90 protein-coding genes (1 of these 90 cut by a window edge) are annotated in these 88171 nt (G+C 69.8%); 53 read left to right on the top strand and 37 right to left on the bottom strand.

Annotated features, from left to right (window positions below; translation table 11 throughout):
- Positions 1-741: YceI family protein (locus tag CSC65_RS09090; protein WP_162410239.1), on the bottom strand; the 741-nt coding region annotated here is incomplete at its 3' end.
- A 100-nt stretch (positions 742-841) separates the two neighbouring features.
- Between CSC65_RS09090 and CSC65_RS09085 the strand changes: the two genes are divergently transcribed.
- Entirely contained in the window at positions 842-4378 is a 3537-nt protein-coding gene (locus CSC65_RS09085; RefSeq protein ID WP_238390331.1) for a hybrid sensor histidine kinase/response regulator, read from the top strand.
- Complete coding sequence (locus tag CSC65_RS09080; RefSeq protein ID WP_162410238.1) at positions 4375-5382, top strand: hypothetical protein; 1008 nt, start codon at positions 4375-4377, stop codon at positions 5380-5382. The genes CSC65_RS09085 and CSC65_RS09080 overlap by 4 nt, the downstream gene beginning before the upstream one ends.
- An 8-nt stretch (positions 5383-5390) precedes the next feature.
- Here CSC65_RS09080 and hemE read toward each other — a convergent pair whose 3' ends face one another.
- The 4 genes from hemE to CSC65_RS09060 form a co-directional block, all read right to left on the bottom strand.
- The gene (hemE, locus tag CSC65_RS09075) at positions 5391-6464 is read right to left on the bottom strand and encodes a uroporphyrinogen decarboxylase (RefSeq protein ID WP_162410237.1); all 1074 of its coding nucleotides are present in this window, start codon (positions 6462-6464) and stop codon (positions 5391-5393) included.
- A gap of 59 nt (positions 6465-6523) precedes the next feature.
- Positions 6524-6778 (bottom strand): WGR domain-containing protein, encoded by a 255-nt coding sequence (locus CSC65_RS09070; protein ID WP_162410236.1) that lies wholly within the window; start codon positions 6776-6778, stop codon positions 6524-6526.
- 161 nt (positions 6779-6939) lie between these two features.
- A complete protein-coding gene (aroB, locus tag CSC65_RS09065) occupies positions 6940-8046 on the bottom strand; it encodes a 3-dehydroquinate synthase (protein ID WP_162410235.1) in 1107 nt (368 codons plus the stop codon).
- The gene (locus tag CSC65_RS09060; protein WP_162410234.1) at positions 8043-8585 is read right to left on the bottom strand and encodes a shikimate kinase; all 543 of its coding nucleotides are present in this window, start codon (positions 8583-8585) and stop codon (positions 8043-8045) included. The genes aroB and CSC65_RS09060 overlap by 4 nt, the downstream gene beginning before the upstream one ends.
- A 175-nt stretch (positions 8586-8760) precedes the next feature.
- Here CSC65_RS09060 and CSC65_RS09055 point away from each other — a divergent pair, with 175 nt between their 5' ends.
- Both CSC65_RS09055 and CSC65_RS09050 read left to right on the top strand, forming a co-directional pair.
- Complete coding sequence (locus tag CSC65_RS09055) at positions 8761-8964, top strand: dodecin family protein (protein WP_162410233.1); 204 nt, start codon at positions 8761-8763, stop codon at positions 8962-8964.
- 136 nt (positions 8965-9100) lie between these two features.
- The gene (locus CSC65_RS09050) at positions 9101-9553 is read left to right on the top strand and encodes a hypothetical protein (protein ID WP_162410232.1); all 453 of its coding nucleotides are present in this window, start codon (positions 9101-9103) and stop codon (positions 9551-9553) included.
- A gap of 4 nt (positions 9554-9557) precedes the next feature.
- Here CSC65_RS09050 and CSC65_RS09045 read toward each other — a convergent pair whose 3' ends face one another.
- Complete coding sequence (locus CSC65_RS09045; RefSeq protein WP_162410231.1) at positions 9558-10370, bottom strand: kinase; 813 nt, start codon at positions 10368-10370, stop codon at positions 9558-9560.
- A 41-nt stretch (positions 10371-10411) separates the two neighbouring features.
- Here CSC65_RS09045 and pdxH point away from each other — a divergent pair, with 41 nt between their 5' ends.
- The 3 genes from pdxH to CSC65_RS09030 all read left to right on the top strand — a co-directional run bounded on the left by pdxH (position 10412) and on the right by CSC65_RS09030 (position 12628).
- Positions 10412-11014: a pyridoxamine 5'-phosphate oxidase gene (pdxH, locus tag CSC65_RS09040; RefSeq protein WP_162410230.1), complete on the top strand. Its 603-nt coding sequence runs from the start codon at positions 10412-10414 to the stop codon at positions 11012-11014.
- A 130-nt stretch (positions 11015-11144) separates the two neighbouring features.
- Positions 11145-11942: a cobalamin-binding protein gene (locus CSC65_RS09035; protein WP_162410229.1), complete on the top strand. Its 798-nt coding sequence runs from the start codon at positions 11145-11147 to the stop codon at positions 11940-11942.
- Between the two features lie 293 nt (positions 11943-12235).
- Positions 12236-12628 carry a DUF4124 domain-containing protein gene (locus tag CSC65_RS09030; RefSeq protein ID WP_162410228.1) on the top strand — a complete coding sequence of 131 codons (393 nt, stop codon included), beginning with the start codon at positions 12236-12238 and terminating at the stop codon, positions 12626-12628.
- A gap of 23 nt (positions 12629-12651) precedes the next feature.
- On the opposite strand, the gene CSC65_RS09025 is transcribed toward CSC65_RS09030, so the two are convergent.
- Positions 12652-13242 (bottom strand): class I SAM-dependent DNA methyltransferase, encoded by a 591-nt coding sequence (locus CSC65_RS09025; RefSeq protein WP_162410227.1) that lies wholly within the window; start codon positions 13240-13242, stop codon positions 12652-12654.
- 112 nt (positions 13243-13354) lie between these two features.
- On the opposite strand from CSC65_RS09025, the gene CSC65_RS09020 reads away from it, so the two are divergent.
- Positions 13355-13810, top strand: coding sequence for a CopD family protein (locus tag CSC65_RS09020; protein ID WP_162410257.1), 456 nt, complete (start codon positions 13355-13357; stop codon positions 13808-13810).
- A 341-nt stretch (positions 13811-14151) separates the two neighbouring features.
- Here CSC65_RS09020 and CSC65_RS09015 read toward each other — a convergent pair whose 3' ends face one another.
- Positions 14152-15837 (bottom strand): alkaline phosphatase family protein, encoded by a 1686-nt coding sequence (locus tag CSC65_RS09015; RefSeq protein WP_162410226.1) that lies wholly within the window; start codon positions 15835-15837, stop codon positions 14152-14154.
- Between the two features lie 217 nt (positions 15838-16054).
- On the opposite strand from CSC65_RS09015, the gene CSC65_RS09010 reads away from it, so the two are divergent.
- On the top strand, positions 16055-17329 hold the full coding sequence (locus CSC65_RS09010) for a dicarboxylate/amino acid:cation symporter (RefSeq protein ID WP_162410225.1): 1275 nt from the start codon (positions 16055-16057) through the stop codon (positions 17327-17329).
- 10 nt (positions 17330-17339) lie between these two features.
- Here the strand turns inward: CSC65_RS09010 and CSC65_RS09005 are convergent, their stop codons facing one another.
- Together CSC65_RS09005 and CSC65_RS09000 are read right to left on the bottom strand one after the other, a co-directional pair.
- Positions 17340-18683, bottom strand: a complete 1344-nt coding sequence (locus CSC65_RS09005) for an amidohydrolase family protein (RefSeq protein ID WP_162410224.1) — start codon at positions 18681-18683, stop codon at positions 17340-17342.
- A 48-nt stretch (positions 18684-18731) separates the two neighbouring features.
- Positions 18732-19613: a bile acid:sodium symporter family protein gene (locus CSC65_RS09000; protein ID WP_162410223.1), complete on the bottom strand. Its 882-nt coding sequence runs from the start codon at positions 19611-19613 to the stop codon at positions 18732-18734.
- Between the two features lie 137 nt (positions 19614-19750).
- Between CSC65_RS09000 and CSC65_RS08995 the strand changes: the two genes are divergently transcribed.
- Complete coding sequence (locus CSC65_RS08995; RefSeq protein WP_162410222.1) at positions 19751-20239, top strand: acyl-CoA thioesterase; 489 nt, start codon at positions 19751-19753, stop codon at positions 20237-20239.
- A gap of 90 nt (positions 20240-20329) precedes the next feature.
- On the opposite strand, the gene CSC65_RS08990 is transcribed toward CSC65_RS08995, so the two are convergent.
- Together CSC65_RS08990 and CSC65_RS08985 are read right to left on the bottom strand one after the other, a co-directional pair.
- Complete coding sequence (locus CSC65_RS08990; RefSeq protein ID WP_162410221.1) at positions 20330-21196, bottom strand: C40 family peptidase; 867 nt, start codon at positions 21194-21196, stop codon at positions 20330-20332.
- A gap of 105 nt (positions 21197-21301) precedes the next feature.
- Positions 21302-21790 (bottom strand): C40 family peptidase, encoded by a 489-nt coding sequence (locus CSC65_RS08985; RefSeq protein ID WP_162410220.1) that lies wholly within the window; start codon positions 21788-21790, stop codon positions 21302-21304.
- A gap of 145 nt (positions 21791-21935) precedes the next feature.
- Here CSC65_RS08985 and CSC65_RS08980 point away from each other — a divergent pair, with 145 nt between their 5' ends.
- A complete protein-coding gene (locus tag CSC65_RS08980; protein ID WP_162410219.1) occupies positions 21936-22415 on the top strand; it encodes an FKBP-type peptidyl-prolyl cis-trans isomerase in 480 nt (159 codons plus the stop codon).
- A gap of 92 nt (positions 22416-22507) precedes the next feature.
- On the opposite strand, the gene rnhB is transcribed toward CSC65_RS08980, so the two are convergent.
- Genes rnhB through CSC65_RS08950 form a run of 6 tightly spaced genes read right to left on the bottom strand, consistent with a single transcriptional unit; the run spans position 22508 to position 27307 of the window.
- Entirely contained in the window at positions 22508-23179 is a 672-nt protein-coding gene (gene rnhB, locus CSC65_RS08975) for a ribonuclease HII (protein ID WP_162410218.1), read from the bottom strand.
- Positions 23176-24393 (bottom strand): lipid-A-disaccharide synthase, encoded by a 1218-nt coding sequence (gene lpxB, locus CSC65_RS08970; protein WP_162410217.1) that lies wholly within the window; start codon positions 24391-24393, stop codon positions 23176-23178. Before lpxB ends, rnhB begins: the two co-directional genes overlap by 4 nt.
- Before the next feature lie 34 nt (positions 24394-24427).
- The gene (gene lpxA / locus CSC65_RS08965; RefSeq protein ID WP_162410216.1) at positions 24428-25216 is read right to left on the bottom strand and encodes an acyl-ACP--UDP-N-acetylglucosamine O-acyltransferase; all 789 of its coding nucleotides are present in this window, start codon (positions 25214-25216) and stop codon (positions 24428-24430) included.
- An 18-nt stretch (positions 25217-25234) separates the two neighbouring features.
- Positions 25235-25693, bottom strand: coding sequence for a 3-hydroxyacyl-ACP dehydratase FabZ (gene fabZ, locus CSC65_RS08960; protein ID WP_162410215.1), 459 nt, complete (start codon positions 25691-25693; stop codon positions 25235-25237).
- Complete coding sequence (gene lpxD / locus CSC65_RS08955; RefSeq protein WP_202922857.1) at positions 25690-26715, bottom strand: UDP-3-O-(3-hydroxymyristoyl)glucosamine N-acyltransferase; 1026 nt, start codon at positions 26713-26715, stop codon at positions 25690-25692. Before lpxD ends, fabZ begins: the two co-directional genes overlap by 4 nt.
- Positions 26716-26767: 52 nt before the next feature.
- A complete protein-coding gene (locus tag CSC65_RS08950) occupies positions 26768-27307 on the bottom strand; it encodes a Smr/MutS family protein (RefSeq protein ID WP_162410213.1) in 540 nt (179 codons plus the stop codon).
- A gap of 108 nt (positions 27308-27415) precedes the next feature.
- Between CSC65_RS08950 and surE the strand changes: the two genes are divergently transcribed.
- The 4 genes from surE to CSC65_RS08930 are packed head-to-tail and all read left to right on the top strand — an operon-like array spanning position 27416 to position 30376.
- Positions 27416-28219 carry a 5'/3'-nucleotidase SurE gene (gene surE, locus CSC65_RS08945; RefSeq protein ID WP_162410212.1) on the top strand — a complete coding sequence of 268 codons (804 nt, stop codon included), beginning with the start codon at positions 27416-27418 and terminating at the stop codon, positions 28217-28219.
- On the top strand, positions 28216-28908 hold the full coding sequence (locus tag CSC65_RS08940; protein WP_162410211.1) for a protein-L-isoaspartate(D-aspartate) O-methyltransferase: 693 nt from the start codon (positions 28216-28218) through the stop codon (positions 28906-28908). Before surE ends, CSC65_RS08940 begins: the two co-directional genes overlap by 4 nt.
- A gap of 3 nt (positions 28909-28911) precedes the next feature.
- Entirely contained in the window at positions 28912-29562 is a 651-nt protein-coding gene (locus tag CSC65_RS08935) for an exopolysaccharide biosynthesis protein (protein WP_162410210.1), read from the top strand.
- Positions 29563-29611: 49 nt separating this feature from the next.
- On the top strand, positions 29612-30376 hold the full coding sequence (locus tag CSC65_RS08930; RefSeq protein ID WP_238390330.1) for a peptidoglycan DD-metalloendopeptidase family protein: 765 nt from the start codon (positions 29612-29614) through the stop codon (positions 30374-30376).
- A gap of 293 nt (positions 30377-30669) precedes the next feature.
- Here CSC65_RS08930 and CSC65_RS08925 read toward each other — a convergent pair whose 3' ends face one another.
- Entirely contained in the window at positions 30670-31044 is a 375-nt protein-coding gene (locus tag CSC65_RS08925) for an Mth938-like domain-containing protein (RefSeq protein WP_162410209.1), read from the bottom strand.
- Between the two features lie 18 nt (positions 31045-31062).
- Positions 31063-31368: a ribosome assembly RNA-binding protein YhbY gene (gene yhbY, locus CSC65_RS08920; protein WP_162410208.1), complete on the bottom strand. Its 306-nt coding sequence runs from the start codon at positions 31366-31368 to the stop codon at positions 31063-31065.
- An 84-nt stretch (positions 31369-31452) separates the two neighbouring features.
- On the opposite strand from yhbY, the gene rlmE reads away from it, so the two are divergent.
- The 11 genes from rlmE to CSC65_RS08865 all read left to right on the top strand — a co-directional run bounded on the left by rlmE (position 31453) and on the right by CSC65_RS08865 (position 41399).
- On the top strand, positions 31453-32082 hold the full coding sequence (gene rlmE, locus CSC65_RS08915) for a 23S rRNA (uridine(2552)-2'-O)-methyltransferase RlmE (protein WP_162410207.1): 630 nt from the start codon (positions 31453-31455) through the stop codon (positions 32080-32082).
- A gap of 85 nt (positions 32083-32167) precedes the next feature.
- The gene (ftsH, locus tag CSC65_RS08910; RefSeq protein WP_162410206.1) at positions 32168-34102 is read left to right on the top strand and encodes an ATP-dependent zinc metalloprotease FtsH; all 1935 of its coding nucleotides are present in this window, start codon (positions 32168-32170) and stop codon (positions 34100-34102) included.
- Positions 34103-34114: 12 nt separating this feature from the next.
- Positions 34115-34375, top strand: coding sequence for a hypothetical protein (locus CSC65_RS08905; protein ID WP_162410205.1), 261 nt, complete (start codon positions 34115-34117; stop codon positions 34373-34375).
- A gap of 19 nt (positions 34376-34394) precedes the next feature.
- Positions 34395-35288, top strand: a complete 894-nt coding sequence (gene folP, locus CSC65_RS08900) for a dihydropteroate synthase (RefSeq protein ID WP_162410204.1) — start codon at positions 34395-34397, stop codon at positions 35286-35288.
- 86 nt (positions 35289-35374) lie between these two features.
- Positions 35375-36199 carry a cytochrome c4 gene (locus CSC65_RS08895; RefSeq protein WP_162410203.1) on the top strand — a complete coding sequence of 275 codons (825 nt, stop codon included), beginning with the start codon at positions 35375-35377 and terminating at the stop codon, positions 36197-36199.
- Between the two features lie 143 nt (positions 36200-36342).
- A complete protein-coding gene (gene miaA / locus CSC65_RS08890; protein ID WP_162410202.1) occupies positions 36343-37326 on the top strand; it encodes a tRNA (adenosine(37)-N6)-dimethylallyltransferase MiaA in 984 nt (327 codons plus the stop codon).
- Positions 37327-37401: 75 nt separating this feature from the next.
- Positions 37402-37689, top strand: a complete 288-nt coding sequence (hfq, locus tag CSC65_RS08885) for an RNA chaperone Hfq (RefSeq protein ID WP_162410201.1) — start codon at positions 37402-37404, stop codon at positions 37687-37689.
- Positions 37690-37712: 23 nt separating this feature from the next.
- Positions 37713-39029 carry a ribosome rescue GTPase HflX gene (gene hflX / locus CSC65_RS08880; RefSeq protein ID WP_162410200.1) on the top strand — a complete coding sequence of 439 codons (1317 nt, stop codon included), beginning with the start codon at positions 37713-37715 and terminating at the stop codon, positions 39027-39029.
- Between the two features lie 164 nt (positions 39030-39193).
- A complete protein-coding gene (gene hflK, locus CSC65_RS08875) occupies positions 39194-40348 on the top strand; it encodes an FtsH protease activity modulator HflK (RefSeq protein WP_162410199.1) in 1155 nt (384 codons plus the stop codon).
- A complete protein-coding gene (gene hflC, locus CSC65_RS08870; RefSeq protein WP_162410198.1) occupies positions 40345-41208 on the top strand; it encodes a protease modulator HflC in 864 nt (287 codons plus the stop codon). The genes hflK and hflC overlap by 4 nt, the downstream gene beginning before the upstream one ends.
- The gene (locus CSC65_RS08865) at positions 41208-41399 is read left to right on the top strand and encodes a DUF2065 domain-containing protein (protein WP_162410197.1); all 192 of its coding nucleotides are present in this window, start codon (positions 41208-41210) and stop codon (positions 41397-41399) included. Before hflC ends, CSC65_RS08865 begins: the two co-directional genes overlap by 1 nt.
- Before the next feature lie 93 nt (positions 41400-41492).
- Here CSC65_RS08865 and CSC65_RS08860 read toward each other — a convergent pair whose 3' ends face one another.
- Both CSC65_RS08860 and CSC65_RS08855 read right to left on the bottom strand, forming a co-directional pair.
- Complete coding sequence (locus CSC65_RS08860; protein WP_162410196.1) at positions 41493-42371, bottom strand: PhzF family phenazine biosynthesis protein; 879 nt, start codon at positions 42369-42371, stop codon at positions 41493-41495.
- A gap of 32 nt (positions 42372-42403) precedes the next feature.
- The gene (locus CSC65_RS08855; protein WP_162410195.1) at positions 42404-43267 is read right to left on the bottom strand and encodes a PhzF family phenazine biosynthesis protein; all 864 of its coding nucleotides are present in this window, start codon (positions 43265-43267) and stop codon (positions 42404-42406) included.
- A 203-nt stretch (positions 43268-43470) separates the two neighbouring features.
- Between CSC65_RS08855 and CSC65_RS08850 the strand changes: the two genes are divergently transcribed.
- The 5 genes from CSC65_RS08850 to CSC65_RS08830 all read left to right on the top strand — a co-directional run bounded on the left by CSC65_RS08850 (position 43471) and on the right by CSC65_RS08830 (position 50299).
- A complete protein-coding gene (locus CSC65_RS08850; protein WP_162410194.1) occupies positions 43471-46095 on the top strand; it encodes a bifunctional aspartate kinase/diaminopimelate decarboxylase in 2625 nt (874 codons plus the stop codon).
- Positions 46079-46576 (top strand): hypothetical protein, encoded by a 498-nt coding sequence (locus CSC65_RS08845; RefSeq protein WP_162410193.1) that lies wholly within the window; start codon positions 46079-46081, stop codon positions 46574-46576. The genes CSC65_RS08850 and CSC65_RS08845 overlap by 17 nt, the downstream gene beginning before the upstream one ends.
- A complete protein-coding gene (murL, locus tag CSC65_RS08840) occupies positions 46573-47961 on the top strand; it encodes a UDP-N-acetyl-alpha-D-muramoyl-L-alanyl-L-glutamate epimerase (RefSeq protein ID WP_162410192.1) in 1389 nt (462 codons plus the stop codon). Before CSC65_RS08845 ends, murL begins: the two co-directional genes overlap by 4 nt.
- Positions 47942-49330, top strand: coding sequence for a UDP-N-acetylmuramoyl-L-alanine--D-glutamate ligase (gene murD, locus CSC65_RS08835; protein ID WP_162410191.1), 1389 nt, complete (start codon positions 47942-47944; stop codon positions 49328-49330). The genes murL and murD overlap by 20 nt, the downstream gene beginning before the upstream one ends.
- Before the next feature lie 168 nt (positions 49331-49498).
- Complete coding sequence (locus CSC65_RS08830) at positions 49499-50299, top strand: dienelactone hydrolase family protein (protein ID WP_162410190.1); 801 nt, start codon at positions 49499-49501, stop codon at positions 50297-50299.
- A gap of 115 nt (positions 50300-50414) precedes the next feature.
- Here CSC65_RS08830 and CSC65_RS08825 read toward each other — a convergent pair whose 3' ends face one another.
- Positions 50415-51413: a polyprenyl synthetase family protein gene (locus CSC65_RS08825; protein ID WP_162410189.1), complete on the bottom strand. Its 999-nt coding sequence runs from the start codon at positions 51411-51413 to the stop codon at positions 50415-50417.
- A 153-nt stretch (positions 51414-51566) separates the two neighbouring features.
- Between CSC65_RS08825 and CSC65_RS08820 the strand changes: the two genes are divergently transcribed.
- From CSC65_RS08820 to CSC65_RS08800, 5 genes are all read left to right on the top strand, one after another.
- Positions 51567-52073: a single-stranded DNA-binding protein gene (locus tag CSC65_RS08820; protein ID WP_162410188.1), complete on the top strand. Its 507-nt coding sequence runs from the start codon at positions 51567-51569 to the stop codon at positions 52071-52073.
- A 6-nt stretch (positions 52074-52079) separates the two neighbouring features.
- Positions 52080-52568: a dienelactone hydrolase family protein gene (locus CSC65_RS08815; protein ID WP_162410255.1), complete on the top strand. Its 489-nt coding sequence runs from the start codon at positions 52080-52082 to the stop codon at positions 52566-52568.
- Complete coding sequence (locus CSC65_RS08810; RefSeq protein WP_162410187.1) at positions 52457-54406, top strand: OPT family oligopeptide transporter; 1950 nt, start codon at positions 52457-52459, stop codon at positions 54404-54406. Before CSC65_RS08815 ends, CSC65_RS08810 begins: the two co-directional genes overlap by 112 nt.
- A 96-nt stretch (positions 54407-54502) precedes the next feature.
- A complete protein-coding gene (locus CSC65_RS08805; protein ID WP_162410186.1) occupies positions 54503-56662 on the top strand; it encodes a S9 family peptidase in 2160 nt (719 codons plus the stop codon).
- 113 nt (positions 56663-56775) lie between these two features.
- Positions 56776-58038 carry a DUF819 family protein gene (locus CSC65_RS08800; protein WP_162410185.1) on the top strand — a complete coding sequence of 421 codons (1263 nt, stop codon included), beginning with the start codon at positions 56776-56778 and terminating at the stop codon, positions 58036-58038.
- A 228-nt stretch (positions 58039-58266) separates the two neighbouring features.
- Here CSC65_RS08800 and CSC65_RS08795 read toward each other — a convergent pair whose 3' ends face one another.
- From CSC65_RS08795 to CSC65_RS08760, 8 genes are all read right to left on the bottom strand, one after another.
- Complete coding sequence (locus CSC65_RS08795; protein ID WP_162410184.1) at positions 58267-58491, bottom strand: YbdD/YjiX family protein; 225 nt, start codon at positions 58489-58491, stop codon at positions 58267-58269.
- Positions 58492-58497: 6 nt separating this feature from the next.
- On the bottom strand, positions 58498-60585 hold the full coding sequence (locus tag CSC65_RS08790) for a carbon starvation CstA family protein (protein WP_162410183.1): 2088 nt from the start codon (positions 60583-60585) through the stop codon (positions 58498-58500).
- A 161-nt stretch (positions 60586-60746) separates the two neighbouring features.
- Entirely contained in the window at positions 60747-61757 is a 1011-nt protein-coding gene (locus CSC65_RS08785) for a magnesium and cobalt transport protein CorA (RefSeq protein WP_162410182.1), read from the bottom strand.
- A 45-nt stretch (positions 61758-61802) separates the two neighbouring features.
- A complete protein-coding gene (locus CSC65_RS08780) occupies positions 61803-63014 on the bottom strand; it encodes a lipoprotein N-acyltransferase Lnb domain-containing protein (protein WP_162410181.1) in 1212 nt (403 codons plus the stop codon).
- A complete protein-coding gene (locus CSC65_RS08775; protein WP_162410180.1) occupies positions 63014-63895 on the bottom strand; it encodes a CorC family transporter in 882 nt (293 codons plus the stop codon). Before CSC65_RS08775 ends, CSC65_RS08780 begins: the two co-directional genes overlap by 1 nt.
- A gap of 58 nt (positions 63896-63953) precedes the next feature.
- Positions 63954-64583, bottom strand: a complete 630-nt coding sequence (locus CSC65_RS08770) for a hypothetical protein (protein ID WP_162410179.1) — start codon at positions 64581-64583, stop codon at positions 63954-63956.
- Between the two features lie 7 nt (positions 64584-64590).
- Positions 64591-65061: an rRNA maturation RNase YbeY gene (gene ybeY / locus CSC65_RS08765; RefSeq protein WP_162410178.1), complete on the bottom strand. Its 471-nt coding sequence runs from the start codon at positions 65059-65061 to the stop codon at positions 64591-64593.
- Between the two features lie 40 nt (positions 65062-65101).
- On the bottom strand, positions 65102-66085 hold the full coding sequence (locus tag CSC65_RS08760) for a PhoH family protein (protein ID WP_162410177.1): 984 nt from the start codon (positions 66083-66085) through the stop codon (positions 65102-65104).
- A gap of 135 nt (positions 66086-66220) precedes the next feature.
- Here CSC65_RS08760 and CSC65_RS08755 point away from each other — a divergent pair, with 135 nt between their 5' ends.
- Genes CSC65_RS08755 through CSC65_RS08740 form a run of 4 tightly spaced genes read left to right on the top strand, consistent with a single transcriptional unit; the run spans position 66221 to position 69971 of the window.
- On the top strand, positions 66221-66925 hold the full coding sequence (locus CSC65_RS08755) for a TetR/AcrR family transcriptional regulator (RefSeq protein WP_238390329.1): 705 nt from the start codon (positions 66221-66223) through the stop codon (positions 66923-66925).
- Entirely contained in the window at positions 66912-67889 is a 978-nt protein-coding gene (locus tag CSC65_RS08750; RefSeq protein WP_425501332.1) for an HlyD family secretion protein, read from the top strand. The genes CSC65_RS08755 and CSC65_RS08750 overlap by 14 nt, the downstream gene beginning before the upstream one ends.
- Positions 67890-67941: 52 nt before the next feature.
- Positions 67942-68868, top strand: a complete 927-nt coding sequence (locus CSC65_RS08745; protein WP_162410254.1) for an ABC transporter ATP-binding protein — start codon at positions 67942-67944, stop codon at positions 68866-68868.
- A complete protein-coding gene (locus CSC65_RS08740; RefSeq protein WP_162410174.1) occupies positions 68865-69971 on the top strand; it encodes an ABC transporter permease in 1107 nt (368 codons plus the stop codon). Before CSC65_RS08745 ends, CSC65_RS08740 begins: the two co-directional genes overlap by 4 nt.
- 107 nt (positions 69972-70078) lie before the next feature.
- On the opposite strand, the gene miaB is transcribed toward CSC65_RS08740, so the two are convergent.
- Positions 70079-71542: a tRNA (N6-isopentenyl adenosine(37)-C2)-methylthiotransferase MiaB gene (gene miaB, locus CSC65_RS08735; protein WP_162410253.1), complete on the bottom strand. Its 1464-nt coding sequence runs from the start codon at positions 71540-71542 to the stop codon at positions 70079-70081.
- Between the two features lie 151 nt (positions 71543-71693).
- Here miaB and CSC65_RS08730 point away from each other — a divergent pair, with 151 nt between their 5' ends.
- The 6 genes from CSC65_RS08730 to CSC65_RS08705 all read left to right on the top strand — a co-directional run bounded on the left by CSC65_RS08730 (position 71694) and on the right by CSC65_RS08705 (position 76704).
- On the top strand, positions 71694-72617 hold the full coding sequence (locus CSC65_RS08730; protein ID WP_162410173.1) for a lytic transglycosylase domain-containing protein: 924 nt from the start codon (positions 71694-71696) through the stop codon (positions 72615-72617).
- 148 nt (positions 72618-72765) lie between these two features.
- Positions 72766-73383: a ubiquinol-cytochrome c reductase iron-sulfur subunit gene (gene petA / locus CSC65_RS08725; RefSeq protein WP_162410172.1), complete on the top strand. Its 618-nt coding sequence runs from the start codon at positions 72766-72768 to the stop codon at positions 73381-73383.
- 3 nt (positions 73384-73386) lie between these two features.
- Positions 73387-74646, top strand: coding sequence for a cytochrome b (locus tag CSC65_RS08720; protein ID WP_162410171.1), 1260 nt, complete (start codon positions 73387-73389; stop codon positions 74644-74646).
- Positions 74639-75382, top strand: coding sequence for a cytochrome c1 (locus CSC65_RS08715; RefSeq protein WP_162410170.1), 744 nt, complete (start codon positions 74639-74641; stop codon positions 75380-75382). The genes CSC65_RS08720 and CSC65_RS08715 overlap by 8 nt, the downstream gene beginning before the upstream one ends.
- Before the next feature lie 167 nt (positions 75383-75549).
- Positions 75550-76185: a glutathione S-transferase N-terminal domain-containing protein gene (locus tag CSC65_RS08710; RefSeq protein WP_162410169.1), complete on the top strand. Its 636-nt coding sequence runs from the start codon at positions 75550-75552 to the stop codon at positions 76183-76185.
- A gap of 51 nt (positions 76186-76236) precedes the next feature.
- Entirely contained in the window at positions 76237-76704 is a 468-nt protein-coding gene (locus tag CSC65_RS08705) for a ClpXP protease specificity-enhancing factor (RefSeq protein ID WP_162410168.1), read from the top strand.
- A 27-nt stretch (positions 76705-76731) separates the two neighbouring features.
- On the opposite strand, the gene CSC65_RS08700 is transcribed toward CSC65_RS08705, so the two are convergent.
- The 4 genes from CSC65_RS08700 to CSC65_RS08685 all read right to left on the bottom strand — a co-directional run bounded on the left by CSC65_RS08700 (position 76732) and on the right by CSC65_RS08685 (position 79642).
- Entirely contained in the window at positions 76732-77073 is a 342-nt protein-coding gene (locus tag CSC65_RS08700) for a DUF3301 domain-containing protein (protein ID WP_162410167.1), read from the bottom strand.
- 83 nt (positions 77074-77156) lie between these two features.
- Entirely contained in the window at positions 77157-78296 is a 1140-nt protein-coding gene (locus CSC65_RS08695; RefSeq protein ID WP_425501331.1) for a DUF2272 domain-containing protein, read from the bottom strand.
- 203 nt (positions 78297-78499) lie between these two features.
- On the bottom strand, positions 78500-79366 hold the full coding sequence (gene nadC / locus CSC65_RS08690; protein WP_162410165.1) for a carboxylating nicotinate-nucleotide diphosphorylase: 867 nt from the start codon (positions 79364-79366) through the stop codon (positions 78500-78502).
- A gap of 6 nt (positions 79367-79372) precedes the next feature.
- Positions 79373-79642 (bottom strand): Trm112 family protein, encoded by a 270-nt coding sequence (locus CSC65_RS08685; protein ID WP_162410164.1) that lies wholly within the window; start codon positions 79640-79642, stop codon positions 79373-79375.
- A 59-nt stretch (positions 79643-79701) separates the two neighbouring features.
- Here CSC65_RS08685 and purE point away from each other — a divergent pair, with 59 nt between their 5' ends.
- A complete protein-coding gene (gene purE / locus CSC65_RS08680; protein WP_162410163.1) occupies positions 79702-80226 on the top strand; it encodes a 5-(carboxyamino)imidazole ribonucleotide mutase in 525 nt (174 codons plus the stop codon).
- Positions 80223-81374, top strand: coding sequence for a 5-(carboxyamino)imidazole ribonucleotide synthase (locus CSC65_RS08675; RefSeq protein ID WP_162410162.1), 1152 nt, complete (start codon positions 80223-80225; stop codon positions 81372-81374). Before purE ends, CSC65_RS08675 begins: the two co-directional genes overlap by 4 nt.
- Positions 81375-81532: 158 nt before the next feature.
- Here the strand turns inward: CSC65_RS08675 and CSC65_RS08670 are convergent, their stop codons facing one another.
- Positions 81533-82111, bottom strand: a complete 579-nt coding sequence (locus CSC65_RS08670) for a superoxide dismutase (protein ID WP_162410161.1) — start codon at positions 82109-82111, stop codon at positions 81533-81535.
- Between the two features lie 100 nt (positions 82112-82211).
- On the opposite strand from CSC65_RS08670, the gene grxD reads away from it, so the two are divergent.
- The 5 genes from grxD to ppnN all read left to right on the top strand — a co-directional run.
- A complete protein-coding gene (gene grxD / locus CSC65_RS08665; protein WP_162410160.1) occupies positions 82212-82532 on the top strand; it encodes a Grx4 family monothiol glutaredoxin in 321 nt (106 codons plus the stop codon).
- Positions 82529-83290 carry an SDR family NAD(P)-dependent oxidoreductase gene (locus tag CSC65_RS08660; RefSeq protein WP_162410159.1) on the top strand — a complete coding sequence of 254 codons (762 nt, stop codon included), beginning with the start codon at positions 82529-82531 and terminating at the stop codon, positions 83288-83290. The genes grxD and CSC65_RS08660 overlap by 4 nt, the downstream gene beginning before the upstream one ends.
- On the top strand, positions 83287-83883 hold the full coding sequence (locus CSC65_RS08655) for a YhgN family NAAT transporter (protein ID WP_162410158.1): 597 nt from the start codon (positions 83287-83289) through the stop codon (positions 83881-83883). Before CSC65_RS08660 ends, CSC65_RS08655 begins: the two co-directional genes overlap by 4 nt.
- Before the next feature lie 206 nt (positions 83884-84089).
- Positions 84090-87500 (top strand): TonB-dependent receptor, encoded by a 3411-nt coding sequence (locus CSC65_RS08650; protein WP_238390328.1) that lies wholly within the window; start codon positions 84090-84092, stop codon positions 87498-87500.
- Between the two features lie 135 nt (positions 87501-87635).
- Positions 87636-88171 carry the start of a nucleotide 5'-monophosphate nucleosidase PpnN gene (gene ppnN / locus CSC65_RS08645; RefSeq protein ID WP_162410157.1) on the top strand. 853 nt of this gene lie beyond the right edge of the window, so the window shows 536 of its 1389 coding nt (coding positions 1-536); it begins with the start codon at positions 87636-87638; its stop codon lies beyond the right edge, outside the window.

The following is an 88171-nucleotide window of genomic DNA, read 5'->3' as shown; positions in this document are numbered from 1 at the left end:
GGGAGGCGCGGGGCTGTCGGCGGGATCGTCGCTGGCCGGCGGCGGGGTGTCCGCGTCGGCCCCGGGCGCTGGCGCGATGCCATCGTCATCGGTCGTCGCCTTGCCATCGCCTGCGCGCGTGCTGCGCAACGCCTCGGCTTCGATCCGCAGTTCGACCTGGTCGCCGATCACCGACGGCCAGGCATCCATGCCGAACGCCTGGCGGCTGAGCGTGGCGGTGGCGGAGAAGCCGGCGGTGCGGCGGAACGGCGGCAGCGGATGCCGCTTGAGTGCGTTGAAGGTGACCTGCAGCGGAACCTCGCGGGTTACGCCGCGCAGGGTCAGTTCGCCATGGACGATGAAACGGTCAGGGGCGAGCGATTCGACGCGGGTGGAGACGAATCGCGCTTCCGGCCAGCGTTGGGCGTCGAGCAGGTTGCGGGCGAGCGCGGCGCGATTCCAGCCGTCATCGCCCAGGTCCAGGCGTTGCAGCGGCACGTTCACGTCCAGTCGCGCCTGGCTCCAGTCGTCCGGGTCGAACTCGAGCGTGCCGGTGCTGCCCGAGAGCGTGCCCAGCGCCTGCGAGAAGCCTGCATGCGAAATCGCGAACAGCACCCGCGTGTGGACCGGGTCCAGTTCGTAGCGGGCCTGGGCGGCACCGGCCAGGGCGGGGACCAGCGTCAACCAGGCCAGCAGCAGGCGCGCCGCCCGCGCGGCCGGACCGCGGCGTATGGGGGGCAGGGAGGTTGAATCGGCGGACATGGCGGCATTCTAGGCCGGCATCGCCACGCGCGCGGCTTGCGCCTGCAACGATGCGTTGCGACGATCCGCACGGGGAAACGGGGTGGGAACGGGAACCGGAATGCCGATGTGGCGTGGGTGCGTGCTGTGCCTGTTGCTGGTGGTCGCCACGACCGCCGCCGCCGCCGTGCCCGAGATTCCACGTTTCCGCGTGCTCGGTCCGGCCGACGGCCTGCCGGCCACGACAGTGCCGGCGCTGGCGCGCGACCAGGACGACTTCCTCTGGGCGGCCACGTGGGATGGGCTGGCACGCTATGACGGCGTCGGCTTCCGCGTCTGGCGGCACGATCCTGAGGATCCGACGTCGCTGCCGGGCAACGTGCTGCAGGTGCTGTACGTGGATGCGCGCAACCGCATCTGGGTCGCGAGCGAAGGTGGCGGCCTGAGCGTGATGGATGCCGATCGCAAGGGCTTCCGCCACTTCCGCAAGGCGCAGTTCCCGCAGATGGAGAGCGAGGAAGTCTTCGCCGTAGCCGGCCGCGGCGACGAAATATGGTTCGGAACCTATGGCGGCGGCCTCTATCGCATAGACGCGCAGGACCAGGTCAAGCGGCTGCGTTCTTCCGATCCGGCGGTCAACGCCGTGCTGGACCGGGCAATCATGGCGCTGGCGTTCGACGACCGCGGGGGGATCCTGGTCGGCACGATGCAGGGCCTGGTGCGCTGCGCCGACAAGCAGGTGCATCGCCTGCCGCTGCCGGGCGAGTTTCCCTCGCCGACCGTGGTTTCGCTGTGGCGCGAAGGGGAATCGACCTGGATCGGCACGACGCGCGGACTGTTCCGCCTCGGCGACGACGGCCGTTGGCGCACGCCGGCCTGGGCCGGGGCATTCACCGGCAAGCAGACCGTTACCGCGATGAGCGACGACGGCGAAGGCGGTTACTGGATCGCCGCGACCAATGGCCTGTGGCGCGTCCGCGGCGGCAACGCCCCGGTGGCGGTCACCCACGAGGCCAAGGCGCTGGGCGTCAACAGCCAGGTGCAGGCGTTGCTGCGCCAGCCCGACGGCGCGTTGTGGGTGACGCTGCCGTCGCGCGGACTGGGCTACCTGCGCTCTGACTGGCGGCGCATGGCGGTGCTGGACGAAACCCATGGGCTCGAGGGAGGCATGTATCGCGGTGTCGCGCCGGCCGCGCGTGGTGGCGTCTGGCTCGCCGGCAGCACCGGCAGCATCGAATGGCTGGACACGAGAACGGGCGAGACGCAGCCGCTGTCGTCGCAACTGGCGCACATGCGGCGCAATGCCATTCTCGAGGATCGAAGCGGCCGGCTCTGGCTTGACCAGGGCAACGGCCTGGTGCGGATGGATCCCGGCACCGGGGAGGTCGTGCAATGGCTCAACGACGGCTCCGCCGACACCACGCCGGGCAAGGCCATCCAGTGGCTGCTTCCCGCGCGCGATGCCAGCATCTGGCTGGCCGCTACCGGCGGAGGCCTGCAGCGCCGCGACCTGCGGAGTGGACGCGTCCAGGAATCGCTGCCGGTCGGTACGCCCGGCTTGGCCATGGCCGACCTGTCGATGGTCCAGCTCGGGCCGGACGACGCGCCCTGGGTCGCCGCAGAAGCCGGCTTGCGGCGATGGGATGCGGCGGCCCGCGCCTTTCTTCCCTTGCCGGGGATGGATTCGCAGCCGGTGCTCGCCTTCGCCTTCGACGGTCCCGACCGGGTGTGGCTGCAAAGGCTGACCGGCCTCGAGGCATGGGATCGCGAGCAGGATGCCTGGCAGCGGCGCCTGCACCTGGGCATCGGTGAAGGCATCCCCGCCACCGAAGCGACCGGGCTGGTCGTGGACCGCATGCATCGGGCCTGGTTGGCCACGCGCCGCGGCCTGTTCCGCGTCGACCCGCGTGCCGCCGACGGGGTGCCGACGGTGCGCCGATTCGGCGTGCGCGAGGGCCTGACCAGCCAGGAGTTCACCGAGCGCGCGCTGGCACTGGATGCCTCTGGCGTGCTGGTCGCAAGCGCCGGCGATGGCTCGCTGTTGCTGCTCGATACGGACATGCCCGATCCGGTGCGTCCGCCACCGCAGCTGGTCGTGGAGGCGGTGCGCGTGCGTCGCGGCGAAGAGCTGGTCGAGTTGCCGGCCACCGGCGGTTTCGAACTGCTGCCGGACGACCATGACCTGCAGGTGGTCACCCGGCTGATGGCGTTCGACGATCCGGAGTCCAACCGCTACCGCTTCCGCCTCGATGGCTTCGACCAGGACTGGATCGGCGTGCAGGGTCGCGGCGAGCGGGTCTTCTCGCAATTGCCCGCCGGCAATTACCGGTTGCGGATCCAGGCGGCGGCAGGTCCCGGCCAGCCCTGGTCGCAGGCGCAGGAAATCTCCTTCCGCGTGCCGCCGCCGTGGTGGCGCAGTCCCTGGGGCATCGCCGGGCTGGGTGCGCTCGGCATCGTGCTGCTGCTTTCGCTCGGCTGGCTGTACCGCCGCCGCCTGAGCCGCCGCAACCAGTGGCAGCTGGACGTGCACAAGCGCGAGCTGGCCGAGCAGGCCTCGCTGGCCAAGAGCCGTTTCCTGGCGACCCTGGGCCACGAGGTGCGCACGCCGATGACCGGCGTGCTGGGCATGAGCGAACTGCTGCTGGCCACGCCGCTGGATCCACGCCAGCGCAGCTACATCGAATCCATCCGCCGGGCCGGCGAACACCTCATGCGGCTGGTCAACGATGCGCTGGACCTGGCCCGGATCGAGGCCGGAAAGCTCGAGCTGGACATGCAGGATTTCGACCTGCACGCGCTGGTCGCCGAGATCGCCGCGCTGATGGCGCCCAGCGCCGAGCAGCGCGGCCTGGCCTTCCACGTCAACGTGGCCGAGGACGCGCCGCGTGGCCTGCGCGGCGATCCGATGCGCGTGCGCCAGATCCTGCTCAACCTGCTCGGCAACGCGGTCAAGTTCACCGATCGTGGGGAAGTCGCGCTGGATGTGTCGCCGGGCGTGGAGGGCGGGGTCGGTTTCGTGGTGCGCGATACCGGCCCGGGCCTCAACGACGAACAGCGCCAGCGCCTGTTCCGGCGCTTCGAGCAGGCCGATGGCGCGCGCACGACCGCCCGCTACGGCGGCAGCGGCCTGGGCCTGGCGATCTGCCAGGAGCTGGCGGTGGCCATGGGCGGGCGGATCAGTGTCGACAGCACGCCAGGGCAGGGCACGGCGTTCAGCGTGCAGCTGCCGCTGGCCGCGGTATCGCCGCCGGCGCCTGCATCGCGACACGCCGCCGCCGCATCGCGGCACCTGGACCTGCTGCTGGTGGAGGACGACCCGACCGTGGCCGAGGTGATCGCCAGCCTGCTGCGCGCGCAGGGCCATCGGGTCGCGCACGCGCCGCACGGACTGGCCGCGCTGGCCGACGTGTCGGTGGCGCGCTTCGACATGGCCTTGCTCGACCTGGACCTGCCGGGCATGGATGGCCTGGCGCTGGCCCGCCAGCTGCGCCTGCAGGGATTCGCACCGCCGTTGCTGGCGGTGACCGCGCGCGCCGACGGAGACGCCGAGCAGCAGGCGCGCGCGGCCGGATTCGACGGCTTCCTGCGCAAGCCGGTCACCGGCGAGATGCTGGCCGCGGCGATCGAGTCGCTGCTGCCGGATGCTCCCGGGACATGACGCGCGGCGGCCTGTGCTGGCGCCTGGCGGGGATGCTGGCCGGCGCCGGCCTGGCCCTGGGGCCTGTCGCCGCAGCGGCGCAGTCGCAGGACACGCAGCTGACTGTTGTGGAGACGCCTTCGCAGGTCGAGTTCCTTGGCGGGGTGCTCGCCGAGAGCCGCGTGCTCTATCCGCTGCAGGTCGGCAGCTGGGTCGCCGAGTCCGAGCATCGTTATCCCGAACAGCGCCTGGGCGTGTCGGTGCGCTACATCGACAACGGCAAGCAGCGCTGGATCGACCTCTATTTCTATCCCGCCGGCCTGCAAAGCGTGCAGAGCCTGGCGCTGGTCGCGGGTAGCGAGCGCGACGGCATTGCCGATGCCGCCCGGCAGGCCGGACGCGAGGTGGCGCTGGGCGTGCTCGAGCCCATCGAATTGGCCCGCGGCGGCGTGGAGGGCCATGGCGTGGACGCCGCCGCGCCCGCGGCAGGCATGCAGCAGGCCTGGAAGCTGGGCCTCGCCTATCCCGACGAACGCCTGGCGTCGGCGATGCTGCTGTTTGCGCACGACCTGTACCTGGTCAAGGCGCGCGCCAGCGCGCCGCTGTCGTCCCCGATCGAGGACGAGCTGGTGCGATTCATGCAGGTGGTGGCCGCGCAGTTGCGCATCGTCAACACCGGAAGGTGCTGGTTGGCAGCCCGTACCGATATCGTCGACACCTTGCCCGCTTCCGGCCACGACCGGGTGCGGGCCAGTTACCGCGACCCGGGGCGGGACGTCGCCGCGGTGGTGGTCGACGATCGCGTGCTGGTCGCGCGCGGCGAGGCCGCGCGCGCGCAGGCGCTTGCGAAGGAGCTGACGGGCACGCTGTATCCCGGTTGCGTGGCGCCGGAGGCCATAGAGCCGGAGGTGCCGCCCTCGATGCGCGAGATGCGGATCGAGTACCGCGCACCGAACGCCGTCGAAGGTCCCTCGCGCGGCCCCCGGATCGGGCGGCCGCAGCCACCGCAATCCGGGACGGGATGAGCGCGCCCTCAGCGCGCGCTGTGCGCGTGCACCGCCTCGACCAGCGCGGCGACGTGCTCGGGATCCATGTCCGGCGACATGCCGTGGCCGAGGTTGAACACGTGGCCCTCGCGCGATCCGCCATTGCCGGCGGCGTAGTCGTCGAGCACGCGCGCGGCTTGGCGCGCGATCGCCTGCGGGCTGCCGTACAGGGTGGCCGGATCCAGGTTGCCCTGCAGCGCGACGCGGCCGCCGGTGCGGCGCGCGGCTTCGGACAGGTCGACCAGCCAGTCGACGCCGACCGCGTCGGTGCCGGTGGCGGCCAGCGCTTCCAGGTGCGGGGCGTTGCCCTTGCCGAACAGGATCAGCGGCGTGCGCGCGTCGCCTTCGCCGCGTTGCAGCTCGCGCGCGATGCGCTCCAGGTACGGCAGCGAGAACTCGCGGTACAGCGACGGCGACAGCACGCCGCCCCAGGTGTCGAACACCTGCAGCGCCTGCGCGCCGGCCGCGCGCTGCGCCGACAGGTAGGCGATCACCGCGTCGGTGACCACGCCCAGCATCCGGTGCAGAAGCTCGGGCCGGTTGAAGGCCATCGCCTTGATCTTCGAATAGTTGTCGCTGCCGCCGCCCTCGACCATGTAGCAGGCCAGGGTCCACGGGCTGCCCGAGAAGCCGATCAGCGGCACTTGGCCACCCAGCTCGCGGCGGATCACGCGGATGGCATCCATCACGTAGCGCAGCTCGGTCTCCATGTCCGGCACGGCCAGGCGGGCGACGTCCTCTTCGTTGCGCACCGGGCGCTCGAACTTGGGACCTTCGCCCTCGACGAAGTACAGGCCCAGGCCCATCGCGTCGGGCACGGTGAGGATGTCGGAGAACAGGATGGCCGCGTCCAGCGGGAAGCGGCGCAGCGGCTGCAGGGTCACTTCGCAGGCCAGCTCGGGATTCTTGGCCATCGCCAGGAAGCTGCCGGCGGCAGCGCGGCTGGCGCGGTACTCGGGCAGGTAGCGGCCGGCCTGGCGCATCAGCCAGACGGGAGTTCGGTCTACGGGCTGCCGGCGCAGGGCGCGCAGCAGGCGGTCATTGGCGAGGGTATCGGACACGGGGAACCTGTGGCGGGGAGGGGAGGCTGGGGTCGAGGATCGCGGCCGCAGTGGGCTGCCTATTTCGGCGCCTCGGCGCCGCTGACGAACATGAGCTGGAAGCCGCGCTTGAGCTGGCTGTCGCGGGCCTTCTCGAAGGCGGCGGTGGCTTCGGCCTGGAGCAGGTACTGCTCGCGGCGCAGCTGCGCGCGGCCGCCGATCTGGCCGCTCTCGCGCAGCAGCTCCCAGCCGCCGAACAGGTCCGGCTGCAGGGTCAGCTGCAGGTAGCGGGGGGCTTCACCCGGGGCCGGGTGCTGCTGCAGGAAGATGCGCATGGCGCAATTGTAGCCGGCGCCATCGCCGGGGGCCGCCGTCTGGCCGGGTTCCGCGCCGCTTCCGCCAGGGCTGGCGGCCTGGACCGGCCATGGGCCGCGATGGGGCCTGGTGCGACCCGGGATGCGCGCGTGGTTTCCAGCACGGGGAGCGCAGGCGGGGCTCAGCCCTCGCCAAGGATCTCCAGCACGCGGGCCTCGTCCACGTCCGGCACCACCTCGGCGCGCCCCAGGCCACGCCACAGGACCAGGCGCAGGCGGCCGGCCAGGTTCTTCTTGTCCAGGCGCATGCGCGCCAGCAGCGCGGCCGGTTCCAGGCCGGCCGGCACGGCGGTCGGCAGCCCGCACGCGACCAGCAGGCTGCGCAACCGCTCGGTGTCGGTTGCTGCTGCCATCCCCAGCCGGACCGACAGGCGCGCGGCCAGGACCATCCCTACCGCCACCGCTTCGCCGTGGTTGAGTGCGTCGCGATCGCTGCCGGCGTACCCCTGTTCGGCCTCGATCGCGTGGCCGAAGGTATGGCCGAGGTTGAGCAGGGCGCGTTCGCCCTTTTCCAGCGGGTCGCGCTCGACGATCCCGGCCTTGTGTTCGCAGCTGCGCGCGATCGCCTCCGCCAGGGCCCGGTCGTCGCCGGCCAGCAGGGCCTCGCGTTCGGCCTCCAGCCACTGGAAGAACAGCGGGTCGCGGATCGCCCCGTACTTGATCACTTCCGCCAGGCCGGCCCGCAGTTCGCGCGGCGGCAGGGTACGCAGCGCGGCGGTGTCGGCGAACACCGCGCGCGGCGGATGGAAGGCGCCGACCAGGTTCTTGCCCTGCGGGATGTCGACCGCGGTCTTGCCGCCGACCGACGAATCGACCATCGACAGCAGGGTGGTGGGCAGTTGCACGCAGTCCACGCCGCGCATCCAGCACGCCGCGGCGAAACCGGCCAGGTCGCCGACCACGCCGCCCCCGAGCGCATACACGGTGGCGTCGCGGGTGGCGCCCAGCGCGGCCAGCGCGTCGATCACCCCGCCGAAGCTGGCCAGGGTCTTGTGCGCCTCGCCGGCGGGGATCACGTGCAGGGCGATGTGCAGGTCCGGTCGCGCGGCGCGCAACGCGGCCTCGACCGCGCCCGCGTACAGCGGCGCGACGTGGCTGTCGCTCAGCAGCAACACGTGGCGGCCCCGTGCGTGCGAGGCCAGACGCGCGCCGTCGCCGAGCAGTCCGGGTCCGATGTCGATGGAGTAGGGAGTGTCGCCGCCCACTGCGACCGTGCGCGTCGCGCTCATGCCGCGACACCGCCGAAGTTCCAGCGGCTGGCCAGCTGCAGGGCCAGGCGCGTGGCGGCATCGGTTGCGGTCAGGCCGTCGGTATCCATGGACAGGTCGGCAACCTCGCGGTAAAGCGGTTCGCGTGCCAGGGCCAGGTCGCGCAGCACCTGGTCGCGATCGGCCCGCTGCAGCAACGGGCGGGTACGGTCGCGCGCCAGTCGCTTCATCTGCGCCTCCAGCCCGGCCGACAGGTAGACGACGAAGCCGCGTTCGCGCATGAGGCGGCGGTTCTCCGCATCCAGGACCGCGCCGCCGCCGGTGGCGACGAGCTGCCCCTCGCCGGCCAGCAGTTCGGACAGCGCGCAGCGCTCGCGCTCGCGGAAGCCCGACTCGCCCACGTGCTCGAAGATCGCGGTGATGGTCGCGCCGGTGCGCTGTTCGATGTGGTGGTCGGCGTCGACGAACTGCAGGCCGAAGCGCTCGGCAAGGCGCCGTCCGATCGATGTCTTGCCGGCGCCCATCGGGCCGACCAGCACGAGGTTGGGTGCGGGATTCATGGGCAGGGATGCTAGCACCGGCTCCGGAAGCGGACGACGGTCACCGCTGCAACCGAGCGCGCGCGTATCGATGCGCCGGATGTGGCGAGGGCCGCCGGGTCATGCCGCGGGGTTAACACGCGTGGCAACAGACTCTGGCTCCCGGCGCGCAGGCGCCCCCAGCAGGAGTGTCGCCATGTCGATCGCCAAGGTCATCGAAGTCAGCGCCTCGTCCAAGACCAGCATCGAGGATGCGGTCAGGAGCGGGTTGAAGAAGGTCGCCGAGACCGTGCAGGGCATCCAGGGCGCCTGGATCAACGAAACCAAGGTGGAGACCGATGGCGAGGGCAACGTCGTGGAGTGGCGGGTCAACCTGAAAGTCACCTTCATCGTCCAGTAGCCGCCGAGGGCCGCGGCCCGCTGGCCGCTTCCGCGACGGTGCGCCGTTGTCCGGATCAGGTGCGGATGGCGTCGCGTGCGAGGGCGCGATCCGCGGACTGCGCGGATGCGGGCACCACACTCACCGGGAGGTCGTCATGCAGATCTGGATCGGGCGCCTGGCGCTGGCTGGCATCGTTTCGATCGCCGCCAGCGGTGCAGCCGGCGCGGTATCGCTGAGCGACATGAAGGGCTTCGAGTCGCTGTTCGGCCGCTACGGGCCGAAGGGCGATTGCGCGAAGTATCCGCAGGTGGTGATCGACGCGGCTGGCTTTTCGCTGGACCAGGGCCAGGGCAGGGTCGAGCGCGCGCCGACGCTGGAACATGCGATCACGTTCTTCGGGCCGGACTACCAGGGGGACGCGGGCGCCTTCTTCCCGTACTGGACCGATGCGGGCCCCAATCCCCTGCTCGTCCTGGTCAACGACACCGGTCCCGGGTCGCTGACGGTCACGGGGCATGACCTGGGTTTCCCCGGTGGACCGCCGATGCCGCCGCGCTATCAGCCCTGGCTCAAGGGATCGCCCTACGCGAAGTGCACCGGGGGCTGAGCACTCAGGCAAGCACCTCGCGGCCGCCACCGAGCGCGATCACCCTGTCGGCCCGTGCGGGCAGGGTCCGCAGCGCCTGCCGGCTCACCCGCTCGTAGTGCTGGATGAAGCGCGCCAGGCTTGGCACGTCCATGCCGGCGCGTCCGGGCTCGGCGGCCTGCAGCGCCCGCTCCTGCTGCAGGCGCCAGGCGTATACGGCCTCGAAGTCCGGAGGCTGCAGGAACCAGAGCGTGTCGATGCGCTGCCACAGCGCCGGGTAATCACGGCCAAGCGCGGTGTTGCACCAGCGGCGCCAGGTGCCATCGGGGTCTTCGTCGCGCTCGAGGGCATTGAGCGGCACGCGCAGTGCGTCGTCGGCCTCCGCGGATACCGAAAGGCACCAGCCCTCCAGCACCAGGAGGTCGAGTGGACGCGTGGGGACCGGCCAGCGCGATGCGGGCATCCGGTCGTCACCGAGCTTGTCGAAGCGCGGCAGCGGAACAACGTCGCCGTCGCCAAGCGCATCGAGGGTCCGCAAGGCCAGCGCTACGTCGTGCGTACCGGGCGGGCCACGTGTGGCGAGCAGCGGATGCACTTCGCGCGCGAGCACCTGGCGATTGGCGGCCGTGAGATAGAAATCATCCAGCGAGGCGGTCGCCGCCGACATTCCCGCCGCGTGGGCGGCGGCTACGACCTGGGCGGCCAGCGTGCTCTTGCCGCTGCCCTGCAGCCCGCTGATGCCGAGCACGCGCATGCCGGTGCCCGCGCAGGCGGCACTTGCCACCAGTGCTTCGTGCACCAGTGACTCCGGGAAACCTGCGTGCGCCTGCATCGGCATGGGGCCACAATACGGGTCCCCGATGCGCGTGTGGAGCCACCATGACCGACCCGCTGTACACCGAGGCGCTCGCGACCTTCGGCCGGCTGCTCGACGAGGCCGCAGCCAGCGGCATGACCGATCCCAATGCGATGACCGTGGCCACCGCCGGCGCGGATGGACGGCCTTCCGCGCGGACGGTGCTGCTGAAGGCATTCGATGCGCGCGGCTTCGCGTTCTACACCCACCTGGACAGTCCCAAGGGCCGCGACCTGCGCGCCAACCCGCACGCGGCTTTGCTGTTCCACTGGCGCCACCTGCGCGAGGCGGGGGTGCAGGCACGGATTGCCGGTGGCGTGGCCCTGGTCGACGACGCCGAAGCAGACGCCTACTTCGCCAGCCGGCCGCGGATGAGCCAGCTGGGTGCGTGGGCGTCCAGGCAGTCGACGACGCTGCCTTCGCGCGAAGCGTTCGAGGCGCGGCTGGCGGCGGTCGAAGCGGAGTTCGACGGTCGCGACGTACCGCGTCCGCCGGGCTGGAGCGGATTCCGCGTGGAGCCGGAGTCGTTCGAGTTCTGGTATGGCGCCGGCTTCCGCCTCCACGAGCGCTGGTGCTATGAACGCGATGCAGCGGGCGCCTGGGCGAAGCGGATGCTGTATCCGTGACCGGCGACACCGGCATGCGCGCGCTGCCAGCCGCGGCGCGGTTTGCGACCCCGGGCAATCCAGCCGCACACGAGGTACGCAGCCTGCGAGCGGCCGGGCACGCCGCCTGCCCGTACAAGGCGATCGCCTGATGGGTCCGCGGCGGATCGTCTGCCTCACCGAGGAGCCGACCGAAACGCTGTACGCGCTCGGCGAGCAGGATCGGATCGTCGGCATCAGCGGCTTCACGGTGCGGCCACCGCAGGCGCGACGCGAGAAGCCCAAGGTCAGTGCATTCACCAGCGCGAAGATCGAGGCGATCCTCGCCCTGCGGCCGGAGCTTGCGATCGGTTTCTCCGACATCCAGGCCGACATCGCCGCCGAACTGGTGCGACGCGGGGTGGAGGTCTGGGTCGCCAACCACCGCAGCGTGGACGGCATCCTCGACTACGTGCGCCGGCTCGGCGCGCTGGTCGGCGCGGGCGAGCGCGCCAACGCCTATGCCGATGGGCTCAGGCGCGGCCTGGACGAGATCGAGGCACAGGCCGCCATGCTGCCAGTGCGGCCAAAGGTGTACTTCGAGGAATGGGACGAACCGATCATCACCGGCATCCAGTGGGTGGCGGAGCTGGTGCGGATCGCCGGCGGCGAGGACGTGTTTCCGGAGCTTTCCGCCCAGCCGCTCGCACGGGGGCGGATCCTTGCCAGTGGCGACCCGGTGGTGGAGCGCGCGCCGGACATCATCTTCGGCTCGTGGTGCGGCAAGAAATTCCGGCCGGAACAGGTTGCCGCGCGTCCGGGCTGGAGCGCGATCCCGGCGGTGCGCGATGGCGAGCTGCACGAGATCAAATCGCCGCTGATCCTGCAGCCGGGCCCCGCGGCGCTGACCGATGGGGTCACGGCGATGGCCGCGGTGATACGGCGCTGGGCCATGCGTCGCGGTGAGTGAGGCGCGGTGTCGGGCTGCCTGCGTTGCACCAGCGCCTCCTCGCGACTCCCTCGAACGACGCATGTGGATGCGCGCCGGGTCCAGGTCCGGCGTGTGCATCGGTGATCCGGCGAGGCTGGGAACGGCGGGTCGAGCGCCGGCGGCCGGACCGGCGGCGGTCGTGCCCAGCCCATGGTCACGCATCGAGAATCGGCAGGCACTTCACCATTGCGCGCGCTGAAACGTGTGGAAGGTCCCGATTGTGTGCGTAGGTGGATGCTAGGCTTTCACGCTCTTCCAGCGCGGAACGTTCCATGAAAAATTGCGGCCTGTGGGTGCTTCTGTTCGTGGCCGGCGCTGCCCAGGCCCAACCCGTCTACAAGTGCACGGCCGAGGACGGCAGCAACAGCTACCAGTCCACGCCCTGCGCCGAGGGCGAGGCTTCCGCGACCCGTAGCCATGTTGCCCCTTCGTCCGGTTCCGCGCCGCTCGGCTCGGCACCGCTGTCGAGCTCCATGCAGGCCGTTGCCGTGCCGGCCGGGCCGGGGCAGCGCCGCGTGCAGGTCCGTTACACCACGAACGCCGCGAATTCCGCCTGCGACGGTGCCAAGGCGCAGCGTACGGCCGCGCTGGGCGCTGCCGGTGCCGCCGTCAGCCCCGCGCTGCGCAACAGCCTCGACCAGGACGTGCGCAACGCCTGCGGCTAGGACTCGTCGACGGGCGCCGGCGGTCAGCCGCGCTCCAGCGCCGAGGGTGCATCCGCCATGCCCGGCCCGAGCCAGCATTGCGATCCCACCGGCGTGAAGCCCTGCGCCCGCAGGCGCCGCCGGTACCAGGCGGCCGCGCGCGGCTGGAAGCCGTCGGTATCGCCCTCGAATTCGTCTTCACCGGTGAACGTGCCGAGGTAGGCGACGCCTCCGCAAAGCTCGGCCAGTCCGGGCAGGCCGCGCGCCAGTTCGCGCGCCGGCAGGTAGTGCAGCACGTCGCTGCAGACCAGCAGGTCCACCGGCGCGCACGGGCGCAGCCAGGCGAAATCCCCGAAGCGGGCCAGGTGCAGGTTGCGCCGCGCGCCATGCCGGGCGATCGCATATTCGCTGCCGTCGAAGCCCAGGTAGCGCAGCGTCGGCCGCAGCTTCAGCAAGGGCGCGCGCCAGGCGCCTTCGCCGCAGCCGATGTCGAGCACGCTGCGCACCGGGCGCTCGAGGTAGTACTCGGCCGTGGCCACCGCCAGGGCGACGGTGCGCGCCAGCCGCTTGGGATCGTGCAGATCCTGGCCGCGGTACCAGTGGTCGAAGTAGCGGCGGTCGTAGGTCTTGGTCATCGGTCGCAGGACAGGGAAAGTGGATGGAAGCACCGTGCGTGCATCCCGGTGGTTCGACAGTGCGCGGTCGATCGCCGAGAATCCGCACATCCTAGCCGCAGGCCTGTCGCGCATGTACGCAACGTATCTCTGGGTGAAATCCTTCCACCTGCTGTTCGTGATCGCCTGGATGGGTGGCGTGTTCTACCTGCCGCGGATCCTGGTCAACCTGGCCGAAGCCGGCGAGCAGCCCGAGGTGCGTGTGCGCCTGCTGCTCATGGGGCGTCGGCTGTACCGCTTCGGTCACCACATGTTCGGCCTGGCCGCGCTGCTGGGGCTGGTGCTGTGGCTGGGCCACCGGGTGGTCGATGGATTTCCGACGATGGTCGGTTCGCCGGCGGGCTGGCTGCACGCCAAGCTGCTGCTGGTCGCGCTGATGCTGGCGCACTACATCATGGGCGGCCGCTGGCTGAAGGGCCTGGAGAACGGACGTGCGCTGCCGTCGTCGCGCGCGCTGCGCCTGTTCAACGAGCTGCCGGTGCTGGCGCTGCTCATCGTGGTCTGGCTGGTGCTGGCCAAGCCGTTCTGAGCGGCGCTGCAAGCGAGCGGGACCGTTTCCGCGTAAACACCGGTGTCTGGGCAGCAACATGTCGCTCGCGCCGGGGCCGTGGTGTCTTCGATTGGACCCGGGTTCCGCAAGAACCGGATACACCCGCTCCCCTGTAGGAGCGGGCATGACCGCGACACCGAGGGCGCCAGAAGCACGGGGGCGTCGCCTGTGCAGTCGTCGTCGGTGTTGCGGCCTGGAGTCCGCTACTGCAAGAGCCGTGGTCCGGCACGACGGGTTACGCGGCGCGTATCCGACCCACGCAGGGGCGGACATGACCGCTATAGCTTGGGCGTGGTAACTGCGCCGCCGCCTGCGCTGCCCTACCGCATGAAATCCGACGGCTGCGGCAACTCCACCGGCACGCCATTGTCGTCGCAGGTGCCGGCCTGGCAGAGGCGTTCCCGCAGGCGCGGCGTCGCCTGCACGATGAAGTGGTAGAGCGTGTTCTGCTCGACCGTGCCGCGGACCGCTTCGCTGCCGGGGCCGCGTGCCCAGATGCCCACGTCCTCGCCGCCGTGCGATTCGGATTTCAGCGGCACCAGCGCTTCCTGCAGGTAGTCGGGTGCGGCCGTATCGACCTGCGACAGGTCCGGACGGCCTTCCACCGGCGCAAACGTGCTAGGCGAATGCAGGAACCGCTTCGGGCCGGCTGCCTGGCGGTTGCTCTCGCCGGTGTTGCCCGGGCCATTGGCGTAGGTGAGCGTGGTGAACGTCAGGCCGGTGGCGTCGCGCGCGTACTCGCCGGGCGCATCGTCCTCGCCGCCGCGGCCGCGGACCTTGCCCAGGATCGGATTGCCGCGCACCGGGTAACCGACGAAGTTGAGCGTGTGCGAATGGTCGGCGGTGACCAGGACCAGCGTGTCCTGCGCCGATGTCATCTCCACCGCGGTGCGGACCGCTTCGGACAGGGCGATGGTTTCGTCCAGTGCGCGGAACGCGTTGCCGTAGTGGTTGGCGTGGTCGATGCGCGCGCCCTCGACCATCAGCACGAAGCCGTTGGGGTCCTGCGACAGGTGCGTGATCGCGGTTGCGGTCATTTCCGCAAGCGAGGGCTCGGCGGCGTGGTTGCGGTCGTGGTCGAACTGCATGTGGTCGGGCTCGAACAGGCCCAGCAGCGCCGGGGCGCCGGCCGCGGCCCGCATCTGCTCGCGATTCCACACATAGCGACCCTGCGGATGCGCGCTTTTCCAGTCGGCGACAAGGTCGCGCCCGTCGAGGCGCTGGCCGACCTTGTCGTCGTATTCCGGATCGCGCTGGCCCACCGGGGTGAATTCGCCGCGTCCACCGCCCAGCAGCACGCGCGGGCCACGGCCGTAAGGCGTGCCCACCATCTGCCGCGCGATGTCGGTGCAGCCCTGCGCGAGCGCCTCCGGCGGCAGGTCGGTGTCGTTCTCCCAGTCGCGGTTCGGCGAATGCGCCCAAGTCGCCGCCGGCGTTGCGTGCGTCAGCCGCGCGGTGGAGACGATCCCGGTCGCCATGCCGGCGCTGTCGGCCAGCTGCAGCCAGGTGAGGCGATGCTTGCGCAGGCTGCCGGCGCAGTCGTCGCGATGCCCGGCGGAGACACCGATCGCGCCCATGTGGGTTTTCACGCCGGTGCTGATCGCGGTCATCGTGCCGGCCGAATCGGGGGTCTGCGAGTCGGTGTTGTAGGTCTTGCTAAGGGCGGTATTCGGGAAGCGCTCCCAGCTCAGCTGGTTCTCCTCGCCCGGCTGGCCCCTGCGCTGGCCTTCGAGGATGCGCGCGGCGGCCACCGTGGTCAGGCTCATGCCGTCGCCCAGGAACACGATCACGTTCTTCGCCTTGCCCGACATGGCGCCGTTGCCCGCCGCGCGCGCCGCGCCGCTGCGGTACCACCAGTCGGCCGTTTCACCGCCCGGATGGACCGTCGCCGGCACGTTCACTGCGACAGGCGTGGTGCGGCTGCCCGAGACGTCCGGCGAAGCGCAGGCGCAGAGCAGGGTGGCGCAGAAGGCGGCGAGGGGCAGGACAGGCTTGGAACGCTGCATCACGGGTCCGGGATGGGCGCTCGGGCCGTGCCGCCATGGCAAGCCGCTGCGCGGCGCCAGGGCACGGCGCCGGTGGCGCAGTGGAGGGTGGCGCATTATGCCGCCGTGGCAATGTCATGCCGATGACATGTCGGCGTTCCACTGCCGTCATCGCCACCGCTGGTACCGGTGGGCTATCGTGCCGGTTCGATCCATGCGCCGATGGTGCGGACTTCCGATGAAACTGGTTTCGGCCTGGCTGGCCATCCCGTTCTGGCAGCGCGTGCTGGCCGGCTTCGTCCTCGGCGCGCTCGCCGGCTGGCTGATGGGACCCGCGGCGCAGACCTGGTTCGGGCCGCTGGGCACGATCTACGTGACCCTGATCCGGATGATCGCGGTGCCGCTGGTGCTGTTCGCGGTGATCAATGCCGTCGCCTCCCTGCACGGGCAGAAGTCGGTGGCCGCGCTGGGCGGGCGCACCTTCCTCTGGTTCGCCGCCACCGCCGCGCTGGCGGTATGCGTGGGCCTGGTGGTGGGGCTGGTGCTCAAGCCCGGCCACGGCCTGACCGGGCTGGAGATGGCGCCGGACTACACCGTGCGCGAAGTGCCCACCCCGGTGCAGGTGCTGCTGGACGTGGTCCCGGCCAATCCGTTCAAGGCGCTGGCCGAGGGCAAGATCCTGCAGGTGATCTTCTTCGCCGGCCTGGTCGGCTTCGCCCTGGTCAAGCTCGGCGAGCGCGCCGCGCGGCTGCGCGCGCTGGCCGGCGAAGCCAGCGAGACCATGATCCAGGTCACCCGTTTCGTACTGGAGACCACGCCGCTGGGCACCTTCGGTCTGATCGCCGGCCTGGTCGGCAGTTACGGCTTCGAGAAGCTGCTGCCGCTGGGCAACTTCGTGTTCGCCCTGTACCTGGCCTGCGCGCTGCACATCGTCTTCGTCTATGGAAGCCTGCTGCTGGCGCACGGGCTCAATCCACTGAAGTTCTTCCGCGGCGCCGCGCCCGGCATGCAGGTGGCGTTCGTCAGTTCCTCGAGCTTCGCCTCGATGCCGGTGGCGATGCGCAGCGTCACCCACAACCTGGGCGTGGACCGGGATTACGCCGCCTTCGCCGTGCCGCTGGGCGCGAGCATCAAGATGGATGGTTGCGGCGCGATCTACCCGGCGCTGACCAGCGTGTTCGTGGCCCAGTACTTCGGCCTGGACCTGTCGGTGAACCAGTACTTCGTGATCCTGCTCGCGTCGGTGCTGGGCAGCTTCGGCACCGCCGGCGTGCCGGGCACGGCGATCGTGATGGTGACCCTGGTGCTCAGCGCCGCCGGCCTGCCGCTGGAAGGCATCGGCCTGCTGGTGGCGATCGACCGCGTGCTCGACATGATGCGGACGATGACCAACGTGACCGGGCAGATGCTGGTGCCGGTGCTGGTGGCCAAGGAAACCGGCCTGCTGGATCGCGACATCTACGATCGCGCTTCCAGCAACATCGGCCTCGAACACGAGGGCGTCGGCGACTGAGCCGGCGGCCTCAGTCGCGACCGCTCGCGCCGGCCTTCTTCTCCGTCACGGCGTGGAAGGCGCTGCGCGGATAGCGCACGCCGCGCTTCACCGTCTCGGTCACGCTGCGCAGGTGATCGATGTCGGTGAGAGGATCTTCCGAGAGCACGACCAGGTTGGCCAGCTTGCCCGGCTCGATCGTGCCCATGGCCTTTTCCTGGCCCAGCGCGCGCGCCGCCGTCGCAGTCGCGGCGCGGAGCACTTCCATTGGCGGCATCCCGACCGGGCCGGCGAGCAGGTCCAGTTCGTCGTGCAGCGAAGGGAACGGCGCCTCGTCGGGATTGTCGCCGTCGGTGCCGCTGGAAATGGCCACGCCCTGCTGGAAGGCCTGCGCGGTCAGGCGCAGGGTCAGCCCGGCCGAGCAGCGTGGCGGCGCGCCCTGCTTGTCGCGCGCGTACTCCTCGACATGGCGCACGTACACCAGGTTGGTCGCGTCCAGGATGGTCCCGCGCGCGGCCATCGACGCGAACAGGCCGGTGATGGACGCCGGCATCGCGCCGTCCTTGAACGCGGACTCGTCGACCGGCGTGCGCTCGTGGTAACTGGCCGGCTTGTGCGGCGAGGCCTCGTAGGCGAGCGGGCAGCTGTGCGAGATCACGTCCACGCCGGCGGCGACGTCGTCGGCGGGCATCGCCGGGAATACCGCCGCATGCGCCCACACCGGGATGCCCTGGCGGTGCGCTTCGGTGGTGATCTTCGCCAGCAGCGGACCGGGCATGTCGGCGTAGAGCTTGATCCCGTCGGCCGAGGTGCCGCGCGCCATCGCCACGGCCAGGACCAGGTCGGTGCGCTCGTCGATGGCCTGCATCCACGGCGTCTGCCCGGGCTTCCTGCCGCGCGTCACCGCGATGGTGCGCGGATCCTTGAAGAAGCCCGGTCCGGCCATCAAGGCGGCGTAGTGGATGTCGGGCGACGGAATCTCGCCGACCAGCGCCTGCCGCGAGAGCTCGCCGACCGAGCGCACGTCGTCGGCCATGCTGCGCACGGCGGTCACGCCGGAGTAGAGCTGGCGTCGCAGGTTCTTCTTCGCCTCGGCCGCATCCGGTGGCGTGGCCAGGTGGACGTGGGTATCGATCAGGCCGGGGACGACATACCGGCCGCGCAGGTCCACGACCGTCGCACCGGCGGTGCGTGCCTGCGCGTCGGGCATCACCGCGGCGATGCGTTCGCCCTCGACCAGGATGCTGGTCCCCGGCCGTGCCGGGGCACCGGTTCCATCGATCAGCACCGCGTTGCGGTAAAGGGTGCGGGGCGCCTCCCCGGCGATCGCAACCGGGGACAGCAGCAGGCAACAGCACAGGACGCCACGGCGCATCGCACGATCCGGTCGGGAGGGATGCGCAGCATCGCCCGCCGCGTCCGCTTACGCCACCGCGCCCTCCCGTTTTTGCGCGTCGCTGCGCACCAGCCACCACGCGAATGCCGCCGCGGTGAGGAACATCAGCAGGCTGTAGACCGCCGCCGGGGCGGCGATGGTGGCGTTCTCCAGCACGTTGAGCGCGACGAAGATCGCCAGGGTGCCGTTGTGGATGCCGATCTCCATGGCGATGGCGATCGCCTGCCGGCGCGGCAGGCGCAAGGCCAGCGGCGCGGCATAGCCCGCGCCCATGCTCGCGAGGTTGAACAGCAGGCAGGCCAGGCCGACGGCGGCGAAGTAGCTCGCCAGCACCTGCCAGGACTGGGCCACCGCTATCGCCACCAGCAAGGCGAGCACCAGCACCGCAAGCAGCCGCAGGGGCTTTTCGGCGCGCGCGGCCAGCGTGGGCGCCAGGCCGCGAAGGGTCATGCCGAGCAGCACCGGCAGCAGGATGATCACCGCCACCTCGATGATCTTGCGCGTCGGCGGCGGCACGAACTGGCCTGCGCCGAGGAAATATTCCAGCGCCAGGTCGAGGATCACCGGCAGGGTCAGCAGGCACAACACGCTGTTGATCGCGGTCAGGGTGATGTTGAGGGCGACATCGCCGCGCGCCAGGTGGCTGTAGATGTTGGCGGTGGCGCCACCGGGCGAGGCGGCCACCAGCATCAGCCCCACGGCCAGCTCCGGCGGCAGGCGGAAGGCCAGTGCCAGCGCGAAGGCGACCCACGGCAGCAGCAGCGTCTGCAGGGCGAGGCCGACCAGCACCGCGCGCGGATAGCGCGCAACCCGCCGGAAATCCTCGACGGTCAGCCCGAGGCCGAGCCCGAGCATGATCACGCCCAGCGCCAGTGGCAGCATCAGGTTGGTCAGCAGTGTCGCCTGCATCGTGCAATCCCCTTCCCCGAGGTCAGCCCAAGATCGCCGAGGTGCGGCCCGCGGTCACGCTGCTGCGCGGCATCGTGCACGCGCCGGTGCGTCCGGCGGCGTAGTCTCGGCCCCACGTGCCAGACCGGAACGCCGACATGCCTGGACAGCAGCGCGAACTGACCCTGCGTTTCCTCGCCGAACCCACCGACGTGAACTACGGCGGCAAGGTCCATGGCGGGGTCGTGATGAAGTGGATCGACCAGGCCGGCTACGCCGCCGCGGTCGGCTGGAGCGGGGGCTACAGCGTCACTGTCGCGGTGGGCGGGATCCGCTTCCTGGCGCCGGTGCGCATCAGCGACCTGGTCGCGGTATCGGCCAAGCTGGTCTACACCGGCAACAGCAGCATGCATTTCGCCATCGAAGTGCGCGCCCGCGACCCGATGGGGGGCGACTGGCGGCTGTGCACGCACTGCGTGATCGTGTTCGTGGCGCTGGACGCGGTCGAGGGCCGGCCGGTCGCGGTGCCGCCCTGGGTACCGCAGTGCGACGAGGACCGGCGCATGGCCGAATACGCGCTGCAGGTGATGGAGCTGAGCAAGGGCATCGAACAGACGATCGCCCGCTACCAGTCACCGGCGGCCTGACCGCCGGTTCGCCCGGGGCGGGCCGTTCATGGCCGCCAACGCACGAGGCCGCCTTGCGGCGGCCTCGTGGATGCGTTGCGGCGAGCTGCGTCAGAGGTCGACGCGGCGGGCCTGCATGAAGCGGTTGCCCCAGTAGCCGGTATCCATGCGGTCCACGCGCACGTCCTTGCCGCGGCTGGGCGCGTGCAGGAACTGGCCTTCGCCGACGTAGATGCCGACATGGTTGACCCGGCCACGCAGGCCGAAGAACACCAGGTCGCCCGGGTTGAGCATGCTGCGGTCGCGGATCAGTTCGGCGTCGGACTTGGTCGCCATCTCGCGCGACACGCGCGGCAGCTCGATGCCCAGCGCGCTGCGGAACACGTAGCCGACCAGGCCGCTGCAGTCGAAACCTTCGGTAGAGGTGCCACCCCAGCGGTACGGCGTGCCGATCAGGGCCGTGGCCGCTTTCAGTACCTGCTGCACGCGGCCCTGGGCGCCGCCGGTGGTGGCCTGTTCCGGTACGCCCTGGGTCAGGTCGTAGGCGGCGAGCAGGCGGCTGACGTCGCCGGCGAACATCGCCGAGCGGTCCAGCAAAGGGATGCTGTCGTTGCCGGCCAGGTGCGGCAGCAACGCGGCCAGGGTCGCGTTGGCGGCGGCATCGGCCTTCTGGCGCAGGCCCGCGGGCGCTGCAGGTGCGGCGGCAGGCTTGCCCGGGGCGGCTGCGCGGGCCGTTGCAGGCGCCGCCGGAGGAGCGGCGATGGCCACGGTCGCGACAGGCAGGTCGAGTTCGGGGGCGAGGATCTCGCTCGCCGCCGGGGCAATGGCCTCGGGCACGATCTGCGCGGGTTCGGGCGCCGCCAGCGCCGGTACGGCGGGCAGGGCCAGAAGCAGGGAGAGCAGGGGGCTCAGCGTCCGCCGGGGGCGGGGCGCTGGAGTGGCGGCGGGCTGGCCTGGAAGCAGGTCGTCGGTCGTCACGCGGGGATCACATTACGGCAATGGGTCGATCATGCCCCCTTCACCGCTCCTTGATGTTCACAAAAAGTTAAATTTTCGTGAAGTCACGTGGGTGCGTGTCCCATTTCAGAGCAGAACCCGTTTGGCCCCGCTGTAGTGGTCCCGCCAGTACGGGCCGTCCAGCCGGTCCAGGCGGACCGTGCCACCGGTACTGGGCGCGTGGACGAAACGGCCCTCTCCGACGTAGATGCCGACGTGGCTGACGTCGCCGCGGCTGCCGAAGAACACCAGGTCGCCGCTGGCCAGCTTTTCCGGGGCCAGGCGCGGCCCCTGGGCCGCCGCGAGGTCGCGCGAACTGCGCGGCAGGCGCAGGTCGAGCATGTCGCGGTAGACGTAATTGACCAGGCCGCTGCAGTCGAAACCCGAGTCTGGGGTATTGCCGCCATAACGGTACGGCGTGCCCACCAGGCTCAGGGCGCGCAGGGTGACCGCATTGGCCGCGGCCGGGTCGGCCGGGACGACCTGCGGCCAGTGGCGGCCCGGCGGGGCTTCCGCACGCGTGGCTTCACGCCCGCAGCCGGCCAGCAGCACCACCAGAACCGTCGCGAACGCCATGGCGACCCTACCTGGAACTGGCATGGCCGGGAGCGGGGCGGGATAATGTGGACCTGTCATCACGGCGGCCATCATGGCCGCACTTCCTCGCGGCCGACAAGCCGCCCACCCGCTGCCGCACCCCGGCAGCTAGCCCGAGTTGCGCATGAAGATCGAAAAAGACCGCGTCGTCCGTTTCCACTACACCGTCTCCGAAGTCGGCCAGGAGCCGTTGGAGAGCTCGCAGGAGCGCGAGCCGATCGCGATCCTGATCGGCCACGGCAACATCATCCCCGGGCTGGAAGCTGCGATGCAGGACAAGGTCGCCGGCGATCGCTTCGAAGTCGACGTTGCAGCGGCCGACGCCTATGGCGAGCGCCGCGAGGGCATGGGCCAGCGCATCCCAAAGAAGCATTTCGGCAACACCAAGCTGCAGCCGGGCGTGCAGGTGGTCCTGCAGACCAACTTCGGCCCGCGCGCGGTGACCGTGGAGAAAGTCGGCCACAGCGTGGTCGATGTCGACCTGAACCACCCGATGGCCGGCAAGGACCTGCATTTCGACGTGGAGATCGTCGAGGTCCGCGAGGCCAGCGCCGAGGAAGTCGAGCACGGCCACGTGCATGGCGACGGTGGCCACCACCACTGAGCCATCCTCCCGGTGGAACAGCGACGGCCCGCTTCGGCGGGCCGTGTGCTTTCCGGGGGCGTGCATTGCGGGCGGGTGGCCCGGGTGGCGTTTCAGACGGGAGCGAAGGCGGCGCCGATCGTGTCCACCCGCAGCCAAGCCTCCCGGACCGGCGCAAAACTGCGGCGATGGTGGGGGCAGGGGCCGTGCTGGACGAGCGCGGCCAGGTGGACCGGCGTCGGGTAACCCTTGTGCACGTCGAACCCGTAGTGCGGATGTTCCTCGTGCAGGGCGCACATCAGGCGGTCGCGCGCGACCTTGGCCAGGATCGAGGCGGCCATGATCGCCGGCTCCAGCGCATCGCCGCCGACGATGGCTTCGGCCATGCAGTTCAGCCCGCGCGGCAGGGTGTTGCCGTCGATCCGGGCCAGCTCCACCTGCGGGCCGAGCGCGGCGATCGCGCGACGCATGCCCTCCAGGGTGGCGTGCAGGATGTTGAGCCGGTCGATCTCCTCGACCGCGACCATTTCGATGTGCCAGGCCAGCGCCCGCTCGAGGATCAACGGGTAAAGCGCCTCGCGGCGCGCATGGCTGAGCTTCTTGGAATCGTCCAGGCCATCGATGCGGCGCGCCGGATCGAGGACCACCGCGGCGACCGCCACCGGGCCGGCCAGGGGGCCGCGACCGGCTTCGTCGACCCCCGCCACGCGCAGCCCCGCGCGATCGACCACGAACAGGTCCATGCCTGCACCGGCGTCCGTCGCAACGGCCTTGCGGCGGGTCATGCCCGGGTGGTCCGCGCCGGGGCCAGGCGCGGCAGCGTGGCGACCGCGTCGGCCGCCGACGCCGAGGCGTTGCGGCGCAGCTGTTCGTGCAGGGCCAGGTACTTGGGCTGCAACGCGGCAACCTCGCCCGGCGACTGGAACCAGCGCAGCACCGCCCCGGCCAGGCGCTCGGGGGTGCAATCGTCCTGCATCAGTTCGGGGGCGAGGTCTTCGCCGGCCAGCACGTTGGGCAGGGCGTAGCGGTCGACCTTGAGCATGCCCAGCGCACGCACGATGCGGTAGGTCAATGGCGATACCCGGTATCCGACCACCATCGGGCGTTTGGAAAGCATCGCCTCCAGGGTCGCCGTCCCTGAGGCGAGCAGGACCACGTCGGCGGCGGCCAGCGCGGTGCGGGCCTGGCCGTCGAGCAGGTGCGAATGCATCACCGGCAGTGCCGAGCGCGACAGCTGCGCCTGCAGCAGGGCGCGGCAGCGCGCATTGGCCGCCGGTACCACCACGTGCAGTGCCGGCAGCGTTTCGGAGACGTGCCAGGCTGCTTCGAAGAAGACCTCGCCCAGCCGCTCGATCTCCCCCAGCCGGCTGCCGGGCAGCACCGCCAGCACTGGCGCGCCGGCGGGCAGGCCCAGTTGCGCGCGCGCGGCGTCGCGGTCCGGGTGCAGCGGCATCGCGTCGGCCATCGGATGGCCGACGAAGCGCGCGTCCACGCCGTGGCGGGCGTAGATCGCCGGCTCCATCGGGAACAGGCAGAGCACGCGGTCGGCGCTGGCGCCGATCTTCTCGGCGCGCTTCTCGCGCCAGGCCCAGACCGAAGGACTGACGTAGTGCACGGTCGGCACGCCGCGCTGCTTGAACCAGCGCTCCACGCCGAGGTTGAAGTCGGGGGCGTCGATGCCGACCACCACGTCGGGTTGCCAGTCCAGCGCGCGCGCGCGGAAATCTCGGCGCAGCTTCAGCAGCCGCGGCAGGTGGCGCAACACTTCGAACAGCCCCATCACCGCCAGTTCGCTGGCGTCGTACCAGGTTTCCACGCCGGCCGCGCGCATCGCGTCGCCGCCGATGCCGGCAAAGCGGGCATCGGGGAATCGCCGGCGCAGTTCTTCGACCAGGCCCGCGCCCAGGGCGTCGCCGGAGGTTTCGCCGGCGACCAGGATGAAGCGCGGGCCCTTGCCCACGCGCTGCGACGCCTCGTGGCCCCGGATCGATTCGTTCACGGTTCGGCGTCCCCCGGCGTGTTCGGCATGGACGTCAGCGCAGCAGCGGGCGTTCGCCGCCGTCGATGAACTCCAGCAGCAGGCGCACGTCCTCGTTGCCCTCGGATTGCTGGACCAGCTGTTCGCGCGCTTCGGCCAGGGGAAGCCCGGCGACGAACAGCGTGCGGTACGCGCGCTTGATCGCGGCGATGCGCTCGGGGCTGAAGCCGCGGCGCTTGAGCCCTTCGCTGTTGATCCCGCGCGGCCGGCCGATCGAATTGCCGCCGACCATGGTGAACGGGGTCACGTCGCCGTTGGCCAGCGCACCCATGCCCAGGAAGGCGTGGTCGCCGATCCGGCAGAACTGGTGGGCGCCGGCGAAGCCGCTGATGATCACCCAGTCGCCGACGGTGACGTGGCCGGCCAGGGTGGTGTTGTTGGAGAAGATGCACTGGTTGCCGACGATGCAGTCGTGGGCCACGTGGGTGTAGGCCAGCATCCAGTTGTCGTCGCCGATGCGGGTGATGCCGCCGCCGTGCCCGGTGCCGCGGTTGAGGGTGACGAATTCGCGGAATACATTCCGGTCGCCGATCACCAGCTCCGTGCGTTCGCCGGCGAACTTCTTGTCCTGCGGCTCGCCGCCGACGGCGACATGGCCGATGAAACGGTTGTCGCGGCCGATCCGGGTCGGTCCGGCGAAACTGCAGTGCGGGCCGATCTGGCAGCCGTCGCCGATCTCCACGTCCGGGCCGATCAGGGTGAAGGCGCCCACGCTCACGCCTTCGCCCAGGCGCGCGCCCGGGTCGATGACGGCGGTGGGGTGGATGCGGGCGTTTTCGTTCATGGGCGGTCCGTCAGGGCGTTATTCGCGGGTGCCGGCGCACAGCACTTCGGCGCAGGCGACGATCTCGCCATCGACCTTGGCCTCGCCGTAGTACACCGCCATGTTGCGGATCACGCGCTTGATCTGCACGTGCAGTTCGAGCACGTCGCCGGGGACGACCTGCTTGCTGAAGCGCGCGTTGTCGACCTTGACCATGTAGAACAGCTTGGACTGCGCGTCGCGGCCCAGCGACAGCTGGGTCAGCACGCCGCCGGCCTGGGCCAGGGCCTCGATGATCAGCACGCCGGGCATGATCGGCTGGCCGGGGAAGTGGCCCTGGAAGAACGGCTCGTTGACGGTCACGTTCTTCACGCCGACGATGCGCTTGGCCTCGATATCCAGGTCGACGACCTTGTCGATCAGCAGGAACGGATAGCGGTGCGGGATCAACTGGCGGATGGTATTGACGTCGACGGGGAGCTTCACGGTTTCGTTCATTCGGCGCTGTCCTGGGTGGAGGCGTTGACGCGGCGCGCCAGTGCATCCAGTTGCTTGAACCGGGCGGCATTCTTGCGCCAGGTGCGATTGTCGGTGAGTGGCGTGCCCGACGAGTACTCGCCGGGCTCGCGGATGGAATGGGTGACCAGTGACATGGCGGTGATCAGGACCTGGTCGGCCACTTCGAGGTGGCCGAGCACGCCGGCGCCGCCGCCGACCAGGCAGTAGCGACCGATCTTCGCGCTGCCGGCGGCGGCCGAGCATCCGGCCATCGCGGTATGCGCGCCGATCCGGACGTTGTGGCCGATCTGGACCAGGTTGTCGATGCGCACGTCTTCTTCAAGCACCGTGTCGTCGAGTGCGCCGCGGTCGATGCAGGAGTTGGCGCCGATCTCGCAGTCATCGCCGATGACCACGCCGCCCAGCTGCGGGACGTTGACCCAGCGGCCCGCGTCCATCGCCAGGCCGAAGCCCGCCGCGCCGAGCACCGCGCCGGGCAGGATCCGCACGCGCTTGCCCAGCCGGACCCGGGCCACCAGCGTGACCCGCGCCTGCAGCTCGCAACCCGCGTCCAGCTCGCAGTCCTCGCCGATGGTGCAACCCGGGCCGATCACGCAGCCGGGACCCACCGTCGAGCGCGCGCCGATGCTGACGAAGGGACCCACGTGCGCATCCGGCGACACCTCGGCGGTGGGATCGACCACGGCGCTGGGGTGGATGCCCGGATCGCGCGCCGGCACCCGTTCGAACAGGGCCGAGATGCGGGCGAAGGCGACGTAGGGATCCTTGGCGACCAGCGCGGCACCGGGCGCGGAGGGCACGTCGTCGGCGCGCAGCACGACCACGCCCGCGCTGGAGGTCGCCAGTTGCGAGCGGTAGCGCGGATTGGCGAGGAAGGCCAGCTGCCCGGGGCCAGCGCCGGCCAGGGTGGCCACGCCGTGCACGCGCGCGCCGCCGTCGCCATGCAACTGCAGCGAGAAGCGTTCGGCCAGTTCGGCGGCGGTGAAGGCGGGGGCGTCCATGGCGCGCATTCTAGCCTCACACCCCCGATGGACCGGACCGGACCGTACGGATTCAGCGGCGGGCGAGCAGGACCAGCAGGGCGCCGGTACCGCCCTGCGCGGGCGGTGCGGAGTGGAAGGCGAGCACGTCGCCGCGCTGGCGCAGCAGCCGGTCGACCAGGTTTTTCAGCACCGGCACGCCTTCGCCGCCGCCGTCCTTGCCGCCACCCTTGCCATGGATGATCCGCACGCAGCCCAGTCCGGCATCGATGGCCTCGGCCAGGAAGCGGGCCAGCAGGGTTTCGGCCTGCAGCGCGTTGGCGCCGTGCAGGTCCAGTTCGTCCTGGGCCGAGTATTCGCCGCGCCGCAACCGCTGCCATGCGCGGGCCGGGACCCGCTCGCGCCGGAATGCGCTCGCATCGCCGCGCAGCAGGGCCGACTCCGGATCGTTGGCGATGCGCCCGCGGCCGCCTTCGTCGGCGTCCACCGGGCGGCGCGGCACCGGCCGCGGCTTCGGACGAACAGGCGGCGCGGCAGCCGGCGCGCGCAGCGGCGCGACTTTGCCGATCGCGGCCCGGAACAGGCGGGCGTCGTCGTCCTCGTCATCGTGCATCGCCACAGGGTAGCGCAGGCACGAAGCCTTTCCGTCGGCGCGATGTGCGCGGCTGCCGCGAACGCGGGGGAGGCTTCCGGTATCATGCGGATGTTTTCGAGGAAGCCCATGCGCGTACTTGTTTCGAACGATGATGGCGTGGACGCGCCCGGCATCCATGCACTGGCCCAGGGCCTGCGCGACGCCGGACACGAGGTCTATGTCGTAGCCCCGGACCGCGACCGCTCCGGCGCCAGCAATTCGCTGACCCTGGACCTGCCGATCCGGGTCAAGCGGCTGGACCACTACACCTGCTCGGTCGCCGGCACGCCTACCGACTGCGTGCACCTGGCCCTGACCGGCATGTTCGAGTTCGAGCCGGACATCGTGGTGTCGGGGATCAACAACACCGCCAACCTCGGCGACGACGTGATCTATTCGGGCACGGTGTCGGCGGCGATGGAGGGGCGCTTCCTGGGCCTGCCCGCGGTGGCCGTGTCGCTGGCCACGCGCAACCACGATGCCAAGCACTACGAGACCGCCGCGCGCGCCGCGGTGGAGATCGTGGCGCGCCTGCTCACCGACCCGCTGCCGGCCGACACCATCCTCAACGTCAACGTGCCGGACCTGGCCTGGCACGAGGTGCGCGGCTTCGAGGTTTCGCGCCTGGGCAACCGCCATCGGTCCGAGCCATGCATCCCGCAGCCGGATCCGCGCGGACGCACCGTCTACTGGATCGGCCCGGCTGGCCCGGAGCAGGACGCCGGACCCGGCACCGATTTCCACGCGGTGCGCACCGGCCACATCTCGATCACCCCGATCCATGTCGACCTGACCCGCTACCAGGCGCTGGAGAAGGTCGCCGGCTGGGTCGGCGGGCTTTCGGCCGCGCTGGCCACCCCGGCCGGCGACAGCGGCGAGGCCGGGCCATGAACCCCAGGCTGCGCATGCAACCGCAAGCGATCGGGCAGGGCATGACCTCCCAGCGCGTGCGCGACCGCCTGGTCGAGCGCCTGCGCGAGGGTGCCAGCAATGGCCAGGGTATCGCCGACGAGCGCGTGCTCAACGTGATCCGCACCCTGCCGCGGCACCTGTTCGTCGACGAAGCGCTTGCCAGCCGCGCCTACGAGGACACCGCGCTGCCGATCGGCCATGGCCAGACGATCTCCCAGCCCTGGGTGGTCGCGCGGATGACCGAGGTGCTGCTTGAGAACGCACCGGCCAAGGTGCTGGAGGTCGGCACCGGCTCGGGCTACCAGGCCGCGGTGCTGGCCGCCCTGGGCCTGGAAGTGCATACCGTCGAGCGCATCGGCGAACTCCTGCGGCAGGCGCGCAAGCGTTTCCGCACGCTGGGCATGAACATCCGCAGCAAGCATGACGACGGCCGGATCGGCTGGCCCGAACACGGACCGTACGACGCGATCATCGTCACCGCCGCGGCGCCGGCGCTGGTGCCGGCACTGGTCGACCAGTTGCGGACCGGCGGGGGGCTGGGCGCGCCGGTCGGCGGCAGCAGGTCGCAGGCACTGGTCCGGCTGGTCCGGCGCGAGGACGGCAGCGTGGAGGAGACCCGCCTGGCGGCAGTCACCTTCGTGCCGCTGCTGTCCGGGATGATCGACTGAACCATGACCGGACCGGACCTTTCCCGCATCAACGACACCGGATCGCTTGGCGACCAGCTCGAGGCGATCATCGGGCAATTGCCGGAAGACCACCTCAGCCTGGGCGAACTGCTGGAGGTGTTCGGCGACGAAGGCCTGCTGCTGCTGACCATCCTGCTGACCCTGGTATTCCTGATCCCGGTGTCGATCCCGGGCGTGAGCACGGTCTTCGGTGCCGCGATCCTGCTGGTCGGGATCAGCCGCCTGCTCGGTCGGCCGCTGTGGCTGCCGGCGAAGTTGCGTACCCGGCCGCTGCCGGCAGTGAAACTGCGCCCGGCCCTGACTGGCGGCCTGCACTGGGTGCGTCGGCTGGAGAAGATCAGCCGCCCCTACCGCCTGCGTCGCCTGGTCGAGGGTCGCGCGCAAGGCAGTTTCAACAACCTGGCCTTCATCCTCGCTGCGCTGTTGCTGATGGTGCCCTTCAGCTTCATTCCCTTCAGCAACACGTTGCCCGCGCTGGCGCTGCTGTTCTACGCCATCGGCATGATCCAGCGCGATGGCACCGCGATCCTGCTCGGGCACCTGGCCAACATCGGTACGATCATCTACTTCGGTATCCTGATCGGCGGTGGTGGCATGGCCGCGCACGGGTTGCTGCGGCATTTCACCGGATGACGGTTGCGCAGGTTTCGCGTAGCCGGCTGGCACGACGGATGGAGCAGTAATGACCGGAATACGTGGGCGGATGCGGGTGGTCCTTGCGATGGTGCTGGCAATGGCGATGGCCGCCTGCAGCAGCACCGTGGTGCGCACCCCTCAGGGCGAAGGCAGTGGTTCGACCGCGTCCGCCGGTCGCAGTGGCGCGACCGTGGTGGTGCAGCAGGGCGATACGCTTTACTCGATCGCCAGGCGCAACGGCGTGGCGGTCACCGACATGGCCCGCTGGAACGGCCTGCAGCCGCCGTACACGATCTACCCGGGCCAGCGCCTGTCGCTGGGCCAGGCGGGCGGGAGCCGCGGCGCGACCGCGCCCACGCGGACCGTGGTCGCGCCCAAGCCAGCGACCACGGCCGGCCAGCAACCGGCCCCCAAGCCGACGAGCGCACCCGCCAGCAGCGGCTTCAGCTGGCGCTGGCCGGCACAGGGCGTGTTGCTGGCGACCTTCGTCCCCGGCGACAACACCCGGCAGGGCATCGACATCGGCGGCAGCAGCGGCCTGCCGGTGACCGCGGCCGCCGATGGCGTGGTGGTGTATTCGGGCGCGGGCCTGGTCGGCTACGGCGAACTGATCATCATCAAGCACAACGAGCAGTGGCTGTCGGCCTACGGCCACAACCGCAAGCGCCTGGTGGCCGAGGGCCAGAAGGTGAAAGCCGGCGAGCAGATCGCCGAGATGGGCCGCAGCGGTACCGATCGCGAGAAGCTGCACTTCGAGATCCGTTACAACGGCAAGCCCATCGACCCGCTGCTGTACCTGCCGAAGCGATAGGGGCGCGCTGCGTCTGAAGGCGTGACCCGCACGCGGCGCAGATGCCCGGCGTGCGCTCAGGGCGGGCAGGTGGATCGCAGGGCACGTGGCTCGCTCCCCGCAGCGTCCTCCCATGGCCCGTTGCAGTACCTGGGGAATTCAGGGGGCTACCGGCGCGATCGGTCCAGTAGAGCTGGGCCTTGGGCCGCAGCCTCTCGTGATCGGCGCTGAGAGCAGCGGGGCAAGTCCCGCTCCACAAATGACGTAACCGCGGAGCGGTGAAGCCGGCGGCGAGCCGGTGTGGCGGGCAAGCCTCAGCCCAGCAGCAGCGCCACCACGACGCGCCGGCCTTCGCCGGCCAGCACGTTGTAGGTGCGGGCGGCGGCGGCGTTGTCCATGACCTCGATCCCGATGCCGCGGGTCAGGCAGGCGGCCATCACGGCGGCGGGCGGGAACACCTGTCGGCCGCCGGTACCCAGGACCACCAGTTCCGGCTCCAGCGCCAGCAGGGGTTCGAGATGTGCCGGCTCCAGTGCCGTGGACGCGGCGGGTGCCGGCCAGTCCTCGACCAGGCGATCCGGTGCCAGGGCGAAGCTTCGGTTGAGGATCCGGTCGTTGACCCGGGCCTGCTGGCCATCGGCGCCGCGCAGGACCCAGGCGTAGTCGGGGCGTTCGTGGCTCAGCTGCATGGCGCCAGGCTCCTGCGCTCAGGCGCGGGGCAGGACGATCGCGGGCATTTCCCGGGACGGACGGAACAGGGTGGCGGTATGCCCGATTCGCTGCACGAGCGCGGCTCCGGTCTGCTTGGCCAGGGTGTCGATCATGGCGTCGCGGGCGTCGCGATCCTCGGCGCCGACCTTGACCTTGACCAGCTCGTGGCGCTCCAGCACCTCGTCCAGCTCGGCCAGCAAAGCCGGGGTGATGCCCTTGCCCCCGACCTGCATCAGGGCCTTGAGGCCGTGGGCCTGGCCGCGGAGAAAGCGGTTCTGGGCGGCGGTCAGGACAACGGACATCGGGGTTACCGGGGCAGGGCAATGGGTTGTTCAGGGTATCATGGCCGCCCATACCGCCGCGGGCGTTCTCCGCCCGGCCCCCGCATGACCCGCAGCAAGAGCAGCCAACGCTGGCTCCGCGAGCATTTCGCCGATCCCTATGTGAAGAAGGCGCAGGCCGAGGGCCTGCGTTCGCGCGCAGCGTACAAACTGGAAGAACTGATCGAGCGAGACCGGCTGCTGAAGCCGGGCATGGTCGTGGTCGATCTGGGCGCGGCGCCGGGTGGCTGGTCGCAGTTCGTGCGCCAGGCGATGGGTGACGGAGGCCGCGTCGTGGCGCTGGACATCCTGGAGATGCCGCCGCTGGCCGGCGTCGAATTCCTTCATGGCGACTTCAGGGAAGAAGCGGTCTTATCGGAGCTGGAGACGCTGCTGGGCGGCCAGGCCGTCGACCTTGTGCTGTCGGACATGGCCCCCAATATGAGTGGGGTGGATGTCGTCGACCAGGCCCGGGCGATGCATCTCGCCGAGCTGGCGGTGGAGTTCGCCGACGGCCACCTGCGTACGGGCGGCGCCTTCCTGATCAAGCTGTTCCAGGGGGTCGGTTTCGACGACTACGTGCGGGAACTGCGCCGCCGCTACGAAAAGGTGGCGATCCGCAAGCCGGCGGCCTCGCGCAAGCGTTCGCCGGAAGTCTATGCCCTGGCGCAGGGCAAGCGCGCCCTGATCAGATAAGCTCGACCCAGCAACAACCCCAGCCAGATCCACCCCCACAGCCAGTGCGACACGCCATACACAGGGAAATGCGGAGCCGATGAGGATGAACGACTTGACCAAGAATCTGCTGCTCTGGGTAGTCGTCGCCATCGTGCTGATGGTCGTGTTCCAGAGTTTCTCGCCGCGCGATGGCGCCACCGCCACGGTGGGCCAGTCGCGCAGCTACACCCAGTTCCTGCAGGAAGTGGACGCCGGCCGGATCCGTTCGGTGGTGATCACCGATGCCAGCACGCTGACGACCAACGCGATCCGCTACAAGCGCGCCGACGGCACCGAGGGCCAGGTGACCGGTCCGATGGACATGAAGCTGACCGACCAGCTGCTGAGCAAGAACGTCGACGTGGTCCGCGAGGATCCCAAGAGCGGGCCGAGCTTCTGGAGCATCGTCCTCAACTTCCTGCCCGTGCTGCTGATCATCGGCTTCTGGCTGTTCATCATGCGCCAGATGCAGGGCGGGGGCGGCGGCGCCAAGGGCGCGATGTCGTTCGGCAAGTCGCGCGCCAAGCTGCAGGGCGACGACCAGGTCAAGGTGACCTTCGCCGACGTGGCCGGTTGCGACGAGGCCAAGGAAGAAGTCGGCGAACTGGTCGACTTCCTCCGCGACCCGTCCAAGTTCACCAAGCTGGGCGGCAAGATCCCGCGCGGCATCCTGATGGTCGGCCAGCCCGGTACCGGCAAGACCCTGCTGGCCAAGGCCATCGCCGGCGAGGCCAAGGTGCCGTTCTTCTCGATCTCCGGCTCGGATTTCGTCGAGATGTTCGTCGGCGTCGGCGCCAGCCGCGTGCGCGACATGTTCGAGCAGGCCAAGAAGCACGCGCCGTGCATCATCTTCATCGACGAGATCGACGCGGTCGGTCGCCATCGCGGCGCCGGCCTGGGTGGTGGCCACGACGAGCGCGAGCAGACCCTGAACCAGCTGCTGGTCGAGATGGACGGCTTCGACGGCGGTGAAGGCGTGATCGTGGTCGCTGCGACCAACCGTCCGGACGTGCTTGATCCGGCTTTGCTGCGCCCGGGTCGTTTCGACCGCCAGGTGGTGGTCGGCCTGCCCGACGTGCGCGGCCGCGAGCAGATCCTCAAGGTGCACATGCGCAAGCTGCCGCTGGCCGACGACGTCGAGCCGATGGTGATCGCCCGTGGCACGCCCGGTTTCTCCGGCGCCGACCTGGCCAACCTGGCCAACGAGGCGGCGCTGTTCGCCGCGCGCGAAAACGCGAAGGAGGTCCGCATGGACCACTTCGATCGCGCCCGCGACAAGATCCTGATGGGCGCCGAGCGCCGCTCGATGGCGATGAGCGAGGACGAGAAGACGCTCACCGCCTACCACGAGGCTGGCCACGCCATCGTCGGCCGCGTGGTGCCCGAGCACGACCCGGTCTACAAGGTCACCATCATTCCGCGCGGTCGCGCGCTGGGCGTGACCATGTACCTGCCCGAGGGCGACCGCTACTCGATTAACCGCGTGGCGATCGAATCCCAGCTGTGCTCGCTGTACGGCGGGCGCGTGGCCGAGGAGCTGATCTTCGGCGAGGACAAGGTCACCACCGGCGCCTCCAACGACATCGAGCGCGCGACCAAGATGGCGCGCAACATGGTCACCAAGTGGGGCCTGTCCGACGAGATGGGGCCGATCGCCTATGGCGAGCAGGAGGACGAGGTGTTCCTCGGCCGCTCGGTCACACAGCACAAGAACGTCTCCGACGACACCGCGCGCCGGATTGACGAAGTCGTGCGCGCGATCCTGGACCGTGCCTACGCCCGCACCAAGACCATCCTGACCGAGAACCTCGACAAGCTGCACGCGATGTCGCAGTTGCTGCTGCAGTACGAGACCATCGATGCGCCGCAGATCGACGCGATCATGGAAGGCCGCGAACCGCCGCCGCCGATGGGCTGGGGCAAGGCGGGCAAGGACGGCGACAACAAGAGCGGTCCGCGTCCGTTGCCGCCGGTCGGCGGCCCCGCTACCCAGACCTGAGACGGGCGGCGCATGGCCGACCTGCCTGACCAGCCACTTCCGCGGCCCAGCTATTACGTGAACAACCCGTGGCGCACCCGCGCCACGGGTTGTTTTGCTGGCGCCTCGATGATGCTGACGATCACCGCCATCTTCTACGCGCTCGGGCGGCTGCCGCTGCCGCTGGTCGGCATCTCGGTGCTGCTGGCGATGGGCGCGTTCGGCTTCGGCCTGTATGCGCGCCGTCGCGCCGCGCGCTTCGACGCCGACCTGGGCAACGGCCCGGGCCACTGATCCGTCGAGGGGGAGCGCCATGTTCGATATTTCGCCGCAGCTGGACTGCGCCGGCCGGGTGCTGAAGCTCGATCGCGCCCGGGTGATGGGCATCGTCAACGTGACCCCCGATTCCTTCTCCGATGGTGGCGCCCACGCGGACACCGGTGCCGCGGTCGCGCATGGCCTGAAGCTGGCCGCCGAGGGCGCCGACATCCTGGACGTGGGCGGTGAATCGACACGTCCCGGTGCCAGTGAAGTGCCGCTCGAAGAGGAGCTCCGCCGGGTCGTCCCGGTGATCGAGCGCCTGGTCCGCGAGACCTCCTTGCCGGTAAGCGTGGACACCTGCAAGCCGGACGTCATGCGCGCCGCGGTGGCTGCGGGCGCGGGCATGATCAACGACGTCCGCGCGCTGCGTGCCGAGGGTGCGCTGGAAGCGGCGGCTGCGCTGGGCGTGCCCGTGGTGCTGATGCACATGCAGGGCGAACCGCGCTCGATGCAGGACGATCCGCAGTACGACGATGTCGTCGCAGAAGTGCATCGTTTCCTCGCCGAGCGCATTTTCGCCGCCGAGCTGGCGGGGATCTCAAAGAAGAACCTCGTCGTGGATCCGGGTTTCGGCTTCGGCAAGGCCCTTGCCCACAACCTGGTCCTTCTGGCGCAGCTCGAGCGCTTCACGGAATTGGGCGTGCCGGTACTGGCGGGCCTGTCGCGCAAGCGCAGCATCGGCGAGCTGACCGGGCGCCAGGATCCGGTCGAGCGCGTCGCCGGTTCCGTCGCGGCCCACGTGATCGCCGCGCAACGTGGCGCGCGGATCGTGCGGGTGCACGACGTCGCCGCGACGGTGGACGCGTTGAAGGTACTGGAAGCAGTGGCGGCCGTGCCGTCCCCCCGGCGCGACGCGACCCCGGCGATCCGCTGGCCCGACGAATAGCGTCGTCTCGCGCCGGAGCTGGCACCGGCTGTCCGGTGCAGCGGCGCCGCTGCGTTTCCCCCTCCAAACCGGTGCTGGGGAAGCCGATGCGTCGACACGCAACGATTGCAGTGCTGCTGCTCGTGGCCGCAGCCTGTTCGCGCGCGCCCGATCCGGGGGCGCCTCCTGCCGGCAAGCCGCCGGACGTGCCGGTTGTCGCGGTTGCCGCCGGAGATCTGATCGAGGGTGAACGTATCGCCACCCGGGTCGGTTGCAATGGCTGCCACGGTCCCGGTGGCCGCGGCGAAATATTCATGGAGCGGCCCGGGCTCGGCCGGGTCGTGGCGCCGAACCTGACCCAGCGCCGCGCGCTATACGACGATGCCGGCCTGGAGGCGCTGCTCCGGCACGGGCGGACCCACGACGGCCACCTCCCGTTCGCCATGCCGATCAAGATGTTCCAGCACCTCAGCGACCAGGAGGTGCGCGACATCACCGCCTGGCTGCGCGCGCTTCCGGCCGCGGAGAACCCGGAACTGCCCACCACCGCCCTCGATGCCACGGTTGTGGCGCAACTGGCGGAGGGCACCTTTCCCTATCTCGACGACATGAAGCCTGATCCGGGCAATCGCCCGCCGGCCGCACGTCCCGCCGGCGGCGCTGCGCTGGGCCGGCACCTGGCGTTCACTACCTGCAGCGAATGCCACGGCTGGGACCTCAAGGGTTGGGAGGGCGACCCGGCGCCCTCGCTGCTGGTGGTGGCCAAGGCCTACAGTCCGGAGGCGTTCCGCCGGCTGATGCGCGAGGGCACCACCCTGGCCGGCGGCGATAGCAAGCCCACCGGATTGATGAGCGCAGTGGCGCGTTACCGGTTCAAGTCCATGACCGACGAGGAGATCGACGCGCTGCACGCGTTCCTGGTTTCGCAGTGAGGGCGGGGCCAGCGTGGGGCTCCGGTAAGCTTTGCGCCTACCTTTGCCGCGGAAAGCCAGCGCGTGAGTGAACTCGTGCCCCGAAACCACCGCCGTCCGGCCGCGTGCGCCTGGGCGACCGGCAACCGAGCGTCGGCCGGCACATGGGCATAGACACGCGGCCCCTGGCGATCGCGGTGATGGGCCCGACCGCGTCGGGCAAGACCGCATTCGCGATCGACGTGGCGAGGCGGTTCGGGGGCGAGATCGTCAGCGTCGACTCGGCGCTGGTCTACCGCGGCCTGGACATCGGCGCGGCCAAGCCGGACACGGCCGAGCGCCGCGGGGTGCCGCACCACCTGCTCGACGTGCGTGAGCCGTGGCAGCCGTATTCGGCGGCCGAATTCGCCGCCGATGCACGCGCGGCCATCGAAGGTATCGTCGCGCGCGGCGGCCTGCCGGTGCTGGCCGGTGGCACCGGGTTGTACTTCCGCGCCCTGCTGCGTGGGCTGGCGGCCATGCCGGAGGCCGATCCCGCCTTGCGCGAGGCCATCACCGCCGAAGGGCAGGTGCGCGGATGGGCCGCGCTGCATGCGGAACTGGCACGCGTGGATCCGATTGCCGCGGCGCGGATCGGCAGCGCCGACGCGCAGCGCATCCAGCGCGCCCTGGAAGTGTTCCGCCTCAGCGGCCGGCCGATCAGCGAATGGCAGCGCGATCCGCCGCCGCCACGCCTGCCGCTGCGGGTGCTCCGGCTGGTGCTGGCGCCGCGCGAGCGCGCGACCCTGCACGCCCGCATCGAAAAGCGCTTCGACGCGATGCTGGCCGCCGGCTTCCTCGACGAAGTGCGTGGACTGCGGGCGCTGCCGCAGCTGGGCGGGCATCCGGCTCCGCTGGACCTGCCGGCGCTGCGTGCGGTGGGCTACCGCCAGGCCTGGGAACACCTGGCGGGGGCGAGCACGGCCGCAGAGTTCCGCGACCGCGGGATCTTCGCCACCCGGCAGCTCGCCAAGCGCCAGCTGACCTGGCTGCGCGGCGAGCTGGACGCGCGCTGGTTCGATCCGGAACGTGACGGCGATCAACTCGCAGGCGCCGTTTCCGGTTTCCTCGGCGCGCCGGGCCCGACCCGGGGGCGCGGGCTTGTGTAACATGCCCGCACGGGCCGGGGGAGGCCCCAGTACGTCCCACAAAGAACACCCATAAGAAGAACAAGGGGAACAACGATGTCCAAGGGGCAATCGCTGCAGGATCCTTTCCTGAACGCACTGCGTCGCGAACGCGTGCCGGTATCGGTCTACCTGGTGAACGGCATCAAGCTGCAGGGTACGATCGAATCCTTCGACCAGTTCGTCGTGCTGCTGCGCAGCACCGTGAGCCAGATGGTCTACAAGCACGCCATTTCCACCGTCGTGCCGTCGCGCAACGTCCGGGTCGGACCCGGCGGCGGCTATGTCCAGCAGCCGGGCGAGTCCGCTGACGGCGATATCGACGGTGGCGACGAGGCGGAGTGAAGCTGAAGTTGTTGGAGTCCTGATTGTTCGAACGTTCCCGCAAGGGTGAAAACGCGCTGCTGATCCAGCCCCACGCCGGTGGGGCCGTGCCCGAGGATGTGCTCGAGGAGTTCGCCGACCTGGCCCGCTCGGCGGGTGCCAGCGTCGCGGCGACCCTGACCGCGCGCATCGACAAGCCCAATCCGGCGACCCTGATCGGCAGCGGCAAGCTGGAAGAGGTCAAGGCCGCGGCCGATGCCACCGGCGCCGACCTGATCCTGGTCAACCATCCGCTCAGCCCCGGCCAGGAGCGCAACCTGGAAAAGGCGCTGGAGCGGCGCGTGGTCGACCGTACCGGGCTGATCCTGGACATCTTCGCCCAGCGCGCGCGCAGCCACGAAGGCAAGCTGCAGGTCGAACTGGCGCAGCTCAAGCACATGGCCACGCGGCTGGTCCGCGGCTGGACCCACCTGGAACGCCAGCGCGGCGGTTCGATCGGCCTGCGCGGCCCCGGCGAAACCCAGCTGGAGACCGACCGCCGGCTTTTGCAGAAGCGCCTGGAGCAGTTGCAGCGCCGGCTGGAGAAGGTCGAGGTGCAGCACGCGCAGATGCGCCGCGCGCGGGTGCGCAGCGAACTGCCGCGGGTGGCCCTGGTCGGGTACACCAATGCCGGCAAGTCGACCCTGTTCAATGCACTGACCGGCGCGGACGCCTACGCCGCCGACCAGCTGTTCGCCACGCTCGATCCGACCGTGCGCCGGATCGCCCTGCCGGGCGGCAGCGTGGTCCTGGCCGACACCGTCGGCTTCGTCCGCGACCTGCCGCACGAGCTGGTCGCCGCGTTCCGTTCGACCCTCTCGGAGGCGCGCGAGGCCGACCTGCTGCTGCACGTGATCGATGCGGCCGATCCGCTGCGCGAGGACCGCATCGCCCAGGTCGACGCGGTGCTGGCCGAAGTGGGCGCCGGCGAGCTGCCGCAGTTGCTGGTGTTCAACAAGATCGACCGGATCGAGGGCGCCGAGCCGCGCCACGACCACAACGGCGGCGAATCCGACGATCCGGGCCACCGCGAACGGGTCTGGCTTTCGGCCCGCGATGGCCGCGGCATGGAGCTGCTGCAGGCCGCGCTGGCGCGCCGGCTCGACTTGCAGCGCGTGTTCGGCGAACTGCGCCTGCCGCCGCAGGCCGGGCGCCTGCGCGCGCGCCTGCACCAGCTCGAAGCCGTGCGCGCCGAGCAGGGCGACGAACACGGCTGGCTGCTGCACGTGGACCTGCCGCGTGGCGAGGCCGAGCGACTGGCCGCGCGTGCCGACGGCGAGCCGCTGCGCGCATTGCTGCCGCCGCCGAACGAAGAAGATTGAGCGCATGCCTTGGCCTGGAGGCGGCACGTTCCGATGCCTGGAACGCGTCGTCCCGGCCAGGCCATACCAATGGCCGGGGGAGCGCCGGCGCGGTCTTGCTAGAATCGGGCCCTGACCTGTCCGCCGCCCCGGCGTAGGACCGGCCCCTAAGAAACGGAGTTTTCATGGTCTGGAACACCCCTGGTAGCGGCGGCCCCGGCAGCGGCGGCCCCGGCAAGGGCGGGGATTCCCCCGACAACCCGCCGCGCAACCCGTGGCCGCCGCGGCGGCCCTCGAACAATGGCGGAAGCGGCCTTGACGGCGTGCTGGCGAAGCTGCGCGACCTGTTTGGCGGTGGCAATGGTGCCGGCTTCGGTCGCTGGATCCTGCTGGGCGCGGCCCTGCTGGTGCTGCTGAGCAGCTTCCAGCTGGTTGGCGAGCAGCAGCGCGGCGTCGTCCTGCGCTTCGGCCAGTTCGCACGCGTCATGGAGCCCGGCCCGAACCTGAAGTGGCCGTGGCCGGTGGAGCGGGTGATCAAGGTCAATGCGACCCAGATCAAGACCTTCAGCAACACCGTGCCGGTGCTCACCCGGGACGAGAACATCGTCAGCGTGACCATGAACGTGCAGTACCGGGTCGGCGACCCGCGCCTGTACCTGTTCGGCTCGCGCGATGCCGACCGGATGCTGGAGCAGGTGTCGCAGAGCGTGGTTCGCGAACAGGTCGGCCGCGCCAACCTGGATACCGTCCTCGGCGCACGCGGCCCGTTGTCGGCGAGCGCCGCCAAGCAGCTGCAGGCCTCGCTGGATGCCTACCGCACCGGCCTGGTGGTCACCGAGTTGAACCTGCAGGACGCCCGCCCGCCGGAGGAGGTCAAGCCGGCCTTCGACGAGGTCAACAGCGCCCAGCAGATCAAGGACCAGCTGATCAGCGAAGCCCGCGCCTATGCGGCCCGCGTCGTGCCCGAGGCGCGAGGCGAGGCGGCACGCAGGCGCACTGTGGCCGAAGGCTACAAGGCCGCCAAGATCGCCCAGGCCGAGGGCGACGCAGCCCGCTTCAGCCTGCTGCGCGACGAGTACCGCAACGCGCCCGAGGTCACCCGCAAGCGCCTGTGGCTGGAGACCGTCCAGGACGTGCTCTCGCAGAACCGCAAGGTGGTGGGTGCCGACAGTCGCCAGCTGATCTACGTGCCGATGCCCGCCGCGGGTGCCGCCGCGGCGCCGGCGATGTCGACACCGCCCCCCGAGGCGCTGCTGCCGGCGATCGAAAGCAGCCCCGAACCGGCACGCAGCGGCGTGCGTGATCCCGTGCGCACCGGACGCGAGGAGCCTACCCGATGAAATACACGCTCTGGATCGCCCTTGCGGTCGCTGCCCTGCTGGGCCTGCTCGGCTCGGTCTACGTGGTCCGCGAGGGCCAGGTGGGCCTGGTCCTCAACCTGGGCCGCGTGGCCCGCACGGACATCGGTCCCGGCCTGCACTTCAAGTGGCCGCTGGTCGAGACCGTGCGCACCTTCGACAGCCGCTTCGCCCTGATCGATTTCTCGCCGGAGCGTTACCTGACCTCCGAGCGCAAGGACGTCAGTGTCGACTTCGTGGCGATCGGCTACATCAACGATGCGCGTGCGTTCTACCGCGCCACCGGCGGCATCGAGTCGGCCGCGGCCGACCGCCTGGCGCCGATCATCAAGGACTCGCTGCGCAACGAGATCAACTCGCGCACGCTGACCCAGCTGGTGTCCGGCGACCGCAGCGAGGTGATCGCCAAGCAGCTGGAGGGGATCAACAAGGGCGCCGAGACGCTGGGCATGCGCATCGTCGACATCCGCCTCAAGCAGATCGACCTGCCCACAGACAGTGACGTGATCAAGCAGGTCTACGACCGCATGCGCGCCGAGCGCAAGCAGGTGGCCAGTGCGCTGCGCGCCGAGGGCGAGGAGCAGGCGCGCACCGTGCGTGCGCAGGCCGATCGCGACCAGGCAGTGCTCGTGGCGGAAGCCGAGCGCGATGCGCAGCGGTTCCGCGGCGAAGGCGATGCACAGGCCGCGCGCCTGTTCGCGCAGGCCGCTGAAGGCGACCCGGGCTTCTTCGCGTTCCACCGCAGCCTGCAGGCCTACCGCGCCGCGTTCGCCGACGGACAGGGCGTGATCGTGCTCGATCGCGACGATCCGTTCCTGCAGTACTTCAAGAACGAGCGCTGATGCCCGCCGCGCTCGTCCAGGCCCTGTGCCTGGTGGCGGTGCTCGAAGGGCTGTTCCTGTTCGCTGCGCCGGGCCTGTGGCGGCGGACCATGGAACAGCTGCTGGCCAACCCGGACGCCGCCTTGCGGCGTCTCGGGGCCGTGGTCCTCATCGGCGGCTTGGCGTCGCTGTGGTTCGTGCGGGCGGGCTGAGTCCCGCCCCACCATCGCCTCTCCGCTCCGATAGGAGCGGGCAGGGCCGCGCACCGGGGTCGTCGCGACCGCGATCGCGTCGCCCCGCTGCCGCTACGGCCAGTCGATCGTGCCGCGGACCACGCTCACCACGCGGCCACCCGACCAGACTTCGCCTTCTCCATCCACCTGCATTTCCAGGCGGGCGTCGTAGCCGACTTCGCGGCCCTGGCTGACCCGGTAGCGGCCGTCGTTTCCCGGCAGCGCATCGCGCTGCGCCAGCCACGCGGCCAGCGTGGCGTTGGCCGCCCCGGAGGCGGCATCCTCGAACATCGCCGGACCGCCGACGAACGCGCGCGCGGCGACCTGGTAGTCGCCGCCCGTGCAGCGGGCGAAGGCGAGCACGCCCATGCTTTCGGTGGCCCGCGCCAGGGCGGCGATCGCTTCCCAGTCGGGCATGGCGTTGCGCAGGGTGGCCTCGTCGCGTGCTTCGGCGAGCCACCAGCGACGGCCGCCGTCCATCAGCGCCGGCGGCAGTTCGCCCAGTGGCAGCCAGTCCAGGGCTTCTGTCATGCGCGAGCCGCGGCCATCGGCGGTCTCCACCAGGCGCGAGCGCGGCGTGCGGATGGCGATCCGGCGCACGCCGCCGGATGCGTCGACCCGCAACGGCAGCAGGCCGGCGATGCCTTCCTGCAGGAGCATGCCGTCCTGCGCTTCGGCGATCCCTGCATCCAGCACCACGTGCGCGGTGCCGACGCTGGGGTGGCCGGCGAAGGGGACTTCGCGCTTGGGGCTGAACATGCGGATGCCGTAACTGGCGCCAGGCCGCGTCGGCGGGAATACGAAGGTGGTTTCCGGCAGCCGGGTCCAGCGGGCGATCGCCTGCATCGTCGCGTCGTCCAGGCCGGCGGCTTCAAGCACCACCGCCAGCGGATTTCCGGCGCCGGGACGGTCGGCGAACACGTCCACCTGGACGAAGGGGCGCGTGGCCATGGCGACGATCCTGTCGGGGGAGGCGGCCGAGGTTACCAGTCCACCGTGCCACGGATCACCGCGTGCACCCGGCCGCCGACCCAGACGCCGTCCTCGTCGTCGACTTCCAGCGCCAGCCGCGCATCGCGGCCGATCTCGCGGCCCTGGTTGGCGATGTAGCGGCGACCCCGGCCCGGCAACCGCCCATGCCGGTGCAGCAGGGCGGCGATGCTGGCGTTGACGCTGCCGGTTGCCGGGTCCTCGGCGATGCCGACCGCGGGAGCGAATGCGCGAACCACCAGGTCCGAGTCGCTTTCGCCGCGCGCGAATACGGCCAGCTTGCCGCTGCCGGGCAGGCCGGCGATGGCGGTGAGATCCGGCCGCAGGCCGCGCACAGCGGCCTCGTCGGCCAGCTCCAGCAGCCACCAGTCCGGGCCGTTGTTCCAGAGCGCCGGGGCAAGCGCGCCGCGCGCGGCGCCCCAGACGGTGTCGGCAACCAGCCAGGCGGGCGCGGCCACGTCTTCGCGGACGCGCGCCTGCGGGCTGCGTACCGATGGCTGCACGTCGTCGCCGTCGCGGTCGATCCGCACCGGCAGCAGGCCCGCGGCACATTCCTGCACGAGCCGGCCGTCGCGTTCGCGCGCCAGGCCGGCGTCGAGCGCGGCCCAGGCAGCGCCGACGCTGGGGTGGCCAGCGAAGGGCAGTTCCATCCGCGGGGTGAAGATGCGGATCCGGTAATCGGCCTGCGCCGCGGTGGGCGGCAGGAAGAACACGGTTTCGGACAGGTTGGTCCAGGCCGCGAATGCCTGCATGGCCGCATCGTCGATGTCGCCGGCGTCGTAGACCACCGCCAGCGGATTACCGGCGCCGGGGCGGGGGGCGAACACGTCGAGCTGGATGTAACGGCGGGTTTGCATGCGCGGAATCCTGGCGGGAGTGCACGTGGCAGGGGCGAAGTATGGAGCCGCGGTGGCGCCCGCGCGGGGCCGGGTCGACGGCTGCCGCAGCGAAGCGCGCCAAGGCGGTGCCCGCCGCCTGCCGGCAGCGGGTTCCGGGCCGTCGATTCGGCTTAGAATCGACGGTTCATGCCCGGTGGTCGGGTGGTCCCCCAGCGCACTCCATGTCCCCAGCTTCGCCCAAGCAAGACTCCGCCACGGGCGGATGGATCGTCCTCAAGTTCGGTGGTACCTCGGTGTCGCGGCGCCATCGCTGGGACACGATCGGCCGGCTGGCGAAAAAACGGGCGGAAGAGACCGGCGCGCGCGTGCTGGTCGTGGTGTCCGCGCTTTCGGGCGTGACCAACGAACTGACGGCCATCGCCGATGGTGCAAGCGACAGCGCGCAGCGCGTGCAAGGACTTGTGCAGAGGCACCTGGATTTCGTCGCCGAGCTCGGGCTGGACGCCGAAGCGGTGCTCGGCGCGCGCCTGGCGGCGCTGCGCGGCCTGCTCGACGACCCGCGCGCGGCCACGCGGCCGCTGGACTGGCAGGCCGAAGTGCTCGGCCAGGGCGAGCTGCTGTCATCCACGCTCGGTGCCGCGTACCTGCGCACGCAGGGCCTGGACATGGGCTGGACCGATGCGCGCGACTGGCTCGACGCGTTGCCGCCGCAGGCCAACCAGAGCGACTGGTCGCGACGGCTGTCGGTGAGCTGCCAGTGGCAGGCCGACGCGGCCTGGCATGCGCGTTTCGATGCACAGCCCACGCGCCTGCTGATCACCCAGGGTTTCATCGCACGCCACCCCGAGGGCGGCACCGCGATCCTCGGGCGCGGCGGTTCGGACACCTCGGCCGCCTACTTCGGTGCATTGCTCGGCGCCAACCGCGTGGAAATCTGGACCGACGTGCCGGGCATGTTCAGCGCCAACCCACGCGAAGTACCCGACGCGCGCCTGCTCAAGCGGCTCGGCTATGCCGAGGCGCAGGAGATCACCACCACCGGCGCCAAGGTGCTGCATCCGCGCTCGATCAAGCCGTGCCGCGATTCGGGCGTGCCCATGGCGATCCTCGACACCGAACGCCCGGAACTGCCCGGCACCACCATCGACCGCAGCGCGGCGACGGTGCCAGGGGTCAAGGCGATCAGCCGCCGCAACGGCGTGGTGCTGGTGTCGGTGGAAGACATCGGCATGTGGCAGCAGGTCGGCTACCTGGCCGAAGTGTTCGCCCTGTTCCGCAAGCACGGCCTGTCGGTGGACATGATCGGCACCTCGCAGACCAACGTCACCGTGTCGCTGGACCCGAGCGAGAACCTGCTCAGCGAGAACGTGCTGGCCGCACTGGCCACCGACCTGGAGAAGATCGGCCGGGTCAAGGTGATTGTTCCGTGCGCGGCGATCACGCTGGTCGGCCGGGGCATGCGCTCGCTGCTGCACAAGTTGTCGGAGGTGTTCTCGAGCTTCGGCCACGAACGCGTGCACATGATCTCGCAATCGTCCAACGACCTTAACCTGACCTTCGTGATCGACGAGGCCGATGCCGACGGCCTGCTGCCGGAACTGCACGGCGCGCTGATCGACAGTGGCGCGATGCCGGTGCTGGAGAAGGAAGTCTTCGGGCCGCGCTGGCGCGAGCTCGATGGCGCGGTGCGGCCGCGGCCGGTGCCGTGGTGGCATCGCGAGCGACCGCGCCTGTTGCAGATGGCCGCGGCCGGCACGCCGCGCTACGTCTATCACCTGCCCACCGTGCGTGCGCGTGCGCGCGCACTGAAGGCGGTGGCCCCCGTCGACCAGCGCTACTACGCGATCAAGGCAAATTCGCACCCGGCGATCCTGCGTGCACTGGTGGACGAGGGCTTCGGCCTGGAGTGCGTGTCGTTGGGCGAGCTCCGGCACGTGTTCGCGTCGGTGCCGGGCCTGGATCCGCGCCGGGTGCTGTTCACGCCCAGCTTCGCGCCGATGCACGAGTACGAGCAGGGCTTCGCCCTGGGCGTCACCGTCACCGTGGACAACGTCGAGGCGCTGCGGCGCTGGCCGGAGCTGTTCCGCGGCCGCCAGGTCTGGCTGCGCATCGACCTGGGCCACGGCGACGGCCACCACCAGAAGGTCAACACCGGCGGCAAGGATTCCAAGTTCGGCCTGTCGGCGCAGCGCGTGGACGAGTTCGTCGACGCGGCGCGCGCGCTGGGCACCACCATCACCGGCCTGCATGCGCACCTGGGCAGCGGGGTGGAGAACGCGGGCCACTGGCGGCAGATGTGCGACGAGCTGGCCGGCTTCGCCCGCCGCATCGGCACCGTGTCCACGCTCGACATCGGCGGCGGCTTGCCGATTCCCTACAGCGCCGACGACGAGCCGTTCGACCTGGACGCGTGGGCGGCCAGCCTGGCGGAGGTGCGTGCGGTACACCCGGCGTTCGGGCTGGTGATCGAGCCGGGCCGCTACCTGGTCGCCGAGTGCGGCGTGCTGCTGGCCCATGCCACCCAGGTGATCGAGAAGGATGGTGTGCTGCGCGTAGGCCTGGACGCGGGCATGAACGCCCTGGTGCGGCCCGCGCTGTACGACGCCTGGCACGACATCGTGAACCTGCAGCGCCTGGACGAGGCGGCCGAGGCGATGTTCGACATCGTCGGCCCGATCTGCGAATCCAGCGACATCTTCGGCAGGCAGCGCCCCCTGCCGGCGGCCACCGCGCCGGGCGACGTGATGCTGATCGCCGACGCGGGCGCCTACGGCCACGCGATGGCCAGCACCTACAACCAGCGCGAGCTGCCCGCCGAGGACGTGATCGATGAGTCCGCGGGCTGAGTTCATCGCCCTGGCGACGCTGGCCGGCATCGTGGTCGCGGTGCTGGGATACCTGCTCGCCTCGAGCTTCGTGTTCGAGCAGCCGCTGGGCGAGGCGCTGCGCATGGGTGCGCGATGGAGTCCCACCGGCGGCCTGGCTGCGCTGGGTGCTGCCTGGATCGTGACCGCGTGGCACGGGCGTCGGGGCAGGGCGGGACACCGGTGGCGCACCCCGGGCCTGGCCCTGCGCGCGACGCTACTGGCACTCCTGCTGTACCCGCTCGCGGTCGCCTGCTGGGTGCTGTTCACCGGCTTGCTCGACCAGCAGTTCGCCACCACCGGCATGCCGCTTCGCGAGCTGGCGGACTGGGTGCCTTCCATCGTGTTCGGCGCTACGCTCGCGGCCCTGCTGATCGGGACGCTGCCGGCGTTCGCCATCGCCTTCATGCTCGGCCGTCGCTACCTGCGACGGCTGGCAGGTTCCACCACGGATATTGCATGACCAGTTTCGATCGAGACGCCATCCGGACCTTCCGCTTCGTGCGCTGCGGCTTCGATGCCGCCACCGGCGTGGCGGAGCTCGCCTACGCCTTCGATGATGGCCCGGACCTGGTGGAGACCGTCACCGTGCCCGGTGCGCCGTTCGTGCTCGACGACCAGCGCGCAGCCGCCGTCGAGCGTGCGTTGCGCCTGCTGCACCTCATCGCCGGCGTCAGCTACTACAAGGCCGCGGTGCCCGAACAGATCCGCATCGACGGTTACGCGATCGATGCCGCAACCGCGGCGTTGCTGGAACAGGTCTACCTCAACGGACTGGGCGAGTTCGCCTATCGCAACGGCCTGGACCTGCACGGACGGATCCGTTTCCCCGTGGGCGTCCTGGCCGACGAGGCTGTCGCGCCTGCATCGGCCGCGCCTGCGCTGGGCCTGGCTGCGCGCGCGCTGGTCGCCATCGGCGGCGGCAAGGATTCGCTGGTCAGCATCGAGGCCCTGCGCGCGGCCGGCGTGGACCAGGTCGTGACCTGGATCGGCGGTTCGCAGCTGATCCGCACCTGCGCCGAACGCACCGGCCTGCCGACCCTGAACATCGGCCGCGCCCTGGCGCCAGCGCTGTTCGAGATCAACCGGCAGGGTGCGTGGAACGGCCACATCCCGGTGACCGCGGTGAATTCGGCGATCCTGGTGCTGGCCGCGCTGCTGACCGGGGCCGGCCAGGTGGTCTTCTCCAACGAGCGCTCGGCCAGCTACGGCAGCCTGATCGTGGCCGCCGACGGCACCGTCACCGGCGAGGTGAACCACCAGTGGTCCAAGGGCTGGGCCTTCGAACGGGCATTCGGCGAGCACGTCGAAGCCACGGTCGCGGCCGACCTGCATTACTACTCGCTGCTGCGACCCCTTTCGGAACTGGCGGTAGCCCGGCAGTTCACGAAGAGCGACCACTACGACGCGTACTTTTCCAGCTGCAACCGCAATTTCCACATCCTCGGCGAGAAGCCCGCGCAACGCTGGTGCGGGCTGTGCCCGAAATGCCACTTCGTGTTCCTGGCGCTGGCGCCGTTCATGCCCAAGACGCGGCTGGTGCGGATCTTCGGCCGCAACCTGCTTGACGACGTTTCGCAGGCGCCGGGTTTCGATGCGCTGCTGGAGTTCCAGGACCACAAGCCGTTCGAGTGCGTGGGCGAGGGGCGCGAGTCGCGCGCGGCGATGGCCGCGCTGGCCGCGCGCGCGGACTGGCGCGAGGACGTCCTCGTGGCGCGCTTCGTCCGCGAGATCCAGCCTCAGCTGGATGCGCGCGAACTGGCGGTCGATGCGCTGCTCGTGATCGACGGCGAACATCGCGTGCCTGCCGCCGTATGGGAGCGGGTGAGTGCGCGTTTCGCAGCTTGAAGGGCGCCGCGTCGCACTGTGGGGATGGGGGCGCGAGGGCCGCGCCGCCTGGCGCGCCCTGCGTAGCTCGCTTCCGGCGCTGCCGCTGACCCTGTTCTGCAACGAGGCCGAAGCGACCGAAGCGGCTGCGCTCGGCGACCCGCTGCTCACGCCCGATGTGCGGATGGATGCCGACCTGCTCGCGGCCTTCGACGTGGTGGTGAAGTCGCCGGGCATCAGCCCGTACCGGCCCGAGGCCCTGGCCGCGTCCGCGCGCGGCACCCGCTTCATCGGTGGCACCGCGTTGTGGTTCGCCGCGCACCCCGATGCGCGCACGGTCTGCGTCACCGGCACGAAGGGCAAGAGCACCACCACTTCGCTGCTGGCGCACCTGCTGCGCGCAGGCGGGCACCGCACCGCGCTGGCCGGCAACATCGGCCTGCCCCTGCTGGAGGTCGCCGAAGATCCTGCGCCGGAATTCTGGGCGATCGAACTGTCCAGCTACCAGACCGGCGACGTGGCGGCCAGCGGCGTGCGCCCGGAGGTGGCGGTCGTGCTCAACCTGTTTCCCGAGCACCTGGACTGGCACGGCAGCGAGGCGCGCTATGTCGAGGACAAGCTGGCCCTGGTCATCGCGGCGCGACCGCGCATAGCGGTGCTCAACGCGGCCGACCCGCGCCTGGCGGCACTGGACCTGCCCGGAAGCCGGGTCGCCTGGTTCAACCGCGAGGACGGCTGGCACCTGCGCGGCGACGCGCTCTACCGCGGCGACGCCTTCGTCTTCGACACCCTGGCCGTGCCCCTGCCGGGCCGGCACAACCGCGGCAACCTGTGCGCGGTGCTGGCGGCGATCGAGGCGCTGGGCGTGGATGCCGCGCCGCTGGCGCCGGCAGCGCTGGACTTCCGCCCGCTGCCGCACCGGCTGCAGTGGCTGGGCGAGCGCGACGGGCTCGCATGGGTCAATGATTCGATCAGCACGACCCCGCACGCCAGCCTGGCGGCGCTGGATTGCCACCGGGCGTGCCGGGTGGTGATCCTGCTCGGCGGGCACGACCGCGGGCTGGACTGGTCGGAGTTTGCCGCGCGCATGGGGGAATCGGCGCCGCTGGGTGTCGTGACCATGGGTGGCAACGGGCCCCGGATCCACGCGTTGCTCGCGCCGCTCGCAGCCGCGGGGCACTTCACGCTGGAAGCAGCGGGCGACCTGGCCGATGCGGTGTCACGCGCGCGCGGTTTGCTCGGTGGCGAGGGCGTGGTGCTGCTTTCGCCGGGTGCTCCCAGCTTCGGTGCCTATCGCGACTACACCGAGCGCGGCCGCCATTTCGCCGCGCTGGCCGGTTTCGATCCGGACAGCATCAGCGCGATCCCGGGACTGGGCATCGCCCCGTAGCAGGGCGGATCGCCGGCGCCTGTCCCGCAATGCCGGCACGCAACCGGTCGCGTGCGCGCTGGCGTCATGCGGCAGGGCGGGGCCGCCTCGGGTTTCGCGTGCACACGTCACGCCGCCAGCGAGGGTCCGCGGACTACACTCGCCGCTCCCGACCCCGGAGAATCGACCATGCGCAGTTCCCTGATCGCGGCGTGCGCCTTGTTCGCCGTCGTGCTGTCGTCGCCTGCCGCGGCCAAGCCGCGCACCGAAAAGCTGGAATGGACGATCGGCAAGGACCGCTTCAGCGGCGTGCTGGTCTACGACGACGAAGACAGCGAACGCCGCCCCGGCCTGGTGATGGTGCCCAACTGGATGGGCGTGACCGATGCCTCGGTCGAAACCGCGCGCCGCATCGCCGGCGACGACTACGTGGTGCTGGTGGCGGACGTGTACGGCAGCAAGGTGCGGCCGAAGGACAGCAGCGAGGCCGGCAAGATCGCCGGCGCCCTGCGCGAAGACCGTGCCGTGCTGCGCGCCCGCGGACTCGCGGCGGTGGAGGCGCTCAAGGCGCAGGCAGGCAAGGTACCCGTGGACGCGGGCCGGGTCGGTGCAGTCGGTTTCTGCTTCGGCGGCACCGCAGTCCTGGAACTGGCGCGCGCGGGCGTGCCGCTGGCCGGCGTGGCCAGCCTGCATGGTGGGCTCGGCACGTCGACCCCGGCGGTCGCGGGGAATACGGTCAAGGCGCCGGTGCTGGTCCTCAACGGCGCCGCCGACAAGGCGGTGAGCCAGGAGGACATCGTCGCCTTCGGCAAGGAAATGGACGCGGCCGGCGCGGACTGGCAGTTCGTCAACTTCAGCGGCGCGGTGCACTGCTTCGCCGAGGAGAGCGCCGGCAACGATCCGGCCAGCAACTGCCGTTACGACGCGCGCGCGGCGCGGCGCGCCTTCATCATGCTCGACAATTTCTTCGAGGAGCGCTTCGGCGACTGAGCCGGTTGGCGGCGAGGGCGATGCGCGTCGGCGCGTCGCCTTGCGGTTGCGCCTGGTTCTCGAGGGATCACGGCGCGGGTGCGAAACCAGCCGCTGCGCGGACGACGGCGCGCACTCAGTGCGAGCGTTCGACCGCGTAGCGGGCCAGTCCCCGCAGCGCGGCGAGGGCTTCCGAATCGGGCAATCCCGCCAGTGCAGCCTCGGCCGCGACCGCATAGTCGAGCGCGAGCCGGCGGCTGTATTCCAGTCCGCCGGTGGCGTGGATCGCAGCGAGCGCTTCGGGCATCGCCTCGCTGTCGCCGTCCTGGATGATCGCGCGCAGGCGATCGCGGGTGGCAGCGTCCGAATGGGCCATCGCATGGATCAGCGGCAGCGTCGCCTTGCCCTCGGCCAGGTCGTCGCCGAGGTTCTTGCCCAGGTCGCCGGCGTCGGCGGTGTAGTCGAGTACGTCATCGGCGATCTGGAAGGCGTAGCCCAGGTTCATCCCGTAGTCGTACAGCGCCTGCTGGGTGCGGGCGTCCGCGCCCGACGCCAGCGCGCCGAGCTGCGTTCCGGCGGCGAACAGCACCGCGGTCTTGCGTTCGATCACGCGCAGGTACGCAGCCTCGTCGGTGTCCGGGTTGCGCACGTGCAGCAGCTGCAGCACCTCGCCCTCGGCGATGCGGTTGGTGGTGTCGGCGAGGATCTGCATGACCTCCATCCGGTCCAGTTCGACCATCAGCTGGAAGCTGCGGGAGTAGAGGAAGTCGCCGACCAGCACGCTGGCCGCGTTGCCCCATATCGCATTGGCGGTGCGGCGGCCGCGGCGCAGGTCGGATTCGTCGACCACGTCGTCGTGGAGCAGGGTCGAGGTGTGGATGAACTCGACGATCGCCGCCAGCTGGTGGTGGTCGGCACCGGTCCCGCCGGTCGCCTGTCCGGCCAGCACCACCAGCATCGGCCGCAGGCGCTTGCCGCCGGCCGAGACGATGTGTTCGGCGATCTGGTTGATCAGGACGACATCCGAGGCCAGGCGGGTGCGGATCAGTGCATCGACGGCGGCCATGTCCGGCGCGGCCAGCGCCTGGATCCGTGGCAGGGGGGCGTAGGTGGAGGGGTTGGGGAGGTCTGCCATGCGTGCCGCCTGGGAAAGTCACTGAATTATAAGGGTCAGACACGGGCAAACCCTACCCCGGGACGGGTATTCCGGTGATTGCCGGGATGCCGCCGGTATACTCCAATGTCTCCATGTCCGGGCTTCGCCGGACCTGAAACGGAATCCAAAACTATGGCGCGCGGCATCAACAAGGTGATCCTGGTCGGCAACCTCGGCGACGATCCCGAAACCAAGTACACCCAGTCCGGCATGGCAGTGACCATCGTCCGCCTGGCGACCACCAGCGTGCGCAAGGATCGCGACGGCAACACCCAGGAGCGCACCGAGTGGCACCGGGTGAAGTTCTTCGGCAAGCTCGGCGAGATCGCCGGCGAGTACCTGCGCAAGGGCTCGCAGTGCTATGTCGAGGGCAGCATCCGCTACGACAAGTTCACCGGCCAGGACGGGCAGGACCGCTACATCACCGAGATCGTCGCCGACGAGATGCAGATGCTCGGCGGTCGTGCCGGTGGCGGCGGTGGTGGCGAAGGCTATGCCGACCGCGGCGAGCGTCCGCAGCGCAGCGCACCTCCGCGTCGCGATGCGCCCCCGCGCAGCGCACCGGCGGCAGCTGCCGCGGCACCGCAGGCGGGTGGCGGCTTCAACGACGATTTCGCGGACGACGATATTCCGTTCTGATCGTGGCTGCGGGCCGGTTCCGGCCCGATCCTTGTCGTCCGTGGAGCGGGCCGTGTCAACAAGCGCCAGGCGGCGCGGATCCGCGTCCCTGTATTACGGGCCGCTGGTGGCGAGGACCAGATCACGCCGCGCGAGCACACGCGGATAGTGAAGGCGGCGCCGAAGGGCGCCGGGGTGCCGGTGGAATCGCGGTACTACCCGACCGAAGGCCACGGTTTCTACACCGGCCGCACCAGCGCGAGTACTAAAACCGCCTGCTGTCCGCGATCGCCACATCGGCGTGGGCGCAAAGCCCTGACGGCAAAGGGCCGGGCCGGGCAGGGCTGGACTTGCCCGCGCCCGGCCGATAGCGTGTCCGGCTTCATGTTTGCAGGGGAAACCGCATGGCCCAGTCCGGCCCACCGCAGCTCACTTTCCGCGCCGTCGTCCTCGCCATTGTCCTGGCGGTGGTGCTGTCGGCCGCCAACGCCTACCTGGGCCTGTTCGCCGGCCTGACCGTGGCCACCGCGATCCCGGCGGCCGTCGTGTCGATGGGCGTGCTGCGCCTGCTTGGCGGCGGCACGATCCTGGAGAACAACATCGTCCAGACCGGCGCCTCGGCCGGTTCTTCGATCGCCGCCGGCGTCATCTTCACGATCCCGGCACTGGTGCTGATGGGCTACTGGCCGAACTTCGACTACTGGTGGGTGCTGGGCATCGCCGGCCTGGGCGGCCTGCTCGGCGTGCTGTTCTCCGTGCCCCTGCGGCGCACGATGATCGTCGAAGAACCGCTGCCGTTCCCCGAGGGCAAGGCCGCGGCCGAAGTGCTCAAGGCCGGCGAGAACCCGGGTCCGGGCCTGAAGATCCTGGGCATCTCGGCGGCGATCGGCGCGCTGGTCAAGCTGTCGGCGGCCAACGGCCTGCGTGCCATCCCCGACAGCTGGGCGGTGGCCGGCTACTTCGCCAACAACAAGATCATCGCCTACCTCGGTACCGGCCTGTCGCCGGCGCTGCTCGGCGTGGGTTACATCGTCGGCCTCAACGTGGGCATCGTCGTGCTGTCGGGCGCGATCCTGTCCTGGCACATCGCCATCCCGCTGTACAACGCCTTCTTCCTCGGCAGCGACCCGGCCCTGGCCGCTTCGATCGCCGGCGCGCCAGCGGCCGATGCGGCATTCGCGATCTGGTCGGCCAAGATCCGCTTCCTCGGCGTCGGCGCGATGCTGGTCGGCGGCGTCTGGACGCTGTTCTCGCTGCGCAACTCGCTGCTGGCCGGCATCCGCAGCGGGTTCGCCGCCGCGCGCAAGAGCGCGGGCGGGGAAGTCACCAGCGAGACCGATCGCGACCTTCCGATGAAGTGGATGCTGGTGGCGCTGGTCCTGTTCGTGCTGCCGTTGCTGGCGCTGTACCAGGCCATCGTCGGCCAGTGGCACGTCAGCATTCCGATGACGATCATCATGATCGTCGCGGGCTTCCTGTTCGTTTCGGTGTCCGGTTACCTGGCCGGCCTGGTCGGTTCCTCGAACAACCCGGTCTCGGGCATCACCATCGCCACCATCCTGTTCGCTTCGGTGGTGCTGCTGATGCTGCTCGGCGCCGATGGCCAGAAGCAGGTCAACGGTGCGCCGCTGGGCGCGGTGGCCGCGATCATGATCGGCGCGGTGGTCTGCTGCGCGGCGGCGGTCGGTGGCGACAACCTGCAGGACCTCAAGACCGGCTACCTGGTCGGCGCCACGCCGTGGAAGCAGCAGCTGATGCTGGGCATCGGCGCGTTCTCCTGCGCGCTGATCATGGCGCCGGTACTGAACCTGCTGCAGGAAGCGTACGGGATCGGCTCCAAGACCCTGCCGGCGCCGCAGGCCAACCTGATGGCCTCGGTGGCCAAGGGCCTGTTCGGCGGCCAGTTGCCGTGGACGATGATCGCCATCGGCGGCGTGGTCGGCGCGCTGACCATCGCCCTGGACGGCTGGCTGAAGGCGCGCGGTTCGCGCTTCCGTGTGCCGGTGCTGGCCGCGGCCATCGGCATCTACCTGCCGCTGGAACTGATGGTGCCGATCTTCCTTGGTGGCCTCATCGCGCACCTGGTCCAGCGCTTCCACAAGGTGCGCGACGACGACGAGGCCGCGCTCGACCGCGTGCACCGCCCGGGCGTGCTGTTCTCCGCCGGCCTGATCACGGGCGAGGCCCTGATGGGTATTGCGATTGCCCTGCCGATCGTGATCACCCAGAACCCGGAAGTGCTGGCCCTGCCGATTAGCCTGGGTGCCTGGGCGCAGTGGATCGGCCTGCTGGTGCTGGGCGCGGTCGGCTGGCTGCTGTACCGGGTGGGCAAGCGCGGCGAGCAGGCCGCGTGATCCCGTGACGAACGGGGCGGAAGGCATGACCTTCCGCCTTTGCGCTGGCCCGGCGGCGCTGCCTAGCATCCGGGATCATCTCTCCAGGAGTTCCGGATGAAGTCTGTCTGTTCGCCCCTCGCGCTGGCCGTGGCCGGCCTGCTCGGCCTTGCCGCCGCCCATGACGCACAGGCCGCCCGCGGCCTGGACGTGCGCGACCTGCAGAAGCTGGACCGGGTGTCCTCGCCGGTGCTGTCGCCCGACGGCGGCCTGGTGGTCTTCGCCAGGCGCGAGATGACCGGTGCCAGTGGGGAGGACCTGGGCAAGGCGTCGACCGCGTTGTGGACCCGCGACCTGCGTACTCGCGACCAGGCGCCGCCGAAGCGCCTCACTCCGGCCGGCTGGAACGTCAACTCGCCTGCGTTCTCCGCGGATGGCAAGTGGCTGTATTTCCTCAGCGCACAGTCGGGCACGCAGCAGGTGTACGTGATGCCGGCCACCGGAGGCGCACCCAAGCAGGCCACGCACTATCCGCTGGATATCGGCAGCTTCAAGGTCTCGCCCGATGGCCAGCGCCTGGCGGTGAGCATGGAGGTGTTCCCTGACTGCGGCGCGGACATCGACTGCACGGTCAAGCGGCTGGATGAGCGCAAGGCGTCCAAGGCCAGCGGCGTGGTCTACGACAAGCTGTTCGTGCGGCATTGGGACACCTGGGAGGACGGGCGCCACAACCGCCTGTTCGTGACCACCCCCTCGACCGGCAAGAACAGGCCGAATCCCGCTCGCCTGGTCGATTCGTCGACCGGTTCGCCGGGCCCGGGCAACGTCCCCTCCAAGCCGTTCGGCGGCAACGACGAATACACCTGGTCGCCCGATGGCGAGTCGATCGTGTTCTCCATGCGCCGCGCCGACCGCCAGGAAGCCTGGTCGACCGACTTCGACCTGTACCGCTACGGCGTCGGCCAGCCGATGCAGAACCTGACGTTCGACGGTCGCACCGAAGCCGGCGTGGCGTCGCCCGGACCACTGGGCGAAAACCGCGCCTGGGATACCGGCCCGGTGTTCAGCGCCGACGGCAAGACCCTGTACTACCGCGCGATGAAGCGCCCGGGTTTCGAGGCCGACCGCTTCGGCCTGATGGCGCGCGACGTGGCGACCGGCGCGACCCGCGAGATCGCGCCGGACTGGGACCGCAGCGCCGACGGCATCGTCCTGTCGGCCGATGGCCGCACCATCTACACCACCGCCCAGGACACGGGCGCGCACCCGCTGTTCGCGGTCGACATCGCCACCGGCAAGGTCGAGAAGCTGGTCGGCGACGGCAGCATCTCCGCGTTCGAGATCGCCGGCGACACGCTGGTGTTCACCCGCAATACGCTCAAGAGCGGCGACCAGCTGTTCGCCACCTCGTTGTCCGATCCGGCCACGCAGCGCGCGATCACGCCGGCCGCCGGCGAGGTGCTGCCGGACGTGACCTTCGGCGCGTACGAGCAGTTCAGTTTCCCCGGCTGGAACGGCGAGACCGTGCACGGCTACGTGGTCAAGCCGTGGAACTACGAGGAAGGCAAGACCTATCCGGTCGCGTTCCTGATCCACGGTGGCCCGCAGGGCAGCTTCGGCGACGGCTGGAGCTATCGCTGGAATCCGCAGACCTACGCGGGCCAGGGCTACGCAGTGGTGATGATCGATTTCCACGGCTCGACCGGTTATGGCCAGGCCTTCACCGACGCGATCAGCGGCGACTGGGGCGGCAAGCCGCTGGTCGACCTGCAGAAGGGCTGGGCCGCGGCGCAGGCGAAGTTCCCGTTCCTGGATGGCGACCGTGCCTGCGCCCTGGGCGCCAGCTACGGCGGCTACATGATCAACTGGATCGCCGGCAACTGGTTCGACAAGCAGGGCAATTCGCCGTTCAAGTGCCTGGTCAACCATGACGGCGTGTTCGACACGCGCTCGATGGGCTACGTGACCGAGGAGCTGTGGTTCACCGAGTGGGAGAACGGCGGCACGCCGTTCGGCAAGCCGCAGAACTACGAGAAGTTCAACCCGGTCAACCACGTCGCCAACTGGAAGGTGCCGATGCTGGTGGTGCAGGGCGAGAAGGACTACCGCGTGCCGGTGGACCAGGGCCTGTCGACCTTCACCGCGCTGCAGCGCAAGGGCGTCGAATCGAAGCTGCTGTACTTCCCGGACGAGAACCACTGGGTGCTCAAGCCGGCCAACAGCGTGCTCTGGCACGACACCGTCAACGCCTGGCTGAAGCAGCACATCGGCCAGTAAGTCCCGCCCGATGGCCGGCTCAATGCCGGCCATCTCATTCCGTGGGCCGGCACCACGCCGGCCATCGCGTTTCCGCGGGCAGGCGTCCGCACCGGCAACAGGAGACGTCGCCGATGGCGATCGAAGCCACCGAACCGTCCACCGCGCTGATCCAGAACGACATCGTCCTGTTCGGCCTGATCGCCGCCACGCTGGGCCTGATCTTCTGGCTTGCCAGCGGACCCACGCCCTTCTGGAAGAAGTTCTTCACCTGGGTGCCGGCGCTGCTGCTGTGCTATTTCATCCCGGGCATCTACAACAGCGTCGGCCTGATCGACGGCAACGCCAGCAGGCTCTACAACCCGGTCGCCAGCCGCGTGCTGCTGCCCGCCGCGCTGGTCCTGCTGACGATGACCATCGACCTCAAGGGCGTGCTCCGGCTGGGGCCGAAGCTGCTGGCGATGTATGTCGGGGCCTCGCTCAGCATCATGCTCGGCGCCTTCGTCGCGTTCTGGGTGATGGACCTGGTCCATCCGGAGACCGTGGCCGGCGATACCTGGGGCGGCATGGCCGCGCTGGCCGGCAGCTGGATCGGTGGCGGCGCCAACATGCTGGCGATGAAGGAGATCTTCGCCGTCGACGAAACCACGTTCGGCCAGTTCGTGGTGGTGGACGTCGGCGTCGGCTATGTGTGGATGGCGGTGCTGATCTTCCTGGCCAACCGCGCCTCGGCGATCGATGCGCGCACCGGCGCCGACACGCGCGCCATCGAGGAACTCCAGGAGCGGCTGGCCAGCTACCAGAAGCAGCACGAGCGGGTGACCTCGCTGACCGACCTGATGGTGATCTCCGGCATCGCCTTCGGCGCGGTCGGCCTGTCGCACGCCATCGCCGGCCCGGCTTCGTCGTGGTTCGCGCAGAACGCGCCGTGGTCCAGGCAGGTCAGCCTGCATGAGCCGTTCGTGTGGGTGGTGGTGCTGTCCACGTTCATCGGCCTGGCGCTGAGCCTGACCCGCGCCCGTGCGCTTGATGGTGCCGGTGCCTCGAAGGTCGGCTCGCTGTTCCTCTACATCCTGATCGCCTGCATCGGCATGCAGATGGATATCGGATCGCTGGCCGACAAGCCCTGGCTGCTGGCCCTGGGCTTCATCTGGATCGCCGTGCACATCGTGCTGCTGGCGGGCCTGGCCAAGCTGCTGCGCGTGCCGTTCTTCTATTTCGCGATGGGTTCGCAGAGCAACATCGGCGGACCGGCCTCGGCGCCGGTGGTGGCATCGGTGTTCCATCCCTCGCTGGCGCCGGTCGGCGCCTTGCTCGGGGCGCTGGGCTATGCGACCGGCACGGTGGCCGCGTACATCGTTGGCGTGGTGCTGAGGTCGATGGCCGGGCAGGGCTGAGAGCAGCCCTCGCCGCTACCCCGGCTTACGAAGCCAGGCACGCTCCGTCGCATCGGTTTTCCGTCGAGCGGGGCTTGCCCCGCTGCTCCCGGTCGCACGCGCAAGAAGCACCAGGGCGAGCCCCGCTGTACGAGAGCCATGCGGGAACGCCGGGCAACGCCGCTCCACAAAGAGAAAGGGCGAAGCCATCGGCTTCGCCCTTCGCGTTTCCACTTCCGATCGCGCCCTTCAGCAGCAGCGGAATCCCGAGCGCCCGCCGAAGCGGGCCTCCTGGCGCTCCCTGAAGAACGTCTTGTAGTCCATCGGTTCGCGGTCCGGATGCTTTTCAAGCACGTGCCGGACGTAGTTGTCGTAGTCCGGTACGCCGCAGCACAACCGCGCGGTCTGGACCAGCCTCCGCCACACACGCTTGTGCGTGGCGAAGTGTTCCAGCGGAACGAGCTGGTTGCCCATGGCGGCTTACAGCCAGGCCTTGACCTGCTCGTCGCTGAGGGCGACGAACGGGGTCTCGCGGTCGGTGCGCTGGGTGGTCCGGCGCGCCTTGGCGATGGCGCGGACCGCGTACACCAGCACGCTGGCCACCACGAACAGGAACAGCACGGTCAGCGCGGTGTTGACGTAGCTGTTGATCACCACCTGGTTCATCTGGCCCACGGTCTTGGCCGTGCCCAGCAGCTGGCCGTCGGCGATCGCCTGCTGGTACTTGCGGGCCTGGGCGACGAAGCCGATCGCCGGGTTGCTGTCGAAGATCTTGATCAGGCCGGCATAGGTGGTGCAGATCAGCAGCCAGATGGTCGGCACGATCGTGACCCACGCGTAGCGGTCGCGCTTCATCTTGAACAGCACCACGGTGCACAGCATCAGCGCGATGCCCGCCAGCATCTGGTTGGCGATGCCGAACAGCGGCCACAGGGTGTTGATGCCGCCCAGCGGATCGACCACGCCCTGGTAGAGGAAGTAGCCCCACAATGCGACGCAGCCGGCGGTGCCGATCACGTTGGCGCTCCACGATTCGGTGCGGCGCAGCGCCGGCACGAAGCTGCCCAGCAGGTCCTGCAGCATGAAGCGGCCCGCGCGGGTGCCCGCGTCGACTGCGGTCAGGATGAACAGCGCCTCGAACAGGATCGCGAAGTGGTACCAGAACGCCATCATCGCATCGCCGCCGGGCAGGGCGTCGTGCAGGATCACCGCGATGCCGACCGCCAGCGTCGGTGCGCCGCCGGCGCGCGAGATGATCGTGTGCTCGCCGATGTCCTTGGCGGTCTGGGTCAGTACCTCGGGTGTCACCACAAAGCCCCAGCTGCTGACCTTGGCGGCCACGTCGACCACGTCGGTGCCGATCGCCGCGGCGGGGCTGTTCATCGCGAAGTACACGCCCGGCTCGATGATCGAGGCCGCAACCAGCGCCATGATCGCCACGAACGATTCCATCAGCATGCCGCCGTAGCCGATGTAGCGCGCGTGGGTCTCGTTGGCCAGCAGCTTCGGGGTCGTGCCCGAGGCGATCAGCGCGTGGAAGCCCGATACCGCGCCACAGGCGATGGTGATGAACAGGAACGGGAACAGTCCGCCCTTCCACACCGGGCCGTCGCCGGTGCTGGCGAACTGGGTCAGCGCCGGCATCTTCAGCGAGGTGACTTCCGGGCTGGCTATCACTATCCCGATCGCCAGCGCCACGATCACGCCGATCTTGAGGAAGGTCGACAGGTAGTCGCGCGGCGCCAGCAGCAGCCATACCGGCAGCACCGCGGCGACAAATCCATAACCGATCAGCATCCAGGTGATCTGGGTGCCGGTGAAGGTGAAGGCCGGGCCCCAGGTCGGGTGCGCGCCGACCTTGCCGCCGAACCAGATCGCCAGCAGCAGGAGGACGATGCCGACCACCGAGATCTCGCCGATCTTGCCGGGCCGGATGTAGCGCATGTAGATGCCCATGAAGATCGCGATGGGCATCGTCGCGATCACGGTGAACATGCCCCACGGGCTCTCGGCCAGTGCCTTCACCACGATCATCGCCAGCACGGCCAGGATGATGATCATGATCAGGAACGCGCCGAACAGCGCGATGGTGCCGGCCACCGGCCCCATCTCCTCGCGGACCAGGTCACCCAGCGAGCGGCCGTCGCGGCGGCTGGAGATGAACAGGACCATGAAGTCCTGCACCGCACCGGCCAGGACCACGCCGGCGATCAGCCAGAGCATGCCCGGCAGGTAGCCCATCTGCGCGGCCAGCACCGGGCCGACCAGCGGGCCGGCGCCGGCGATCGCGGCGAAATGGTGGCCGAACAGCACGTGCTTGTTGGTTGGCACATAGTCCAGGCCATCGTTGTGGATGTGCGCGGGCGTGGACCGGCGCGGGTCGAGCCCCATCACGTTGGTGGCGATGTACAGGCTGTAGTAGCGGTAGGCGACCAGGTAGATCGAAACCGCGGCGACCACGATCCACAACGCGCTGATCTGTTCGCCCTGGCGCAGCGCCACGGTGCCCAGGCAGAACGCGCCAAGCAGTGCGAGCGCGGCCCAGCCGACGTGCGAGAGTGTTTTCATGGGAGCCTTCACTACGGGTCAGGTGACCGGACAAGGGTCGTCCCGTGGGCCGCGCAGGTCAATGCGCAGTGCGGTCGATCCGCTAAGACTTTCGTCGCATGTGCGAACGCAGCATCGGGTGCGGCGTGAATGCAGTCACGTTCATGTCCGCGCGAGCGTATTCACAGCCAGCGCGCGCGCTTGAACAGGCGGTAGAGGCCGATGCAGATTCCCGCCACCACCACGATCAGGAGCGGGTAGGCCCACCGGGGATCGAGCTCGGGCATGTGCGCGAAGTTCATCCCGTACCAGCTGGTCACCAGCGTGGGCGCGGCGAGCAGGGCTGCCCAGGCGCCCAGGCGCTTCACCGTTTCGCCCTGCGCCAGGGTGACCAGCGACAGGTTCACGCTCAACGCGGTGCCGAGCATGTCGCGCATGGTGTCGATCGTGTCGTTGATGCGCAGCACGTGGTCGTGCACGTCGCGCAGGTAGACGCGCACTTCCTCGCGGATCAGCAGTCCCTGGGCCACCTGGCTGCGCATCACCTGCGCCAGGACGTCCTGCAGCGGCGAGACCGCCACGCGCATGTAGGTGAGGTCGCGCTTGAGGTCGTACAGGCGCACGACGATGGCGCGCCGGTAGGTGTCGGAGAAGATGTCGCGTTCAAGGGTGTGCAGGGTGTCGCGGTGCTCGTCGACGATCGGCGCGTAGTTGTCCACGATCAGGTCGAGCACGGCGTAAAGGCCCATCGCCGGTCCCAGCGTGAGCAGTTCCGGTTCGCGCTCCATGCGGCTGCGCGCCGGCGCGTAGGAAAGCGAGCCGCCATGGCGCACGGTCAACAGGAAGCGCGCACCGAGGAAGGCGTGGGTCTCGCCGTAACGGATCTGGCCCTCGACCATCTGTGCGGTATGCACCGCAAGGAACAGCGTGTCGCCATAGGCCTCGACCTTCGGCCGCTGGTGCGCGTTGCGCGCGTCCTCCACCGCCAGCGGGTGCAGGCCGAGTTCCTGCTGGAGTTGCAGCAGCACCGCGTCGGCGGGTTCGTAGAGGCCGACCCAGGCGAAGCCCGGGGCCCCTTCCGCCAGCTTCTCGCTGAGCTGGTCCAGCGGCAGGTCCTGGCGGCGCCCTTCGCCGTCGTACCAGACGCAATTGACGACGCAGGCGGGATTGACGGTATGTGCGGCTGTATCCATGCGCCGCATCCTGCGCTGCGCTGGCGCAACCGGCAAGGCCGGTCCTTACCGCGCAGGCCGTGCGGTCGTGCGGGCCAGCGCCAAGGCCAACGCCACGTGCACCGGCAGCAGCAGCGCGATCCACGGCAGGTTGTACTGCGGCTGCAGGCTCAGCCATTGCAGTACCCAGCCCAGTGCCGCGATCGCGGCGACGGTCCACAGCAGCGGCTGGAACATGCGTCCGGGCACGCGCCTGCGCAGCAGGGCGATGGCCCCCGGCAGCAGCAACAGGCACAGCGGGTTGAGCAGGAACAGGTTGCGGTTGGCCCATCCGGCCTGGTGCGCGGTGGAGGACCAGAGGAAAGCCAGCAGCAGCCCGGCCAGGCCGCTCAGCAGCCACAGCGGAAGCGCGAAGGCGGCCAGCGCGCGCGGGCGCCGGCGCGCGGCGCCGATACCGGCTGCGCAGGCCAGGCCGGCAAGGAGCCAGGGCCACCAGCGGCGCGGCGCGTCGAGCGGTTCGGGTGCGATCCGGTGCGGCAGCAGTTCGTCCTCGGCCTGCACCAGCGGTCGTCCCGCGCTGTTGCGTGCCTCGCGCAGGCTGTCAGCCAGCCGCATCGGCACGAAGGCTTCTTCCCATCGCGACAGCGGGCGGTCGGCGTACGGCCCCAGGCCCACGTCGAAGCCCAGCCACATCCAGGGCGCCGGTCGTGCCAGCCGCACCGCTTCACTGCGATAGGTGTTGCCGCGCGAGCGACCGGCCAGTTGCGACTGCAGCGCGCCGCCCATCGCCGTGTCCAGCATGTCGCGGACCTGGGTGGCGCAGTTGGCGGTGAAATAGTCGTAGCGGTAGCGGGAATTCTCGGGCCTGGCGCGTTCGGCCAGGGCGGCGGAAAGCGCATGGGCCTGTGCCGGCTCCAGGTCCAGCCACTGGATCCGCACCCCGCGTCCCGCCTCGCGGTACTGGGCCAGGTCCTGCATGGCCGGCATCGCCACCAGGTGGTACATCATCTCGCCACGGATGAAGCGCGACAGGAAATCCGGCTCGGACGGGTCGAAGAAGCCGAAGTTGTAGGAGGTGGCGGCGCCGGTATCGGGATCGACGACGACGATGGCGTCATGGCCGAAGCGTTCGAAGAACACTTCGCCCGGCTGCATCGTCATCACCCCGATCCGCGGTGCGGTCGCGGCGTCGCTGGCGAACGCCCAGCCCGGCAGCAGCACCAGCAGGCAGGCGAGGATCACGGCCGGCCATCGCAGCCGGCGTTGCCGGAGGCCCATCAGTCCCCGTCCTGCGGGTCCAGCGCCAGCACCGCGACCTGGAAGGCGCGCACCCGGCGTGCGTCGGCGCGGATCACCCGGAATTCGAAGCGGTCCAGGGTCAGCTCCTCGCCGACCTCGGGCAGGTGCCCGATCGCCTCGGTGACCAGTCCGCCGATGGTGTCGTACTCGTCGTCCGGGAACGAGGCGCCGAAGCGTTCGTTGAAATCGCCGATCGGGGTCAGCGCGTCGACCACGTACTGGCCGTCGGCCTGCGCGGCGATCAGCGCGCTGGCGTCCTCGGCATCGTCGTGCTCGTCGTCGATCTTGCCGACGATCTGCTCGAGCACGTCCTCGATGGTGACCAGCCCGGCCACGCCGCCGTATTCGTCCACGACGATCGCCATGTGGTTGCGCGACAGCCGGAATTCCTTCAGCAGCAGGTTGAGCTTCTTGGATTCGGGGATCAGCACCGCCGGACGCAGCAGCGAATGGATGTCGCCGGGTCCGTTGTCGGCGACCACGCCGCGCAGCAGGTCCTTGGCCAGGAGGATGCCGAGGATCTCGTCGCGATCCTCGCCGTGCACCGGGAAGCGCGAGTGGCCCGATTCGACCACCTGCTTCATCAGGTCCAGGAAGCGCGCATGGGCCGGCAGCGAGACCATCTGCGACCGCGACACCATCACGTCGCCCACGGTGAGCTGGGAGACGGACAGGGCGCCTTCCATCATGCGCAGCGTATCGGCGTCGATCAGGCCATCGGCCTGCGCATCGCGCATGATCGCGACGAGCTCTTCGCGCGTGTCGGGTTCGCTGGAGAAGGCGGAACTGATCCGCTCCAGCCAGGAGCGCCGTCGTTCGTGCGACTCCGGCGCGGTGCGACTACTGTCGTCTTCGGACATTCGGGGGAAATGGCGCGTGTAAGAAGCGGGCGCCCGGCGATCCGGGCGTGCGGGAAGTCTAGCGCGGTTGGGCAGTGGCGGGCGAGGCGGTGGCCGGCGCGACCGGGTCGGACACGGCCGGTTCGGCCGGTTCTGGCGCGTCGAGGCTGTAGCTGCAGCCGGCCAGGGTCTTGCCCGGGTGCGAATCGACGTTGGAGACGTTGATGATCGCCGACTCGATCCAGCCCGTGGTCCCGTCCGGACCCGTCACCTCGCTGGCACGCGCCTCGCGGCCGAAGATCGCCTTCTCCGGGGTGTCCACCCCGGTTTCCAGCTGGAGTTCGCGTGCCAGCGTGCGCGGGTCGGCCAGGTCCAACACCGCGACCACGCCGTCGCCGGCGAAGGCGATGTGGTCGCTTTGCCGGCCGAAGACGGTCACCGGCGCATTCAGGCGGTACTCGACCATGAACGGATTGGTCTGCGGCTGCGGACGCCAGCCCAGCGCAACGGCGCGAAGCGGGTCGCGCAGCACCGGCACGTAGGCCATGAAGCCTTCGTAGCCCGAGCGGCATTCAAGCAGGGCCGACAACTCCGGAAGCGCATTGTCCGAAGCAGCGCCGGAATCCTGCGCCAGCGCCGCCAGGGGGGGCAGGGCAAGCAGGAGCAGGGCGGCGCGCGTGTTGTGGCGAGGCGGGCGGGTGCACGGCATGGACAGGTCATTCCTCCGCATAGGGGTCGGGCAGGCCGAGGCCGGCCAGGATCTCGCGTTCGAGCTGTTCCATCGATTCGGCTTCCTTGTCGTCCTCGTGGTCCCAGCCGAGCAGGTGCAGCACGCCGTGCACGGTCAGGTGCGCGTAGTGCGCCACGACCGGTTTGCGCTGCTCCTTGGCCTCGCGCGCCACCACCGGCGCGCAAATGACCAGGTCGCCCAGCAATGGCAGTTTCACGCCTTCGGGCAGCTCGGCCGGGAAGCTGAGCACGTTGGTGGCGTAGTCCTTGCCGCGGTAATGCCGGTTGAGCGCGCGTCCTTCACGTGCATCGACGATGCGGATCGCCAGGTCGGCCTCGCGGATCCGGCTCTTGAGCGCGGCCGCGACCCACTTGCGGAAGCTCACCGCGGACGGCACGCCGGCGCGCGGCGCCGCATAGCTGACCGAGACGTCCAGTCGCACCGGGCCGCGGGTCATGGCCTGCCCCGCAGCGTGTGCGCGGTCGATGCGTGCGTGCTCATGCCGGCCCGGTCTCCCTGTCCTGCGCGTCGCGGCGGTCGTATGCATTGACGATCTTCGCCACCAGCGGGTGGCGGACCACGTCGCGCGCCTCGAAGAAGGTGAAGCTCACGCCTTCGACGTCGCGCAGCACGTCGATCGCGTCGCGCAGGCCCGACTTCACGTGCTTGGGCAGGTCGACCTGGGTCATGTCGCCGGTGACCACCGCGGTGGAGCCGTAGCCCAGCCGGGTCAGGAACATCTTCATCTGTTCGATGGTGGTGTTCTGCGCCTCGTCCAGGATCACGAACGCGTCGTTGAGCGTGCGACCGCGCATGTAGGCCAGCGGGGCGATCTCGATGACGTTCTTCTCCAGCAGCTTGACCACCTTCTCCACGCCGAGCATCTCGTAGAGCGCGTCGTACAGCGGGCGCAGGTAGGGGTCGACCTTCTGGCTCAGGTCGCCGGGCAGGAAGCCGAGCTTCTCGCCGGCTTCCACCGCCGGGCGCACCAGGATCAGGCGCTGCACCCGCGATTCGTTGAGCGCGTCCACGGCCATGGCCACGGCCAGGAACGTCTTGCCGGTGCCGGCCGGGCCGATGCCGAAGTTGATGTCGTGGGTGGCGATGGCGTGCAGGTAGCGCGCCTGGTTGGCACCGCGGCCGCGGATGGTGCCGCGGCGGACCTTCACCGCGACCTCCTGCGGCTGGTAGCCCTCGTCGTCGAGCTGGTCGACGTTGGCCTCGTTCAGGCGCAGGTGGATGGCATGGCTGTCGAACGTGGTCTCGGCCGATTCGGCATACAGCGCACGCAGCAGGTGTTCGGCGCTGGTCGCTGCCTCGTCGTCGCCCTTGATGCGGAACACGTTGCCGCGATTGGCGATCTCCACGCCCAGGCGCAGTTCGATCTGGCGCAGGTGCTGGTCGAACGGGCCGGCCAGGTTGGCCAGGCGTTCGGTGTCGGCGGGCTCGAGCAGGAAATCGCGTTGTGCAGAGGCAGGCATGGGGCGCACGCGGGGGCCGTGCGGATGTCGGAAGTCAGGATCGGAGAGGTTAGCGCGATGTCCGGCGCGGGTCCAAACGCCGGCGCTGGACTGCGGTGGCTTGCAATTAATTAATCACGGGGTTAAATACGGGCCGTGACCGACCCGGTGCGCCCCGCTTCCCGCAGGAAACCCGTTGCCAGCACGGCGCCGCCGCGCCGGGGCCGCGGACGCCCCGGCGCGGACGCCCCCGACCTGCGACCACGCCTGCTCGATGCCGCGCTGGCCTGCTACGGCAGCCACGGCATCGCTGCCGCGTCCCTGCGCGACATCGCCCGGCACGCGGGGGTGACGCCGGCATTGCTGCACTACTACTTCGGCGACCGCGCCCAGCTGCTGGACGCGGTAGTGGCCGAGCGCCTGCTGCCGGCGATCGCACCGCTGCGCGAATCGATCCAGCGCGCCGACGGCGGCGCCGCCGCGCTGGTGGCGGCATTCATCGACGGCATCGCCGAGGTGATCGCGCGCAATCCCTGGTTGCCGGCGCTGTGGGTCCGCGAGGTGGTCAGCGAAGGCGGCGGCCTGCGCGACCTGCTCACCGAGCGCATCGCACCGCCGATCGCGCAGCTGATGGCGGGGCGCTTCGCGCTCGCGCAGGCGCGGGGCGAGCTCAATCCAGACCTGGACCCGCGCCTGCTGATGGTCTCGCTGATCGGCTTGACGATGTTTCCCGCAGCCGGTGCGCCGATCTGGCGGCGGCTGTTCGATGCGCAGGAGCTGGGAATGGATGACGTGCGTCGGCATGCACGGGTGCTGCTCGAGCGTGGACTGGAGCTGGAGGATCGACATGGGAATGCGTAACGCTCGACGGCGACTGGTGCCGGGCGCGGTGCTGGGGTTCTCTTCGTTCCTGGCCGGATGCGCAGCCCCGTCGCCACAGGCGCTGGGCACGCTGGAATGGGACCGCATCACCCTGCCTGCGCCGGTGGCCGAGCGGATCGTCGAAGTCCAGGTGCGCGAGGGCCAGGCGGTCGAGGCAGGCGATGTCCTGCTGCGACTGGATCCGGTGCGCACCCAGGCCCAGCTCGAGGTCGCACGGGCCCAGGCGCGGCAGAGCGGCGAGGCGCTGGCCGAACTGCAGGCGGGACCGCGCAGCGAAGCGATCGCGCGCGCGCGCGCCGACCTGGTGGCGGTGCAGGCGCACGCGGAAGACGCCAGCACCTACTACGCGCGCCTGCGACCACTGGGGCAGCGGCAGCTGGTGGCCGCCGCGGCGGTCGACCGCGCGCGCGCCGATGCGGACAACGCGCAGGCGCAGGTCGCTGCCGCGCGCGAAGCGCTGCTCGAACTCGAACGCGGCACCCGCGAGGAGCAGGTAGCCCAGGGCGAGGCCGCGCTGGCGGCGGCCCGGGCCCACGAAGCCGACCTGGCCGCACTGCTGGAGAAGCTCGAAGTGACCGCGCCACGGGCGGGCCATCTGGACACCCTGCCGTACCGGCTCGGTGACCAGGCTCCGGTGGGCGCTCCGCTGGCCGTACTGCTCGTGGGCGACGCTCCGCACGCACGCATCTACGTGCCCGAGCCGCTGCGCGCACGGGTGAAGGTGGGGGACGCGGTGCGCGTGCACGTGGAGGGCGGCCAGCCGGCCGACTACGCCGGCCGCGTGCGCATGATCCGCAGCGAGCCGGTGTTCACCCCCTACTACGCGCTCACCGGTCGCGACGCGGCGCGCCTGAGCTACCTGGCCGAAGTCTCGCTCGAAGCCGATGCGGCCGGCCTGCCCGCCGGCCTGCCTGCCCGGGTCGAGTTCGATGCATCCCCCTGAGCACGCCGCGCGTGCGGCGATCGTGGCCGATGAGCCGGGCGATGGCATAGCGATCCGCGCGCGCGGCATGACCAAGCGCTTCGGTGCCCTGGTCGCGGTCGACCATGTCGACCTGCAGGTGCCGCGGCGCGCCGTCTACGGTTTCCTCGGCCCCAACGGTTCGGGCAAGTCCACCGCCATCCGCATGCTGTGCGGATTGCTCACTCCCAGCGAAGGCGAGATCGAAGTGCTCGGGCTGCGCATTCCAGAACAGGCCGAGGCGCTGCGCAGCCGGATCGGCTACATGACCCAGAAGTTCTCGCTGTTCGAGGACCTGAGCGTGCGCGAGAACCTGGAATTCCTCGCCGCCGTGCAGGACCTGCCCAGGGCCAGGGCGCGCCGGCGCATCGACGAGCTGATCGGGCAGTACCGTTTCGGCGACCGGCAGAACCAGCTGGCGGGCACGATGAGCGGCGGGCAGAAGCAGCGCCTCGCGCTGGCGGGCGCGGTGATCCACGAGCCCGAGTTCCTGTTCCTGGACGAGCCCACCAGCGCGGTCGACCCCGAATCGCGGCGCGACTTCTGGGAGAAGCTGTTCGAGCTGGCCGACGCCGGGACCACGCTGCTGGTCTCGACCCACTACATGGACGAAGCCGAACGCTGCCACCGGCTGGCCATCCTCGACCACGGCGCCCTGGTGGCGGACGGCTCGCCGGACGAACTGACCGGCGCCCTGGCGGGCCGCACGCTGCTGGTCGAGGCGCCCGAACCGCGCCGCGCCAAGCAGGCGCTGTCGGACGTGCCTGGCGTGGTCAGCGTCGCCCAGATCGGCAACAGCTTGCGCGTCCTGCTGGATGGTGGCGATGACGTTCGGGCCCGCGTGGAGGAGGCGCTGCACGCGGCACGCCTGCCGGCGCAGGTGGAAACGAGCGTGCCGAGCCTGGAGGATGTCTTCGTTGCGGCCACGCGCGCGCGCGCGCCTGCCGGGGAGGCGGCATGAGCGGGCGCCGCCTGTGGGCGGTGATGTTCAAGGAGCTGCGGCAGATGCGGCGCGACCGCATCACCCTGGCGATGATCGTCGCGATTCCCGTGATGCAGCTGCTGCTGTTCGGCTATGCGATCAACACCAACCTGCGCGACCTGCCGGCGGGCATCGTCGACCAGGCCAACACCGCTGCATCGCGCGCGCTGGTGATGGACATGGTCGCCACCACCGTGGTCAGGCCGGTGCGCTTCAAGCAAAGTCCGCAGCAGCTGATGGATGCCATCCGCCGCGGCGAGATCGGCATCGGCATCGTGGTTCCGCCCGACTTCGAGCGACGCCGCGCCGAAGGGCGCGAGCAGGTGCAGGTGCTGGTCGATGGCAGCGACAACGCGATGCAGGGCGCCGCCGTGCAGCTGGCGCAGGTGCCGGTCCAGGATGCAACCGGTACCGCGTCGCCGGCCACCCGCATGCTCGCCGCACAGCCGATCAGCGTGGTCGCGTTCTTCAATCCGGAGCGGCGCTCGGCGGTGAACATCGTGCCCGGCCTGATCGGCGTGATCCTCACCATGACCATGGTCCTGTTCACCGGCGTGTCCATCGTCCGTGAGCGCGAGCGGGGCAACATGGAGCTGCTGATCGTCACGCCGGTCAGCCGCACCGAGCTGATGGCGGGCAAGGTGCTGCCCTACATCGTGATCGGCCTGGTCCAGACCACGCTGGTACTGCTGCTCGGGGTGTGGCTGTTCCAGGTGCCGGTCAATGGCAGCGTGATGCATGTCTACGTGGCGGCGATGCTGCTGATCGTGGCGAACCTGGCCCTGGGCCTGCTGATCTCGACCCAGGCGAAGTCGCAGTTCCAGGCGATGCAGATCACGTTCTTCGTCTTCCTGCCTTCGATCCTGCTGTCGGGATTCATGTTCCCGTTCGCAGGCATGCCGCAGGTCGTGCAGTGGATCGCCGAGCTGTTGCCGCTGACCCATTTCCTGCGCCTGGTGCGCGGCATCATGCTGCGCGGCGCCAGCCTGTGGGAACTGTGGCCGGACGTGCTGGCGCTGGTCGCCTTCACCACGGTGATGATGTCCGCGGCGATCCTGCGTTTCCGCAAGCGGCTCGATTGAGCGGCGCGGCAACGTAACCGCCGTCTTGAGCGGGGCTGGCCCCGCTGCTGTTGGAGCTGGCGAGGACAGCGGGGCAATGGGGCGAGCCCGCTCGACGGACGGCGGTGTCAGGCCGGATCGGCCTCGTCGCGGGTGGATATCCGGCCACGCAGCGAGTTGGTCAACGCACCGGTGACCAGCACGTCCACGAATTGCCCCACCAGGCGCGGGTGTCCGGGAAAGTTCACCGGGCGCATGTTCTCGGTCTTGCCGGTCAGCTCGTCCGGATTCTTCTTCGACGGACCTTCGACCAGCACCGTCTGTACCGTGCCGACCATCCGCTGCGAGATGCCGGCCGCATGCCCGTTGATGTGCGCCTGCAATCGCTCCAGGCGCGCATGCTTGACCGCATCAGGCGTGTCGTCCTCGAGGTCGGCCGCCGGGGTGCCGGGTCGGCGCGAATAGATGAAGGAGAACGACTGGTCGAAGCCCACGTCCTCGATCAGTTTCATGGTCTTGTCGAAATCCGCGTCGGTTTCGCCTGGAAAGCCGACGATGAAGTCCGACGAGATCGAGATGTCCGGACGCACCGCGCGCAGCTTGCGGATCTTCTGCTTGAACTCCAGTGCCGTGTAGCCGCGCTTCATCGCCGACAGCACCCGGTCGCTGCCGGCCTGAACGGGCAGGTGCAGGTAGTTGGCCAGCTGCGGCACGTCTCGATACGCCTCCACCAGCGAGTCGGAGAACTCCAGCGGATGCGAGGTGGTGAAGCGGATCCGGCCGATGCCTTCGATCTGGGCGATGGTGCGGATCAGCAGGCCGAGGTCGGCGACTTCGGCGCCATCACCGTCTTCTTCCATGGGGCCGCGATAGGCGTTGACGTTCTGGCCCAGCAGGTTGATCTCGCGCACGCCCTGCGCGGCCAGCTGCGCCACCTCGACCAGCACGTCCTCGAACGGCCGGCTGACCTCGGTGCCGCGGGTGTAGGGCACCACGCAGAACGAGCAGTACTTGGAGCAGCCTTCCATGATCGAGACGAACGCGCTCGGTCCTTCCGCGCGCGGCTCGGGCAGGCGGTCGAACTTCTCGATCTCCGGGAAGCTGATGTCGACCTGCGGCCGGTTCTGTTCGCGGCGGGCGCGGATCAGCTCGGGCAGGCGGTGCAGGGTCTGTGGGCCGAATACCAGGTCCACATAGGGGGCGCGCTTGACGATGGCTTCGCCTTCCTGCGAGGCCACGCAGCCGCCCACGCCGATGATCACCTCGCGGCCGTTGCCCTTCAGGGCCTTCCAGCGGCCGAGCTGGCTGAACACCTTCTCCTGCGCCTTCTCCCGGATCGAGCAGGTGTTGACCAGGACGACGTCGGCCTCGGCCGGGTCGTCGGTCAACTCCAGGCCCTCGTGCTCGGCAAGCACGTCGGCCATCTTGGCCGAGTCGTACTCGTTCATCTGGCAGCCGTGGGTCTTGATGAAGAGCTTGCCGCGCGCGCCGCCCGGAATGGCGCGCGGCGCGGCGCCCGGCAGCGGGAGCAGGGTGGCGGGGGCGGTTGGCGCGATGGCGGCGTCCGGACGGGCGTCCGGCGAGGCTTTCATCCCGGTCATGGCGGTTAATCCAGGCGGGCAGGGCTGCGCATTGTAACGGCGCCGATCGCCCGCTGGCGTCCGATCCGCGACGCCGGCCACGTTTTTCCGCTTGTCGGACAATGGGTTGGCAATGGTCCGGGAAGCCGGGATACTCCGCGCCATGAAGGGGATGTTGGGGAAAGTGGGCGCCTTGCTGCTGGCGCTGGTCGCCGTGCCGGCCAGTGCCGGCACGCTGTACCGCTGCGTCGGTGCCGACGGCGTGTCCAGCTACGTCAGCAAGCGTATCCCCGGCGCCCAATGCAAGGTCTTCAGCCAGTACACGCCGGATCGGCGGCGGGCGTACCGGCCTGCGGCAACGCCCGCTCCCGCACCGGCCGCGAGCCTGGCGTCGGCCCCGGTGGCCGGCGCGATGCCGGCCACTGCGGTCATGACTCCCGCATCGCACCGCTCCGACGCCATCGTGCCGGCCGCGCTGCCAGCGCCGGGGGGCGCCACGCCGCAGCGTCGGGTCAGCGGGCAGGTCTATTCCTACATGAAGGACGGCGTGCGCCACTTCAGCAGCCGCCCGCCGGGGCGCGGAGCTGGAGCGGCCCAGGTCCGCACGATCGCCTACAGCTACATCGAGACCTGCTACGCCTGCGCAGTCAATCCGGGGGTCAGCTTCGCCACGGTGCGCCTGAACACCAGCGCCTACCAGGCCGAGATCGCTGCCGCGGCGCGCGAGTTCGGGGTGGAAGAGGCGGTCGTGCGCGCGGTCATCCATGCCGAGTCGGCCTACAACCCGCTGGCGCTTTCGCACGCCGGCGCGCAGGGACTGATGCAGCTGATGCCGCCGACCGCGCGCCGGTTCGGGGTGGTCGACAGCTACGACGCGACCCAGAACATCCGCGGCGGGGTGCAGTACCTGGCCTGGCTGCTCAAGCGGTTCAACGGCGACCTGACCCTGGCGGCGGCTGGCTACAACGCCGGCGAGGGTGCGGTGGACCGTCACAAGGGCGTGCCGCCCTACAGCGAGACCCAGCGGTATGTACAGCGGGTCGGGATACTGGCCGAGCGCTACCGCGGCGTGCAGGCGGCGCGCTGATGTGCAGCCCCGAGCAGCGTCGCCATTGTCGGCCTGTTAAGGCTTCCGTTACACTTCCCCGTCTTTTGCGGCTGGACCGCCTGGTAACGGGTGGTTTCCGTGCCGCAGGCAGCCAACGCTACCAGTAGAAAGATTTTCGGAGTGCCGGATGGCCAACGATGAGGTCCACCAGCCCGTTAACACGGGCCGACGCCGGTTCCTGACCGCGACCACCGCAGTGGTTGGCGCCGTCGGAGCAGGTTTCGCCGCAGTACCGTTCATCAAGTCGTGGAACCCCAGTGCCCGTGCCCGGCTTGCCGGCGCGCCTGTGACCGCCGACATCAGTGCCCTGCAGGAAGGCCAGCGCCTGATCCTGGAGTGGCGCGGCCAGCCGATCTGGATCGTCAAGCGCTCCAAGGCGATCCTCGAGGCCTTGCCGACCCTGGACGGCCACCTGCGCGACCCCGAGTCGAATAACGCGGACCAGCAGCCGGCCTACGTGCTGGCCGCGAACCGGGAACTGCGCTCGCTCAAGCCCGAGATCTCGGTCCTGGTCGGCCTGTGCACCCACCTGGGCTGCTCGCCGGAAATGGCCGCCGAGATCCGTCCCGAGCCGTTCGATCCGGAATGGAAGGGCGGTTACTTCTGCCCCTGCCACAAGTCGAAGTTCGACATGGCCGGGCGTGTGTTCCAGGGTGTGCCGGCGCCGACCAACCTGGTCGTGCCGCCGCACTACTACGCCGACGACAACACGATTGTCGTGGGCGTCGATCCGCAGGGGGCGTAAGCGATGTCGAACATCTTCACCCGCACCGCCACCGGTGTGATGGACTGGGTCGACGCGCGCGCGCCGGCGCTGGCGCCGATGTACCGGAAGCACATGTCCGAGTACTACGCGCCCAAGAACTTCAACATCTGGTACATCTTCGGCGTGCTGTCGATGGTGGTCCTGGTCAACCAGATCGTGACCGGCATCTTCCTGACGATGCACTACAAGCCGAGCGCGGCGGAAGCCTTCGCCTCGGTCGAATACATCATGCGCGACGTGGAGTGGGGCTGGCTGATCCGCTACATGCACAGCACCGGCGCCTCGCTGTTCTTCATCGTCGTCTACCTGCACATGTTCCGCGGCCTGATGTACGGCTCGTACCAGAAGCCGCGCGAGCTGGTGTGGATCCTGGGCATGCTTATCTACCTGGTCCTGATGGCCGAGGCCTTCATGGGCTACGTGCTGCCGTGGGGCCAGATGTCGTTCTGGGGCGCCAAGGTGATCATCTCGCTGTTCGGCGCGGTGCCGGTGATCGGCAGCGGCCTGACCGAGTGGATCATGGGCGACTACCTGCCCTCCGACGCCACCCTGGGCCGCTTCTTCGCCCTGCACGTCATCGCCCTGCCGCTGGTCCTGCTGCTGCTGGTCGTCCTGCACCTGGGCGCGCTGCACGAAGTGGGTTCCAACAACCCGGATGGCGTGGAGATCAAGAAGGGGCCGAAGGGCAACCGCTGGTCGCCGACCGCGCCGGCCGACGGCGTGCCGTTCCACCCGTACTACACGGTGAAGGACACGTTCTACGTGTTCGCGATGCTGATCATCGCCGCCTTCATCATCTTCTTCGCCCCCGCCTTTGGCGGCTGGTTCCTCGAGCACGACAACTTCACCGAGGCCAACCGCCTGGTGACGCCCGAGCACATCAAGCCGGTGTGGTACTACACCCCGTTCTACGCGATGTTGCGCGTAGTGCCGGACAAGCTGGGCGGCGTGCTGGTGATGTTCGGCGCGATCGTGGTCCTGTTCTTCCTGCCCTGGCTGGACCGGGCCAAGGTCAAGTCGTACCGCTATCGCGGCAAGCTGTCCTGGACGCTGCTGCTGGCCTTCGCCTTCACCTTCGTGTGGCTGGGCAAGATCGGCGCTGGTCCGGGCACCGATCCGGTGGAGACGATCATCGGTCGCTTCCTGACCGCCTATTACTTCCTTTTCTTCCTGACCATGCCGCTGTGGACCAAGCTGGACAAGACCAAGCCGGTGCCGGAACGGGTGACGACGCATGACTAAGAAGTGGATTGCCCTGCTGGCCTCGGCCGCCGCCGGACTGCTGTTCTCCGCCGCCGCGATGGCCGCCGCCGGAGGCCCCGTGCAGCAGGCGGGGAACGACCTGTCTGATCGTGCTTCGCTCCAGCGCGGCGCGGCGCTGTACATGAACTACTGCTCCAGCTGCCACTCGCTGAAGTTCCTGCGCTATTCGCGCATGGCCGAGGACCTGGGGCTGACCGAAGAAGAAGTGATGGGCAACCTGAACTTCACCGGCGCCAAGTTCGGCGAGCAGATCCAGGTCACCATGCACAACGCCGACGGCACCGCCTGGTTCGGCAAGATGCCGCCGGACCTGAGCCTGATCTCGCGTGTCCGTGGCAGCAACTGGATCTACACCTACCTCAAGTCCTTCTACCTGGACGAGTCGCGTCCGCTGGGCTGGAACAACCAGCTGTTCCCGAACGCCTCGATGCCCAACCCGCTGTGGGAGCTGCAGGGCCTGCAGCATGCCGAGTTCGGCGAACCCGACGCGGCCGGCACCCGGCATCCGGAGCGGCTGGTGGTCGCCGGGACCGGGCGGCTGTCGGCGGTCGAGTTCGACCAGACCGTGCGCGACATCACCAATTTCCTCGAGTACGCCGGCGAACCGGCCGCGCTGAAGCGGCAGGCGCTGGGGGTCTGGGTGATCCTGTTCCTGGTGCTGTTGACCTTCCTGGGCTACCTGCTCAAGCAGGAGTACTGGACGGACGTCCACTGACACGACGCGCCCGGACGGGCGCGTGCGTGCGTGATGCCGGGGCCGGGTTCATCCCGGCCTTGCGCTTTTCCGGCGCACCCCGGCACACTCGGGGGAATGTGGCGACTGCCGGCGAGGGGCCTGGCGGCGTCGATGCGGTCGGCGGAGTCCGGCCGTCGGAGGCCTAGATGGCAGCGAGCGTGCGCATGCGCAATACCCTGACGTTGTTCTCCTCCGTCGATGACGTGCTCTGTCATCGCGTGCGCCTGGTCCTGGCGGCCAAGGGCGTCAGCTACGACCTGGTCCCCGTGGACGCGCAGAATCCGCCCGAGGACCTGATCCACCTCAATCCGTACCACTCGGTGCCGACCCTGGTCGAGCGCGAGCTGGTGCTCTACGCCGCCTCCGTGGTGAGCGAATACCTGGACGAGCGCTACCCGCATCCGCCACTGATGCCGGTCGATCCGCTTTCCCGCGCGCGCCTGCGCCTGGCGATGCTGCGCATCGAGCACGACTGGGTCCCGCAGGTGCAGGCGATCCAGCTCGGCAACAAGCAGCAGGCCGAGGCCGGACGCAAGCGCCTGAAGGAACTCCTGACCGAGTCGTTGCCGTTGTTCAAGGCCAGCAAGTTCTTCCTCAATCCGGAAATGAGCCTGGCCGACTGCGCGATGGCGCCGATCATCTGGCGCCTCAATGCGCTGGACGTGCCGTTGCCCAAGGACGGCAAGGCCATCGAGGACTACGGCAACCGGATCTTCCGCAATCCCGGTTTCCTGCGCAGCCTGACCGACCAGGAAAGGAAACTGCGCGACATGCCGGCCTGACCGGCGGCCATGGCGTCGGCAATACCCGCCATGGCGGCGTAGACTGACCGCATGAGTGACGACGCGACGCCCATGACCAGCTACCGCCCGTACCTGCTGCGGGCGCTGACCGAGTGGATCAACGACAACGGCATGACCCCGCACATCCTCGTGGATGCGGGGATGCCCGGCGTGCGCGTGCCGCCGGGCACGGTGCGCGAGGGCAGGGTCGTGCTCAACATCGCCGACCGCGCGGTGGTCGGGCTGCAGATGGACAACGAGTGGATCGGTTTCACCGCGCGTTTCGGCGGCGTCAGCCAGCCGGTGCACGTGCCGATCGGCGCGGTGCTGGCGGTCTATGCGCGCGAGACGGGGCAGGGCATGGTCCTGCCCGAGGAAGCCGCGGGTGGGGCACATGCGCACGGCGACGAGGAAGGGACGGAAACCGGAGGCCCCGACACCGAGGGCCCCGACACGCCGCCCGATGGGCCGGCCAATCCGTCACCGGGCAAGCGCCCGCACCTGCGCGTGGTGAAGTAACCCGGAGCGGCTTTTGCCGGCGCCGGGTCAGTCGTTGCGCGTGCGGTCGAACGGAATCACCCGCGAGCCCGCGGAAGGACCCACGAACGACACCAGGCGATCGCCGCGCAGCACGAGCCGGCCGACCATTCGTTCGACCCCGTCGTGCGAATAGTCGAAACGGAAGCTACGCTCCAGCCCCAGCCAGCCGTCCTCGCGCCGGTACGGACGGACGCCGGAGGCCTGCACGCTCTGGTCCAGCCACTGCACGTCCGCCGCGATGCAGGCGTCGCGCCCGAGCGATTCGGCGCGTTCGGCCGCCGCGCGCGCGGCGTTCCACCAGGCGAACACGGCGGCGCCGGCGATCATGAGCAGGATGACGGTGGGCATGCGCGCATCGTAGCGGAAGTGGTTGTGCGCGCACCCGCGTCCGGGTGGAACGCTGTCCTGCCGCGCCTGTACGCAAGAGCTCGCTAGTGCGCCGGCTCGGGGGTGTTGTGCGCCGGTGCCGGCGGCGCGGCAGGCGCGGCCATCGGCGCCCCTGCAAGCGACAGGATCCCACCCAGCTGCGCCTGCGGTTTGAGCTTGAGCAGCACCGCCCAATCGCGCCGGTTGAAGCTGCACGCCGCGGCGTTTCCCGGACGGCAGGCGGCGGCGTTGATCGGGGTGGCCGAATCCTCCGCCTCCGCTGCGCCGGCGGACACGGCGGGGATGGCGGCATGTGATGGCGTCGCACCCGATGCCGGTTGTGCCGCGGCGGCTGCCTGCACCGGGCCCGCGTCCGGCGCACCGGCCTGCGCGCCGGGAACGCCGGCCATGGCCTGGCCCAGCGCGGCCGGGTCCAGCCGTCCGCTGCGATCCAGCGGCAGCTTGCGCATCACCACCGAATTGAGCACGTTGCCGCCGATCAGGTAGAGGGTGCGGTCCCCGCCGACATTGGCGGCGACCACGATCTCGCAGTGCGAACGGGTCGGCAGCCGGCCTTGCCCGGACAGCGCCGCGCGCAGCCCGGCCGGACCCAGGCCCTCGTCGTCGGCGCGCAGGAAGCACAGCATGTCGCCCGGCACGGCCTTGCCGGTGAACGGATCCGCGAACAGGTAGGGGCTGGTTTCCGGATTGCGCCAGGCGCGGGCGATGTAATCCAGGTGGCGCGGTGATCCGATGAAACCCGGGAGCGGTGCCCGCCCCATCACCCAGGAAATGAAAGCGGCCGACCAGGGATTGTCGACGAGGAAGGCGCGGCAGTCGTTGTCGACTTCGCGGCCGCCGCCCGGATACATGCAGCTGGCCGCGCCGGCCGTGCCGCCGGCGGCCATCGACGACAGGGTGCCGCTCTCGCGCCAGTACTGCGCCACGCGTTGCCAGGCGGGCGTGACCTCGTCGAAAAGAGGCGCACGCTCGGCTTCGGTCACGCCCAGCGAGGCCAGCCGGCCGTCGGCCTCGATGAAGGGGCGCAGCCACATCCGGTGTTCCTGGCAGGCGGTACGCACGATCGCCGTGGCGGTCGCTTCGACCCCGAAGCGTGGCGGCACGTCGCAGACCTCGACGCCGTTGGCCATCGCGGTTCCCGGCAGCATCAATGCCGCCAGCAGCAGGCAACGGATAGGGCGCATGGGCATGTCCTTTCCCCGGGGTTGGATCGAGCTTAGCCGGCGCCGGTGGATGCGGCGTGCAGGGCGGGTCGGCGTCTCTCCGTCGGATAACGCCAAGGGGGCGGCGTGGGGGACACGACTGCAAGGGCGCGGCGTTGCGTGCGCGCGTTTGCGCGGCGGGGTCGCGGGCCCTGAGCAGGTGCGGGCCGCCCGGCCGATCAGGTCTATCGCGCCGGCGGCGGACCGAGCTTCATCGACAGGTCGATCGCCCGCACGTGCTTGGTGAGCGCGCCGATGGAAATGAAGTCCACGCCATCGGTGGCGATAGCGCGCAGGCCTGCCAGGTCCACGCCGCCGGAGACCTCCAGCGGGATGCGCCCATCGAAGGGTGCGGCCCGGGCGATACGCACGGCTTCGCGGCGATCGGCCGCGGTGAAGTCATCGACCAGGATGCGGTCGCAGCCGGCGGCCAGCGCCTCGCGCAGCTGGTCCAGCGTTTCGACCTCCACGATCAGCGGCAGCGCGGGCTGGGCATCGCGCGCCTTCGCGATGGCCCGGGCAACCGAGCCGGCCACGCGGATGTGGTTCTCTTTCAGCATCACCGCGTCGTACAGGCCGATGCGGTGGTTGGCGCCCCCACCGGTGCGCACCGCGTACTTCTGCGCCTGGCGCAGTCCGGGCAAGGTCTTGCGGGTATCGAGGATCACCGTGCCGGTGCCGCGCACCGCTTCGACGTGGGCAGCGGTGGCGGTGGCGGTACCGGAAAGGGTCTGCAGGAAATTCAGCGCGGTGCGCTCGGCGCTGACCAGCGCACGGCTGCGCCCCTCGAGCAGGGCGAGCACGCTGCCGGCGGCCACGCGCGCACCTTCCTCGATGTTCCATTCGATCCTCACCTGCGGGTCGAGCGCGCGGTGGCAGGCATCGAACCAGGGCCGCCCGGCGATCACCGCATCCTCCTTGCACAGCAGGTAGGCGCGTTCGGGTACGTCCGGCAGCAGGGCGGCGGTGACGTCGCCACTGCCGAGGTCTTCGTCCAGTGCACGCCGCACGTCGGCCTGCACGAGCGCATCCGGTGGCGGCTGGAGTAGCACGCCTGCTCAGGCCGACGGGAAGTCGGCCACCTGCGCGGTGGCGAGTGCTTCTTCGACCAGCAGCACCGGAATTCCGTCGTCGACCCGGTACACCTGCTTGCGGTCACGGGTCACCAGCGCTTCGCGCAGGGGCGCGGCCTGGGGGCTGCCGTCGGCGCGCCGGACCTGGCCGGCCGCGATCGCGCGGTTCAGCGCATCCAGTCCGCGCGATTCCAGCAGTGCCAGCGGCTGGCGGGTGTCGGGCGAACACAGCAGGTCGAGCAGCTTGCGGTCCATGGGTCCGGTCGGGTCGCGTGGAAGGCGGCTAGAATACGGCCTTGTCACCGAGGACGGCCATGCCAGCCCAGCCCAACCCGCCAGTGGCGCCCCTGACCACCCCGCTCGTGGGCCTGGTGATGGGCTCGCGTTCCGACTGGGAGACGATGCAGCACGCGGCGCAGAAGCTCGATGCGCTGGGCGTTCCGCATGAAGTGAAAGTGGTCTCCGCGCACCGCACGCCCGACGTCCTGTTCGAGTACGCCGCCAGCGCCCAGGCGCGCGGGCTGCGGGCGATCATCGCCGGTGCCGGTGGCGCGGCACACCTGCCGGGCATGCTCGCGGCCAAGACCGCCGTGCCGGTGCTGGGCGTTCCGGTGCAGAGCAAGGCGTTGAACGGCATGGATTCGCTGCTGTCGATCGTGCAGATGCCCGCCGGCATCCCGGTGGCGACCTTCGCCATCGGCAATGCGGGTGCGGCCAACGCGGGATTGTTCGCGGCCGCAATTCTGGCGACCGACCATCCGCACATCGCGCAGGCGCTCGATGCGTTCCGCCAGCGCCAGACCGACGACGTCACCGCCAACGACGACCCGCGGCAATGACCACGGTCGGCATCCTCGGAGGCGGGCAGCTGGCCCGCATGCTCGCTCTTTCGGGCGCGCCCCTGGGGCTGCGCTTGCTGGTCATGGATACCGTCGCCGACGCGTGCGCCGGCCAGTTCGCGCCTTTGCTGGTCGGCGACTACCGCGACGAGGTCGCGCTGGCCGAATTCGCCTCCAGGGTCGACGTCGCCACCTTCGATTTCGAGAACGTACCGGCCGAAAGCGCCGAGTGGCTGTCCGCACGCGTGCCGGTGTTCCCCAACCCGCGCGCGCTCGCGGTGGCGCAGGACCGGCTTGCCGAGAAGACCCTGTTCCGCGAGCTGGACATTCCGGTGCCCGAGTTCGCCGCGGTCGCCGATCGGGTGGGCCTGGATCGCGCGCTGCAGGCGGTAGGCGTGCCGTGCATCCTCAAGACCCGCCGCCTGGGGTATGACGGCAAGGGCCAGTTCCGGATCCGTTCGCATGCAGATGCCGATGCGGCCTGGGCCGCGCTAGGCGCGCAGGCCGGCGCGGTCGGTTTGATCGTCGAGGCCTTCGTCCCGTTCGAGCGCGAACTGAGCGTGGTCGCGGTGCGAGGCCGCGACGGCGAGTTCCGCACGTGGCCGCTGACCGAGAACTGGCATGTTGACGGGGTGCTGTCGGCCAGCCTGGCGCCGGCGAAGGTCGATGCCGCGCTGGCGCAGACCGCCACCACCTACGCGCGCCGGCTGGCGGAGCGGTTGGACTATGTAGGCGTGTTCGCGCTGGAACTGTTCTGCCGCAACGGCGAGCTGCTGGCCAACGAGCTGGCGCCGCGCGTGCACAACTCCGGCCACTGGACGATCGAGGGCGCCGAAACCTCGCAGTTCCAGAACCACCTGCGCGCCGTGCTGGGCCTGCCGCTGGGGGCGACCGCGATGCGCGGACGCGCCTGCATGCTCAACTGGATCGGGGCGATGCCCGATGCCGCCGCAATCCTGGGTGAACCCGGCGGCCACTGGCACGACTACGGCAAGGAGCCGCGCGACGGGCGCAAGGTCGGGCATGCGACGCTGCGCGCGGACGATCCGCAGGTGCTGGCCGATATCCTGGAGCGGGTCGGGCGTGCGCTCGGCCGGGAAGCGCAGTGCGCACCGCCGGTAGCGGCGCTGCGCGATAGCGGCGCCTGATCACGCGCGGCAGGGGGCTCGCGCCCCTGGAATAGGTCGCACATCGCGGTCGTGTCCGCTCGCTGCGACGTCCCGGGCCGTTGCGGACGTGGATATGCCAGCAAGGCGGTGCCCCGGTTTGCGGAGGGGCGGGCACCGGCGGGTTCACCGCCACGCCATCAGCGCAGGCGCTTCGCCACCGCGTCCCAGTCCACGACCTTCCAGAACGCCTCCAGGTATTCGGCACGCCGGTTCTGGCGGTCGAGGTAGTAGGCGTGCTCCCACACGTCGCAGGCGAGCAGGGGCGTATCGGCACCCGTCAGCGGGGTCGCCGCGCCGCGCGTGGCGACGATGCCCGGGTTGCCGTCCGCGCGTTGCACCAGCCAGACCCAGCCAGAGCCGAACAGGCCCAGCGCCATCCGGGTGAACTCCTCGCGGAAGCGGGAGACGTCGCCGTACTGGCGCGCCAGCAGTCCGGCCAGGGCGTCCCCCGGCTCGCCGCCGCCGCGCGGCGACAGGCAGGCCCAGTAGAAGCCGTGGTTCCAGGCCTGTGCGGCGTGCTCGGCGAGGCGGCCGCGCGCGCGGCGCACGACCTCCTCCAGCGGCAGCCCGGCCAGTCCGCTGCCTTCGAGCAGGCGGGCGGCTTCCTCGACATGGGCCCGGTGGTGCGCGCCGTGGTGCAGGTCCAGCGTGGCGGCGGAAATGTGCGGCTCCAGCGCATCGCGGGCGTAGGGCAGGGCGGGCAGTTCGATGGCCATGCATCCTCGGGATGGGGTTCGGCGTCGGTGCGGTGGATTACAATTGCGACTTCAGTTTAGCCGACGGCGGGGCCGCTCCCCGGCGTCCAGGAGAGTCGCAATGGCGGTGATGGAGCGCATCCAGGCCGAAGTGGAGAGCCATCCGGTGGTGTTGTTCATGAAGGGCACGCCGGCCTTCCCGATGTGCGGTTTCTCCGCGCGCGCGGTCCAGGCCCTGCAGGCGGCCGGTGCCGAGCAGCTGCACACGATCAACGTGCTCGAGGAGCCGGAAATCCGCGCCAACCTGCCGCGCTATTCCAACTGGCCGACGTTCCCGCAGCTGTTCCTGCACGGCGAGCTGATCGGCGGCTGCGACATCACCCTGGAGCTGCTCGAAGCCGGGGAACTGCAGCGCATGGTCAACGAAGCGCAGTCGCAGTGAGTCTGCTCGAACTGCCTTCCGCCGCGCCGCGACCGCTGGCCGGCCGCGTCATCCTGCTCAGTGGCGCCCATGGCGGCCTCGGTGCCGAGGCGGCGAAGGCCTGCGCGGCCGCAGGCGCGACCCTGGTCCTGCTCGGCCGCCGCCTGCCCAAGCTCAACCGGGTCTATGACGCGGTGGCCCAGTGCGGTCCGGAGCCGGTGCTGTACCCGCTCGACCTGGAGGGCGCGGGACCGGACGACTATGCCGAACTGGTCGACCGCCTGGAGGCCGAACTGGGTCGGCTCGACGGAGTCCTGCATTGCGCCGCGGAATTCCGCGGCCTGACGCCGCTGGAGCACCTGGATCCCGCCGCCTTCGCCCGCGCCATCCACGTGAACCTGACGGCGCCGTGGTGGCTGGTCCAGGCCTGCCTGCCGCTGCTGAAGCAGGCGCCGGACGCCTCGGTGGTGCTGGCCGTGGACGATCCTGCCCGCGTGGGCGCGGCCTATTGGGGAGGCTACGGCGTGGCCCAGCACGGCCTGCACGCGCTGGTCGGCATGCTGGCGGCGGAACTGGCTGCCACGGCGGTCCGGGTCGCCGGGCTGCAGCCCGGGCCGATGCGGACGCCCCTGCGCGCACGCGCCTATGCCGACGACGTCGGCGAGGACCTGCGCGATCCCGAGGCCTATGCCGGGGCCTGCGTCACCTTGCTGTCGCCGGCCGGCGCCGCCTGGCGCGGCTCGGTATGGGGTGCGTCCGCCGGGAATGCCGGTCAATGACCATCCTGTCCGCGGCGCTGCTGCTGTTCCTGATCCTGGATCCGCTGGGGAACATTCCGGTCTTCCTCAGCGTGCTCAGGCCGCTGCCGCCCAGGCGCCAGCGCATCGTGCTGATCCGCGAGCTGCTCATCGCCCTGGCCGTCCTGATGCTGTTCCTGTGGTGCGGCAAGTACTTCCTGGAGCTGATGCACCTGCGCCAGGAGTCGGTCTCGATCGCCGGCGGCATCGTCCTGTTCCTGATCGGCATCCGCATGATCTTCCCCCGGCCGGAAGGGCTGATGGGCGAGATCCCCGACGGCGAGCCGTTCATCGTCCCGCTCGCCATCCCGCTGGTGGCCGGCCCCTCGGGCATGGCGGCGGTGATGCTGATGGGCAGCAACGAACCGCACCGGCTGGGGGACTGGAGCCTGGCCCTGCTCCTGGCCTGGGGCGGAACGGCGGCGATCCTCATGGCCGCGCCGTATCTCTACCGGCTGCTGGGACGCCGGGCCCTGATCGCGATCGAGCGCCTGATGGGCATGCTCCTGGTCGCCATCTCGGTGCAGATGCTGCTGGACGGCCTGGCCGTCTACCTGGGGTTGCCGGCCGCCTGAGTGGCGGGCCGCTGCGTGCGGCTGGGGGTTATTTCTTTCGACGCCAGGTGGTGCGGCGCAATATTTTTTTCGTCACGTAGTGGTCACATCTGCAACCTAGCATGTTAATCTGGCGTTAACCCCTGTGATGCCTGTCGCAGGGAAGCCAATCCAGCCGCCCTGCCTGGGCACCTCGCCTGAAATGTCACTCCTACCCGAGGCTTCTCATGACTGATACCCGTCGACTCAGGATGTCCAAACTCACCCTGGGTCTGGTCGCCGCGCTTGCCGCCGCTCCCGCCTTCGCCCAGAGCACCTCCGCCGGCGTCGGCGGTCTCGTCACGGACAACGGCGGCCAGCCGGTCACCGGTGCCGAAGTGGTCATCACCCACGTGGAGTCCGGCACGATCAGCCGCGCCACGACGGACGCCAGCGGTCGCTGGACGGCCCGCGGCCTGCGCGTCGGCGGCCCGTACGAGATCACGATCACCAAGCCGGGTGCCGGCACCAAGACCGAAGACAACGTCTTCCTGGCCCTGAACCAGGTGAGCACCGTGAACGCGGCGCTGACCGGCGACGTGACCACCCTCGGCGCCGTGCAGGTCACCGGCGTGTCCGGCGGCTCGGAAGTGTTCAGCGCCACCAAGATGGGCTCGGGCACCAGCGTCGACCAGCGCATCATCGAGGCGTTGCCGTCGATGAACGGCAACATCCAGGACTTCATGCGCCTGGATCCGCGCGTGACCTTCACCGACCGCGCTTCGGGCAGCATGACCGCCGGCGGCCAGAACCCGCGCTTCAACAAGATCACCATCGACGGCGTCTCGGCCAGCGACACCTTCGGCCTGGAAGGCAACAACATGCCGACCATGCGCCAGCCGGTGTCGATGGAGGCCATCGAGGCCATCGACATCAACCTGTCCAACTACGACGTGTCGCTGTCCGGCGCCGCCGGTGCCAGCGTCAACGCGGTCACCAAGTCGGGCACCAACGAATTCCATGGTTCGGTGTACGGCACCTACCGCGACGGCGACTGGTTCGGCGACTACCCGGCGCGCATCGCCGGCAGCAGCGCCGATGTGACCGGCCTGGCTTTCGACGAGTTCTCTGAGGAGTCGACCTGGGGCGTGACCCTGGGCGGCCCGATCGTCAAGGACAAGCTGTTCTTCTTCGCCAACTACGAGAAGTTCAAGCAGAGCGACATCGGCCCGGCCGGCCAGAGCCAGGGCGTCAACCCGCTGGATGCCGGCAGCGTCGATTTCACTGCCGCCGACCTGGCCGAAGTGCAGCGCATCGCCAGCGACGTGTGGGGCTTCGACGCCGGCGGCATGTCCGGCAGCGGCGACACCGAGCTGGAAGAGTACGCGCTGAAGCTGGACTGGAACATCAACGAGGACCACCGCGCCAGCCTGCGCTACAGCAAGCTGGAGCAGAACCGCGTGCGTCCCGACGCGCCGACTGCCAGCCTGATTTCGCTGAGCTCGAACTGGTTCAACCACGCCAAGACCGTGGAGAGCTACGTCGGCCAGCTGTTCAGCGACTGGAGCGACACGTTCTCCACCGAGTTCAAGGTTTCGTACCGCGACTACTCGGCGGTCCGCGTCAGCCCGACCAACGCGCCGACCATCCAGGTCTACTTCGACGACGGCATCGCCGGCAACGGCAACGACGCCCCGATCGGCACCAACAGCAACAGCACCAGCGGCCTGGATGCGATCCGCCTGGGCACCGAGCGCAGCTCGCCGGGCAACACCCTGCTGACCGAGTCCTGGAGCTACTACGGCGCCGGCGTGTGGACCGTGGGCGACCACGACATCAAGTTCGGCGCCGAGTACAGCGAGACCGAGATCTACAACTTCTTCCTGCAGGACTTCTGGGGCAACTACAGCTTCTACGTCCCGCGGGTGAACGGCGTATCCAACTTCGGCAACCTGCTGCGTGGCCAGTACTTCGACTACGACCTGCAGACCAACCCGACTGACCCGAACGCGATCGCGGCCCGTTACACCAACAAGAACACCGGCCTGTTCATCCAGGACACCTGGTACGTCAACAGCAACCTGACCCTGACCGTCGGCCTGCGCGCCGACAAGCCCGACGCCAGCCCGACCCCGCCGTACAACGCGTGCTTCGGCGCGGCCCCGGGCACCGCCAATCCCGCCTGCGGCAGCGGCTACACGGGTGGTTTCGGCCTCGACAACACCAGCACCTACAACGGCGACTTCATCGTCCAGCCTCGTTTCGGCTTCAACTACACCTTCGACAGCGAGCGCCCGATGCAGCTGCGCGGTGGCGTGGGCCTGTTCCAGGGTGATGCGCCGCAGGTGTGGGTCGGCAATGCCTACAGCAGCACGGGCATGAACTACATCTCGTTCCAGAACGGCACCGCCTGGCAGACCGTCCCGTTCAGCGCCGACGGCCTGAACCAGAACGTTCCCCCGGGTGGCTCGGGCGTGCGCAACGTCAACGTGATCAGCGAAGACTTCGAGCTGCCGTCGGTGTGGAAGGCCAACCTGGCCATCGATGTAGAGACCCCGTGGTGGGGCACCGTTGCGTCGGCCGAACTGCTGCTGACCGATGTCAACAACGGCCTGTTCTACCGCAGCCTCAACGTTGGTCCGGGCTACATGGGTCCCGATGGCCGCGTGCTGTACTGGAACCCGAACAGCCCGCGTCCGTTCGGCAACACCTCCGCCGGCGCCACCCCGACCAACGGCGCGCGCTACAACCGCAACGGCTACTTCGGCGACGTCCTCCTGCTGGAGAACACCAACAAGGGCAAGGGCCAGCAGCTGACCCTGTCGCTGGCCAAGCCGTTCAGCACCGACAGCGACTGGTCCTGGACCGTGGGCTACACCTACACCCAGGCCACCGAAGTGGGCGCGCTGACCAGCTCGACCGCCGGCTCCGGCTTCGGTTCGCAGTACGGCTTCAACATCAACGAGCCGAATTCCACCACCGCCCGCTACGAGATCAGGGACCGCTTCACCGGCGCCCTGAACTGGTCGCACAAGTTCTTCGGCGACAACGCCACCCAGGTCGGCCTGTTCTACGAAGGCCGCAGCGGCCGTCCGTACAGCTACATCTTCAACAACGACGCCAACGGCGACAACCGCACGTTCAACGACCTGTTCTACGTGCCGGCCGGCCCTGGCGACGTGCTGTTCGGCAGCATGAACGCGACCACCGGTGCGTTCACTCCGAACGCGGCGATGGAGCAGGCGTTCTGGGCGTGGATGGCGGAGAACCCGCAGCTGCAGCGCTACCGCGGCAGCTACGCGCCGGAGAATGCGTTCAACGCCGGCTGGGTGAATACCTTCGACATCCGCATCAGCCAGGAGCTGCCGGGCTTCTTCGATGGCCACAAGTCGAAGATCTGGCTGGACATCCAGAACGTCGGAAACATGATCAACAAGGACTGGGGCCACATCGTCGACTACGGCTTCAACGCCAACCAGGCCGTCGCGTCGCTGGTGGGCATTTCCAACGGCAAGTACGTCTACGGCTACCGTGGCAACTTCAACGGTTCGCCGCAGTTCGGCCAGACCCCGGCCGAGGGCATCCCGACCAACTCCGACAGCCAGACCAACGGCATTTCGCAGTGGTCGCTGCAGGTGGGCCTGCGCTACGACTTCTGATCCGGAAGTCCGACGCGACGCGTGACCGAAACGGCCGGGGCGACCCGGCCGTTTCCTTTTTGGGGCGCAACGGTGCTTTGCAGCGGCTGCTGGAGTAGAGTCGGCGGCCGGTTTCCCGAGATTCGGCAAGGTTCCATGAACGAAATGGTCGCCACGAGCACGCTGCCCGTGCAGGACGCACGCATCTTCCCGCGCGGCGGGCTCGATGTACTTTCGCGAACCGAGGTGGCGCGCCTGCGCGATGCCTCCAGCGGTGGCATGCACGAGCTGCTGCGCCGCTGCGCGCTGGCGGTGCTAACCAGCGGCAGCGCCAACGATGATCCGCGCGCCGCGCGCGACCTCTATCCGAACTTCGATATCCAGGTCACCCAGCAGGATCGTGGCGTGCGCATCGACCTGGCCAACGCGCCGGCGATGGCCTTCGTCGACGGCGAGATCATCCACGGCGTGGCCGAGCTGCTGTTCGCCACCGTGCGCGACCTGGCCTGGACCGCGATCGAGCTGGGCGAGGACTGCAAGGGCGCCGACCTCGATACTTCGCCGGGAATCACCGACTCGGTGTTCGGCCTGCTGCGCAACGCGCGGATCCTGCAGCCGTCGGATCCGAACCTGGTCGTGTGCTGGGGCGGGCACTCGATCTCGCGCGAGGAGTACATCTACACCAAGCAGGT

It is taken from the genome of Pseudoxanthomonas daejeonensis (genome assembly GCF_010093205.1).
GTDB lineage: Bacteria > Pseudomonadota > Gammaproteobacteria > Xanthomonadales > Xanthomonadaceae > Pseudoxanthomonas > Pseudoxanthomonas daejeonensis.
Note: the sequence above shows the minus strand (reverse complement) of the source record. Positions and strands in the feature narration are given on the sequence as shown.

Coding starts and splice junctions, on each gene's coding strand:
- CSC65_RS09085 (WP_238390331.1), top strand. CDS start 842: ATGCCGATGTGGCGTGGGTGCGTGCTGTGCCTGTTGCTGGTGGTCGCC.
- CSC65_RS09080 (WP_162410238.1), top strand. CDS start 4,375: ATGACGCGCGGCGGCCTGTGCTGGCGCCTGGCGGGGATGCTGGCCGGC.
- CSC65_RS09070 (WP_162410236.1), bottom strand. CDS start 6,778: ATGCGCATCTTCCTGCAGCAGCACCCGGCCCCGGGTGAAGCCCCCCGC.
- aroB (WP_162410235.1), bottom strand. CDS start 8,046: ATGAGCGCGACGCGCACGGTCGCAGTGGGCGGCGACACTCCCTACTCC.
- CSC65_RS09060 (WP_162410234.1), bottom strand. CDS start 8,585: ATGAATCCCGCACCCAACCTCGTGCTGGTCGGCCCGATGGGCGCCGGC.
- CSC65_RS09055 (WP_162410233.1), top strand. CDS start 8,761: ATGTCGATCGCCAAGGTCATCGAAGTCAGCGCCTCGTCCAAGACCAGC.
- CSC65_RS09050 (WP_162410232.1), top strand. CDS start 9,101: ATGCAGATCTGGATCGGGCGCCTGGCGCTGGCTGGCATCGTTTCGATC.
- CSC65_RS09045 (WP_162410231.1), bottom strand. CDS start 10,370: ATGCCGATGCAGGCGCACGCAGGTTTCCCGGAGTCACTGGTGCACGAA.
- pdxH (WP_162410230.1), top strand. CDS start 10,412: ATGACCGACCCGCTGTACACCGAGGCGCTCGCGACCTTCGGCCGGCTG.
- CSC65_RS09035 (WP_162410229.1), top strand. CDS start 11,145: ATGGGTCCGCGGCGGATCGTCTGCCTCACCGAGGAGCCGACCGAAACG.
- CSC65_RS09030 (WP_162410228.1), top strand. CDS start 12,236: ATGAAAAATTGCGGCCTGTGGGTGCTTCTGTTCGTGGCCGGCGCTGCC.
- CSC65_RS09025 (WP_162410227.1), bottom strand. CDS start 13,242: ATGACCAAGACCTACGACCGCCGCTACTTCGACCACTGGTACCGCGGC.
- CSC65_RS09020 (WP_162410257.1), top strand. CDS start 13,355: ATGTACGCAACGTATCTCTGGGTGAAATCCTTCCACCTGCTGTTCGTG.
- CSC65_RS09015 (WP_162410226.1), bottom strand. CDS start 15,837: ATGCAGCGTTCCAAGCCTGTCCTGCCCCTCGCCGCCTTCTGCGCCACC.
- CSC65_RS09010 (WP_162410225.1), top strand. CDS start 16,055: ATGAAACTGGTTTCGGCCTGGCTGGCCATCCCGTTCTGGCAGCGCGTG.
- CSC65_RS09005 (WP_162410224.1), bottom strand. CDS start 18,683: ATGCGCCGTGGCGTCCTGTGCTGTTGCCTGCTGCTGTCCCCGGTTGCG.
- CSC65_RS09000 (WP_162410223.1), bottom strand. CDS start 19,613: ATGCAGGCGACACTGCTGACCAACCTGATGCTGCCACTGGCGCTGGGC.
- CSC65_RS08995 (WP_162410222.1), top strand. CDS start 19,751: ATGCCTGGACAGCAGCGCGAACTGACCCTGCGTTTCCTCGCCGAACCC.
- CSC65_RS08985 (WP_162410220.1), bottom strand. CDS start 21,790: ATGGCGTTCGCGACGGTTCTGGTGGTGCTGCTGGCCGGCTGCGGGCGT.
- CSC65_RS08980 (WP_162410219.1), top strand. CDS start 21,936: ATGAAGATCGAAAAAGACCGCGTCGTCCGTTTCCACTACACCGTCTCC.
- rnhB (WP_162410218.1), bottom strand. CDS start 23,179: ATGACCCGCCGCAAGGCCGTTGCGACGGACGCCGGTGCAGGCATGGAC.
- lpxA (WP_162410216.1), bottom strand. CDS start 25,216: ATGAACGAAAACGCCCGCATCCACCCCACCGCCGTCATCGACCCGGGC.
- fabZ (WP_162410215.1), bottom strand. CDS start 25,693: ATGAACGAAACCGTGAAGCTCCCCGTCGACGTCAATACCATCCGCCAG.
- lpxD (WP_202922857.1), bottom strand. CDS start 26,715: ATGGACGCCCCCGCCTTCACCGCCGCCGAACTGGCCGAACGCTTCTCG.
- CSC65_RS08950 (WP_162410213.1), bottom strand. CDS start 27,307: ATGCACGATGACGAGGACGACGACGCCCGCCTGTTCCGGGCCGCGATC.
- surE (WP_162410212.1), top strand. CDS start 27,416: ATGCGCGTACTTGTTTCGAACGATGATGGCGTGGACGCGCCCGGCATC.
- CSC65_RS08940 (WP_162410211.1), top strand. CDS start 28,216: ATGAACCCCAGGCTGCGCATGCAACCGCAAGCGATCGGGCAGGGCATG.
- CSC65_RS08935 (WP_162410210.1), top strand. CDS start 28,912: ATGACCGGACCGGACCTTTCCCGCATCAACGACACCGGATCGCTTGGC.
- CSC65_RS08930 (WP_238390330.1), top strand. CDS start 29,612: ATGACCGGAATACGTGGGCGGATGCGGGTGGTCCTTGCGATGGTGCTG.
- CSC65_RS08925 (WP_162410209.1), bottom strand. CDS start 31,044: ATGCAGCTGAGCCACGAACGCCCCGACTACGCCTGGGTCCTGCGCGGC.
- yhbY (WP_162410208.1), bottom strand. CDS start 31,368: ATGTCCGTTGTCCTGACCGCCGCCCAGAACCGCTTTCTCCGCGGCCAG.
- rlmE (WP_162410207.1), top strand. CDS start 31,453: ATGACCCGCAGCAAGAGCAGCCAACGCTGGCTCCGCGAGCATTTCGCC.
- ftsH (WP_162410206.1), top strand. CDS start 32,168: ATGAACGACTTGACCAAGAATCTGCTGCTCTGGGTAGTCGTCGCCATC.
- CSC65_RS08905 (WP_162410205.1), top strand. CDS start 34,115: ATGGCCGACCTGCCTGACCAGCCACTTCCGCGGCCCAGCTATTACGTG.
- folP (WP_162410204.1), top strand. CDS start 34,395: ATGTTCGATATTTCGCCGCAGCTGGACTGCGCCGGCCGGGTGCTGAAG.
- CSC65_RS08895 (WP_162410203.1), top strand. CDS start 35,375: ATGCGTCGACACGCAACGATTGCAGTGCTGCTGCTCGTGGCCGCAGCC.
- miaA (WP_162410202.1), top strand. CDS start 36,343: ATGGGCATAGACACGCGGCCCCTGGCGATCGCGGTGATGGGCCCGACC.
- hfq (WP_162410201.1), top strand. CDS start 37,402: ATGTCCAAGGGGCAATCGCTGCAGGATCCTTTCCTGAACGCACTGCGT.
- hflK (WP_162410199.1), top strand. CDS start 39,194: ATGGTCTGGAACACCCCTGGTAGCGGCGGCCCCGGCAGCGGCGGCCCC.
- hflC (WP_162410198.1), top strand. CDS start 40,345: ATGAAATACACGCTCTGGATCGCCCTTGCGGTCGCTGCCCTGCTGGGC.
- CSC65_RS08865 (WP_162410197.1), top strand. CDS start 41,208: ATGCCCGCCGCGCTCGTCCAGGCCCTGTGCCTGGTGGCGGTGCTCGAA.
- CSC65_RS08860 (WP_162410196.1), bottom strand. CDS start 42,371: ATGGCCACGCGCCCCTTCGTCCAGGTGGACGTGTTCGCCGACCGTCCC.
- CSC65_RS08855 (WP_162410195.1), bottom strand. CDS start 43,267: ATGCAAACCCGCCGTTACATCCAGCTCGACGTGTTCGCCCCCCGCCCC.
- CSC65_RS08850 (WP_162410194.1), top strand. CDS start 43,471: ATGTCCCCAGCTTCGCCCAAGCAAGACTCCGCCACGGGCGGATGGATC.
- CSC65_RS08845 (WP_162410193.1), top strand. CDS start 46,079: ATGAGTCCGCGGGCTGAGTTCATCGCCCTGGCGACGCTGGCCGGCATC.
- murL (WP_162410192.1), top strand. CDS start 46,573: ATGACCAGTTTCGATCGAGACGCCATCCGGACCTTCCGCTTCGTGCGC.
- CSC65_RS08830 (WP_162410190.1), top strand. CDS start 49,499: ATGCGCAGTTCCCTGATCGCGGCGTGCGCCTTGTTCGCCGTCGTGCTG.
- CSC65_RS08825 (WP_162410189.1), bottom strand. CDS start 51,413: ATGGCAGACCTCCCCAACCCCTCCACCTACGCCCCCCTGCCACGGATC.
- CSC65_RS08820 (WP_162410188.1), top strand. CDS start 51,567: ATGGCGCGCGGCATCAACAAGGTGATCCTGGTCGGCAACCTCGGCGAC.
- CSC65_RS08810 (WP_162410187.1), top strand. CDS start 52,457: ATGGCCCAGTCCGGCCCACCGCAGCTCACTTTCCGCGCCGTCGTCCTC.
- CSC65_RS08805 (WP_162410186.1), top strand. CDS start 54,503: ATGAAGTCTGTCTGTTCGCCCCTCGCGCTGGCCGTGGCCGGCCTGCTC.
- CSC65_RS08800 (WP_162410185.1), top strand. CDS start 56,776: ATGGCGATCGAAGCCACCGAACCGTCCACCGCGCTGATCCAGAACGAC.
- CSC65_RS08795 (WP_162410184.1), bottom strand. CDS start 58,491: ATGGGCAACCAGCTCGTTCCGCTGGAACACTTCGCCACGCACAAGCGT.
- CSC65_RS08790 (WP_162410183.1), bottom strand. CDS start 60,585: ATGAAAACACTCTCGCACGTCGGCTGGGCCGCGCTCGCACTGCTTGGC.
- CSC65_RS08785 (WP_162410182.1), bottom strand. CDS start 61,757: ATGGATACAGCCGCACATACCGTCAATCCCGCCTGCGTCGTCAATTGC.
- CSC65_RS08780 (WP_162410181.1), bottom strand. CDS start 63,014: ATGGGCCTCCGGCAACGCCGGCTGCGATGGCCGGCCGTGATCCTCGCC.
- CSC65_RS08775 (WP_162410180.1), bottom strand. CDS start 63,895: ATGTCCGAAGACGACAGTAGTCGCACCGCGCCGGAGTCGCACGAACGA.
- CSC65_RS08770 (WP_162410179.1), bottom strand. CDS start 64,583: ATGCCGTGCACCCGCCCGCCTCGCCACAACACGCGCGCCGCCCTGCTC.
- ybeY (WP_162410178.1), bottom strand. CDS start 65,061: ATGACCCGCGGCCCGGTGCGACTGGACGTCTCGGTCAGCTATGCGGCG.
- CSC65_RS08760 (WP_162410177.1), bottom strand. CDS start 66,085: ATGCCTGCCTCTGCACAACGCGATTTCCTGCTCGAGCCCGCCGACACC.
- CSC65_RS08750 (WP_425501332.1), top strand. CDS start 66,912: ATGGGAATGCGTAACGCTCGACGGCGACTGGTGCCGGGCGCGGTGCTG.
- CSC65_RS08740 (WP_162410174.1), top strand. CDS start 68,865: ATGAGCGGGCGCCGCCTGTGGGCGGTGATGTTCAAGGAGCTGCGGCAG.
- miaB (WP_162410253.1), bottom strand. CDS start 71,542: ATGAAAGCCTCGCCGGACGCCCGTCCGGACGCCGCCATCGCGCCAACC.
- CSC65_RS08730 (WP_162410173.1), top strand. CDS start 71,694: ATGAAGGGGATGTTGGGGAAAGTGGGCGCCTTGCTGCTGGCGCTGGTC.
- petA (WP_162410172.1), top strand. CDS start 72,766: ATGGCCAACGATGAGGTCCACCAGCCCGTTAACACGGGCCGACGCCGG.
- CSC65_RS08720 (WP_162410171.1), top strand. CDS start 73,387: ATGTCGAACATCTTCACCCGCACCGCCACCGGTGTGATGGACTGGGTC.
- CSC65_RS08715 (WP_162410170.1), top strand. CDS start 74,639: ATGACTAAGAAGTGGATTGCCCTGCTGGCCTCGGCCGCCGCCGGACTG.
- CSC65_RS08710 (WP_162410169.1), top strand. CDS start 75,550: ATGGCAGCGAGCGTGCGCATGCGCAATACCCTGACGTTGTTCTCCTCC.
- CSC65_RS08705 (WP_162410168.1), top strand. CDS start 76,237: ATGAGTGACGACGCGACGCCCATGACCAGCTACCGCCCGTACCTGCTG.
- CSC65_RS08700 (WP_162410167.1), bottom strand. CDS start 77,073: ATGCCCACCGTCATCCTGCTCATGATCGCCGGCGCCGCCGTGTTCGCC.
- CSC65_RS08695 (WP_425501331.1), bottom strand. CDS start 78,296: ATGCGCCCTATCCGTTGCCTGCTGCTGGCGGCATTGATGCTGCCGGGA.
- CSC65_RS08685 (WP_162410164.1), bottom strand. CDS start 79,642: ATGGACCGCAAGCTGCTCGACCTGCTGTGTTCGCCCGACACCCGCCAG.
- purE (WP_162410163.1), top strand. CDS start 79,702: ATGCCAGCCCAGCCCAACCCGCCAGTGGCGCCCCTGACCACCCCGCTC.
- CSC65_RS08675 (WP_162410162.1), top strand. CDS start 80,223: ATGACCACGGTCGGCATCCTCGGAGGCGGGCAGCTGGCCCGCATGCTC.
- CSC65_RS08670 (WP_162410161.1), bottom strand. CDS start 82,111: ATGGCCATCGAACTGCCCGCCCTGCCCTACGCCCGCGATGCGCTGGAG.
- grxD (WP_162410160.1), top strand. CDS start 82,212: ATGGCGGTGATGGAGCGCATCCAGGCCGAAGTGGAGAGCCATCCGGTG.
- CSC65_RS08655 (WP_162410158.1), top strand. CDS start 83,287: ATGACCATCCTGTCCGCGGCGCTGCTGCTGTTCCTGATCCTGGATCCG.
- CSC65_RS08650 (WP_238390328.1), top strand. CDS start 84,090: ATGACTGATACCCGTCGACTCAGGATGTCCAAACTCACCCTGGGTCTG.